This window comes from Allobosea sp. TND4EK4 (genome assembly GCF_900156025.1).
GTDB lineage: Bacteria > Pseudomonadota > Alphaproteobacteria > Rhizobiales > Beijerinckiaceae > Allobosea.
Genome location: NZ_FTMO01000001.1, coordinates 896885 through 1007756, shown reverse-complemented (window position 1 = coordinate 1007756; position 110872 = coordinate 896885). Strand labels below are relative to the sequence as shown.

Below are 110872 nucleotides of genomic sequence, written 5' to 3'. Positions count from 1 at the left end.
CGTGGTGAAGACCAACGATGGCGAGGTGCTGGCCAAGCAGCTCAAGCGCCAGACGGCGAAGACGATCGAGCTCGCCTCGCTCAATCCGGAGCACGCCGACAGGGTGCTCAACCTCGCCGACATCGCCTTCATGGCCCGCGTGATCTGGGCGAGCCAGTAGCCTCTGCGGCGGCCGGCTTCCCGTCATCGCGAGCGCAGCGAAGCAATCCAGGGAAACTGGGTGGAACCGTTTTGCCGGTCCTCCTGGATCGCTTCGTCGCTGGCGTTTCCCGCAATGACGAATGGCCGTGTCAGACCCGCGGCGCCGGCAGCACCACCTTGAACACAGCCCCGACCGGGGAGGCTTCCAGCTCGATGTTTCCGCCATGGAGCCGCACCAGCTCGGCCGCGATGGCGAGGCCAAGGCCCGTGCCGCCGGGCGTGACCGAGCCGCGGAACGCCTGGAACAGGTTGGCCCGCGCCCGCTGCGGCACGCCGGGCCCGTTGTCGATCACCCGTAGCGCGACGCCGTTCACGACGAGCGCCGCGGCGATGGTGAGCGTAGGCTGCGCATCGTCGGCTGCCCCGGCCTGCACCAGCGCCTGCGACGCGTTGCGCATCAGGTTGGTCAGGACGCGGGCGATCTGGTCGGGATCGCAAGGAACGATAAGATCGGCCGGCACCTGGTTGTCGAAGCGCAGCTGGCGGTTCTCCGGCAGGCCCAGCAGTTCGGCCTGTTCGGCCACGAGCTGGCGCAGTCCCACCGGCCGGATCGCGGGCGTCGCCTCGGCCGCACGGCCATAGGCGAGGGTCGCCTGGCAGAATTCGATGGCGCGCCCGAGCGTCGCGATCAATCGCGGGGCGAAGCGGCGGATCTTGGCGTCGCGCGTGTCGACCAGCTGGTCGGACATGAGCTGCGCCGCCGCCAGCATGTTGCGCAGGTCGTGGTTGATCTTGCTGACCGCGAGGCCGAGCTCGGCGAGGTGCTTCTTGGTCCGCAATTCCTCGGCGAGCGTCATCTGCATGCGCGCCAGCGCGCGCTCCGCCTCGCCGATCTCGTCGGCGCGCAGCGAGGGGGCGATGATCCGTTGCGGGTTCTCCGGATCGGCCTCGAATTCCATGACATTGGCGGCCAGATGCCGGATCGGCCCGACGATCATTGCGTTGAGTGCGACATAGACCGCGATGGCGGTCAGCACGGTGAGGAGGAGCGAGATCAGCAGCAGGCTCCAGGAGAACTTCAGCATCGCGCGGCGCAAGGGCGCCTCGTCGATCACGATCTCGACGAAGTCGGCGCCGCCGACCGCTTCGCCGACGACGCGGATCGGCATCGTCGCGGGGACGACCAGAACCGCGACGGCCTGCTCGATCGCGCCCAGCCAGTCGAGCGTGCGCAGGTCGACCGAGCGCGAAACCTCCGGCGGCGGCATCGAATCGAGGCTGAGCAGGCGCCGTGCCCCGCCGATGCGGGCCGCGATGGCGCGGGCGCCGACGCCCATCAGCAGGCGGTTCTCGCTGCCCTCCGGCAGCCCGTCCTCCGGCGCGCCTTCGAGGACCAGCGCCGCGACCTGCGCGGCGGCGATGCGGTCGGTCAGCCAGTTGCGGCGGAAATTCGCGATCGAGGGGAAATAGATCAGCGCCTCCGCCAGCATGACGAAGAGCACGGTCACCAGCAGCAGCTTGGCCGACAGGCCGAGCCGCGTCAGGCTGCGCGGCATGCTGATCGAAAGCGGGCGGGCGTGAGGCTCTGGCTGAGGCATCCGCTCGATCTTAGCCGAAACGCCGCAGGAAGCCGATCAGCCGCCTGATGGCGGCATTCGTGGTCGCCGGCAGGTAGAAAGCCTGGGCCGCCCGGCGCGATCCTTCGGACAGGGAGAGGGCCGGGACCGGCAGCTCAGCCATGTCCTGGACCTTGAGCCCGGCCGCCACGGCCGCGCACCAGGGCGCGATCAGCTCCGGCGCGCCACGCCCGACGATCGTCGCGCCGCGGACGCGGCCTCTGCGGTCGATCGCGAGCTTGACGAACCCCTCGCCATCGCCTGCCGCCAGGGCGCCGGGAACCTCGGCGAAGGGCCAGCGCAGGAAGCGGACGGTGCCGGGACGCTCCTGCTCCGGGCTGTCCAGGCTTCCGACCGTCGCGATGGGGGGGCTGCTCCAGACCACGCGCGGGCAGGCGTTCGGCCGGATGCTGCCGCTCTTCCTGAACAGTGCATTGCGCAGGACGAGACCGGCATGTCCGTCGCCGGCCCGCTCGCCGCTGCCTGCCGCCACGCCGCCGGCGCAACTGCCCACCGCATAGACCCGCCGGTTTGCGGTCCTCAGGCCGGCATCGACGACGATGCCGGCGGCGTCCTGCCGAATGCCGGCGAGGTCGAGGTCGAGCCCATCGATGTCCGGCGCCCGGCTGCCGGTGACGAGCAGGCGGCTGCCCTCCAGGGTAGCCTGTCCTTCGTTGGCCGCGAGGACAACCCGCACCCCTGAGCGCGTGGCCTCGGCACGCAGAAGCTCGCGGTCTTCCTCCAGCTCGATGCCTTCGCGCAGCAGGCGCCGCCTGAGGATCATCACCGCCTCGGCATCCCACCCCGGAAGGAGACCGCCGTGCGCCAGCAGCACGGCGCTGCTGCCCAGCCTGCGGAAGGCCTGTGCGATGGCGATGGCTCGCCCGTCACTTCCCAGAACGATGAGGCGCTCGGGCAGCCGCGTGATCGAAGCCAGATCGTCCTCGGTGAGAAGACCGGCCGGGTCGAGCCCGCCGGGAACCGTCGCTTGCGGCCGGGAGCCGGTCGCCAGCACGAACCGGCGGGCCTTGATCGTCTGCTCGCCGGCGCTCAGCGTGCTGCGGCTGACGAAGCGGGCCTCGCCATGGACGAGGGTTATGCCGAGCGCGCGCAGGCGCTCGGCGCGGTGATTGGCCGCCGCGACCGACAGGGCGCGCTGGATGTGGTCGTGCAGCCGCGCCGGATGGATGACGGGCGCCTCGGCCGTCATGCCGAGCCGGCCCGCCTCCCGGATGTCCTGCGCCCGCGCGCCGGCCTGCACCAGCGCCTCGATCGCCAGATCGCCCTCGCGGCCGCCGGTCTCGCCGCGTTCGACGAGAACGACGCTGACGCCGAAGGCCGCGGCGGCCGTGGCGATCGCAATGCCGCGCGTCCCCGCGCCGACGACGCAGATATCGGGTGTCAAAGCGGCGGGCCTCGCCGTCCTGGCCGTGACGTCGCTCACCGAAAACCGCTCCGCTTGCCTCAAGCTTCGCTGATGCGTGGTCGTCCGGGCGGAATCAAGGCCGCGGCGCAAAAACCCAAGCCGACCTCAGGCGACGCTGCGGCCGCCCCCTTGCGGCCGGATCGTGGAGAGCGCCTCCGGCCGCCCGAAGAGATAGCCCTGCGCGCGATGCGCGCCCAGCAACTGCACGGCGATGCGCTGCTGGTCTGTTTCGATGCCCTCGACGACCACGTTCATCTGCAGGCGGCGTGCCAGCTGGCAGACCGCCTCGATGATGGCCTTGGGAGCCTCGCTGACATGGACGTCGCGCGCGAAGCTCTGGTCGATCTTCACCTGGGCGATCGGATAGGTCGAGAGATAGGCGAGCGAGGAGTAGCCCGTGCCGAAATCGTCGAGCGCGAAGCTCACGCCGATCTCGCGCAGCGCCTGCAGCACGCCGAGCGTCTGCTTGTTGTCGTCGATCAGGACGGATTCGGTGATCTCGAGCGTCAGGCGGGAGGAGGCGAGGTGGGAAGCGAGCAGCGCGTCCTTGACCGTCTCCACGAGATGCCGCGGCTCCCTGAACTGGAGGGCCGAGACGTTGACCGACACGCTGACATCGGGCTCCCAGCCGGCCGCGTCCTTGCAGGCCTGGCGAATCGCCCAGTCGCCCATCGTCCCGATCAGGCCGGATTGTTCGGCGATCGGGATGAAGACCCCCGCCGGCACCATGCCCCGCACCGGATGGCGCCACCGCATCAGCGCCTCGCGCGCCACGATCTTCTGCGTCTTCAGGTCGATGATCGGCTGATAGAACAGTTCGAGCGAGCCGTCGGTGCAGGCCTTGCGCAGATCGAGTTCGATCTCGTGACGCTCCATGATCTCCTCGGCCATCGCCGGGTTGAAGAACATCAGCGCGTTACGGCCGGCCGCCTTGGCCTTGTACAGGGCGGTATCGGCATGGCGCAGCAGATCGGCCGGGTTAGCACCGTCATGCGGCGCCATCGCGATGCCGATGCTGGCGGTGACGTAGACCGTCTTGCCGTCGGCGTCGAAAGGCTTGGCCATCGCGTCGATCATCCGCTGCGCGATGACGGTCACGGCGGCATGGTCCGCCGAAGGCAGGATCAGCAGGAACTCGTCGCCGCCGAAGCGGGCGAGCCTGTCGTCGCCGCGGACGGCGTTGCGCAGCCGGCTCGCGGTCTCCATCAGCACGAGGTCGCCGACATCGTGCCCGAGCGAATCGTTGACCTGCTTGAAGCCGTCGAGATCGACATAGAGCAGCGCGAAGGCCTCTCCCGTCCGCTCGAGGCGAGCGAAGGCGTCCGCGATCTGCGTGTTGTATTCGAAGCGGTTGGCGAGGCCGGTCAGTTCGTCGAACCGGGCCATCTGCTCGATCCGTGCCGCGATCCGCTTACGCTCCGTGGCGTCCTCGGTCAGCATCAGGATGCCGCCCTCGGCTGCGGGCGCGAACGTCACGACCAGGACGAGCCCGCCCCGCGTCACCACCTCCCGGCTCGCCGGCTGCTGCTGGGTCTGCACGCTGACCAGCGCCGAGCGGATGTCGCGGAGCTGATCCTGGCTGATCACCTGCCGCTCGACCAGGAAGCGGGCGATGGCGGTCAGCGGCGTACCCGGCAGCGTCAGCGTGTCGGGCAGCCCGTAGAGCGCGCCATGGGGCTTGTTGCTGACAGCCAGCTTGAGGCCGCGGTCGAACATCGCCAGCCCGTCGATCATGGTGTTGAGCGCGGCGTCCAGCGTCAGGTTCTGCGAATGCAGGGCAGAGGCGAGCGCCTTGGACTGCTTCGTGGCGTCGCTCAACGCCAGCAGATTGCGGTGGAGCGAATTGGTGATGGCGATGTTCGCGGCCACGTATAGAAACGCGAAATAGCCGATATAGCGGTAATAGGGATTGTTGGCGCCGATCAGCCCGATGGCCATCGGGACGCAGAAGATCAGCAACTGGACGGCGACGAATTTCGGCCGGCCGGCATTGCGCGAGACATAGCCCGACGCCAGCGCGATGGTGGAGGCTACCGAGGTGATATGGGCCGCGGCGTCGTCCGTCTGGACGAGCGCGACATAGCAGCTATAGCCCAGCGCCGCGCTGAAGGCGGTGGCGCCGAGGAAGTAATCGCGATCCCAGCGGCGGGTCTGCGCATAGGTGTCGTCGGCATGGTTGCAGCGCCGATAGGCGACCACCGTCATCATCCTCAGCGCGACGATCAGCGCCACGAGAACCGTCAGGCTGACGAAGACGTCGTATCCGGTCGCGAGCCAGCAGAGGAAAGGCGTGAGGACGCCTGCGATGCCGCCGGGCACGATCGAGGCCGGCGAGGAGAACAGCGAATTGACCAGAAGGGTATAGCCGGTCAGGTCGACGTCATCGACCTGACCGCGGACGGTCTTGCTCAAACGCTGGAAAGCGTCTGCCATTCAACCCTGCCTTTGCCACGCCGGGGCGGCCGACGCCGTGCCGTGTTCAGGCACGGCATGCGGCATCAGGAAGGTTTAGGGCAGTAGAGGTAAACGCTTCGTTCGGTGCGGTGATCTGGAGACAGCAGACGATCGCGATCACCCAGATTTCATTCGCCGAAATCTGCAAAATCGCAACTCAGGCGTGTTCAGCCTGCCTTTGATACACCCGGGAGAGCATGCGATCCTGCGTCTGGGCGATCCGCTGGAGCTTCGAGATCGCGCTGGGGCTGAGCCGCAGCATGCATTCGGTCCAGATCTCGCCAAGATGGGCGAGTTCTTCGCGCATATCGCCGGCCCGGCGATTGAAGGCCGAGAACAGGGCCGTCTTCGCTGCATGGATCGGCAGCGAGTCGGCGCAGTACTTCCGGATCCAGTTCTCGCCGCTGCCGGTCGGGACGACCGCTTCGAGGCCTCCTGCGCGGAAAAACTCCTCCGCGCTCATCTCCTCACCGGAGAGCAGCATCTGCTCGGCGGCGCGTTGGCCCATCCGCCGCGACAGGATCGCCACCGCCGTGATCGGGAAGTGATTGAACTTGATCTCGGGGTAGACGAACGAGGCCTGCTCTTCCGCGATCATGACGTTGCAGGAGCGCGGCGCGTCGATGCCGCCGCCGATGGCCTTGGCATGGATCGTCGACAGCGTGACCACGAGGCCCTTGAGGCCGCCCGAATTCCAGATCGCCCCCTCGGCGGAGAGCCGGGCGTATTCCTTCAGCGATGCACGATCGTTCTTGGCCAGGCAGTCGAGATAGAAGTCGAGATCGCCGCCCAACGTGAAGAACGGCCCCGTGCCGCGGAAGGCGAGAAAGCGGACCGGAGCGCGATGATACTGGTCCGGCGCGCCCCACAGCGCGAACACCGTGCTCTGGATCTTCACCAGGCTGTCGAGGAGCTGGAGCGTAAAGACCGGCTTGAGCTCGGGCCTGATCGTCACCCAGAGCGTCTTGATCTCCGGCTCATAGGCGAGCTCCACCTCCGGCAGGAAGCCCGCATTGTAGCGGATCGCGTCGATGACCTCGCAACTGTCCGACATCGCCGGGGCCATCGCCGCCGCATTTGCCTTTAGCGCCTGGAACATGCCGCCACTCCCCGCCGATTGAAGCTGCCCTCAGGTTAAACGAGCTTAACAAACTGTAAACGAGTTCTGCCGGAAATGGTTAATTTCATTAAGGAAATTTGCTTGCCCATGCGTCATCGGCGAGATCTCGCACCGCCATCGGGCAAGAAGCGAGCCGGCCCTGCCGCATCGCCCGGCGAGGCTTCCGCCCCCTTCGCGCCTGCAAAATCAAGGTTTTTCGCATCGGTGCCGGCGGAGGCGGGCCGGGCCGGGCAATCCCGCTGGCGCGAAACGGCACGGGCGGTGTCCAGCATCGGGACTCCGCCGCCAGTGCCCATGCGCTTGTCCCTGAACCGCAGTGGAGCTAACGATGGCCGCGAATTCGCCGCGTTCCCGCGTTCAAACCCGTGACCGAGTTGATGCCGTGACTCGCCCCGCCGATGACGAGAAGCAGGCGCGCCTTGCCGCCGCGCTTCGCGAGAATCTGAAGCGCCGCAAGGCCCAGGCTCGCGCTCGCCGTTCGGAAGAGGCGGGTCCGCAGCAGCCCGAGCCTTCTGCACAGGGCGGCGACGACCGTCGCACCTGAACGCTCCCTCTCTCGACCGGCGCCCGGCAGCACTCCGGCGGCCCGGCAGGAATCCAAGATGGACAAGATTCGCATCACCGGCGGCCAGCGCCTCGAGGGCGCCATTCCGATCTCCGGCGCCAAGAACGCCGCCCTGCCGCTGATGATCGCGAGCCTGCTGACCGACGAGACCCTGACGCTGACCAACGTCCCGCGCCTTTCCGACGTGACGGCGCTCTCGCGCATCCTCTCCAACCATGGCGTCGACCGCACGGTGGCCGGCCGGCGGATCGGCCAATCGGCCGAGACGGGCCAGACCATCTCGCTGACCGCCCGGCAGATCGTCGACACCTGCGCGCCCTACGAGCTGGTCTCGACGATGCGCGCCAGCTTCTGGGTCATCGCGCCGATCCTGGCCCGCATGGGCGAGGCCAAGGTCTCGCTGCCCGGCGGCTGCGCCATCGGCACGCGCCCGGTCGACCTGCTCCTGATGGCGCTGGAGAGGCTCGGCGCCGAGATCGTGATCGAGAACGGCTATGCGCTGGCGCGTGCGCCGAAGGGCTTGCAGGGCGCCGAGATCGTCTTCCCGAAGGTGACGGTCGGCGGCACCCATACCGCCCTGATGGCCGCCGTGCTCGCCCGCGGCACGACCGTGATCGAAAATGCCGCGCGCGAGCCCGAGGTCAGCGATCTGGCCGCCTGCCTCGTCAAGATGGGGGCGAAGATCGAGGGCGCGGGAACCTCGCGCATCGTCGTCGAGGGCGTCGCCCGGCTGGGCGGCGCGCATCACGCGGTGCTGCCGGACAGGATCGAGACCGGCACCTACGCCATGGCCGTGGCGATGACCGGCGGCGACGTGCTGCTGGAGGGCGCGCGGGCCGACCTGCTGCAATCGGCCCTGGATGTGCTGGTCCGGTCGGGCGTCGAGATCAGTTCGACCCCTGAGGGCATCCGCGTGCGCCGCAACGGGCACGGGGTCGACGCCGTCGATGTCGAGACCGAACCCTTCCCCGGCTTCCCGACCGATCTGCAGGCGCAGTTCATGGCGCTGATGACCACGGCGAAGGGCACCTCCCGCATCCGCGAGACGATTTTCGAGAACCGCTTCATGCATGTGCAGGAGCTCGCCCGCCTCGGCGCCCGGATCCGGCTGGATGGCGATGTCGCGGTCGTGGAAGGCGTCGCCAAGCTGACCGGAGCCCCTGTGATGGCGACCGATCTGCGCGCCTCGGTCTCGCTGGTGATCGGGGGGCTCGCGGCCGAGGGCGATACGACGATCAACCGGGTCTATCATCTGGACCGCGGGTTCGAGGCGCTGGAAGCCAAGCTCACGCGCTGCGGCGCCCTCGTGGAACGCATCAGCGGCTGACGAAGGCGGCCGGGCGCATCGGCGATTGATTTTCCGGCCGCGGCTCGGCAGAACGGATCCATGTCCGACGCCGCCGCCGATCCGCTGAAGCTCCTTGCGCTCGATGCCGACGACCTCGGCGTCGTCTCGGCCCATCTTCAGGATGCCGTGCTGAAGATCGCCGACATGGTCTATCTGCCGAAGGAGCATCGCTTCGCGCTGGCGGCCCGCCGCTTCGACTGGGAGGGCGCGGAGCAGGGCCATCGGCGCCGGCGCCTTGCCGCGCTGCATTTCGACCGCGTTCTCGGCGTCCGCAGCAGCAATCTCGACAAGAACGACGCCGAGCGTGTCCTGAACCTGCTCGCGGTCACCTTCGAAGCCACGCAGGAGCCTGCGGGCGAGGTGACGCTGCATTTTTCGGAAGGCGCCGCGATCCGGCTCGTCGTCGAATGCATCGAGTCGCAGATGAAGGACCTGGGGCCCGTCTGGGAAGCGGTGGCGACGCCGGACCACCCGGAAAGCTGAGCGAATCGTTTTTCCGCCGACACCAACTTCAATCGCAGGCACCGTTCGTCTAAGAGGCGCGTCATCCTGGACAAGCGGCGTCAGCCGCGCCGGTCCGGGATCCGTGCCTGAACCGTTCGGGCATCGATCCCGGTCTGCGCTTGACTACGCCCGGGATGACGATTGCGGGAAACGACGACGACCGGACTGCCAGTTTCGAGGATACCATGCCGATCAGGCTCGATGACAAGGATGCCGGGTTCGAGGCCGGTTTCGCCGCTCTGCTCGCCGCCAAGCGCGAGGTCTCGGAGGAGGTCGATCGGGTCGTCGCCGACATCATCGCGCAGGTGCGCGCCAAGGGCGACGCGGCTCTGATCGCCTATACCAGCCGGTTCGACGCCCTCGACCTGACGCCGGACACCCTGCGCGTGAGCGAGGCGGAGATCGATGCCGCGGTCGCCGCCTGCTCGCCTGAGCTGCTGGACGCGCTGGAGACCGCCCGCGCGCGAATCGAGACCTATCACGCCCGCCAGAAGCCGGCCGATTCCTGGGTGCGCGACGAGGCCGGCGTCGAAAGCGGCTGGCGCTGGAGCGCGATCGAGGCCGTCGGCCTCTATGTCCCCGGAGGCACGGCGAGCTATCCGTCCTCGGTCCTGATGAACGCCATTCCCGCCAAGGTCGCCGGCGTGCCGCGCGTGGTCATGGTGGCGCCGACGCCGCGCGGGCAGACCAATCCGCTGGTGCTGGCGGCCGCACGCTTCGCCGGCGTCGACGAGATCTACCGCATCGGTGGGGCGCAGGCGGTCGCGGCGCTGGCCCATGGCACGGCGAGCATCGCGCCGGTCGCCAAGATCGTCGGCCCGGGCAACGCCTATGTCGCCGCCGCCAAGCGCCGCGTCTTCGGCCAGGTCGGCATCGACATGATCGCCGGCCCCTCCGAGGTCCTCGTCATCGCCGACCGCACCGCCAACCCGGACTGGATCGCGGCCGATCTGCTGGCGCAGGCCGAGCACGACGCCTCGGCCCAGTCGATCCTGATGACCGATGATGCCGGCCTTGCGGCCGAAGTCGAGAAGGCGCTCGCCGCCCAGCTCGCGACGCTGCCCCGCGCGGAGATCGCCGGGGCGAGCTGGCAGGAGTTCGGCGCCATCCTGCTGGTCTCGGATCTGGAAGCGGCCGTGCCGCTGGTCGATCGCATTGCGCCCGAGCATCTCGAGATCATGACCGCCGATCCGGACCGCCTTTCGGAGCTGATCCGCAATGCCGGCGCGATCTTCCTCGGCGGCCATACGCCGGAGGCGATCGGCGACTATGTCGGCGGCCCCAACCACGTCCTGCCGACGGCCCGCTCCGCCCGGTTCTCGTCGGGCCTGGGCGTCGGCGACTTCATGAAACGCACCTCGCTGCTGCGATGCGGTCCCGAGGGCTTGCGGGCCCTCGCGCCGTCGGCGGTGAAACTTGCCGAAGCGGAGGGCTTGCAGGCGCACGGCCGTTCCGTGACGATCAGGCTCAATCTCTGAGTCATCGGACCGAAAGGTGGGTTCCACTTTTCGGAAAGATCCGATGCCCTAGCGATGATCCGAGCGTCGCGAACGGGGCGGCGCCACGACAGGAGACGTGATGTCGGGCGAAGCCTCCTCGGACAAGCACTGCCTCGTCGGCGTGACGCTGGACGAATCCTCCCTGGGCCGCGGCAGCCCCGATCAGGAGCATGAGCGCGCCATCGCGATCTACGACCTGATCGAGAAAAACCGCTTTGTCGTGCCGGGCCATGAAGGCGGCCCCTATCTGGCGCATCTCGCTCTGGTCGAGCGCCGGCTCGTCTTCGACATCAAGGCGGCGGATGGTTCGGCGATCATCAGCCACCATCTCTCGCTCACCCCGTTCCGGCGGATCGTCAAGGATTACGAGATGATCTGCGACAGCTACTACGCCGCGATCCGGACCCAGACACCCGAGCAGATCGAGGCGATCGACATGGGCCGGCGCGGCCTCCATGACGAGGCGGCGGGCATCCTCGTCGAGCGGCTGGCAAACAAGGTCGAGATCGATTTCGACACGGCCCGGCGTCTCTTCACCTTGATCTATGCCCTGCACTGGAAGGGCTGACGCGCTTGGCCGCTGCCGATCTGCCTGGCGCAGGACCGCCCGGGACGGGCGGGGACGGTCCGCCGCGCCGTGTCCAGAGCGTGCTGTTCATGTGCGCGATGAACGCGGTGCGCTCGCCGATGGCCGAGGCGCTGGCGAAGCACTTCTTCGGCAAATCTGTCTATGTGCAGTCCGCCGGCGCCCGGAAGGGCGAGTTCGACGGCTTTGCCCAGGCGGTGCTCGACGAGATCGGCATCGATCTCGGCCGCCACAAGCCCAAATCCGTCGAGGAGCTGGAGGAGTGGGAAGGCTTGAACTTCGACCTCATCGTCTCCCTGTCCCCGGAAGCCCATCACAAGGCGCTGGAGCTGACCCGCACGCTCGCCGCCGACGTCGAATACTGGCCGACCATGGACCCGACCATCGTCCAGGGCTCGCGCGAGCAGAAGCTCGAGGCCTATCGCGAGATTCGCGACGGGCTGATCCGCCGCATCAAGGAGCGGCTGCGCGCGTGATCCGCGAACTGGAGACGCGCGGGAGCGGCGCCCGGCACGCTACCAGGCCCGCCCGGGCCCGACTGCGCCGATTCCGAGATGGATGCCGAGGCTCGCCGCGATGTCGGCGAAGCTCTCCCGCCGGCCCAGGGCCTCCGGCCTCACCCCCGGCCCGAAGGCCAGGATCGGCACATGCTCGCGCGTGTGATCGGTGCCGCGCCAGGTCGGATCGTTGCCGTGGTCGGCGGTGATGACGGCGAGGTCGCCCGCACGAAGCGCGGCCTCGATCCGCGGCAGCGCCTTGTCGAAGGCCTCCAGCGCCGCCGCATAGCCCGGCACGTCGCGGCGATGGCCGAATTCGGTGTCGAAATCGACGAGGTTGACGAAGCAGAACCCGCCATCGGGCAGCCTGTCCCAGGCTTCGAGCGCGGCGTCCACCATCGCCGCATTGCCGAAGGGCTTGATCTCCTCGCCGGTGGCGCGATGGGCGAAGATGTCGCCGATCTTGCCGACGGTGATCACCGTGCGCCCCTGTGCCTCCAGCCGGTCGAGAAGGGTCTCGTGCGGCGGCGGAATGGCGAAGTCCTTGCGGTTTCCGGTGCGGCTGAAGCCCTGCTCCGGCGAGCCCGTGAAGGGGCGCGCGATGACGCGGCCGATCCGCAGCGGGTCGACCAGCGCCCGCACCGTCCGGCAGAGCGCATAAAGGCGCTCGAGCCCGAAATGCTCCTCATGCGCGGCGATCTGGAACACGGAATCGACCGAGGTGTAGCAGATCGGCTTGCCCGTCCGGATATGCTCGGCGCCGAGCTCCTCGATGATCGTCACGCCCGGAGCGTGCCGGTTGCCGAGGATGCCGGGCAGGGCGCCTTGCTTGACGATGCCGGCCACGAGCTCGGGCGGGAACGAATTTTCGAGGGCGGTGAAATAGCCCCAGTCGAAATCGACCGGACAGCCGGCGATCTCCCAATGGCCGGACGGGGTATCCTTGCCGCGGCTCACCTCGACGCCAAAGCCCCAGCGGCCTTCCGGCCGGGCGGGCTTCTCGACGCCCGCGAGCGCTCTCCCTGTCGAGGCTTCGCAGGCATGGGCGAGCCCCAGCCGCGCGAGATTCGGCAGCGTCAGCGGCCCGTTGCGCAGCCTCTCGCGGTCGCCGCGGCCCTCGGCGCAGGCCTGTGCGATATGGCCGAGCGTATCGGCGCCCTCGTCGCCATAGGCGCGCGCATCCCCGGCGCCGCCGCAGCCGACCGAATCGAGCACGATGAGCAGGGCGCGCGGCATTCTCACTCCCTCACGGCGGCCGCGACCGGCTCGAGATTGAGCGCGGCTGCGAGCAAGGCCTGCGTATAGGGAATGCGTGGCCGCTCGAAGATCTCCTCGGCCGGGCCTTCCTCGACCACCTTGCCGTTCTGCATCACGACCACCCGGTGCGAGAGGGCACGGACGACCTTGAGGTCGTGGCTGATGAAGAGATAGCCGAGCTTGCGCTTCGCCTGAAGGCCGCGCAGCAGCTCGACGATCTGCGCCTGGACGGACATGTCGAGCGCCGAGGTCGGCTCGTCCAGAACCACGAATTTCGGATCGAGCGCCATGGCGCGCGCGATCGCGATGCGCTGGCGCTGGCCGCCGGAGAATTCATGCGGATAGCGGTCCATCGCGGCCGGGTCGAGGCCGACATCGGCGAGAGCCGAGGCAACGATCTCGCGCTTGGCCTCGTAGGAGAGGTCCTTCTGCTGCACGCCGAGCCCCTCGGCGACGATCTCGGCGACGGACATGCGCGGCGAGAGCGAGCCATAGGGGTCCTGGAAGACCACCTGCAGATCCTTGCGCTTCGGCCGGACCTGGGTGCTGGACAGCCCGTCGATGCGGTCACCCAGGAAGACGATCGGCCCTTCCGACGCGATCAGCCGCAGGATGGCGAGGCCGAGCGTGGTCTTGCCCGAACCCGACTCGCCGACGACGCCCAGCGTCTCGCCCTCGCGCACCTTCACCGAAATGCCGTCCACCGCCTTCACATGGCCGGTGACGCGGCGCAGGAAGCCGGTCTTGATCGGGAACCAGATCTTCATCGGCCCGGCTTCGAGCAGCGTCGCCGCATTGGCCGGCACCGGCTCCGGCCGCCCCTTGGGCTCCGCCGCCAGCAGGCGCGTGGTATAGGCATGCTGCGGATTGGCGAAGATCTCCGCGACCGGCCCTTCCTCGACCACCTTGCCCTTCAGCATCACCACGACCCGGTCGGCGATGCGCCGCACGATCCCGAGGTCGTGGGTGATGAACAGCATCGCCATGCCGAGCCGACCCTGCAACTCCTTGAGCAGCTTCAGGATCTGGGCCTGCACGGTCACGTCCAGCGCCGTCGTCGGCTCGTCGGCGATCAGGAGGTCGGGCTCGTTGGCGAGCGCCATGGCGATCATCACGCGCTGGCGCTGCCCGCCCGAGAGCTGGTGCGGATAGGCGCCGAGCCGGCTTTCCGCGTCGCGGATGCCGACGAGGCCGAGCAGTTCCAGCGTGCGCGCCCGCGCCGCCTCGCCGCGCAGGCCCTTATGCAGTTCGAGGATCTCGCCGATCTGCTTCTCGATGGAATGCAGCGGGTTGAGCGAGGTCATCGGCTCCTGGAACACCATGGTGATGTCGTTGCCGCGCACCTTGCGCATCGCGTCCTCGTCGGCAGCGATCAGGTCCTGCCCCTTGAACAGCACCTTCCCCGAGGGGTGGCTCGCCGCCGGATAATTCAGGAGCTTCAGGATCGACAGCGCGGAGACTGACTTGCCCGAACCGGATTCGCCGACGATGGCGACCGTCTCGCCCCGGTTGACGGAGAAGGAGACGTGGTCGACCGCGAGCGTTTCCCTGCCGCCCTGGCGGAAGGCGACGGAAAGGTCTTCGACGGAGAGAAGGGGCATCGTCACGAAATCAGCTCGGCTCTTAACGCGTCGAGGGCTGCGACGGTGAGTCCGACAAAGTTGAAGCGGCGCCCAGAATTGAGCCAAGCTTCATCGCGTTCGATGCTTTTCACTAATTTCGTGTCTCCCGTTACGAAATGCGTGCAGCCGAAATGATAAGCAGTGGCTGCGTGGATTGCGTCGGGCGTCTTCAGGCCCGGAGTGCGAGCGCGCATCAATGCGGCCTGCAACAAAATGTCCCTCTGCAGAGGTTTTGTTCGCAAGAGCAGGCCATCGGATACCAGGTTGCCAAGGTACCAGTCGTGATCTGCGCGCTTGGTTGCATCCTCTCGATCTGGTGTCCGATCTATCAAGCCCTGGATTGGCTTCGTCAGAACCTCCACGAGCGCGAGATCGCTCGTGATGAAAGGTGTTTCAGCGCCAGCGCCTTCGGCAATGAGATTGACCAAAGCCTGACTTTCTGGAGTGACCTTTTCTCTCGCCGTGATGAGCGCGCAAGCGTCGAGATAAATGAGTGCCATCGCGCCGCTAGCTGTCCCACTCGTCCCGCAGCTTTCGTACCCGCTCAACAGGGTCATCGACCGATGGGACGAGTTGGCGGCGGTGTTCGAGCAATTCGCGAACGGCCGCGGCGCGTGCGGTGCTTCTCGATTGATCTTCTTCAGTCTCAATGACGACTGTCACCGTCCTCGCCAACCCCAGCTCTGCCCTCAGATCCTCGGGCAGCCGCTCGACCGGATAGTGCTCGCGCACAATCTTGTTCATCGCCTCTCTCCTCGTAGGCGATCCTAGCACACTGGTCATGCGAACGTCTTCCGCGGGTCGAAGGCGTCGCGTACCGCCTCGCCGATGAAGATCAGCAGCGAGAGCATCAGCGCGATCACCGCGAAGCCCGAAAGCCCGAGCCAGGGCGCCTGGAGGTTGGCCTTTCCCTGCGCGAGCAATTCCCCCAGCGAGGGCGAGCCGGGCGGCAGGCCGAAGCCGAGGAAGTCGAGCGAGGTCAGCGTCGTGATCGAGCCGTTGAGGATGAAGGGCAGGAAGGTCAGCGTCGCCACCATCGCGTTGGGCAGGAGATGGCGCCACATGATCGTGCGGTTGGAAAGGCCGAGGGCCCGCGCCGCCCGCACATATTCGAAGTTGCGCGCCCGCAGGAACTCGGCGCGCACCACGCCCACCAGCGAGACCCAGGAGAACAGCAGCAGGATGCCGAGCAGCACGAAAAAGCTCGGTGTGATGATCGCCGCGACGATGATCAACAGGTAGAGCGCGGGAATCGAGGTCCAGATCTCGATCAGCCGCTGGAAGATCAGGTCGGTCCAGCCGCCGAAATAGCCCTGCACCGCGCCGGCCGCGATGCCGATCACCGAGGAGAAGCCGCACAGGATCAGGCCGAACAGCACCGAGATGCGGAAGCCGTAGATCAGCCTCGCCACCACGTCGCGGCCCTGGTCGTCGGTGCCGAGCCAGTTCCATTCGAGGTCGCGGCAGGTCGCCCCGCCGGTCCGCTCGGCAATGGGCCTGCACTGCTCGTCCTTCAGCATCCAGGTCGGCGGGGCGGGGGCCGGGACGGGCAGGTCGAGATTGTTGGTGTTGTAGCGGTAGCGGATCGGCGGCCAGATCGCGAAGCCGTTCGCCGCGATCTCCTTGGCGATGACCGGGTCGCGATAATCGGTGGTGGCGAGGAAGCCGCCGAACTTCTCCTCCGGATAGTTCACCGCGACGGGGAACAGCCACTCGCCCTTGTAGCTGACGAGCAGGGGCCGGTCGTTGGCGATGAGCTCCGCGACCAGGGAGAGCAGGAAAAGCGCGAGGAACAGCCAGAGCGACCACCAGCCGCGGCGGTTCGCCTTGAAGTTGTCGAGCCTGCGGCGGTTGATCGGGGTCAGCTTCAGCCAGCCCTGCCGGGCTTGCGCGGGCGCGAGCGGCGCCTCGCTGCTGAGGCCCGGCGGCGGCGGGGGGGCAAGCAGCGTGTCGCTCATCCTCAGGTCTCCCGCGTCTCGAAGTCGATGCGGGGGTCGACCCAGCTATAGGTGAGGTCGGTGACGAGGTGCACGACGAGCCCGATCAGCGAGAAGATGTAGAGATTGGCGAAGACCACGGGATAGTCGCGGTTGACGATCGCCTCGAAGGACAGGAGCCCGAGCCCGTCGAGCGAGAAGATGGTCTCGATCAGCAGCGAGCCAGCGAAGAGCGCGCTGACGAAGGCCCCCGGAAAGCCCGCGATCACGATCAGCATCGCATTGCGGAAGACGTGCCCGTAGAGCACGCCGCGCTCCGACAGGCCCTTCATCCGCGCCGTCAGGACGTACTGCTTCCGGATCTCGTCGAGGAAGGAGTTCTTGGTCAGCAGCGTCGATGTCGCGAAGGCCCCGAGCGCCATCGCCGTCACCGGCAGGGCGATGTGCCAGAGATAGTCGGCGATCTTGCCGAAGAGGGAGAGCTGCGCCCAGTTGTCCGAGGTCAGCCCCCTGAGCGGAAAGATCTGCCAGAACGAGCCGCCGGCGAAGAGCACGATCAGCAGGATCGCGAACAGGAAGCTCGGGATGGCGTAGCCGACGATGACGACGGCGCTCGTCCAGGTGTCGAAGCGCGAGCCCTCCCGCACCGCCTTGCGGATGCCGAGCGGGATCGAGATCATGTAGGAGAGCAGCGTCATCCACAGGCCGAGCGAGACCGAGACCGGCAGCTTCTCCTTGATGAGCTCCAGCACAGGCGCACCGCGGAAGTAACTCCGGCCAAAATCGAAGCGGGCATAGTCGGTCAGCATCTTCCAGAAGCGCTCGGGCGCCGGCTTGTCGAAGCCGAACTGCTTCTCCAACTCCTTGATGAAGGCGGGGTCGAGCCCCTGCGCGCCGCGATAGGCGCCGCCGTCTCCCTGCGCGCCGGCATCGCCCGCCTGTCCGCCGCCGACCCGGTCGGCGGCTCCGCCATTGGGGTTCTGGAGCTGCGAGATCACGCGCTCCACCGGCCCGCCCGGCGCGAACTGCACGATGACGAAGGAGATCAGCAGGATGCCGAACAGGGTCGGCACCATCAGCGCGATGCGGCGGGCGATGTAGCTCAGCATGCGCCGGTCACGCCTTTGCCGCCGGGCCGATCAGGCCGAGATGGGTGTGGCCGAAGCCCGCCGCGTATTTCAGGCCATAGCCGAGCGCGCGGTCGATGCCGATATGCGCCCCCCAGATGCACGCCAGCGCGAAGCAGAGCGCGCTGCCTGCCAGATGCCCCGCAGCGGCCAGAAAGACCGGTCCGAGCCAGCTATGTCCCGCATTGTAGACGAACGCGCCGAGGCGCGGCCCCGCGACATAACCCAGCATGGTGAGGTCCGGGCTCAGCAGCAGGATGGCGAAAAGCCACCAGGAGAAGCCCGCCCCGGCGAAGAGCCAGATGCAGATCGCCCCCAGCACGGCCCCTTCGAGCCGCAGGATCAGCGAGAGTGAACCCGGCAAGCGCGCTGTTGGCTGCATCGTCCTCACGCCTTTCCGATCCGCTTGGCTTTCTCGACGTCGAACCACCAGGTTCCGGGCGCACCCGAGCCGAATTTCGGCTTGGTCCGTGGCCGGTCGAACATGTCCCAATGGGCGATCCAGGTCTGGTCGTTCCACCACATCGGGATCCAGTAGCGCCCGGCGCGCAGCAGGCGGTCCAGGCATTTGGCGGCGACCACGACCTCGGCATAGCTCCTGGCCTGGCCGATCGTCTCGATCACCGCGTCGATGGCGGGGCTGGCGATGCCGGCGAGGTTGCGCGAGCCCGGCGTCTTCGCCGCCTGGGAGCCATAGACGATGCGCAGCGAATCGCTCGGGATGGCGCTGCCGGAGAGGGCCTGGCTGACGATGTCGAAGTCGAATTCCTGCGTGCGCCGCTGGTATTGGGCCGGATCGACGAGGCGCGAGGTGGCCTTGATGCCGAGCTTTTTCAGATTCGCCTGGAAGGGCTGGGTGTGCGGCTGCAGCGCCGGGCTGGAATCGAGGAACTCGATCTCGAAGGGCTGGCCGTTCGGCAGTTTCAGCACGTTGCCGTCGCGCTTGCAGCCCGCGGCGCGCAGCATCTCGTCGGCCTTGCGCAGCAGCGCCCGATCGCTGCCGGAGCCGTCCGAGACCGGGGGCAGGAAGGGCTCGCCGAAGACCTCGTCCGGCACCTGGCCCCGGAAGGGTTCAAGCAGGGCGAGCTCCTCCGGCGAAGGCTTGCCGACCGCCTTGGAATCGGAATTCTCGAAATAGGACGTCATGCGCTCATAGGAGCCGAACATGATGGTCTTGCGCGTCCATTCGAAATCGAAGGCGAGGCCCAGCGCCTCGCGGATGCGAGGATCGGCGAACTTCTCGCGCCGCAGATTGAACAGCCAGCCCTGTGAGGCGACCGGTTCGGTCTTGCGCAGAGCCTCCTTCTTGACCTTGCCCTCCTTCACCGCCGGGAAGTCATAGCCCGTCGCCCAGATGCGCGAGGTGAACTCCTCCTGGAAGGTGATGATGCCGCTCTTGAAGGCCTCGAACGCCACCTGGCGGTCGCGGAAATACTCCCAGCGCACGCGGTCGAAATTGTTCTGGCCGATATTCACGGCCAAGTCCTTGGCCCAGTAGCCGGCGACACGCTCGAATTCGATGAAGCGGCCCTGCTCGAAGCGGCCGACCTTGTAGGCGCCCGAGCCCAGCGGCGGCTCGAGCGTCGAGGCGGTGAAGTCGCGCGTCGACCAGTAGGCTTGCGAGAAGACCGGCAAGCCCGCCACGATCAGGTGCAGGTCGCGGCTGCGCTTGGGCCCGAGCTTGACCACGGCGATGTCGTCGCCCTCGGCCTCGGCCGAAACCACCTCCCCGAGCAGCAGGCGGAAGGAGGGGTGGCCCTTGGCCTTGAGGATGTTGAGCGAGAAGGCCACGTCGCGCGCGGTGACGCGCGAGCCGTCGTGGAACCGCGCCTCGGGGCGCAGGCGGAAGCGATAGGTCAGGCGGTCGGGCGAGACCGCGACGCTCTTGGCGAGCAGGCCGTAGAGGGCGCCCGGCTCGTCGGCGGAGCCGGTCATCAGGCTGTCGAAGCAGGCATCCATGCCCGCTGCGCCATCGCCCTGAAGCACGAAGGTGTTGAGCGTGTTGAAGGTGTCGAAGCTCTGGTTGCCGGATGCCTGCTTGATCTGCAGCGTCAGGGTGCCGCCCTTGGGAGCGCGCGGGTTCACATAGGCAAAGTGCGGGAAGTCGCGCGGCAGCGCCAGCTCACCGAAAACGGAAAGGCCGTGAGCCTCGGCATCTTGCGCCTGCGCCGACCCGGGCAGCCCCGGCAGGACGGTCGTAGCCGCCATGACGCCTCCGGCTTCCATCAGCCTGCGGCGTGTGATGCGCATCGCCATCGTCTCGCGTCTCCTTCGTCCGATTCGCCGCTCCCTTGTCGCCCGCATGGGCCGGAACGGCAATGCCGGCATTCTCGCCATGGTGATGGCGGGAGCAGGGCACGACAAGCAAAAGCCGGGCGCGAGGCCCGGCTTTAAAAGCGTTCAGCGATGCGGGAAGCCTCAGGGCTTCGGCAGCGGCTTCGGCGAATCCGCGAGCGTATTCAGATAGGCGACGACATCGGCGCGTGTCTGCGCGTTGCCGATGCCGGCGAAGGACATCGCGGTGCCCGGCACATAGGCCTTGGGGTTCTTCAGGAAGTGGTCGAGGCCGTCGGCGTCCCACTTCTTGTCCGTGCGGCCCTTGAGCGCGGCGGAATAGGCGAAGCCCTCGACCGTGCCCTCGTTGCGCTCGTAGACGCCGTAGAGATGCGGGCCGACCTTGTTGGCGCCGCCCTTGTCGAATGTGTGGCAGGCCTTGCAGGCGGCGGTGGCCTTCTCGCCCTTGGCGACATCGGCCTTGGCCAGGCGCTCGACGATCGGCGGGTCTTCCACAGCGGCCGCAGGAGCGGCGCCGCCGGCTGCCGGCTCGGCGCTCGGCAGGTCGTAGCCCGGCACGGCCGGCTTGTGCGGGGTGAACACGATGCCGGACACCATCTGGAGCCCCATCACCACCAGCAGGGTGGAGAGCAGCGCGCCGGCGACTTTGTTGGCCTCGATATTCATCGTATCCGAACCCTGAAGCCTGCCGCAGCGAAGATGCGTCAGACGAGATTGCGCAATGCCGGACCTTGGAAGGGCTCCAGCCTCGATGCTGCTTAACCGCTTTGCGCGCCCGATTGCAACTCGTATAAGCGCGCTTCCATCGAGACTTTTCGACGCTTCGCGCCCGCCGGCACGAGCCGCCGACCGGACCCGCCGACGCACATGCAGAACCCGTTGATCCTGATCCCTGCCCGCATGGAGGCGACACGCCTGCCGGGCAAGCCGCTCGCCGACATCCATGGCGAGCCGATGATCGTGCATGTCTGGCGCCGGGCGATCGCCTCCGGCGCGGGAGACGTCGCCGTCGCGACGGATTCGCCCGAGATCGCCGCGGCCGTCGAGGCGGCCGGCGGCAAGGCGGTGATGACCAGCGCCGCCCACCAGACCGGCTCCGACCGCATCAAGGAAGCCGCCGACATTCTGGACCCGGAGCGGCGCTACGACATCATCGTCAATGTCCAGGGCGATTTTCCGACGCTTGCCCCGTCCGCCATCGCGAAATCGGTCAAGCCGCTTGCGGACCCGAAGGTGGATATCGCCACCCTCGCCGGGGAGATTTTCGACGAGGAGGAGAAGACGGCACCGAGCGTGGTCAAGCTCGTCGGCAGCGAGATCGCGCCCGGCCATCTGCGCGCGCTCTACTTCACCCGCGCCACCGCGCCTTACGGAGACGGCCCGCTCTACCACCATATCGGGCTCTACGCCTATCGCCGCGCGGCGCTGGAGCGCTTCGTCAGCCTGCCGCAATCGCCGCTCGAGCTGCGCGAGAAGCTGGAGCAGCTGCGGGCGCTGGAGGACGGCATGCGGATCGACGTGATGATCGTCGATCATGTTCCGCGCGGCGTCGACACCCCTCCCGATCTGGACCGTGCCCGCGCGGCCCTGAAGTCCTGAACCAGAGTTCGGAAAGCCTGCCATGACCTTCGTCGTATCCTATCAGGGTGAGCCCGGAGCCTTCTCCTCGCAGGCCGCCCTCCAGGTGTTTCCGGATTGCGAGCTTCTGCCTTGCGCCACCTTCGAGGACGCGCTCGCCGCCGTCAGCGACGGCACGGCCCGCTACGGCATGATCCCGATCGACAATTCGATCGCCGGCCGCGTCGCCGACATCCATCATCTGCTGCCGCGCTCGGGCCTGCACATCATCGGCGAGCATTTCCTGCCGATCCGCTTCCATCTGATGGGCGTCGAGGGCGCGACGCTGGCGACGGTGAAGACCGTGCAGAGCCATATCCATGCGCTCGGCCAGTGCCGCAAGATCATCCGCAAGCTCGGCCTCAAGGCCGAGGTCGCGGCCGACACGGCCGGCTCCGCCCGCCAGGTCGCGGAGGCCGGCGACGTGACCCGCGCGGCCATCGCCCCGCGCATCGCGGCGGAGGTCTACGGCCTCAACATCCTGATGGAGGACATCGAGGACGAGAAGCACAACACCACCCGCTTCGTCGTGCTCTCGAAATATCCGGAATATGCCCGCCAGGGCGGCGCCCGCACGGTGACGACCCTGATGTTCCGCGTCCGCAACATCCCGGCCGCGCTCTACAAGGCCATGGGCGGCTTCGCCACCAACGGCATCAATATGACCAAGCTCGAAAGCTACATGGTCGACGGCCTGTTCTCGGCGACGATGTTCTACGCCGATGTCGAGGGTCATCCGGACGACCCGGCGCTTCGCCGCGCGCTCGACGAACTCGCCTTCTTCTCCAAGGAGGTGAAGATCATGGGCGTCTATCCTGCGAGCGAGTTCCGCTCCACCATCGAGGAGCCGGCTGAGTAGGGCGGCGCTCAGGCGCGCGTCGCAACCAGAAGCCGGCGGCGCTCGAGATCCTTGGGGCGGCCGAAACGCGTCAGGATCTCCTGCATCTCCTGCCGTTCGGGCGCGTAGAGGACGGTGCTGTCGATCACGATGGCGAGGCGTGTGATCGGCTTCAAGGGCGCCCAGCCGTCACCGTCGTGCAGATGGAAGCCGGCCATGAACTCCACCGGAAGAGGAGTCTCGTTCCAAGTCACTAAGGCCGACGAGCGGAAGCGTGGATGCGGCGACTTGCGAGCCTGGACAAGGCCGAGGCGGGCGCTGATCCGCGCCGCATCGCATTCGCTCAGGACGACATCGACATCCGCCACGGCAATCGATCCTGCTCCATGCAGGGCCACGGCGGCGCTGCCGATGATCCACCACGGCTCGGACGCGGCCTGCATGACCGAACCCACGAGCCGGAGGGTCGCGCGAAGCTCTTCGGGGAGCTTCGGCGATACGGCCTCCGGCGGGTCCGCCGCGGTGGTCATCCCCGCGGCTCCAGCGTCGAGACATGGGCCGAGACGACCTTCCAGCCGAGACCTGGAAAGCGCACCCAGGTCTGGCTCTGGCGGCCGATCGCGTCGCGCCCGCGCAGCTTGAATTCGAGGTTCACGGTCGCGACATCGCGCCCGAGCGTCAGGATTTCCAGCCTGATCCGTTTCTCCTTGCTGCCGGGGCCGGGCGGGCGGGCGACGCGATGGGCGTGAATCTCGTCGAAGCCGTAGCCGTGCTCGCTGAAGGCGTAGCGGATGGTGTGCGGGCTGTTCCAGAAGGTCCGGTCGAGCACCTCGACATTCTTGTCGATCAAGGCCTGCTCGTACTCCTCGAACAGCGCGCTGATCTCGGCCACGACATCAGGCAGGTTCGGCGTCAGCTCGGTCACGCGGCATTCTCCATGGCGAGGGCGACGGCGAGCAGGGCGGCATCCGTCCCGCGCCCGCCGATGATCGAGAGCCCGACAGGCGCGCCGTCCACGCTCGCGCCGGGCAGGCTGACCTGCGGATGGCCGGCGAGCCCCCCTTGTGCACACAGGCAGGTGATGCGGTCGCGCACCGGCCTCAGCGCCGGCATCGACTGCCCGCGCAGCGGGGCGGGAAACGGCGTCGTCGGCAGGCACAGGATCGTACCCGGCGGCAGCAGATGGCGCAGCCGGGCACGGGCCTCCTCGCGCATCAGCGCGGCCCAGCCCTGATCGGCGGCGGAGACCTGCGAGCCGGCGATCAGCCCGGCGGCGACGCCGAAGGCCATGCGGGGATTGTGCTGCTCGATCCAGGGGCGGAAGGTGGCCCAGGCCTCGACCGGCTGCAGGCAGCGCTGCGCCCGCGCCCAGACCGACAGCCCTTGCGGTGCCATGATCTCCTCGCGCGGCGCCGACCCGACGACGCGCGCCAGCCGCTCGACCATCGGCCGCAGCGCCTGCGCCACCTCCGGATCGGCGAAGCCGAAGGCATCGACCGCGACGAGCAGCGTTGTCGGCAGCGGTCCCGGCTCCTCGCCCAGCATCACGCCGCCGACCTTGGCGAAGGTCTGCGCGTCGCGCGCGAACCAGCCGGCGGTGTCGGAACTCGGTGCCTGCGGCATCAGTCCGGTCAGGTCGAGCCGGCCATGGGTCGGGCGGATGCCGTAGAGCCCGCAGAAGCTCGCCGGCACCCGCATCGAGCCACCCGTATCGGTGCCGAGCGCGGTGTCGCACAGCCCCGCCGCGACCGCTGCCGCCGAGCCCGAGGAGGAGCCGCCCGGCACCCGCTCGGGCACGGCGCTGTTGATCGGGGTCCCGTCGAAGGCGCTTTCGCCGAGGATGCCGAGCGAGACCTCGTCGGTGATCGTCTTGCCGATCATGTCGGCCCCGGCGTCGAGCAGCCGCTGCACCGCCCAGGCATGCCGTTCCGGAATTGGTTGGGCGGCCGCCCAGTCGTGGTTGCCCCCGCCGGTCGGCACGCCGGCGACGTCGAACAGGTCCTTCACCGCGAAGGTGAGGCCGGAGAGTGGGCCGCCGGGCCGGCCGGCGACATGGGCGCGCGGCCCGGGGACGAAGGCGTGGACCGGGTCGCTCATGCAAGGCTCCGAGGGGATTCCGGGACAGGGGAGGGCGCTTGCCTCAGGGCTGCTCGCCCTCAAGGGCCCAGGCCCGCACCAGCGTGCTGGCGATGGCGATATGCTGCGGGCAGGCGAGGCCGTCCGGGTGGGTCCCCTCCAGCATCTGCAGCACCTCGCTGCGCGGGAACCAGCGCCCGTCCTCCAGCTCCGTCAGGTCGAGCGTGATCTCGTCGCCCAGCGCCTCGGCGATGCAGCCGACCATGATCGAGGAGGGGAACGGCCAGGGCTGGGAGGCCAGATAGCGCACCGTGCCGATGCGCAGGCCCGCCTCCTCCCAGCTCTCGCGCCGCACTGCGTTCTCGAGCGTCTCGCCCGGTTCGACGAAGCCGGCGATGCAGGAATACATGCCGGGCGCGAAGCGCGACTGGCGCGCGAGCAGGCAGCTCTCGCCGCGCGTCACCAGCATGATCACGACGGGGTCGGTGCGGGGGAAGTGCAGCGCGCCGCAGCTCGTGCATTCGCGCCGCCAGCCCGAGGCGCCGGCGATGGTGGGGCCGCCGCACTGCGCGCAGAAGCGGTGCCGGGCGTGCCAGTCCAGCACGGCCTTGGCCTCGCCGAGCGGGCCGACCTCCTCGGTCGGGACCATTCCCTTGAGAGCAATGGAGCGCAGGTCCGTCAGCATCAGCTCAGGCCGCGCCGTCAGCGGCTCGATCAGGGACCGGTCCAGCAGCCGGCCGAAGCGGGGCGAACCGTCCTCCGCCATGCCGAGGAAGATTTCCTCCAGCGCCGGGCCGAGCATCTCGGTCTCGCCATGCGTGAACCAGATCGAGAGCTGGTCCTCGCCCGTGCGGTTGAGCACCGGCGTCTCGCCCGCGACGGCGGCGATCCGCGTATCGGAGCGGTGCCGCAGCGCCGTGACCGCATCGGGCTTGTTGCGCAGGTCCTCGCGCCGGTCGAGCCGGTTATCCGCGAAACCGGTCAGGGTGGAGCGTTCGCGGCGGAGCGTGGCGTCGGTCATGGCAAGGGTCTAAACCGGCCCGGCGGCGGCACGCAAGCGCGCAGCGCGCGGACGGCCTTGCGTCTGGTTATTGCCCTTCAGGCCTTGTCATGGCCCCGCAGCAGATCGATGATCCCGGAGAAATCCGTGCCGCCCTCGCCCCAGCCATTATGCAGCCCGAAGAGTTGCGCGGCAGCGGCGCCCAGCGGCGTCGAGGCACCCGCGCCCTGTGCCGCCTCCTGCGCCAGCTTCAGGTCCTTCAGCATGAGCGCAGAGGCGAAGCCGGGCTTGTAGCCGTTATTGGCCGGCGAGGTCGGGACCGGCCCCGGAACCGGGCAATAGGTCGTCAGCGACCAGCACTGGCCCGACGAGGTCGAGGCCACGTCGAACAGCGCCTGGTGCGACAGGCCGAGCTTCTCGCCCAGCACGAAGGCCTCGCAGACGCCGATCATCGAGATACCGAGGATCATGTTGTTGCAGATCTTCGCCGCCTGTCCGTTCCCGGCCGGGCCGCAATGCACGATCTTGCGGCCCATCTTGGCCAGGATCGGCTCGCCGCGGTCGAAGGCATCCTCCGCGCCGCCCACCATGAAGGTCAGCGCGGCGCCCTTGGCTCCTCCGGTGCCGCCCGAGACCGGCGCATCGAGCGACGGGCAGCCATGCTCGGCGGCCAGCGCATGTGCCTTGCGGGCGCTCTCGACATCGATCGTCGAGGAATCGATCAGCAGCGTGCCGGGCTTCACAGCCGGCAGGATGTCGCCCCAGACCGAGAGCACATGCTTGCCCGCCGGCAGCATCGTCACCACGATTTCGGCCGCCGAGACGGCCTCCTTCGCCGAACCGGCGATGCCGACGCCGAGCTCCGCCGCCGCTTGCCGCGAGGCCTCGACGAGGTCGAAGGCCGTGACCTCATGCCCGGCCTTGACCAGGTTCCCGGCCATCGGGCCGCCCATATTGCCGAGACCGATGAAGGCGATGCGGGTCATGGTCGCTCCTCTTGCTTATCGTTGTGCTGGCTAGAAAGCGGCATTGCGATCCTGATGCCGTGGTCTATTTCCGTCCGCTGCAATGCCGAGCGCGTGAGGCGCGCATCATTGGCGTCTCGCGATCGGGTCTCTTTTGTGTTGACCCAGCCCGCGTAGAGCCAGCAACAACACCAACCGACCACAGCACCGCCCATCCCGACGATCACGGTGGATTTGTCCAAACCAAACAACCTGGCGAGGATGGCAGCAGCTGCGCCCATGCTGGCCACGCCGATCGCTTGGGTCGCCATGGTACGCAGGAAGCCCATCGTCTTCCCTCAATTCCCCTTCGCCCGGCCGACCAGCCCGCGCGCGACGATCATCCGCATCACCTCGTTGGTGCCTTCGAGTATCTGGTGCACGCGCAGGTCGCGGACGATCTTCTCGATGCCGTAATCGGCGAGATAGCCGTAGCCGCCATGGATCTGAAGGGCGTCGTTGGCGACGGCAAAGCCGGTATCGGTCGCGACGCGCTTGGCCATGGCGCAGAGCTTGGTCGCATCGGGCGCCTTGGCGTCGAGCGCCGCCGCCGCGCGCCAGAGCAGGGTGCGCGCAGCCTCCAGTTCGGTCGCCATGTCGGCAAGCTTGAACTGCAGCGCCTGGAAATCGGCGATGGCCGAGCCGAAGGCCTTGCGCTCCTTGGCATAGGCGATCGACCTGTCCAGCGCGCTCTGCGCCCCGCCGATGGAGCAGGCGCCGATGTTCAGCCGGCCCCCGTCGAGCCCCGCCATCGCGATCTTGAAGCCGATGCCCTCGGGGCCCAGCCTGTTGGCGACGGGCACGCGGCAGTTCTCGAAGATGACGGCCCGCGTCGGCTGGGCGTTCCAGCCCATCTTCTTTTCCTCGGCGCCGAAGGAGAGGCCCGGTGTGCCCTTCTCGACGACGAGGGTCGAGATGCCCTTGGGTCCGGCCTCGCCGGTGCGCGCCATCACGACATAGAGGTCGGAAACGCCGGCGCCGGAGATGAACTGCTTCTGCCCGTCGAGGACATAGGTGTCGCCGTCGAGCACGGCCTTCGTCTTCAGCGCGGCGGCGTCCGAGCCGGCGCCGGGCTCGGTCAGGCAATAGCTCGCCAGATGCTCCATCGTGCAGAGCTTCGGCAGGAAGCGCTGGCGCTGCTCGTCCGCGCCGTAGCGGTCGATCATCCAGGCGCACATGTTGTGGATCGAGATATAGGCCGCGACCGTCGGGCATCCTGTCGACAGCGCCTCGAAGATCAGCGCCGCATCCAGCCGGCTCAATCCCGAGCCGCCGACGTCTTCCTGGATGTAGATGCCGCCCATGCCGAGCGCGGCGGCGGCACGCATCTCCTCGACCGGGAAATGCTTCTCCTCGTCCCAGCGTGCCGCATTGGGCGCGAGGGTTTCCGTGGCGAAGGAGGTGGCCATCTCCTGAATGGCGAGCTGATCCTCGGACAGCGAGAACATGGCCACCTCGTCTTTGCTTGTTCGTCTTGGCTTGCGTCAGTTCATCGTCGGGATGACGAAGCTGGCGCCGTCCTTGATGCCGCTCGGCCAGCGCGCCGTCACCGTCTTGGTCTTGGTGTAGAAGCGGATCGAGTCCGGGCCGTGCTGGTTGAGGTCTCCGAAGGAGGAGCGCTTCCAGCCGCCGAAGGTGTAATAGGCCAGCGGCACCGGAATCGGCACGTTGATGCCGACCATGCCGACCTGCACCTTGGAGGCGAAGTCGCGCGCCGCGTCGCCGTCGCGGGTGAAGATCGCGGTGCCGTTGCCGTATTCGTGGTCGTTGGTGAGCTTCAGCGCTTCCTCGTAGCTCTCGGCCCGAACGACGGAGAGCACGGGCCCGAAGATCTCCTCCTTGTAGATGCGCATGTCCTTGGTGACGTTGTCGAACAGGCAGCCGCCGACATAGAAGCCGTTCTCGTAACCCTGCATCTTGAAGTCGCGCCCGTCGACGGCAAGCGTCGCGCCTTCCTGCACGCCGAGGTCGATATAGGAGCGGATCTTCTCTTCCGCCGCCTTGGTGACGACCGGACCGTAATCGGCGGACGAATCCGTGGAGGGGCCGATCTTCAGGCTTTCGACGCGCGGGATCAGGCGCTTCACCAACTCGTCCGCGGTGGCCTTGCCGACGGGAACAGCCACCGAAATCGCCATGCAGCGCTCGCCGGCCGAGCCGTAGCCGGCGCCGATCAGCGCATCGACGGCCTGGTCCATGTCGGCGTCCGGCATGATGACCATGTGGTTCTTGGCGCCGCCGAAGCACTGCACGCGCTTACCGGCCGCGCAGCCGCGGGCGTAGATGTACTCGGCGATCGGCGTCGAGCCGACGAAGCCCACCGCCTTGATCTCGGGATGGTCGAGGATGGCGTCGACCGCCTCCTTGTCGCCGTTGACGACATTGAGGATGCCGGGAGGTCCGCCCGCCTCGATGAACAGCTCGGCGAGGCGCATCGGCACGCCGGGGTCACGCTCGGACGGCTTCAGGATGAAGGCGTTGCCGCAGGCGATGGCGGGGCCGAGCTTCCACAGCGGGATCATGGCCGGGAAGTTGAACGGCGTGATGCCGGCGCAGACGCCGAGAGCCTGGCGCAGCGAGTAGATGTCGATGCCGGGGCCGGCGCCGTCCGTGAACTCGCCCTTCATCAGGTTCGGCACGCCGAGCGAGAACTCGACCACCTCGACGCCGCGCTGAATGTCGCCCTTGGCATCCGCGATCGTCTTGCCGTGCTCGCGGGCGAGCAGTTCGGCCAGCGCGTCGTTGTTCTGGGCGATCAGGTCGAGGAACTTCATCAGTACGCGGGCGCGCCGCTGCGGATTGACTGCGGCCCATTTCGGCTGGGCCGCGGCGGCGTCGCGCACGGCGGCGTCGAGTTCGGCGGCAGAGGCCAACGCGACCTTGCCGATCACGCTGCCGTCCATCGGCTGGTAGATGTCGGAGGTGCGCCCCGAGGTGCCGGCGACATGCTTGCCGCCGATGAAATGCCCGACCTGACGCATCGCGCCCTCCCTACGAACTGATGGTTCGGTAATCCTGATCATTCCCTACCATTCTCGTTTTCGCACGGCTATAGCGGTCGGCTAGTGCTCGTCGTGCGAAAAAGCGAATATAGGGAGGGCCTGTTGGAGCGGTTCGACTGGGACGACCTGCGCTTCTTCCTCGCCGTGGCTCGCTCGGGCCGGTTGACGGCGGCCGCCCGCCGCCTCGGTGCCGACCACGCCACGGTGTCCCGCCGCATCACTGCGCTGGAGGAGGCGCTGAAGGCGAAGCTCTTCGAGCGCCGGCCGCAGGGTTACACCCTGACGGCCCATGGCGAGCGCCTGCTGGCGAAGGCGGAAAGCATGGAAACCGAGGCGCTGGCGATCCAGAGCGATATCGGCGGGGCCGACATGGCGCTGTCGGGCACGGTCAGGATCGGCGCGCCCGATGGCTTCGGCACAGCCTTCCTGGCGCCGCGCCTGGCCAAGTTCGCCAGCGCCTATCCGGGGCTGGAAATCCAGCTCATCGCCATGCCGCGCCTGCTCTCGCTCTCGAAGCGCGAAGCCGATGTCGCGATCACGCTGGCGCCGCCGAAGGAAGGCAAGGTGGTCGCGCGCAAGCTCGCCGATTATCGCCTGGGCCTGTATGCGGCGCCCGGCTATCTCTCGCAGATGCCGCCGGTGACGGGCCCCGAGGACCTCTTCGGGCACCGCATCATCGGCTATATCGACGACCTGATCTTTTCGCCTGAGCTCGATTATCTCGACGAGGTCGCCAAGGGCCTGCGGGCGCATCTGCAGAGTTCCAGCGTCATCGCCCAGATGAACGCGGTGGTCGCCGGCGCCGGTATCGGCGTGATCCACCATTTCATGGCGGAGGGCGATCCGCGGCTCGTGCCGGTGCTGCCGGAGAGCGTCCAGATCACCCGCTCCTTCTGGCTGCTGGTGCATGCCGATCTGAAGGATGTGGCGCGCGTGCGAGCCAGCGTCGACTTCATCGTCAGGGAGGCGAAGGCGGCCCGGGCCCTGCTGATGGGCGAGGCGCGTCCGGAAGCCCGCTCCGGCGCCCCATAGCCCGAAGGCCGCGTCAGATCCGCCAGGGCAGGACGTTGGCGGTCAGGCGCCGTCCGAGCAGGTCGAGGCCGAGCATCGCCACGAGGATCACGGCGATGGCGCTGATCGCGACGGCCGCGGCCTCGCCCGCGAGGCCCGCTTCCTTGAGGCTGAAGAGCACGACGCCCAGTGTCTCGGTGCCCGACGACCAGAGCAGCGCCGAGACGGTGAGCTCGTTGAAGGCGACGAGGAAGACCATCAGCGCCGAGATCGCCGCCGCCGGCGCCAGGAGCGGCGCCACGATGAAGCGCAGCATCTGCCAGGTGCCCGCGCCATCGAGCCGCGCTGCCTCCTCGTGATGCGCCTCGATCTGCGCCATCGCCGCCACCGGCGCCTTCAGCGCCAGCGGCAGGAAGCGGGCGAGATAGGCGAAGAGGATGATGAAGGGCGTGCCGTAGATGCTGACGCCGATGAGCGGCAGGGGCTTGAGGAACAGCAGGATGCAGGCGATCGCCAGCACGATGCCGGGCAGCGCATAGGGCAGCTCGACCACGAGCTCGACCACCCGCCGCAGCTTGCCGAGCCGGCGCTCCAGCCCAAAGGCGAAGGCGATCGAGCCGAGCGCCAGCACGATCCCGGCGATGGCCGCGAAGGCGAAGGAATTGCGGAACGCCCGCACCGTCGCGCTTTGCCGCAGCAGCACCTCGGCGAACTTGTCGAGCGTCAGGCTCTGCCAGGAGAGCGGCACGCCGAGTGCCGGTGTCAGCGCTTCTGCGAGCAGCGCCAGCAGAGGCAGGCCGAGCTTGAGCAGCAGCACCGCCCACAGCCCCGCCGCGACGAAGGCACGCGCCCGCCCCAGCCGCCAAAAGGGTTCGAGCGGGCGCTCGATCTCGACCCTGCCGCCCTGGCGGCGGGTCAATGCCATGCCGGCCAGGATGCCGAAGGTCGCGACGAGCCCGACCAGCACGGCGAGAGCCGCGACGTCCGGCAGGCTCTCCGGCCCGAAACTCGACAGGCGGCGATAGATCAGCGTCGGCAGCGTCAGATAATTGACAGGCAGTCCGAGCAGCGCGGGAATGCCGAAATTGCCGATGCCGGCGACGAAGGCAACCAGCGCAGCCGCCGCGAGCTGGGGGCGCAGCACCGGCAGGAGAATCCGGGCGGTGATGGTGGCGGGGCCGGCGCCTTCCATCTGCGCCGCCTCCACCAGCGAATGCGGGATGCTGCGCAGGCCGCTCCAGACCGTCATCGCGACGAGCGGGGCGTGGTGCAGCGCCATGACCAGAATGATGCCGCCGCGCCCGAGCAGCGGGTTGGGCGTGCCAGGCGCGGGCGCGAGCCCGAGCAGCGCGAGCAGTTGGGAATTCGGGGCGAGCAAGCTGAGGAAGGCCAGCGCCGCGACCTGCGGCGCGATCATCATCGAGAACACGAAGCCGAAGGCCAGCGGCCGCCGTCCGCGCAGATCGGTGACGCCGAGCGCGAGCGCCACCAGTGTGCCCAAGGCCAGCGCCCCGAGGGTCGAGAAGAAGGCTGTATCGAAGCTGTGCAGCGTCGCGGCCACGGCCGAGCGGCTCGTGATCGTCTCCAGCGCCGCCTCGGGCGCAAAACGGCCGCCCGGCATCAGCGCCGCCAGCAGGAGCCGCAGGACCGGCAGGGCACCGAACAGCAATGCCGCGAGAATGATCAGCGCCGGCAGGAACGGTGCTCGCGGGGCCCGCCAGGCCGCGCCTCGGCGCCGCAGCGCCAGGCCGGACGCGCCATGGAGCTTCCGGGGCAGGCCGACGGCCAGCGTCACCGCGCCGGCATCCTTGCCGAACGCGCGCGGCTCACTCGAAGATGCCGCTGAAGCGCTTGCGGGCCGCGGCCGAGTCCTCCAGCGCCTTGGCGGCGTCGAAGGCCATCAGCTTGATCTCGCTGCGGGCCGGGTAGCCCGCCGGCAGCGCGACGCTGGCGAGCGCCGGTACATAGCCCTGCTTTGCGGCGACCTCCTGCCCGTCCTTCGACAGCAGGAAATCGATGAAGGCCTGCGCGGCGGCCGGGTTCCGGGTCCCCTTCAGGATGGCGACGGGTTCGCTCACGGCCGAGACGCCCTCGCTCGGGAAGACGAACTCGACCGGGGCGCCCTTGGCCTTCTCGCGGATCGGCATGAAGTCCACGATCATGCCGTAGAGCTTCTCGCCTGTGGCGACCTGGCGCAGGATGTCGCCATTGGCGCCGGCGGCGAGCGCGCCGTTCTCCTTCAGCTTCTCGTAATAGCCCCAGCCGTCCTTGATGTTGCCCGTCAGCGTCATGGTATGGATCAGGGCTGCGCCGGAGTTCAGCGGGCTCGGCATGGCGACGAGGTTCTTGGCTTCCGCCTTCGTCAGGTCGAGCCAGCTCGTCGGCTTCAGCGGCGCCTTGGTGTTGTAGACGATGCCGGTCGTGATCAGCTTGGTCGCGAACCAGCTCTTGGCCGGGTCATGGATGCCGGCCGGATAGGCGGAGACGTCGGCCTTCTCGTAGGCCTCGAGCCGGCCTTCCTTCTTGAGCCCTTCCATCGTCACCGAATCGGCGATCAGCAGCAGGTCTGCCTGCGGCGCGCCGGCCTCGAATTCGGCTCTGAGCTTGGCCAGGATGCGCGGCGTGCCGTCGCGCACGAAGGAGATGTCGACCTTCGGATATTTCGCCTTGAAGGCATCGACCGTCTGCTGGGCGTCGGTATTGGGCTGGCTGGTGTAGAGCACGAGCTTGCCTTCGGCGCCCTGCGCCCGGGCCGCCGTTGCCGTCGCAAGGGCGAGCATCAGCGCCGCGCCGAGGACCTTGCTGAGCATCTCGTCTCTCCGTCGAAGGGTCTGTGTCAGGATCGGGTGCCGGTAGTCCTCGTATACGACAGTTCGATGAAAGCGCTGTCGCAAACGTGCCACCCCGGCATGCCATCAATGCGTTCGGCCCGGGGCGCCTGCATGGGCGCCTTGCTCGATCAGGCTCGCAATGACGCGCCGGAGGGGCCACATTGCCGGGGAAGGCCTGGCCGTGCATGACAGCGCGAGTCCGCGCCGCAGAAAGGGACCCTAGCAGACCATGGCCTCAAAACTCGACCAGCTCCGCGAGATGACCACTGTCGTCGCCGACACCGGCGACATCGAGGCCGTGCGCCGTCTCAAGCCGGTGGATTGCACCACCAACCCGACCCTGATCTTCAAGGCGGTCGAGACGCCGGCCTATGCCCATCTCGTCGACGAGGCCATCGGCTGGGGCAAGAAGCAGGGTGGCGGCGAGAAGGCCGTGCAGGCCGTCTGCGATCGGCTCGCGGTCAATTTCGGCGCCGAGCTGACGAAGATCGTGCCCGGCCGGGTCTCGACCGAGGTCGATGCCGACCTCTCCTTCGACGGCAAGGCGACCCTCGACAAAGCCCGCGCCATCATCGCCGCCTACAAGGAGCGCGGCGTCGAGCGCGACCGCATCCTGGTCAAGATCGCCTCGACCTGGGAGGGGCTGCAGGCCGCCAAGATGCTGCAGGCCGAGGGCATCGACTGCAACCTGACGCTGCTTTTCGCCCTGCCGCAGGCTGTCGCGGCCGCAGACGCAAGGGCCTTCCTGATCTCGCCCTTCGTCGGGCGCATCCTCGACTGGCACGTCAAGGCCGGGACCGGCCCCTACACGGCCGAAACCGACCCGGGCGTCATCTCGGTCCGCAGCATCTACGCCTATTACAAGACCTACGGCATCGACACGGTGGTGATGGGCGCGTCCTTCCGCAACACCGGGGAAATCGAGGCTCTGGCCGGTTGCGACCGGCTGACCATCGGCCCCGGCCTGCTCGACGAGCTCGCCGGCGCCACGGGCGACCTGCCGCGCAAGCTCAAGCCCGATGCGCCGGGCGAGGCGCCGGCGAAGCTCGACCTCGACGAGAAGGCCTTCCGCTTCGCCATGAACGAGGATGCGATGGCGACCGAGAAGCTGGCGGAGGGCATTCGCGGCTTCGTCAAGGATCTGCGCAGCCTTCGCAAGCTCGTGGCCGAAAAGCTCGGCTGAGCGGCGCGAGCGGCCGGCGCGACCGACTGACGCGCCGGCTCATCCCCCGGCTTGATTGACGAAAATCCGCTGGGGGGCTCTGATACAGGAGAGGCGGCTGCGGCTGTCGCGGCGGCCTCGCGGAGTTGGTCGCATGAGCACGTCCTCGCAAGCTTCACCGTCCGTCGCCCCCTCGCTCGGCACGCACCTCGTTCCACTCCGGCGCAGCTGGGGCTGGCTGATGGCTGCGGGCATCGCGCTCATCGTTCTCGGCATGGCGGGGCTCGGTGCGGTCGCGCTGCTCAGCCTCGCCAGCGCGATCTGGTTCGGGGCGATGATCTTCGTCGGCGGCATCGTCGTGCTGGCCGACGCCTTCCGCCATCAGGGCTGGAAGAGCCGCACGATGCATCTCGTCATCGGTGTGCTGTATCTCGCCATCGGCGTCGTCACCTTCGTCAATCCGCTGGTGGCGACGGCCTCGCTCACGCTGCTGATCGGCTGCGGGCTCGTGGCGACCGGGCTGCTGCGCCTCTTCGTCGCCTTCCAGAACCGGCAACTGCCGTTCTGGGGCTGGGTCGCGTTCTCGGGGCTTCTGACCCTGGTGCTCGGCGGGCTGATCATCATGCAATGGCCGGCATCGAGCCTGTGGGTGCTCGGCACCTTCCTCGCCATCGAGCTGATCTTCCAGGGCTGGGGCACGATCGCCCTTGCTCTGGCGATTCGCTCGACCTTCGACGGCGTGCGCGCCAAAGCCTGACCTTAGCGGGTTGCGGTCTCGATCGGCTCCGGTGTTGTGCCGCCGAGCGAGGCCGTCGCCGCCCGGGACGGCGCCCCGTCGCGGAAGAAGGACCTGCCGCCGGCTGCAGCGGCCTGCAACTGACCCTTCCAGCCCTTGTCGCCCGCCTTGCCGCCGAGCGCGGCGAAATCGGCCTTCGTTGACATGTCCGCGTCGCGCCCCCGATAGACCATGACGCCGCCGGCCGTGACGACGATATCGCCGCGCCGCAGCGTCGGATCCTTCAGATACCAGTTCGGGTCCTGGGACGGATCGAGCTGGACGACCGGAGGCGAGGGCCGGCTTGAAACCTCGGGATAGGACTGCCGCTTCGGCTTCACCGTCACGCTGAGCGGATCGTAAGTCTCAATCGGCGCGACCGCGACCGCGCGCCGCGGCGCCCCGAAAAAGGCCCGCGCGAAATCGTCGAAGATGTTCGCCGCCTGCACCTGCGATGCGCCCAGCAGGATCATTCCAGCGGCGATCCCCCAGCGTGCCGAACCCTTGCGAACCATGTCACGATCTCCTGCCCGTTCTCGCGAGGACAACGAGCGATGGTCGCGAAAGGTTCGTGACAGGTTCAGCGCTGGGTTAACTTTTTTGCAGCCGCTCAGTCCTTGCCCTGGGCGGCGTAGGCTTCCGCGCGGATCGTCGAGAGCGACTTCGCCGGCGTGATCGCTTCCGGGTCGAGCAGGCAGTGAATGATCGCCGGCTTGCCGGAGGCAACGGCCCGCTCGAAGGCGGGAGCGAACTCCTCGGTGGTCTCCACCCGCTCGCCATGGCCGCCGAAGGCGGTGGCATAGGCGGCGAAGTCCGGGTTCTTCAGCGTCGTCGCCGAAATGCGACCCGGATAATGCCGCTCCTGGTGCATGCGGATGGTGCCGTACATGCCGTTGTCGACCACGATCACGATCACGCCGAGGTCGTATTGCACGGCCGTCGCGAAATCCTGCCCGTTCATCAGGAAGCAGCCGTCGCCGGCGAAGGCGATGACCGTCCGCTCCGGGAAGAGCCGCTTGGCGCCGATGGCCGCCGGCACGCCATAGCCCATCGAGCCGGAGGTCGGGGCGAGCTGCGTCGCGAACTTGTTGAAGCGGTGGAAGCGATGCACCCAGGTCGCGTAATTGCCGGCACCGTTGCAGAGAATCGCGTCCTCCGGAAGCCGGCTGCGCAGCCAGCGCACCATCTCGCCGGGGTGGAAGCTGCCGGCGACGGGGGCGGGCTGGTTGCTCCAGGCGAGATAGGCGTCGTGCGCCTCGGCGCCGGCGCCGGCCCATGGGATCTGCTGCGGCGGATGCACGGTTTCGAGCGCGGCGCAGAAGGCGGTCGGCGAGGCGTTGATGGCCAGCGTCGGGCGGTAGACCCGGCCGAGCTCCTCCGGGTCCGGATGGACATGGACAAGCGGCCGGCCGGGATTGGGAATGCCGAACAGCGTATAGGACTGGCTCGGCATCTCAGAGAGGCGCCCGCCCACGAGCAGGACGAGATCGCTCTCCTGGATGCGCGCCAGCAACTTCGGGTTGGGTCCGATGCCGAGATCGCCGGCGAAGTTCGGATGATCGGCCGGGAACAGCATCTGCCGGCGGAACGAGACCGCGACAGGCAGGTCGAAGCGCTCGGCAAAGCGCTGGAAGCGCTCGATCGCCTGCGGGTTCCAGCGCGAGCCGCCGAGGATCGCGACCGGCTTCTTCGCCGCCCAGAGCCGCTTCTGCAGATCGATGGTCTGGAGCAGGGACGGGTGCGTCTCCGTGACCTGATAGGGCTCGGCATCCGCCACATCGGCGAGGTCGGTCAGCACGTCCTCGGGCAGCGCGATCACGACCGGGCCGGGACGGCCCGAGGTGGCGACATGGAAGGCGCGGCTGATGATCTCGGGGATGCGGGCGGCGTCGTCGATCTCCGTCGCCCATTTCGTCATGCTGCCGAAGACGGCGCGGTAGTCGAGCTCCTGGAAGGCTTCGCGCTCGCGCATGCCGCGCTCGATCTGCCCGACGAACAGGATCAGCGGGGTCGAATCCTGGTCGGCGATGTGGATGCCGGGCGAGGCGTTGGTGGCGCCGGGCCCGCGCGTGACGAAGCAGATGCCAGGCTTGCCGGTGAGCTTGCCGGCCGCTTCCGCCATCATGCAGGCGCCGCCCTCGGCCCGGCAGATCGTCACCTTCATCGAGGCGTCGTGCAGCGCGTCGAGCACGGCAAGATAGCTCTCGCCGGGCACGCAGAAGGCGTCAGTGGCGCCGTGGAGGATGAGCTGATCGACGAGAATCTGCCCGCCGGTGCGATTGGCCATCGTTCTGTTTTCCTCTGCCCTTGCCGTCATTGCGAGGAGCGCAGCGACGAAGCAATCCACGGGACACAGAGCGCTGCCGCCCTGGATTGCTTCGCTGCGCTCGCAATGAGGGCGGATGTCATCGCGCCGGCCCGCCCCAGGCCGGGTCGTTCAGGATTTCGTCTTCATGCTCGCCGAGGCGCGGGCTCGGGCGCCCTGCCACCTGCCGCACGCCGTCCATGACGATCGGCGAGGCGATGGTCGGAACCGTACCCGCCTTCGCCGCCTCGTGGGGCAGGTCGACCTTGACGCCGCGCGCCACCACCTGCGGATCGGCGAAGACCTCCCCGATATCGTTGATCGGCCCGGCGGGAACGCCGACCCTTTCCAGGGCTGCCAGCAGATCGCGCTTGGCATGCCGCCGGCAGAGCCCGTGCAGCTGTTCCGTCAAGGCGATGCGATTTGCCACGCGCGAGCGGTTGTCGAAGTAGTGCGGATGTTCGGCGAGCCCCGGCTCGCCCAGCACCTCGCAGAGCTTGCGCCACTGCCCGTCATTGCCCGTGGCGATGATGATATGCCCGTCGGCGACCGGAAACACATCATAGGGCACGATGTTGGGATGCGCATTGCCGAGCCGCGCCGGAGGCTGGCCGCCGACCAGATAGTTCATCGCCTGGTTGCCGAGCACGGCGATCTGCGTATCGAGCAGCGCCATGTCGAGGCTCGCGCCTTCTCCGGTCTGGTCGCGGCGGCGCAGGGCCGCCAGGATGCCGGTCGAGGCATAGAGGCCGGTGAAGATGTCGGCGACCGCGTAGCCCGCCTTCATCGGCGCGCCCTCCGGCTCCCCGGTGACCGACATCGGCCCGCCCATGCCCTGGACCAGGAAGTCGTAGCCGGCGCGCGGCGCATAGGGGCCGTCCTGCCCGAAGCCGGTGACAGAGCAATAGATCAGGCGAGGAAACGTCTTGCGCAGCGAGACCGCGTCGAGCCCGTATTTGACGAGCCCACCGACCTTGAAATTCTCCACCACGACATCGGCATGGGCGGCGAGACGCCTGACCAGCGCCTGCCCTTCCTGGGTGCGGAAATCGGCCGTGATCGAGCGCTTGCCGCGATTGGCGGAGTGGAAATAGGCGGCCGAGAGGTTGTCCCCGTCCACGCCCTCGATGAAGGGCGGGCCCCATTTGCGCGTGTCGTCGCCCTCCGGCGCCTCGACCTTGACGACATCGGCGCCAAGATCGGCCAGCAGCTGACCGATCCAGGGTCCGGCGAGGATGCGTGCCAGCTCGAGCACGCGCAGGCCTGCGAGGGGAGCGGTGGGGATCATCAGGCTCGATCCGTGCCGTCATCCCGGCCGGAGCGAAGCGGAGAGCCGGGATCCATGCCTGATCGCCAGTTGGCGATGCTCCGGAATGGATCCCGGGTCGACCTGCGGTCGCCCGGAATGACGTGGAGGGGGTGGGTAGGGCTCAGAAGAACGCCTGCAGCCCGGTGATCGCCCGGCCGAGGATCAGCGCATGGACGTCATGCGTGCCCTCATAGGTGTTCACCGTCTCGAGGTTCGCGGCGTGGCGCATCACCTGGTATTCGATCTGGATGCCGTTGCCGCCATGCATGTCGCGGGCCTGGCGAGCGATGTCGAGCGCCTTGCCGCAATTGTTGCGCTTCACGAGGCTGATCATTTCCGGGGCCATCCTGCCCTCGTCCATCAGCCGGCCGACGCGGAGCGAGCCCTGCAGCCCAAGCGTGATCTCGGTCAGCATGTCCGCCAGCTTCTTCTGGTAGAGCTGCGTCTGGGCCAGCGGCTTGTTGAACTGCTTGCGGTCGAGCCCGTACTGGCGCGCCCGGTGGAAGCAGTCTTCGGCGGCGCCCATCACGCCCCAGGAAATGCCGTAGCGGGCACGGTTGAGGCAGCCGAACGGGCCGGAGAGCCCCGAGACGTTCGGCAGCAGGTTGTCCTCCGGCACGATCACGCCATCCATGACGATTTCGCCGGTGATCGAGGCGCGCAACGAGAGCTTGCCCCCGATCTTCGGCGCGGAGAGGCCCTTCATGCCCTTTTCGAGGATGAAGCCGCGGATCTGGTTGTCATGCGCGGCCGACTTCGCCCAGACGACGAAGACGTCGGCGATCGGCGAGTTCGAGATCCACATCTTGGAGCCGGTCAGCCGGTAGCCGTCGGCGACCTTCTCGGCGCGGGTCTTCATGCCGCCGGGGTCCGAGCCGGCATCCGGCTCGGTCAGGCCGAAGCAGCCGACATATTCGCCCGAGGCCAGCTTCGGCAGGTACTTCTGGCGCTGCTCTTCGCTGCCATAGGCGAAGATCGGATACATCACGAGCGAGGACTGGACGCTCATCATCGAACGGTAGCCCGAATCGACGCGCTCCACCTCGCGGGCAACGAGCCCGTAGGAGACGTAGTTGGCGCCAGCGCAGCCATACTCCTCGGGAACGGTCACGCCGAGCAGCCCGAGCGCGCCCATCTCGTTGAAGATCGAGCGATCCGTCTTCTCGTCGAGATAGGCGTCGTGGATTCGGGGTGCGAGCTTCTCCTGCGCGTAGTCGCGCGCCGTGTCGCGGATCAGCCGCTCGTCTTCGGTGAGCTGCTCGTCGAGCAGGAAGGCATCGTCCCAGGTGAATTTCGCGAGCTTGTGGCTGCCGGCCATGTCTGGTCTCTCCCTTGAACCTGTTGGCGGCGTCATCCCGGGCGACCGGAGGGAGAGCCGGGATCCATGCCGGACGGTTCAGGCATGGATCCCGGCTCTGCGCTTCGCTCCGGCCGGGATGACGACGCGGATGTTGTAAAGCCTGCCGATCACGCATCCACGTCGAAGCTGACGCCCTGCGCCAGCGGCAGCGTGGTGCCGTAGTTCAGCGTGTTGGTGGCGCGGCGCATATACGCCTTCCAGGCATCGGAGCCGGCCTCGCGGCCGCCGCCGGTCTCTTTCTCGCCGCCGAAGGCCCCGCCGATCTCGGCGCCGGACGGGCCGATATTGACGTTGGCGATTCCGCAATCGGAGCCCTCGTCGGAAACGAACACCTCGGCCTCGCGCATGTTCAGCGTGAAGATCGAGGAGGAGAGGCCGGCGCCCACCGCGTTCTGCATCGCGATCGCCTCGTCCAGCGTCTTGTACTTCATCACATAGAGGATCGGCGCGAAGGTCTCGCGCTCGACCGGGCCGCACTGACTCGGCATCTCGACCAGCGCCGGGCGGACATAGAAGCCGCCGGAACCGACATCGACCTTGTCGCCGCCATGGACAGTGCCGCCCTCGGCCTTGGCCTCGGAAAGTGCCTTCTGCATGCCCTGATAGGCGGCCTCGTCGACCAGCGGGCCGACCAGCACGCCCGCCGCGCGCGGATCACCGATCTTGACGCTGGCATAGACCTTCGCAAGCTTCGGCACGAGCTGGTCGTAGACGCTTTCATGCACGATCAGCCGGCGCAGCGTGGTGCAGCGCTGGCCGGCGGTGCCCATCGCCGCGAAGGCGATGCCACGCAGCGCGATGTCGAGATCGGCGGAGGGTGCGACGATCGCGGCATTGTTGCCGCCGAGTTCCAGGATGGCGCGGGCGAAGCGGGCGGCGAGCTTCTGGCCGACTTCCTTGCCCATGCGGGTCGAGCCGGTGGCGGAGACGACGGGCACACGGTGGTCCTGCACCAGGATGTCGCCGATCTCGCGGGCGCCGATCAGCACCTCGGAGAGGCCGGCGGGCGCTTCAGGCCCGAAGCGCTTCATCGCCTTCTCGACGATGGCCTGCACGGCGAGCGCGGTCAGCGGGGTCTTCTCGGACGGCTTCCAGACGACGCTGTCGCCGCAGACGAAGGCGAGCGCCGCGTTCCAGCACCAGACCGCGACCGGGAAGTTGAACGCCGAGATGACGCCGACGACGCCGATCGGGTGCCAGGTCTCCATCATCCGATGGTTCGGCCGTTCGGTCGCGATGGTGAGGCCGTAGAGCTGGCGCGACAGGCCGACCGCGAAATCGCAGATGTCGATCATCTCCTGGACCTCGCCGAGGCCCTCGGAAGTGACCTTGCCGGCTTCGAGCGTCACCAGCAGACCGAGATCGGCCTTCGCCGCCCGGAGCTCCTCGCCGAGCAGGCGCACGAACTCGCCGCGGCGCGGCGCCGGTATCTTGCGCCAGGCGAGATAGGCGGCCTGCGCCCGGCCGATGGCGGCATCGGCTTCCGCAGGAGTCGTCTCCCGCAGCGTCCCGACCGTCTCGCCGGTGATCGGCGAGCGCGCCGACAGCCCGGCCTGCGCATAGGCGGCGTCGGACACGCCGAGGCGCTTGAGCAGGGCGAGCGTGTCCTGGGGAAGGGAGGTGGTCATCTGCACTATCCTGATCGCCGGAAAACCACAGCCCTCATCCTGAGGAGCAAGCGCAGCTTGCGTCTTTGAAGGATGCTCCAGAACCGTCTGGACATTCTTCAAGACGCCGCGTGCCGCGGCTCCCCAGGATGAGGGCTCGTATCGGGGCGACAAACGATACCCCGACATCGCCTGACAATGCCCTCTTCCGCCCGCCGGGGGCAACCGATATGTTCTCACCACTTGGTGAATATTGCTCATGGATGACAGCCTTATCCCCGGCCGCCTCTCGGTGCCCTCGCTTTCGGCGCTCGCCGCCTTCGAGGCGGCGGCGCGCCATGGCAGCTTCACCCGCGCCGCGGAGGAGCTGAACCTCACGCAAGGAGCGATCAGCCGGCAGGTCGCCCAGCTCGAAAAGGGGCTCGGCGTCGCGCTGTTCGAGCGCGCGAAGAAGCGCGTCAGCCTGACGGCGGCCGGCGCCGCCTACGCCGCCGACATCCGCGACGGGCTTTCGCGCCTCGCGGCGGCGACGGTCTCGGCGATGGCGTTTCGCGGAGCGGCGGGCGTGCTCAACCTCGCCAGCCTGCCGACCTTCGGCACGCGCTGGCTGATCCCCCGCCTGCCGCGCTTCACCGAGGCGCATCCCGGCATCACCATCAACTTCGCCAGCAAGCTCGTGCCCTTCGATTTCGGCCGCGAACCGCTCGACGCCGCGATCCATTTCGGCGCGCCGATCTGGCCGGGCGCCAGGCTGCACCGGCTGATGGGGGAGGAGATCGTGCCGGTGGCCTCACCGGCGCTGGTCGCGCGCTTCGGCCTCGCCGAACCGGCCGACATGCTGAAGGTGCCGCTGCTGCAGCAATCGACGCGCCCGCGCGCCTGGGCGAACTGGCTCGAACGCCAGGGCCTGCCGCCGCAACGCGCCTTGATGGGCCCGCGCTTCGAGCAGTTCGCCATGGTGGCGCAGGCGGCGGTCGCGGGGCTCGGCCTTGCCATCGTGCCGCGCTTCCTTGTCGAGGAGGAGCTGCGCTCGGGGGCGCTGGTGATCCCGGTCGACCGGCCGGTCACGGGCGAGCAGGGCTACTATCTGGTCTATCCCGTGGAGAAGGCGGGCCTGCCGACCGTCACGGCCTTCCGCGACTGGCTGCTGGCCGAGTGCGGGCTTCGCCCCTGAGGCCACTCGACAAGCGCTCTCTCTCGCGTCATTCATGCGCCAAAGTCACCAACCGCTCCCGAGGCCACCCATGCCGCCCGTCTCCGAGACCGCCGACGTCGTCATCTGCGGCGGGGCCGCGATCGGCTCGTCGGTGGCCTATCACCTTGCCGCCGACCCGGGCTTCTCCGGCAAGGTCGTGGTGATCGAGAAGGACCCGACCTATCGCTACTCGGCTTCGGCGCTCTCGGCCGCCTCGATCCGCCAGCAGTTCTCCAGCGCTGTGAACATCCGCATCTCGCTGCATGGCATCGGGTTCCTGCGCAGCATCGGGGAACATCTCGCCGTCGATGGCGAGGTCCCGGCCATCGACCTGCACGAGGGCGGCTATCTCTATCTCGCCGATGCGGACGGCGCGAAAATACTCGAGGCCAACCAGCGACTTCAGCAGCAGGAGGGTGCGGACATCGCGCTTTATGCTGCAGATATGCTGCGCAGCAAATTCCCCTGGCTGAACACCGACGACCTTGCCTGCGGCACCTATGGCGTCAGCGGTGAAGGCTGGTTCGACGGCTGGGCGCTGCTGCAAGCCTTTCGCAAGAAGGCCCGCAGCCTCGGCGTCGACTATCGGCAGGGAGAGGTCATCAGCTACGTCACCGAAGGCGGCCGCGTCACGGCTGTCGAACTGGCCGACGGCAGCCGCATCGCCTGCGGGGCCGTGGTGAACGCGAGCGGCACCCATGGCGCCCGGCTGGCCGCCACCGCCGGCATCGACATCCCCGTGAAGTCGATGAAGCGCTACATCTTCACCTTCACCTGCAAGGGCGATGTCGGGAACTGCCCGCTGCTGATCGATACGACGGGCGCGTGGTGCCGGCCCGAGGGGCAGCGCACGGCCGAAGGGCAGCTCTTCATCGGATCCTGCTCGCCGCTGACGCCGGAGCAGGATGTCGAATGGGTCGAGACCGATCCGACCGTCGAGGATGTCGACTGGCCCTTCTTCGAGGAGGCGGTGTGGATGCCGCTCGCGCATCGCATCCCCGCCTTCGAGCAGATCAGGCCGGGCCGTGCCTGGGCCGGCCCCTACGATATGTGCGGGCTCGACCACAACGCCATCGTCGGCCCCGCGGTCGGCATGCCGAACCTCTATCTCGCCAACGGCTTCTCCGGCCATGGCCTGCAGCAATCTCCGGCCGTCGGGCGCGGGCTTGCCGAGCACATCGCGCATGGCGGCTATCGCTCGCTCGACCTTGCCGATCTCGGGCACGCGCGCATCCTGGCGGGGCGGCCGCTCGCGGAGGCCAACATCATCTGAGAGGAGCCGGCCATGGTCGATCCCGAATTCGTCCGCACCATGGCCCGCTACAATGCCTGGCAGAATGCGAGCCTGATGGCGGCGGCCGAGGCACTCGGCGACGAGGCCCGCAAGCTCGACCGGGGCGCCTTCTTCAGGTCGATCCACGGCACGTTCAACCATCTCCTCTGGGCGGACGAGGTCTGGCTGAGCCGCCTGACCGGCTCGGAAAAGCCTTCGGTCGGCGGGCGCGATTCAGCCAGCTATTTCGAGGGCTGGACCCATTTCTGTGCCCGCCGGCGCCAGCGCGATCAGGCGATCCTCGATTGGGCCGCGACGGTCGGCGCCGACTGGCTGCGCGGAACCCTGATCTGGTATTCCGGCTCGGCCGGTCGCGAGATCGGCAAGCCGCGGGGCTTCGTCATCGCTCATCTCTTCAACCATCAGGCGCATCACCGCGGGCAGATCCATGCGATGCTGACGGCAGCCGGTGCCAGGCCGGAGGACACCGATCTGTTCCTGGTCGACGAGCCGCGCTGACGCTGCTGCTCGGGGCGCCTCTAGCGCCGTTCCTCGCGCCGCGGCGGCTCCTTCCTCTCTCCCTCCTCGTCCTTTTCATCCAGCTCGGGCGAGACACTGGCCGTGGTGGACTGGCTGAGCCGCTGGAACAGCCCGAGCCCCACCAAAGCCAGGACGGCGATCGACATGAGCAGGCCGGGATAGACGATGTTGCCCATCGTCTCGCGCGAGGTCTTGGCGATCAGCACCAGCGACTCCAGCGAGAGCGCCACGATCATGATCGTCATGAACTTGGTCAGCGAGCCGCGCGCTTCCGAGGGGCGCCGCAACTCGCGATCGGAGACGACCTCCTCCTCGTAAAGGAACTTCCCCACATCGGCGACCGCGACCGCGATGATGATGAGCCCGATGCCGTCGAGCATCGTCTCCAGCGCCGCTTCGCCGGCGAGGAAGCTTGCGGCCGCGCGCCAGACGGCGACCCCGATCAGGGTGACGGAGGCGCAAAGCAGCGTGAGCGAAATCACGATGTAGAGGACGCGGCTGAACAGCGACATGATGTCTCTCAGGATGGGCTGACGGTAACGGTGCGGCAGCCTCCAGGGTTCCGTCCCGGTGGCCGTGCCTACCCGCGAGCAGCCATGCGGGGTACACCGTTGCGGAGGATGGCGGGCCATGGTCCAAGCGGCCGAGCCCATCGGACCTCCCGCCCATGCCCCAGATGCCGCAAGCCGCCCAGGCCGGGCCGCCTTCGTTGCCCGCTCTCTTCACCGGCTTTCTGAAGATCGGCCTGATGGGCTTCGGTGGCGTCGGGCCCATCGCGCGCCATATCATCGTCGCCGAGCGCGGCTGGCTGGATGATCGCGCCTATGCCGAGCTGATGGGCATCTGCCAGGCCTTGCCCGGTGCCAACACCGTCAATGCCGCCGTGGTGCTGGGCGACCGCTTCCGGGGAGTGCCCGGCGCGCTCGCCTGTGTCTTCGCGTTGATGGCGATGCCGCTGCTGTCGCTGGTGGCGCTTGCCAATATCTATGACGCCTTCTCCTCCCATCCGCTGACGCAGGTCGCACTGACGGGCGCCGCCGCCAGCGCCGCCGGCCTGATCCTCGGCACCGCCCTGCGGCTGATGAGCCGTGCCGGGCTCGCCCCCTGGGGCTGGGGGATGGCGGCCGCGGCCTTCCTCGCGGTCGGCGTGCTGCGGCTGCCGATGCTGCCCTCCTTGCTCGTGCTCGTGCCGCTCGGCCTGGCGGCGGCGACCTTTGCGGCGAGGCGCCGCTGATGCAGCGGGGCGTCTTCACCCAACTCGCCGTCACCTTCGGCACGATCTCCCTCATGGCGATCGGCGGCGCCAATGCGGTGGTGCCGGAGATACACCGGCAGGTCGTCGATCTTCTGGCCTGGATGGACGCGCCGACGTTCGCGCGGCTCTTCGCCATCGCCCAGACGGCGCCGGGCCCGAACGTCATGCTGGCCAGCATCATCGGCTGGCAGGTTGCCGGAACGCCGGGCCTGCTCGTGGCGACGCTGGCGATGCTGGTGCCGTCCTCGCTGCTGGCGCTCGCCTGCGGCCGGGGCTTGCGGCGCTGGAGCGACAATGGCGCAGTGAGGATCGTCACGCTGGCGCTGGTCCCCATCGCCCTCGGTCTGATGCTGGCGAGCGGCGCGGTCGCGACCCTGGCCGCCGATGCGGGCCTGTTCGGTTACGCGATCACGGCTGCGACCGCGCTCGTGACCTATCGCTCGAAGGTCAATCCGCTGGTGCCGATGGCCGTTGGGACGGCGGGCTATGTGCTGGTCTGGCTGGCAGGGCTGGCCTGAGCGCCCGCTAGACGGGGAGCGCCACCACATCGTCTTCCGCCGCGGCCGGAGAGCGTGCGGTCAGGGCTTGTCCGACCTCCGACAGCACCGCGCCCAGCGCCTCGAAATCCGCCCGGCGCGCCGAATTGCGCCGCCAGGCAAGGCCGATGGAGCGGCTGGGGCCGGGAGAGGCGAAACGGAAGAGCTTCACTGGCATGTCGGGCCGGAACTCCACCGGCAGAGCCATGGCCGGCATCAGGGTCGTGCCGAAGCCGTTGGCCACCATCTGCATGATCGTCGAGAGACTGGAGGCGCCATATTGGCGCCGCGAGCCGCCGGGCACGGCGCCGCAGACGCTCAGCGCCTGGTCGCGCAGGCAATGCCCCTCTTCCAGCAGCAGCAGGGTTTCGCCCGTGATGCCGGCGCGCGGATCGAGCGGTGGGAGATGCGCCTGCGGCGTCTGCGGGACCGCGAGCAGGAACGGGTCGTCGAAGAGCGGGAGCGTGGCGATGCCGGCGCGCTCGATCGGCAGGGAGAGCAGCGCGACGTCGAGCCGTCCCTCGGCGAGCTCGTCCAGCAGCGTCGCCGTTTGCGTCTCTCGCAATCTCAATTGCAGCGCGGGATGCCGCTTCTGCAGCAGGGGCAGGGTGGCCGGCAACAGATAGGGCGCGATCGAGGGAATGACGCCGAGATCGAGCGGTCCATCGAGCGTGCCGCGCCGCTGGCGCGCGTGATCGACGAGGTCGCTCGCCTCCAGCAGGATGCGCTGGGCGCGTTCGGCGATCTCGGCGCCCATCTCGGTCAGCGCGACGGCTCCTCGCCGCCGCTCCACGAGTTGGCAGCCAAGCTCCGCCTCCAGCTCCTGGATCTGGAGCGACAGGGCCGGCTGACTGACATGGCACTCCTGAGCGGCGCGGCCGAAATGCCGCTGGCGACCCAGCGCCGCGAAATAGCGCAACTGCTTCAAGGTGATCATCGGTGATTTGATAAACTTATCGTGGATGGCCGTAAACGGTATTGGACATTGTCGTCACAAAGGATTGTTAGTTCCTCCAATTCCAAGCCGAGGCGCCTTACGGCGCTGCACATCGCTTTTCTGGAAGGGAGAGTCCTCATGTCCGCCTATGATCCGAAGAACCCGCAAGCTGGCGCCACCATGACGACCTCGGCCGGCGCGCCGATCCCGGACAACCAGAACTCGATCACGGCCGGCTCGCGCGGCCCAGTGCTGCTGCAGGACTACCAGCTGATCGAGAAGCTCGCCCACCAGAACCGCGAGCGCATTCCCGAGCGCGCCGTCCATGCCAAGGGCTGGGGTGCCTATGGCACGCTGAAGATCACCGGCGACATCTCGAAATACACCAAGGCCAAGGCGCTCCAGCCGGGCGCCGAGACTCCGCTGCTGCTGCGCTTCTCGACCGTGGCCGGCGAAATGGGCGCTGCCGACGCCGAGCGCGACGTGCGCGGCTTCGCCATCAAGTTCTACACGCCGGAAGGCAATTGGGACCTCGTCGGCAACAACACCCCGGTCTTCTTCGTCCGCGACCCGGTGAAGTTCCCCGACTTCATCCACACCCAGAAGCGCCACCCCAAGACCAACATGCGCTCGCCGACCGCGATGTGGGATTTCTGGTCGCTGAGCCCCGAGAGCCTGCATCAGGTGACGATCCTGATGTCGGATCGCGGCCTGCCGACCGATGTGCGCCACATCAACGGCTACGGCTCGCACACCTATTCGTTCTGGAACGACAATGGCGAGCGCTATTGGGTGAAGTTCCACTTCAAGACGATGCAGGGCCACAAGCACTGGACCAACGAGGAAGCCGAGAAGGTCATCGGCAGGACCCGCGAGTCCACGCAGGAGGACCTCTACAACGCGCTTGAGCGCGGTGAATTCCCGAAGTGGAAGGTCCAGGTCCAGATCATGCCCGAACTGGACGCCGAGAAGACCTCCTACAACCCCTTCGACCTGACCAAGGTCTGGCCGCATGGCGAGTACCCGCCGATCGACATCGGCGTGATGGAGCTGAACCGCAACCCGGAGAACTATTTCACCGAGGTCGAGAACGCCGCCTTCTCGCCGTCGAACATCGTCCCCGGTATCGGCTTCTCGCCGGACAAGATGCTGCAGGCGCGCATCTTCTCCTATGCCGACGCCCATCGCCACCGGCTCGGCACGCATTACGAGACGATCCCTGTCAACCAGCCGAAATGCCCGGTGCATCACTACCACCGCGACGGGCAGATGAACGTCTATGGCGGCATCAAGACGGGCAACCCGAATGCTTATTACGAGCCGAACTCCTTCGGCGGCCCCGTCGAGGCGCCCTCCGCCAAGGAGCCGCCGCTGCGGATCTCGGGCGATGCGGACCGCTACAACCACCGCATCGGCAATGACGACTACAGCCAGCCGCGCGCGCTGTTCGAGCTGTTCGACGCCGGCCAGAAGGAGCGCCTCTTCGCCAACATCGCCGCGGCGATGGGCGGCATCCCGCAGGAGATCGAGGAGCGCCAGCTCGCGCATTTCGACAGGGTGCATCCGGATTACGGCAACGGCGTGCGCCGCGCGCTCGCCAAGGCCGACGGCAAGGCCCGCCCGGCGATCTCGGTGACCCCGGCGACCCCGCAGGAAGCGGCGGAGTAAGCTCGGCCTCAGCGGGCAGTTGATCGGGCCGCGGCGAAAGCCGCGGCCCTTTTCGTCCCAGGGCAGCGCGCCGTGCCATGGCGAGGCGGCGCAGCCGACGAAGGACTGCAGAAGAACGGGGCTCGGCGTTCGCCCGGTTCTTCTGGATTGCCTCGCTTCGCTCGCAATGACGGCAGGCACGGAGAGGTGTTCAGTTCCTCATGGAACCGGTCTACGCTTCCGCATCATCCATCAGGAGCCTGCCCCCGTGTCGCTTACCCCTGCCGAAAAGAAGGTCGTCGACTGGCTCGCCAGCCGCAAGGAAGGCATGATCGCGCTGCTGCGCGAGTTGGTCGATACCGACTCCGGCTCCTACGACAAGGCGGGCGTCGACCGGGCCGGCGCCGTGATCGCCAGGTTCCACGAGGCGAACGGGCTCGCCGTCGAGATCCTGCCCGACAGCCGCTATGGCGATGCGGTCAAGGCGCGTCTCGCCAATCCTGCCGCCAACGACCAGCGCCCTGTGCTGCTCCTCGGCCATCGCGACACGGTCTTCCCTCAGGGCGAGCCAGCGCGCAGGCCCTTCACCATCAAGGGCGCGCGCGCCTATGGCCCGGGTGTCGCCGACATGAAGGGCGGCCTGGTGATCGAGGCCTTCGTCGCCGCCGCCTTCGCCGAATGCGGCGGGCTGGCCGCCCCGCTCACCATGTTGACGACCAGCGACGAGGAAATCGGCTCGCCCTCGTCCCGGCCGGTCATCGAGGCCGCGGCGCGCGAATCCCGCTGCGTCTTCAATGCCGAGCCCAGCCGCCTGCCGGCCGGCGCCTCATCGGCCGCCGACAAGCGCCAGTCGGTTACCAGCGGGCGCAAGGGCGGGGTCTTCATGCGCGCCGACTTCACCGGAAAGCCGGCCCATTCGGGCGCCAACTACGAGAAGGGCGCCTCGGCCATCGTCGATCTCGGCCACAAGATCCCCAAGCTCCAGGGCCTGACCGATCTGGAGAAGGGCATCACCGTCAATGTCGGGCTGATCGGCGGCGGCCAGACCGTCAACACCATCGCCCCCAGCGCCTGGTGCGAGATCGATCTGCGCTATGTCACCGCTGCCCAGCGCGACGAGATGGTCGGCAAGATCAGGGCGATCGTGGAGACCCCGGAGGTCGCCGGCACGCGTGCGGCTCTGACGATCAAGGGGGAGTTCCTGCCGCTGGAGCGCTCCCCGGAATCGGCCGCGCTCTACGACACCTATCGCGAGGCCGCTTCCAGCTTCGGCATCGACGTCGTCGCCGAATTCACCGGCGGCTGCGCCGATTCCGGCTTCACCGCCGCGCAGGGCACGCCGACGCTGTGCAGCGTCGGCCCGACCGGCGGCATGGCGCATACGCCGGACGAGTTCCTGGAGGTGGAGAGCCTCGTGCCCGCGGCGCAGACACTGGCCCTGGCCGTGATGCGGGCGGCCGCGAAGGTTGAGTGAGCCGGGCCGTCATTGCGAGCGCAGCGAAGCAATCCAGAATGTCTCGCTCGACACCCCTGGATTGCTTCCTCGCTTCGCGCCTCGCAATGACGGAGGTTAACGTTCAGAACGCCTCTTCCCAGTTCCGGCTCAGCCGCATCGCGCAGTTGATCAGGCCGACATGGGAATAGGTCTGCGGGAAATTGCCCCAGAGCTCGCCGGTCTTGAGGTCTGCGTCTTCCGAGAGCAGGCCGAAGCTGTTGCGGCGCTGAAGGATGCGGCCGAAGAGTTCCTTGGCCTCCTCGCTTCGCCCGATGGCGTTCAGCGCATCGACATACCAGAAGGCGCAGATCAGGAATCCGGTGTGCATGTAGCCGAAATCGTCCTGCGTCGCGTAGCGCAGCAAGAGGTCGCCACGCTTCAGGTCGCGTCCGATGGCGTCGACGGTGGCGATGAAACGGGAATCGTCCGCTTTGACGAAGCCGAGTTCGGCCAGCAGCAGCAGCGTGGCGTCGAGGTCCTCTCCGTCGAAGGTCGAGACGAAATGGCCCTTGGCGTCGTTCCAGATCCGCGCCGCGATGGTCGCCTTCAGCCGCTTGGCCTCGGTCTTCCAGTAATCCTTGCGGTCGGCCCGGCCGAGCGTTCCGGCGATCCTCGCCAGCCGGTCGCAGGCCGCCCAGCACATCACGCTGGAGAAGGCATGCACGGCCTCCTTCTCGCGCAGCTCCCATGGCCCGGCATCGGGCTTGTCGAAGACGGCGAGAGCCCTGTCGCCCATATGCTCCAGCTGCGCGAACAGCGCCTCCTTGCCGGGCTGGATCAGACGCCTGTCGAAGAAGGAATGCGTCGCCGCCAGAACGACGGCGCCATAGCCGTCGTTCTGGATCTGGGTCGCGGCCCCGTTTCCGAAGCGCACCGGCCGGTGCCCGCGATAGCCTGACAGGTTCGCCGCCTCGAATTCGGTCAGGGTACCGCCACGCGTGATCGGATAGAGCGGCGGCAGGTGCTCGGCGCCGCTCTCCGTAAAGCTGTCGACGATGTTCTTGATGAAGCCGAGATAGTCTTCCATCGTTCGCGTCGTGCCCAGGCGGTTGAGCGCGTGGACGACGAAATAGGCGTCGCGCAGCCAGCAAAAGCGGTAGTCCCAGTTGCGCTGCGTGCCGGGCGCCTCGGGGATCGAGGTGGTGAGCGCGGCCACGATCGCGCCCGTTTCCTCGAAGGAGCAGAGCTTCAGCGTGATCGCGGCGCGGATCACCTCGCTCTGGTACTCGAAGGGCAGGGAGAGCGAGCGCACCCAGTCGCGCCAGTAATCCGTCGTCTTGTCGAGGAACTCGCGCGAGGTGGTCTCGATCTCGGCCCGGAGCGCCTCGTCCGAGCCGATGAAGAAGGAATAGGTGTGGTCCACCGCGAAGGGCGTGCCCTCCACGACATAGGAGAGCGGCGCGTTGGTCGTCAGGCGGATCGTCTGGTCGGCGCCGACGAAGCGGACATGGTTGGAGCCGCGGGTGATCTCGTCGGGGGCCTCGCCGATCCCGAGGGCGGGCTTCACGACGACCCGGATGCGCGGCCGGCCGGAAACCAGCCGCACGCGCCGCACCAGCTGCGGCGGGCGGAAGAAGCGCTCGTAGCGCAGGAAGCGCGGCGCGAAATCGAGGATTTCGATCGCGTTGCCCAGATCGTCCGAGAGCACGGAGGACAGGATCGCGGTGTTGTCCAGATAGCTCTGCTCGCAGCGCGTCATGCCGATGAGCTCGATCCCGAAGACCCCCTTCTCGGCCTCCGCATCCCCGTCATCGGCCTCGTTGTCGATCAGCGCGCTGAAGACCGGGTCGCGGTCGAAGCGCGGAAAACAGCCCCAGACGATCCGGGCGCGCCGGTCGATGAGCGCGGCGATCGAGCAATTGCCGATCACGCCGAGGTCGAGCGAGGCAGAGTGCTGCCCCGCGGCCGTGGTCGTTACAGTCATCGAGTCAGTCCCGGGAAAAGCTCTCGGCGGTCAGCCGGCCGTTATCGGCGGCGTCGAGCAGGATGTGCCTGAGGGCGGTCGGCGACGCCAGCCTCAGTTGCGCGCGGCTGTCATGGTCGCTGCCGATCCGGATCGAGAGGCCGCCCATCGCGTTGACGGCCTCGAAACCGGCCTCGTCGGTGATGTCGTCGCCGATGAAGACGGCGCGGCGCCCGGCATAGAGCGGCGTCGTCATCAGCCAGGAAATGGCGTTGCCCTTGCTGGCGCCGGCCGGCACGATCTCGGCGACCGCCTTGCCCTCCTGCAGCCTGACCGCCGGGCCGAGCTTCGCCGCGGTCTGTCGCATCAGGTCCAGCGCTTCGTCGTGCAGGTGCGGCGCCAGCCGCCAGTGCAGCGCGATGGAGATGCGCTTGTCTTCGACGATGATGCCGACATGGCTGTTGGCGAAGCGGACGAGATCGCGCAGCGCCTCGTTGATCTGAGGCGGCTCGTCGGCTTGCGAGCGAAGCGTGTCGCCGAGCCTGATCTGGGCGCCGTGCAAGCCGGCGATGTCGAAGCGGTACGGCTCGAGCGTCTTGTCCAGAAAGGAGATCGGCCGGCCCGACACGAGCGCCAGCGCGCCGCCGAGACTCTGGCGCAGCGCGTCGAGCGCCGGAGCCACCCGGCGGTCGAGCTTCACATCGTCCGGCGAGGGCGCGATCTCGACGAGCGTCCCGTCGAAATCGAGGAAGAGAGCAATCTCCGGCCCTGCCGCGGCCATGTCCGGGTGGGCAGTCGAAATATCTGGTTCTCGAAATATCGTCATCGTTCTTCATCTTGAGGCTAAACGCGGCAGAAGAACGGCTTTTCGATCTCTCGGCGGCCGAGCTGCCTGTTCATGCGGTCCGCAGGCAACAGCATAGCTCATATCGTCCCGCTTGGCTCCCGGACTACCATGCAGGACCTGTCTGGGTCGCAAAGCCGACATCGCGCTGCCACGTATGCGGCCAAGCCTTGGAAACATTACGTCCCCGGCGGCGTTCTGTTCCTGCCAGGGCACGAAATTCCGCCCTCATCCTCGTACCGGAGCAGTTGCCCAGATGCGTCTTGTCGTTGTCTCGAACCGCGTCACCGTACCCGATCGCAACGAGAAGGCGACGGCGGGGGGGCTCGCGGTCGCACTGCGCGAGGCCTTGGAGCAGCGTGGCGGCCTCTGGTTCGGGTGGAGCGGCAAGATCGGCGATGGCTCGGCACAGGATGTGAAGCAGGTCCAGCGCGGCAATGTCACCTACGCCCTGACCGATCTCAGCGAGGCGGAGCGCCAGAGCTATTATCTCGGCTTCTCCAACCGGGCGCTGTGGCCGATCATGCATTACAGGCTCGGCCTGACCGAATTCAGCCGCGCCGACTATATGGGCTATCTTGGCGTCAACCGCCGCTTTGCCCGCGCTCTCGCCGGGCTGATCCAGCCCGACGACGTGATCTGGATCCACGATTATCACCTGATCCCGCTGGCCTCCGAGCTGCGCCGCCGCGGCATCTCCAACCGGATCGGCTATTTCCATCACATCCCGTGGCCATCCGCCGATGTCCTCGGCGCCCTGCCGTTCAGCACGACGCTGATCCGGACGCTGACCTCCTACGACCTGATCGGCATGCAGACCGAGGTCGATGCCCGCAACCTGATGGGCGGCCTTGTGTCGCTCTGCGGGGCCCGTGCCGAGGCGGGAACGGCAAGGCTCGGGACGCGCAAGACGGTCGTGCGCGCCTTCCCGATCGGCATCGACGTCGACGCCTTCAGGCGGCTTGCCGCTGCCTCCGTGCGGCAGGCGGCAACACCCTTGCGGGCGACGAAGGAATCGCTCGGCGAGCGCAAGCTGGTGATCGGCGTGGACCGGCTCGATTATTCCAAGGGCATCGTTCAGCGGCTCGAGGCGTTCGGGCAGTTCCTGCGCAGCCATCCCGACCAGCGCGGCCGCGTTGGCATGCTGCAGATCGCGCCGCCCTCGCGCAGCGATGTGCCCGAATATGCCGAGCTCGACCGCCAGTCGGACGAGGTCGCCGGCCGCCTCAACGCCCAGCTCGGCGAGTTCGACTGGACGCCGATCCGCGTGGTGAAGAAGGCTTATTCGCGCAGCGCGCTCGCCGGTTTCTACCGCCGCGCCCAGGTCGGGCTCGTCACCCCCATGCGCGACGGCATGAACCTCGTCGCCAAGGAATATGTCGCGGCGCAGGACCCGGCCGATCCGGGCGTGCTCGTGCTGTCGCGTTTCGCTGGCGCCGCGCAGCAGATGGGTGAGGCGCTGATCGTCAATCCCTACGACATCCACGAAGTCGGGGACGCGATCCGCACGGCCCTGGCGATGCCGAAATCCGAGCGCATCCGCCGGTTCGAGGCGCTGTACCGGACCATCGCGGCCACCGACATCGACTGGTGGACGCAGCGCTATCTCGACGCGCTCGCGCTCGCCCGCGACGCGCCTGAAGAACCGCGATCCTGGCCGATCGAGATTCGCGGCAAGGCGGTCGCGGCCGGGCGCGCCAAAGCCGGAGCGGGCACGGCGAAGGGAAAGACCCGGTCTGGAGCATCGCCGGCCGGCAAGCCGCCGTCCCGCCGAACGGACGGGAAAAGCAAGGCACGCCTCACCATCGTCCGCAACTGAAGCCCGATCGGCCGGGCATTTACGGCGGCTCGCGGCCTGCCGGCTCGTGCTGCCGTCCGAGCAGGCTTGCCCTACGCTGCCTTTGGTCGCTAGAAGGCGGAATGATCCGGGTGGGCGACTCAGGATCCGGGCAGGCATCGCGTCGTCGATGGCTGAGGAGGCTGGCGGAGGGCTGAGATCGATGCGAGGCGCTCTCGGGGGACCGGGCGTTCTGCTGCGCCGCCTCCGCGAGGTGATGGCGGCGTCGATCAGTCCGCAGGAGCGGCTCGACCGTCTCGTCGTGTTGATCGCCGGCAACCTCGTTGCCGAAGTCTGCTCCGTCTATGTCCTGCGCGACGATGGCTCGCTCGAACTCTACGCCACCGAGGGCCTCAACCGCGAAGCGGTCCATCTGACCACGATGCGCGCCGGCGAGGGCCTCGTCGGCCTGATCGCCAGCGAGGCCGAGCCGCTCGCCCTGTCGGACGCGCAGGCCCATCCCTCCTTCTCCTACAGGCCAGAGACGGGCGAGGAGATCTACCGCTCTTTCCTCGGCGTGCCGATCCTGCGCGGCGGCGCCGTGATGGGCGTGCTCGTCATTCAGAACCGCGCCTCCCGCGTCTACAGCGAGGAGGAGATCGAGTCGCTCCAGACCACGGCCATGATCATGGCCGAGATGATCGCGGCCGGCGGGCTGAAGTCGCTCGCCTTGCCCGGCTCCTCGATCGGCCTCGACCGGCCGATCCATGGCGTCGGCGTCGTGCTGGCCGACGGCGTCGGCCTCGGCCATGCCGTGCTGCACGAACCGCGCGTGGCGATCACCAACCTCATTGCCGAGAATCCGGCCGCCGAGGTGAAGCGTCTGGAGGATGCGATCGGCCAGATGCGCGCCTCGATCGACGAGCTGATCGAGCGCGGCGACGTCGCCCATACCGGCGAGCACCGCGAGGTTCTGGAAACCTTCCGCATGTTCGCCCACGATCAGGGCTGGCTGCGCCGCATGCGCGAGGTCGTCATGACCGGCCTGACGGCCGAGGCGGCGGTCGAGCGCGTCCAGTCCGATACTCGCGCCAAGATGCTGCGCCAGACCGACCCCTATCTGCGGGAGCGCCTGCACGATCTCGACGACCTCGCCAACCGGCTGCTGCGCACGCTGACCGGCCGCGCCAACGGCGTCGCCCGGGAGGAGATGCCCGAGAACGCCATTCTGGTCGCGCGCTCGATGGGACCCGCCGCGCTGCTCGACTACGATCGCGGGCGGCTGCGCGGCCTCGTGCTGGAGGAGGGCGGGCCGACCAGCCACATCGCCATCGTCGCGCGCGCGCTAGGCATTCCGGCGGTGGGCGAGGTCGTCAACGCGACCGCGCTGGTCCAGCCGGGCGATGCGGTGATCGTCGACGGCCAGGCCGGCGAGGTGCAGATCCGCCCCCAGCCCGACGTCGAGAACGCCTACAAGGACAAGGCGCGGCTCAGGGCCCGCAAGCAGAAGCAGTACGAGAAGCTCAAGGCCCAGCCCTCCGTCACCAGGGACGGCGTCGCGATCACGCTGCAGATCAATGCCGGGCTGATCGTCGACATGCCGAACCTCGACGCCACCGCCGCGGCCGGCGTGGGGCTGTTCCGCACCGAGCTGCAATTCATGGTCGCCCAGCACATGCCGACCACGAGCGAGCAGCAGGCGCTCTATGCCGCGGTGCTCGACGCGGCGCAGGACCGCCCCGTCACCTTCCGCACGCTCGATATCGGCGGCGACAAGGTGCTGCCCTATATGGAGCGCATCGAGGAGGAGAACCCTGCGCTGGGCTGGCGGGCGATCCGCATCGGCCTCGACAAGCCGCGCCTGCTGCGGGCGCAGATGCGGGCGATGCTGCGGGCCGGGGCGGGCCGCGACCTCAAGATCATGCTGCCCATGGTGGCGACCACGGACGAATTCCGCCGCGCCCGCATGATCCTGCATCGCGAGCAGGCGATGCTGGAGAAGCAGGGCGTCGCTCCGCCGCGCGATCTGCGGGTAGGGGTGATGGTCGAGGTGCCGTCGCTGCTGTTCGAGTTGCCGGAGATCGCTCGGGAGGCCGACTTCCTGTCGATCGGCACCAACGACCTGATGCAGTTTCTCTTCGCCGCCGACCGCGAGAACAAGCGCGTGGCCGACCGGTTCGATCCGCTCGGCGTCGGAGCCTTGCGGGCGCTTCGCCGGATCGTCGAGGCAGCGACGGAATCCGACTGCCCCGTGACGGTCTGCGGCGAGATGGGGGGCAAGCCGCTGGAGGCGATGGCGCTGATCGGCCTGGGCTATCGCGGCTTCTCGATGTCGGCGGCTTCGATCGGCCCGATCCGGGCCATGCTCCGGGCGCTCGACACCGGCAAGCTCCGCGAGCGGCTCGACTGGATGCTGGCCTCGCCCGAGGGAGCGACCAGTCTGCGGCCGCAACTGGCCGCCTTCGCCTCCGAGTTCAAGGTTCCGGTCTAGCGACGCTCGAGCCGCGCCCCCGCCGCCTGTCGAGCCTGTTTCTCCGTTTCCAGAGTCCCACCCATGTCCCTGCAGCTTCCCGAAGACCGCCTCGACGGCATCGTCGCCCGCCATGCGGCCGCGACCGACGAGATCAACCATGCCAGCGATCCGGTCCGCACCGTCGAGCTCGCCCGCGAACTGTCCGAGCTCGATCCCGTCGTCGCCGCCATCGGCGCCTGGCGTCAGGCTCGGGCGACGCTGGACGGCGCGCAGGCGCTGATCGACGACCCCGCGACGGATCCGGAACTGCGCGAGCTTGCCCATGAGGAGCGCGACGAGGCGCGCGCCGAATTCGAGGCGAAATCCCGCGAGATCCTGATCGCGCTGCTGCCCAGGGACGCGGCCGACGAGCGCGGCGTCATTCTCGAAATCCGCGCCGGCACAGGCGGTGACGAGGCTTCGCTCTTCGCCGGCGATCTGCTGCGCATGTATCAGCGCTACGCTGCCCAGAAGGGTTGGAGCGTCGATGTGCTCTCCGAGAGCGAAGGCACGGTCGGCGGCTACAAGGAGGTCATCGCCGAGATCAATGGCCGCGGCGTCTATGCCCGGCTGAAGTTCGAATCGGGCGTCCATCGCGTCCAGCGCGTGCCGGATACCGAGGCGAGCGGGCGCATCCATACCTCCGCTGCGACCGTCGCGACCCTGCCGCTGGCGAGCGAGGTCGACGTCGCGCTGAACGATGGCGATATCCGCATCGACACGCTGCGCTCCGGCGGCGCCGGCGGCCAGCACGTCAACAAGACCGAATCGGCCGTGCGCCTGACCCATATCCCGACCAACACCGTGGTGCTGGTTCAGGACGAGCGCTCCCAGCACAAGAACAAGGCGCGCGCCTATGAACTGCTCCGGGCCAAGCTCTTCGACATGGAGCGCCAGCGCATCGACGCCGAGCGGTCGGCCGACCGTCGCTCGCAGATCGGCTCCGGCGACCGTTCCGAGCGCATCCGCACCTACAACTTCCCGCAGGGCCGCGTCACCGACCACCGCATCAACCTGACGCTCTACAAGCTCGACGAGATGATGCAGGGCCTGGTGCTCGACGACATCGTCGATGCGCTGACGGCCGAGCATCAGGCCGCCCTGCTGGCGGAGAGCGCGGCATGACGCAACGGGACGTGAAACAAAACCGCTGTCCCGGTGTTGAAGAAGCATCGACACCAGACATGGGGGGACCCTCCAATGCTCAAGACCTTTTCGATGTTCGCGATGGCCGGCCTGATGACGCTGGCGGTAACCGGCGGCGCGCAGGCGCAGGAGCGCGTGTTCCGCAAGATGACTTCCGGGGAGCCGGCCGCGCTGCAGAATTCGATGACCGAGGCTCAGGCCAGAAAGGCCTGCCGCATGGAAATGAGCGGCTCGCGCGAAAGCAAGAAGTCGATCAACACCAAGATGCGCGGCTGTATGGACCGCAAGATGCAGGGTGCGGGCAGGAACTGATTGCCGGCTCGCCGAGGCTCGACGCCTCGGCACCCGCGATGTTCGAATCCGGCGCCGCGCTCACCGTGAGGCAAGCGCGGCGCCTTCTCGTTTCGGCCTTCGCTGCCGCGGGCCTTGAAAACGCCGGGCTCGATGCGCGGATCATGCTGGAGACCGTTCTCGCCACGCGCGGTCTCGATCCTGACGCCCGCCTCGCGCCGGAGCAGGGCATGCTTCTCTCTCGCTACGCCCAAAGGCGCCTCGCCGGCGAGCCGACATGGCGTATCATCGGCGAGCGTGAATTCTGGGGCCTGACCTTCCAACTGTCGCCGGCGACGCTGGAGCCGCGCCCTGACAGCGAGACGATCGTCGAGGCCGCGCTTCGGCAGATCGGCGCGCGCCGCAGCGAGGCGCTCTCGATCCTGGATCTCGGCACCGGAACGGGCTGCCTGCTGATCGCGCTGCTCAGCGAGCTGCCGCGCGCCAGGGGCCTGGGCATCGACGTGTCGGATGAGGCCTGCTTGACCGCCGCGGGAAATGCCGCCCGCAACGGCGCGGCTGATCGTGCCCGTTTCCAGCAGGGAGACTGGAGCAAGGGGCTGGCGGGTGCTTTTGACGTGATCGTGTCCAATCCGCCCTATATCCCCTCCGCCGAGATCGACACGCTGGCGCCCGAGGTCAAGAATCACGATCCGCGTCTCGCGCTCGATGGTGGCGAGGATGGGCTCGCCCCCTATCGCCATTTCGCTCGAACGCTCCCGGCGCTGCTGAAGCCGGAAGGCTTCGTCGTCTTCGAGATCGGCGCGGGCCAAAAGGACGATGTCGTCGCGCTGATGTGTGCCGGAGGGCTTGAATTCAAGGGCAGCCGGAACGATCTCGGAGGGCACGAGCGCGCGCTGATCTTCGCCCCTGCCTGAAGATACGCACAGGTTTTCGGTCGATTTCGCTTGGAGAAGCGCCCGAAAGCGGCTATGCACCAAGTCAGCCGAAGCTGGCGGCATCGGAGCCGGAGCCTTGGGCAGCCCCATTGATCGGTAGGTTAGCTCAAGCCAGGTCGTTTTCGGGCAATTGTCCGTGACGACATATCCGATGCGCCGGATCGAGAAAGGGCGCAGGCGGCGCCCCGCGGCTGTTGGGGTTTGGAAACCCCTTTGGAATAAGAGCGCGTGAAGACCACGAACGGCGCAAGGTCCCTTCAGGTTCACTCAGCCCGACACGGCGTCGCAACCCGCCGCATGTCGAAACGCGCATGACGACGCCCCGGTTGCTTTGATTTAAGAAGCGCGAGACAGACGCGAATGAGACCAGGTCAGAACCGGCGTATGCGCGGCCGTAACAACAACGGCAACAACAACAACGGCAATCGCAAATCTCCAAACCCGTTGCAGCGCAGCTACGAGTCCAACGGACCGGATGTGAAGGTTCGGGGTACGGCGCAGAATGTCGCCGAGAAATACTTGCAGCTGGCCCGTGACGCGCAGTCTTCGGGCGACACGGTCGCTTCGGAGAGCTACTTCCAGCATGCCGAGCACTATTACCGTATCCTGCTGGCGGCTCAGGAACAGATGACCCAGCAGTTCGGCCACACCTTCCCGCCGAATCGCGCCTTCGTCGATGTCGAGGACGAGGTCGATGAGGACGGCGAGGACGACGGCCAGGGCGGTTTCGCCTCGGGAGCCGGACCGCAGCCTGATTTCCGCGGTCAGAACGGCCATGTGAACGGCAATGGCTACAACGGCCATGGCGGGCAGCGGGTCGAGGGCGGCCAGCGCAGTGAGAACGGCCAGCGCGGCGAAGGCGGCGAGGGTTTCGACGGCCAGCAGCAGGGCGGGCAGCGTTTCGACCGCCCGAACCGCCGCGAGCGCTTCAACAACGATCGTCGCTTCGACCGCAACCCCCAGCAGGACCGCAACCCGCAGCAGGACCGGGGCGAGCGCCGCTTCGACCGCAATGGGGAGCAGGGGCAGGGCGGCTATGCACCCCGCCCGGACGCGCCGCGTTCGGATATCCCGGTCGGCGGTAGTGACGAGGCCGGCTTCAACGCCGAGACCGCGCCGCAGAACCAGCCCCAGGCGATTGGCGAGCGCAGCTTCGAGCGTCCCGAGCGCGGCCCGCGCCCGGAGCGTCGCCCGCGCCGCGAGCGCCAGCCGGAGCCCGAGTCCGACGACGTCGCGTCCGCGCTGCCGTCCTTCCTGACCAACCCGGTGCGCACCGTGCCGGCCGAGCCCGTCGCGGCGGAGCCCCCGGTTTCCGCCCCGGCCCAGGCCGCCGATGAGGCTTCGGCCGAGGCGCCCAAGCGCACCCGCCGCCGCCGCTCGCCGCGCGAGGTCATGGATGCGCTGGGGTCGGACACGGACGGGCCGACCGAGTGAGCTGATGCTCCCGGCATGAGCGACTTTGAAAAGGGCCCGAAAGGGCCCTTTTTGCTGGGCTAGGTGCTCGCCGCTTCGGCTGGGACCGGAGTCAGCAGGCTCCCGGGAACGAGTCTGCCGCCGGTGATGACGCTGCAATAGATGCCGCAATCGACATGGCCGTAAGTCTTCATCAGCGCTTTGGGGATTTGCCGGTCGCGTGCGCCGGTCTCGGGGTCGACATTCGTCGCCGCGCAGCGCTCGATCCGCTTGATCACGTGCAGCCGCAAGCCTTCCGGCCCGGCGAGGTCCTGCCCGACCAGATCGTTCTCGGCCCAGGCATCGAGGCCGCCGACGAGCAGGTTGCCGCGGAAACGCCGCGGATCGACCGCCATCCCGATGCGCTGCTCCAGATCGGCGACGCTCGCGAGGTTGATGATCGAGACGAAGCCGGAGCGGGAATCGGTGAAGCGATAGGCCGGCGGCGCGGCCAGCAGCTTCGGCACGCCGCGCAGCGAATCGGGGATGAAGCCCTGGAAGAAGCGCGTGATCGCTGCGCGCCCCTCTTCAGTTGCCGTTGCGGCCCGCAGCACCTCCCGGTCGTCCTGCCGGATGACAAGTTCGTCGCGCGCATCCTCGTAGCGGCTGCGCAGCCGGGCGAGGGCCTCGTCCCGCATCAGCATGAGATATTTGATCTTGGGCTGGTGGACCGGCTCCGCCGGGTCGAAGCCCGAGGCCCCGTTCTCGATGGCGAAGAGCCTGTCACCCGGAAAATAGCCGCCTGCCGTCAGCTCGGCGGTGTCCAGCCGCTCGGGCGAGAGGCCCTTCACGGGATAGCGGTAGAGCATCTCGATGCGCATCGGCGGTCCGCCTTTCGTGGCAAGACGCGTTTGATAGCGCGGGAAAGCCGCTGCCGCAGTTCAATTTCCGTGTCGGTTTCGATCAATCCTCGGCATCGTCGCCGTCGCTGACCGAGCGCTGGCAGCCCCAGCCGGCGAGCACAGCATCGGTCTCGGCGGCAACGAAGAAACGCGCGGCGTCCCGGTCGTAGCCTTCGCCGAGCAGCCGCTCGTAGTCGGTGTGGACGTGGCGGACATGGCTGCCGAGCGCGAGCCAGAGCGTGGTCGAGGGCGGCAGGTCCTTCATGTGGCGCCGCTCCGCCAGTGTCAGCACGGCCTCGGCGTCGGACAGCGGAATGCCTGGCGCGAGCGCCCTCAACGCCTTGCGAATCGCCTGCTGTCGCTTGGTCCCGGCCATGCGCGATCTGGGCCTGCGCGGCAGCTTCGGTCAATTGCGTCGCACCCCCTTTCGTTGCGCGAATGCCACACTATCTTCAGAGCGAAGGGTGGCCTCGAGGGCGCCCTACCTGACTGAAAGGGCAGCGGGCTGAACGTCGCTTCGGGGCGTGCCTGCGGGCGGAGTGACACGCATGAATATCGAGAAATACACCGATCGGGCGAAGGGCTTCCTCCAGGCGGCACAGACCATCGCCTTGCGCGAAAGCCACCAGCAATTCACCGCCGAGCACCTGCTGAAGGCTCTGCTCGATGATTCCGAAGGCATGGCGGCGGGACTGATCGACCGGGCCGGCGGCCAGTCGCGCGTTGCGCTGCAGCTCACCGAGCAGGCGCTGGCCAAGCTGCCCAAGGTCTCCGGCGGCTCGGGGGGCTTGAACCTCACCCCCGGCCTCGCTCGTGTCTTCGACACGGCCGAAAAGGCCGCGGAGAAGGCCGGCGACTCCTTCGTCACCGTGGAGCGGCTGCTGCTCGCGCTCGCGATCGAGAAGGACACCGAGGCCGGCAAGGCGCTCGCTAAGGCGGGCGTGACGCCGCAGGCGCTCAACACCGCGATTGAGGCGATCCGCAAGGGCCGCACCGCCGATTCCGCCGGTGCCGAGCAGGCCTATGACGCGCTCAAGAAATACACCCGCGACCTCACGGCGGCTGCCCGCGACGGCAAGCTCGACCCGGTCATCGGCCGCGACGAGGAGATCCGCCGCACCATCCAGGTGCTCTCGCGCCGCACCAAGAACAACCCCGTGCTGATCGGCGAGCCCGGCGTCGGCAAGACCGCGATCGCCGAGGGCCTGGCGCTGCGTATCGTCAATGGCGACGTGCCCGAAAGCCTGAAGGACAAGCAGCTGCTCGCGCTCGACATGGGCTCGCTCATCGCCGGCGCGAAATATCGCGGCGAGTTCGAGGAGCGTCTGAAGGCGATCCTGACCGAGGTCACTTCCTCTGATGGCGGCGTCATCCTGTTCATCGACGAGATGCACACCCTCGTCGGCGCCGGCAAGACCGATGGCGCCATGGACGCGTCGAACCTGCTGAAGCCGGCCCTGGCGCGCGGCGAGCTGCACTGCGTCGGCGCGACCACGCTCGACGAGTACCGCAAATATGTCGAGAAGGACGCCGCGCTGGCGCGGCGCTTCCAGCCGGTCTTCGTCGATGAGCCCACGGTCGAGGATACCATCTCGATCCTGCGCGGCCTCAAGGAGAAGTACGAGCAGCACCACCGCGTCCGCATCACGGATTCGGCGCTGGTGTCCGCTGCCACGCTCTCGAACCGCTACATCACCGACCGCTTCCTGCCCGACAAGGCGATCGACCTCGTCGACGAGGCGAGCGCGCGGTTGCGCATGCAGGTCGATTCCAAGCCCGAGGAGCTGGATTCGATCGACCGCGAGATCGTGCGCCTCAAGATCGAGCAGGAGGCGTTGAAGAAGGAGAGCGATGCCGGCTCGAAGGAGCGGCTGAAGCGGCTCGAATCCGAGCTTGCCGATCTCCAGACCCGCTCCGACACCATCACCGCCAAGTGGAAGGCGGAGAAGGACAAGCTCGGTGCGGCGGCTGAGCTCAAGACCAAGCTCGACAACGCCCGCAACGAACTCGCCCAGGCACAGCGCAAGGGCGAGTACCAGCGCGCCGGCGAGCTCGCCTATGGCGAGATCCCGCAGCTCGAGCGGGCCCTGGCCGAGATCGAGGCGAAGGGTGACGGCACCGGCATGGTCGAGGAGGCGGTGACGCCGGACCATGTCGCGCAGGTCGTCAGCCGCTGGACCGGGGTGCCGGTCGACAGGATGCTGGAAGGCGAGAAGGAGAAGCTGCTCAAGATGGAGGAGGCTCTGGCCTCCCGCGTCGTCGGCCAGAAGGAGGCCGTCGAGGCTGTCTCCACCGCGGTTCGCCGCGCGCGGGCCGGCCTGCAGGACCCCAACCGGCCGATCGGCTCGTTCATGTTCCTCGGCCCCACCGGCGTCGGCAAGACGGAGCTGACCAAGGCCCTGGCCTCGTTCCTGTTCGACGATGACTCGGCGCTCATCCGCATCGACATGTCGGAGTACATGGAGAAGCACTCCGTCGCCCGGTTGATCGGCGCGCCTCCCGGCTATGTCGGCTACGAGGAGGGTGGGGCGCTGACCGAAGCCGTGCGGCGCCGGCCCTATCAGGTCGTGCTCTTCGACGAGATCGAGAAGGCGCATCCGGACGTGTTCAACGTCCTGCTGCAGGTTCTCGATGACGGGCGCCTCACCGACGGGCAGGGCCGTACGGTCGACTTCCGCAACGTGCTGATCATCATGACCTCGAACCTTGGGTCCGAGTATCTGGTGAACCAGCCCGAGGGGCAGGACAGCGAGGCGGTGCGCGACGAGGTGATGGGCGTGGTGCGCCAGGCCTTCCGGCCGGAATTCCTCAACCGCATCGACGACATCATCCTGTTCCACCGCCTGCGGCGGCAGGACATGGGCGCGATCGTCGATATCCAGATGGCCCGCCTCGCCAAGCTGCTGACCGATCGCAAGATCACGCTCGAGCTGTCTAAGGAGGCGCGCGAGTGGCTGGCGGAGAAGGGCTACGACCCGGCCTATGGCGCCCGCCCGCTGAAGCGCGTTATCCAGAAGGCGGTCCAGGACCCGCTCGCCGAGGCCATCCTTGCCGGGCAGATCAAGGACGGCGAGGACGTGCCGGTCACGGTCGGCCCGGGCTCGCTGATGCTGGGCGATGTCGTGGCGGCGAAGGAGAAGCGGCCGGCGGGCGTGCCGCTGAATTGATAAGGTGTCTGCAGAGCAGACGGATGAGGGAAGGGCCGCGCGAGCGGCCCTTTTCCTGTTTCGGACAGGGCTCTCCCTCATCCGTCACGGGCTCGCCGTGCCACCTTCACTCCCGAGGGAGAAGGATCACCCCCGCTTCAGCAGGAACACCGCCTGCGCGCCGAACAGGTTCCAGAACCACCAGGGCGCCTTGACCCCGACGCGTCCGCCGGCGGCATCGAGCGCGACGGCGCGCTCCTTCTGCGCACCCACGATCTCGCACAGCGTCACGAAATCGCGGATCGTGCAGAAATGGATGTTGGGCGTGTCCCACCAGGCATAGGGCAGGGCGTCCGTCACCGGCATGTGCCCGCGGAAGAATATCTGCGAGCGCATCCGCCAATGCCCGAAATTCGGGAAGGAGACGATGGCGCGCCGGCCGATCCGCAGCATCTGCTCCAGCACGAACCGCGGATTGCGCGTCGCCTGGATGGTCTGGGACAGGATGACGTAGTCGAAGCTGTCGTCCGGATAGTCGACCAGATCGGTATCGGCGTCGCCCTGGATCACCGAGAGTCCCCGCGCCACGCAATCGGCCACGCCCTCGCGCGACAGCTCGATGCCGCGCGCATCGACGCCGCGGGTCTCGGACAGCAGTGCCAGCAGGGCCCCGTCGCCGCAGCCGACATCGAGCACCCGCGTGCCGGGCTGCACCATCTCGGCGACGAGCCTGAGGTCGATGCGGTTGGTATGGTCGGGGAGGGTCATGATGCACAAACCTTGTCATTCCGGGGCTTCGCGCAGCGAAGAACCCGAAACCCACGACTGGGCTTCGCACTGACAAACACCTGCACAACAGGGGGCGCCCGGTCGTGGGTTCCGGGTTCGGCCCTGCGGGCCGCCCCGGAATGACTGGGGCAAGTGCTCATCCTCAAATCCCCCGTGCCCGCGCCGCCGCGCCGATGAAGCCGCGCGTCGTGGCAAACAGGTTCGGCTCTTCCAGCAGGAAGGCGTCGTGGCCCTTGTCGCTTTCCAGTTCTACGAAGGAGACCGACCCGCCGGCGGCGTTCAGCGCGTGCACGATCGCCCGCGAGTCGGCGGTGGGGAACAGCCAGTCCGAGGTGAAGGAGGCGACGCAGAAGCGCGTCTTCGTCCCGGCGAAGGCCTTCGCGAGCACGCCATCATGGTCGGCCGCGAGGTCGAAATAATCCATAGCGCGCGTGACGTAGAGATAGGAATTGGCGTCGAAGCGCTCGACGAAGGAGAGCCCCTGATGCCGCAGATAGCTCTCGACCTGGAAGTCCGCATCGAAGGAGAAGGTCGGTGCCTCCCTGTCCTGCAGCTTGCGGCCGAACTTCCGGTGCAGCGCCTGCTCCGAGAGATAGGTGATATGCGCCCCCATCCGCGCCACCGAAAGCCCCTTGGACGGCCGCGTGCCCTCTTCGAGGTAGCGCCCGCCGCGCCATTCCGGATCGGCCATCACGGCTTGACGCCCGACCTCGTGGAAGGCGATGTTCTGCGCCGAATGCTTGGCGCCGGTCGCCAGCGGCAGCGCCGAGAAGACGCGGCCCGGATAGCTTGCCGCCCATTGCAGCACCTGCATCCCGCCCATCGAGCCGCCGGCGACGCAGAACAGCGTCTCGATGCCGAGATGATCGATGAGGGCTCCCTGCGCCCGCACCATGTCCCGGATCGTCACGACCGGAAAGGAGAGGCCCCAGGGCTTGCCGGTCTCGGGGTTGGTCGAGGCCGGGCCGGTGGTGCCGGTGCAGCCGCCGATGACATTGGCGCAGATGACGAAGTAGCGGTCGGTGTCGATCGGCTTGCCCGGCCCGATCATCGCCGTCCACCAGCCGCCCTTGCCGGTGATCGGGTTGCGGCTGGCGACATACTGGTCCCCGGTCAGGGCGTGGCAGACCAGGATTGCATTGGACCTGGCCGCATTCAGCTCGCCATAGGTCTGGTAGGCGATCTGCCAGCGGTCGAGCACGGCGCCGCAATCCATCAGCAGCGGCGCCTCCGGCCCGAAGCGGGCGACGAGGCTCGACGGTTCGTTGGCCTCTTTCAGCGGGTCGGCCAGGCTGGGAGAAAGATCGCTCATCTCGTCCGTCTCGGCGGGGTGGTATTTGTCTTGCCGGTCCAAGCGTTCGGAAAATCGAACTAGCGATGCCGCGCCGGCGCGCCGCTGTCAACGCGGCACTGCGTGAGCCGGCTTTGCCAAGGCGCGGCCGGGGCGCTAAGGAGCGTGGCCCCTCCGGAACGCGCGCCTGCCATGACCGAAGCCGCCCCAACGACCCTTGCCGATCTGCGCGCCGACATCGACCGCATCGACAGCGAGATGCATGCGCTGCTGATGGAGCGCTCGCAGATCATCGAGACGCTGATCTCCGTGAAGAAGACGCAGGCGTCGGGCTCCGCCTTCCGTCCCGGCCGTGAGGCCGACATGATGAAGCGGCTGGCGCTGCGCCATAAGGGCCTGCTGCCGCTCGATACGGTCGAGGGCATCTGGCGCATCATCATCGCCACCTTCACCTATGTGCAGGCGCATTATTCGGTTCATGCCGATGTCTCCGGCGGCGATCCTGCGATGCGCGATTCCGCCCGGTTCCATTTCGGCTTCACCGTGCCCTTCGTGCCGCATGAGGATGCGCGCGCCGTTATCCGCGCCGTCGCGGAATCGGCCGGCGATCTCGGCATCTTCCGCATGGACCAGGGTGCCAGCGCCGGCATCTGGTGGCGCGACCTGATCGGCCCGGACGCGCCCAAGATCATCGCGCGCCTGCCCTTCATCGAGCGGCCGGACCATCCGGCCGGCACGCCGGTCTATTGCGTCGCCAAGCCGCTTGCCGACGCGGCGGTGCGCGAGATCGTGCTTTATGCGGCCCGTGTCGAGCGCTGGTCGGATGCGCTGAGGCACGGGCTCGCCGAGCATCTCGCCGAGGTCTCGGCCTCCGCGGCGGACGGGTCCCATCTTTCGCTGCTGGTGGCCGCGTCCGGCGAGGTCGATCAAGCCGTCATCCGGTCCGCTCTCGCCCCTGCCGGCCTCAGCGATTTTGCCGAGGTCGGCAGCCATGCCGCCCGCTTCGCCGTCAAATCCGTCCGTTCGTCAGTCCTCATGCCCTTGCTCTGAATCACCTCGACGCCGCCATCCCGGGCGACCGAAGGGAGACCCGGGATCCATGCCTGACCGTTCCGGCATGGATCCCGGATCTCCGCTTCGCTCCGTCCGGGATGACGGCGCGGGGATGGAACCCGAAAGCCAAGACGATGTCCGCAGCCTCCCGCCCCACCCCCCGTCCCGGTGTCCTCGAGATTCAGGCCTATGTTCCCGGCAAGTCGAATGCGCCGGCCGGGGTGAAGCTGCACAAGCTCTCCTCCAACGAGACCCCGCTTGGCCCCAGCCCGAAGGCGGTCGAGGCCTTCGCTGGCCTGGCAGGCAAGCTCGAGTTCTATCCCGACGGCTCCTCGACCAAGCTGAAGCAGGCGATCGCAGGCCGCTACGGCCTCGATCCGGCCCGCATCATCTGCGGCAACGGCTCGGATGAATTGCTGGAGCTGGTCACCAAGGCCTATCTCGGCGAGGGCGACGAGGGCGTCTACAGCCAGTACGGCTTCCTGGTCTACCGCATCGCGATCCTGGCGGCCGGCGGCAAGCCGGTCGTGGTGCCGGAGAAGGACTACACTGCCGATGTCGACGGCATCCTCGCGGCGGTGACGCCGAAGACGAAGATCGTCTTCCTGGCCAATCCCAACAACCCGACCGGGACCTACCTGCCCTTCGACGAGGTCAAGCGCCTGCAGGCCGGCCTCCCGCCGCACGTGCTGCTCGTGCTCGATGCCGCCTATGCCGAGTACGTCCGTCGCAACGACTACGCGTCGGGCCTCGAACTCGTCGCCGAGAGCGAGAACGTCGTGATGACGCGCACCTTCTCGAAGATCTATGGCCTCGCCAATCTCCGGATCGGCTGGCTCTGCGGCCCCGCCCATGTCGTCGACGCGCTGGAGCGCATCCGCGGCCCCTTCAACGTCAACGGCGCGGCGATCGAGGCCGGTGCGGCCGCCATCGCCGACGAGGCGCATGTCGCGGCCGCGATCGAGCACAACGACGCATGGCTGGCCTGGACCACGGCCGAGATCGAGAAGCTCGGCCTCGAGGTCACGCCCTCGGTCGGCAACTTCATCCTGATCCACTTCCCGCACGATCCGGGCCGGACGGCCAAGGAGGCCGATGCCTTTCTGACCCAGCGCGGGCTGATCCTGCGCGCCGTCGGCGGCTATGGCCTGCCGGACGCACTGCGGATGACCATCGGCTCGGAGGAGGCGAACCGGCTGGTCGTCGCCGCGCTCTCGGATTTCATGGCTGGAACCAGGTGAGCAGGCGCTGATGTCCGCTCCGGAGAGTTTCGCGCCGCGTCGGGCCGAGCCCGTCTTCGCCCGCCTCGCCATCATCGGGGTTGGTTTGATCGGCTCCTCGATCGCGCGCGCCGCGAAGGAGCTGAACCTCGCCGGCGCCATCGTGCTGGCCGATCGGGACGAGGCCGCGCGGCAGCGCGCCCGCGAGCTCGGCCTTGGCCATATCGTCGCCGAGACGGCCGCCGAGGCGGCACGCGACGCCGACCACGTCATCCTCTGCGTGCCGGTCGGCGCCTGCGGCGAGGTCGCGGCCGAGATCGCGGCCGATCTGAAGCCCGGCGCCATCCTCTCGGATGTCGGCTCCGTCAAGGCGTCGGTCGTCGATGCCGTGACGCCGCATCTGCCCGAAGGCGTCTTCTTCGTGCCGGCTCATCCGGTGGCCGGCACCGAGAATTCGGGGCCGGATGCCGGCTTCCCCAGCCTCTTTCTCAACCGCTGGTGCATCCTGACCCCGCCGGACGGCACCGACCCGGCGGCCGTCGCGAAGACGCGCCAGCTCTGGGAGGGCATGGGCGCCATCGTCGAGGTGATGGGCGCCCAGCATCATGACCTCGTGCTCGCGGTGACCAGCCACCTGCCGCATCTCATCGCCTACAATATCGTCGGCACGGCCGAGGATCTCGAGGCGGTGACGCAGTCCGAGGTGATCAAGTTCTCCGCCGGCGGCTTCCGCGACTTCACCCGCATCGCCGCATCCGATCCGACGATGTGGCGCGACGTCTTCCTCCACAACAAGGAGGCGGTGCTGGAGATGCTCGGGCGCTTCAACGAGGATCTCGCCATCCTCACCCGCGCCATCCGCTATGGCGACGGCGAGACGCTGCACAAGCACTTCACCCGCACGCGGGCTATCCGCCGCGGCATCGTCGCCCTCGGCCAGGAGAAGCCCGAGACGGAGAAGCTGCGCAAACCCTGACGGGCAGCCGGCGAAAGCGCGACATCGCCTCGCCGGGAATTGTTCGCCTTGCCAAGAATCGGCAGTGCTGGTAGAGGCTGCCGGCGTCGCCGCTTTAGCTCAGCTGGTAGAGCACCTCATTCGTAATGAGGGGGTCGGGGGTTCGAATCCCTCAAGCGGCACCATTCCTCTTTTCGTAGACGTTCGCAGCCGCTCGGAAACGGGCGGTTTTTTATTGCTTTTTGGGTGTTTTCGGCGAGAATCCTTTCGTTGGCGTCCGGCCGCGTTCGCCAACAACCAGCGAGTGCGTTGGTATCAATGTTGGTATGCATCGCGGCCTTGGAAGCGGGATACCAACATGCCCCTGACCAACGCGACGATCATGAACGCGAAGCCGGGCGCTGGAATCGTCAAACGTTCGGACGGCGAAGGGCTTCAGCTCTGGATCATGCCGACTGGTTCCAAGCTGTGGCGCTTCGCCTATCGCTTTGGTGGCAAGCAGAAGCTCATGGCGCTGGGCTCTTATCCAGAATTGAGCCTCGCTGACGCTCGCGACCGCCGGAAGGCCGCTCGCGCCTTGCTCGCGGCCGATCGTGATCCATCTGAACAGAAGCGCTTGGACAAGCGGGCGGCGACAACAAGCAGCGCGACAACCTTCGCCCTGGTCGCCAACGAAGTGCTGGAGAAAAAGCGGCGCGAGCAAAAAGCCGTCAACACTCTCGCCAAGCTCGAATGGCTGCATGGCCTCGCCAACGAGAGCATTGGCCATCGACCGATCACCGAAATCAGCGCGCCGGAGATTCTCGACGTTTTGAAGAAGGTCGAGCGCAAGGGCAGGCTGGAAACCGCCAAACGCCTGCGCGCTGTTATCGGCGAAGTGTTTCGCTATGGCGTCGCCACCGCGCGTGCCAGTGGCGATCCAACTTCCGCGTTGCGAGGCGCCATATCTGCCCCGGTGGTGAAGCATCGCGCCGCAATCACCGATCCGGTTCAGCTTGGTGGCTTGATGCGAGCCATTGCCAGCTTTCAGGGGCAACCTTCAACCGTCGCCGCTCTGAAATTGATGGCCTATCTGTTCCCGCGCCCTGGCGAACTTCGATTTGCCGAATGGCGGGAAATCGATCTGGAGAATGCCCTTTGGACGATCCCTTCCGCGCGAATGAAAATGCGGAAAGAGCATCGCGTGCCATTGCCACCGCAGGCGTTGGCGATCCTGTCCGAATTGCGAGAGATCACCGGAGGCGGCAAGCTGGTGTTTCCGGGATATGGCACCAGCGGTGGTGAAGGACGAACGGTGGAGCAACGTCCAATATCGGAAAACACCCTGAATGGTGCGCTGCGCCGCATGGGTTACGGGCAGGATGATATGTCTTCGCACGGCTTCCGCGCTGCTGCCTCGACGTTGCTGAACGAAAGCGGCCGTTTCAGCTCGGACGCGATAGAGCGGGCGCTGGCGCACCAAGACCCCGATGCGGTTCGTCGGGCGTATGCGCGCGGCGAGCATTGGCGAGAGCGCGTGACTATGGCCGCTTGGTGGGCGGATCAATTGGACGCCTGGCGGGATGGAGCCAAAATCGTCGCCATGAAAGCCAGCTAGAAAGATGAAGCAGCGGAGGGTCTTTCGGGACCAAGGCTGGCTGAGAGACAATATCAAAAAAAACATGGCCGACGTTGAGCTTATAAAGTCTCAATTTGAATACGGAAACCGCTGGGTAAAGCCGGGTCGGGCCACGAAAGACTTGGAAGAAGCGTATACAGCACTGAGCTGCGATCCCAGTTTCCTTTTGAGCGACAGAAGGGCCGCGATCTATCATATGTCGGTGTGGCTGAGGGAGAATCGCAGGCTGGTTCCTTCGCCGACAAGTTTTAGGCGGTTTCTGTCAACAAAAACAAACATTTGAGGCACCAGTTGCGGACAAGTCGGTGGCGGCGGTTACGCGCCGCCCTATGAGATGCGAGATTCCGGTCGCTGACGAAATCAGGCGAATTCATAAGGGTCCGAAATCTCATGAACACCATTGACCGCCTCTATCCCATTCGTGACGCATTCACGCTCGCCGGCTTACGGTTGACGCGCGGCTATCAGGAAGTCTCCGCAGGCCGCTTGGCGATTGTCCGCAATGGCCGGCGCAGTTTTGTCCGCGCAAGTGAAATCCAGCGCTATATCGATGCGCTTTCGCAGACCGCCGATGACAAGCGGGCGGCGTGACGTGAGCGCGCGGCAGTATCATGCCCCGGCCGACGGACAGACCGCATGCGCGCATCTATTTCGCCTGGATGAGCATTCCCGCCTGGACGACGCTGACGCCCGTGGCGCAGGCACTGCTGGTCAACTTATTGACGCGGTATCGACCGTTGGAGCCGAACGCTTTCGAGATCAGCGACCGCTCGGCAACGATGCTGGTGGCCTGCGCCCGGAACACCGCGAGCAAGGCGCTAGCCGACTTAGTCGATCGCGGATGGCTGCGCGTCGTCCGGGTCGGGCGCATCCGAGGCCCAAAAGCGAGGCGGGCTTCGGTCTATGCGCTGACGGCATTTCCAGAGGAACCGGGCATGCCAGCAGGAAAGGACTTTCTGCGTTGGCAGCCGCATCCGATCCAAGGGCTGAAGTCGAAGCCGTCAACGGCTCAATTCAGAGCCGTCAACGGCTCGCTTCAACCGCCGCAGCACGATACGCCGCGTTACGCCGTGAAGCCGGCAAGCCACTGACGACACGTGAAATTGTCGGCCGCGCCGCCCGGCAGCTCGGCAAGCTCGACACACCTATAGCTACGTCCTGCCTAAGGAAGCCCGCGAACCTGCGCGTGACGGTCGATTGATTGAAATGTGGGTTAGCCAAGAAATTTCGGTAAGCTGAGATGGCATGGCCAGTTGTCGACGATGGACTGAGACTGGACGTGCATCGCGTTGTGCTCGCGGGGAAGGGCTATCGCGGCCCCTTCCGCTGGAGCTGGAGCCGCGATGGCGAGCCCGTGGGATGGATTCGCGCCACCGTCACACTGGAAGGAGAGTCATCTGGGAGTCTCGCACTTACATATCGATGCAACGGCGTGCCCTTCGATCAGAGCTTCCGGCTGGAGGCCGAACCCTGCCGCTTCGGCGGCGAGCGCTGGTTTGCAATCTGCCCTGCAACCGGCTCGCGCGCGGCAAAGCTCTATTCCCTTGGCGGCGCAGGATTTCATGCTCGCGACCGTTATCGCCGTGTGGCCTATCGCTCGCAGCGCGCTTCCAGCGCAATGAATCGCACTTTGGATCGCCGAAACCGCATCCTGTTCAAGAAGCTGAAAGGCGACGATCCATGTTGGGTTCCGAAGCCGAAATGGATGCGCTGGAAGACCTACGATCATTGGAAAGCCCAATTGAACCAAGCCGAGGACCGGATGAACGCGCATCTTGCGGTGCTGATCGGCCGGCTTGGAAGGCTGTCCCGATGATGGCACACCACTTGATGGCAGGGGTACCGGGGAACGGATTTCTTAACAACGTCGCTGCCTAAAGCTTGCGAACGAAGGCCATTACGGGGCCCTGACTTTCGCCCGCTTCAGCCGGTCGCAGCGGAATGTTTTTTGTTGTGATGGGAAAGCCAGGGACAGCCCCCACCTCCGATGCTAGACACGAATCACTTGATGTGGAGCGGAATTGTGCTGGACAAAATTCACCAGAGCGACCCATCGGCGGACCTTCTCGCAATGACAAACGGCGAGTTTTTCAGCACGATCATGGCAGACCCGCCATGGCGGTTCCAGAATTCCACCGGCAAGGTCGCCCCCGAGCATAAGCGTCTCAACCGCTACGGGACGATGACGCTCGACGACATCAAGAAGCTCCCTGTCGCCGACGTCGCCGAGGTCACGGCCCATCTCTATCTTTGGGTTCCAAACGCGCTTCTCCCCGACGGTCTTGACGTCATGAAGGCGTGGGGATTCCAATACAAAGCGAACGTCGTCTGGCACAAGATCCGTAAGGATGGCGGTTCCGATGGCCGCGGCGTCGGCTTCTATTTCCGCAACGTGACCGAGCTTCTGCTGTTCGGGGTGAGGGGAAAAAACGCCCGTACGCTCCGGCCTGGCCGCACGCAGGTCAATATGATTCAGACTATGAAGCGGGAGCACTCACGCAAGCCCGACGAGCAATACAAGCTCATTGAGTCATGCTCGCCCGGTCCCTACCTTGAGATGTTCGGCCGCGGCGTCCGCAAGGGCTGGACGGTCTGGGGCAATCAGGCCGACGAGACCTATGAGCCGACGTGGAAGACGTACGCCAACCACTCTCAGGTTCGCGTCGCCGATTAGGCTTCTTCGTCCTCGTCATCTTCTTCGACAGGCAGGCCTGCCTTTTTACGGGCTTTCTCCGAAGCGGCCTTTGCTGCCTTGGCATCATCCTGCTGCTTCTTGAGATCGAGGTATGCCTGTTCGCCGTCATCGACGAACAGCGATGGTTTGATGGCAAACGTCAGCACCGGACAACCGCCACCGCCACCGCCCTCTACCTTCGGCCAAAGTTTGCCATGGTGTGTTGTGGGCTTTCCATAGGAGGAGCCCTTTCCAATCCTTTTGAAGACAGCCTGCAGGTCCCAGGAACGCGTTATCAGGATGCCGACCTGGATCGCTCTGAGATCGAACAGAAGGCGGAAATTGTTGAGGTCCCTATCGAAGAATGGGTCCTTATTGTTCCACTCCATCTCGACAGCCACTCCGCCTTTGAAGCAGTCGACCGCGTGCGTCGGGCTTTCGATCCTCGCCTTGTCCACCTCGATCGCGGTCTCGAATTTCTTCTCGACCCAGCCCTTGGCATACAGAGGTTTGTCGATGCGCTGACTGATCAGGGAGCGGTTGCCACCGCCGACCCGGATCTCCGACGCGAGGAGCTTGAAGCCTCGCAACACGTCAACAACATCCTCCCATTCCCTGGGGCAAGCGGTCGTCAGGACGCCGGTCGCATTCCGCCATTCCTTGATTTCGTACTTGTCCCAGAGGTCGGCGGGGATCAGGTGCTCGGTGGCCATCGCGTCGCGGTCCTTGAACTAGTGCCGAGGCATCAAACCGGACAACTAGTGAAGCCTCGTTTAAGGTCGGGGAACCGGCTCCAAGCCAGCGGCAGAGCTGACGGAGTTGAAAGGCATAGGCCCGAGCGCATCGTCATTCGGCTCGTTCACGGCAGAGCAACTGCTCCAACGCTGGGAAGGGCCGCTTCGACCGCCGATATGCGCATATTACCCGGAGCAGTCATCGGTTTTGTTGGTAGTATCGTTGGTGCCGGGCCGATGAATGAACAATGAAAGCATTTACAAGCATACAGTTATGAAGAAATCGGGGCTCCCTCAAGCGCACCATTTTCTCTGCGCCAGGGTTCAACGCCGCTCCGATTGGGGCGGCTTTTTCGTTGGCCCGCCGCTGCTCCCGCCTGCCGCGGTGCTGCACGGCGAGCGAACGTCTTCGGGGCCGACAGGCTTGGCTGCCGGCCTTCGCCGAGGGTTGCCAACCGCGCCGATCGGACGAGAATGTCGGCCGAACCGGGAGACGACCGATGTGTGGCGGCAATGACGGGCACTCGCATGATGGCGAAGGCCATCTCCATCACCATCACGATGGCGAGCCGCGCTGGAAACATGACGGCGTGCGCGTCATCAAGGGCGACCAGCTCGACCCCAATACGGCGCAGACGCCGGGCATGTTCCGGCAGGCGGCGATCAATCATGCCCGCGTCGGCGCGCAGAAGATCTGGGCCGGCACGGTCTCGATCGAGCCGGACGCCAAGACCGGCGTGCACCATCACGGCGCGCTGGAGAGCGTGATCTATGTCGTGCGCGGCCGGGCGCGGCTGCGCTGGGGCGAGCGGCTCGAATTCGTCGCCGAGGCCGGGCCGGGCGACTTCATCTATGTCCCGCCCTATGTCCCGCATCAGGAGATCAACGCCAAGCCCGACGAGGTGCTGGAATGCGTCCTCGTGCGCTCGGACAACGAGGCGGTGGTGGTCAACATCACCGATGTCGATCCGGTCGAGAAACCGGAATCGGTTTATTGGGTCGATCCGATCCACAAGCATCCGGGCTGAGGACGGGCAGGCTCAGGCGAAGCGCTTCGCCCCGGCCACGCTCAGCACCACGACGCCGGTCGCCGCGATCATCGTCCAGGCAACCGGCTCGTGCAGGATGAGCGCGGCAAGCAGCAGCCCGAGGAAGGGCTGCAGCAACTGGAGCTGCCCGACTCCGGCGATGCCGCCGAGCGCGAGGCCCCGATACCAGAACACGAAGCCGACCAGCATGCTGAACACCGAGACATAGGCGAGCCCGAGCCAGGCCGGCGTGCCGACCCCGCTCCACGAGTTCGGCCATTGCAGCAGGGCCAGCGCCGCCATCGCCGGCAGCGACAGCAGCAGGGCCCATGAGATCACCTGCCAGCCGCCCAGCCGCCGGGAGAGTGCCGCCCCCTCCGCATAGCCCAGCCCGCAGAGCAGGACCGCGCCGATCATCAGCAGGTCGCCGCCGAGCGAGCCCGCCTCGCTATGGGCGAGCGCGAAGCCGGCCACCGTGGCGCTGCCCAGGACCGAGAACAGCCAGAAGGCGGGCTTGGGCCGCTCGCCGCCGCGCAGCACGCCGAACAGGGCAGTCGAGAGCGGCAGCAGGCCGATGAAGACGATCGAGCGCGCCGCCGTGATGTGCTGCAGCGCCAGCGCGGTCAGCAGCGGGAAGCCGATCACGACACCCAGCGAGACGATCGCAAGCGGGATCAGGTCGGTGCGCCTCGGCATCGTCTGGCGCAGCAGAAGAAGGCAGGCGCCGCCCAGGAGCGCCGCGATCACGGCCCGCGCCGAGGTCAGGAACAGGGGCGAGAATCCGGCGACCGCCAGCCGCGTGGCCGGCAGCGACCCGCTGAAGATGACGACGCCGAGGAGCCCGCTGCCCCATCCCTTGCCCGACCAAGCCATTTTGCCTCGCTTCCTGCCCCTTTTTGCGTTGGACGGCGAGAATGCGCTAGGTACACTTCAGTACGGTGATGCCAAACTGTATGGTAACACAGCGCCATACGGTGGAGAGTGGCATGGCGAGGGCGCAGGGTGGGCGGACCGAGACGGCGATGGCTGCGATACGGGCTCGCGCCGCCGGGCGCGGGCTGCCGGGTGGAGAGCGCCTGCCCTCGATCCGCCGCCTGGCCGCGACGCTCGAGCTCTCGCCTTCGACGGTGGCCGAAGCCTATGAGCGGCTCGTCGCGGAAGGGTTCGTGCGGGCGAGGCCCGGGGCCGGCTACTATCTCGCCGCGCGCAGTCCCCAACCCCTGATTCTCGCTCAGGCGGGCAGCCCGCGCGAGCAGGCCGTCGATCCGTTCTGGGTGTCGCGCCAGTCCCTCGATGCGGCGGAAGAGACGCTGAAGCCGGGCTGCGGCTGGCTGCCGGCGGAATGGATGCCGGGCGAAAAGCTGCGCCGCGGCCTGCGCAGGCTGGCCAAGGCCGACGATGCGGTGCTGGTCGATTACGGCAATACGCGCGGCTCGCTTGCACTGCGGGCGCTGCTCCTGGCCCGCTTCGCGGAGGAGGGGCTCGCGGTCGCGCCGGAGCAGTTGACCCTCACCGGCTCGGGAACGCAGGCGGTCGATCTAGTCTGCCGGCTGCTGCTGCGTCCAGGCGAGACCGTCCTCATCGACGATCCCTGCTACTTCAATTTCCAGGCCCTGTTGCGGGCGCACCGTCTGCGGGTCGTCAGCGCCCCCTACACGCCGACAGGTCCCGATCTTGCCGCCTTCGCGGCCGTGGTCGAGGCCGAGCGGCCGCGGCTCTATCTGACCAATTCGGCGCTGCATAACCCCACCGGCGCGACGCTGTCGCCGCAGGCCGCACACCGCGTGCTCGGCATCGCGGCGGCCCATGAGATGATGATCGTCGAGGATGAGATCTTTGCCGATTTCGAGCCGGAGCCCTCCGCGCGGATGGCAACACTGGACGGTCTGGATCGCGTCATCCGCATCGGCAGTTTCTCCAAGACGCTCTCCGCCTCGGTGCGCTGCGGCTATGTCGCGGCCCGAGCCGACCTCGTCGAGCAACTCGTCGATCTCCAGATTGCGACCAGCTTCGGCGGCCCCGGTCCGCTCGCGGCCCGTCTCGTCGAGGACCTGCTGGCGGGCGGCGGCTACCGCAGGCATCTCCATGAGGTGAGGAGGCGGCTGGTCCAGGCCCGGCATGACGTCGCCGGCCGGCTCGAGGCGCTCGGCATCCGGCCCTGGCTGATGCCGCGGGGCGGCTTCTATCTGTGGTGCCGCCTCCCGGACGGCGTCGATTCGGCCGAATTGTCGCGCCTCGCTTTGGCGGAGGGCGTCGTGCTCGCGCCGGGGAACGTCTTCAGCGCGGCGCAGAATGCGGCGGGCTTCATGCGCTTCAACGTCGCGCAGATGCGGGAGCGCCGGATCGACGACGTGCTGGACCGCATGATGCGGCGGTCCCTGGCAGCCTGATGAAGAAAGGCCCGGCCTCCATGGGGAGTGCCGGGCCTTTGCATGGCCACCGCCGCATGCTGCGGGTGACCGCTTCCTGCTGCTGCTCACAGCGACTGCACGACCTCGCGGTTCAGCGCGGCGAAGCGCGCCGCCTCCTGCCGGAACAGCATCCAGGCCGGCTGCGGGCCTTCGAAGTCCGGGGCCTGCATCGAGATTCTGAACGCGCCGACCTTCTCGGCCGGCTTGTCCGGATCGAGCCGGGCCGCCCGGCACATCGCCCTGGCGATCCGCTTGATTCTGTCTTCGTCCATATCCCACTCCATCACGATGGTTTGGCGCCGGGGGAACGCCGAAGCAGCGGAGCGGGTTCCGGACAACTCGATAAATAATTTACAAAACGATTTCAGTATGTTGGGAGATCGATGCCGATCTTGCCGGCTCTTTTGGAAGTCAAGTGGAATCGAGGCCGGATGTGCGAATGCGGACCGCCGGGTCCGCATTCGCATCGTCAGGGCGCCGGCCGCGGCATGCCGGTTCAGGGCCACCGCGCAACCAAATCTGTCAGACTCTCGGTGGCAGCGAGGCCCGGTCGAAGACGGGAATGCTGTCGCGGGGAGCCGCAGGATCCGCGCCGGTCGGAACGTCCTCGGCTGCCTGCCGGATGGCTTCCTCGCTTTCGGTCAGCCCGTCTTCGGTGTCGTTGGCGTCGCTGCCGGCGTCGTGGACATTCGTCCGGTCGCTGACGCGCTGGACATCCGATGGGCCGGCCCCGATGCCGGCTTCAAACGGAGTCAGCGCCTCGGCTTCGTCGGCCGGCGGGAGGGCGGCATCGCGCTTCTGCTCAGGGCGGTCCATGGGGTTGGTCTCCTCTGTCGGATCTGCTGAAGGACCAAGTGCCCGCGACGGCCATTGTTCCGCGATCATGCCGAGAGCAGCGCCAGCGCCCGCTCGATGCGGGAGCAGCGCCCGCTCGCCCGCACCCGCGCATAGCTGCGCTGCAGCCGGCCGGTGGCATAGGCGTCGACGACGATTGCATGGACATAGCTCTTGCGGACCACGGCCGGCGTATTCGCCAGCCGCTCCGAAATCTGCCGCATGATGTCGGCGAGCTGGCGCTTGCGCCCCGTCTCGCTGACGGCCTCCTCGGCGGCGAGCAGCAGCTCGGCCGCGGCGGCGTTGGCGGCGAGCATGCGCAGATCCTTGCTGCTGATCGGCAGCCCGCTGACCCGCTTCAGATAGTCGTTGATCTCGCCGGCATGGATCGGCGCGATGCTGCCATCCTCGCGGCGATATTGCAGCAGCCGGCGGCCGGGCAGGGTGGCGATACGCTTGACCGCGCGCGCCAGCGCGGCGTCGCTGAGCGAGCAGGCGATCTCCTTGCTGCTCTTGCCGCGGAAGTGGAGCGACACTTGCGCACCCGAAAGGGTGACATGCCGCTTCAGCAGGGTCGAGGCGCCGTGGCTGCCATTTGCCTTGGCGTAGGTCTCGTTGCCGACGCGGATATGGCAGCGGTCGATGATGGCGGCGGCGCAGGCGAGGGCCTTGTTCTTGTCCAAGGTTCGGCTGCGCAGATCGATGGCGATCTGGGCCCTCAGCTTCGGCAGGGCGGCGATGAGCTGCGCCAGTCGCTTGAGCTTGCGCCGTTCGCGCACCTTCTCCCAATCGGGGTGGTAGCGATGCTGGATGCGCCCGGCGTCGTCGCGGCCGATGGCCTGGAGATGCGACAGGGGATCGGCGGAAATCCGCACGTCCCGATAGGCCGGCGGAATGGCGAGGGAGCGAATCCGCGCGAGGGTCTCCTCGTCGGCCACCTTTTCCCCTTCGGCGTCGCGATAGCTGAAGGACTGCCCATGGCGCAGGCGGGTGATGGTCAGGTCCTCCGGGCGCGCCCTTCGCAGTCGTTTGGTGGCTGTGCGTTTTTCCGTTGCCGGTGCTGCCGCCCGCCTTCGCCGCGTGGTGCCGGGGCCGAGGGCGCGGACCAGCTTTTCGGCGGCGCGGTCGATGGACGGGGATGGGCTGGGAGGGGAAGCGCTCATGGCGGCGGCTCGCAGGATTGGCTGGCGGACCAATGCGCCGCCGACGGCGTTGGTTCCACCAAGAACCGTCTGGTCATTGCCGCACTGCGCCAGGCCGCCTTGCCGGACCGGGGATGCCGGGACATCCTCGCCTTATTGCCGACTCGCACTGACCGAAGAAGACCGATGCAGATTTCAGACCCGATCGATCCCCCGCTCGAAACCATCCGCTTCCACGGCCTGAAGGCGGGGCCGAAGCTCCTCGTGCTGGGCGCGGTCCACGGCAACGAGACCTGCGGGCCGAACGCGATCGCCAGGGTGATCGAGGATTGCCGCGCGGGGCGCGTTTCGATCCAGCGCGGGGAGGTCACTTTCCTGCCCGTCGCCAATCCGAAGGCCTATCGGCAGGATACGCGCGAGGGCGACCGCAACCTCAACCGCGACCTGCGGGAAAGGCCGCAGCCGGCCGACAATGAGGACCGCATCGGCAACCGGCTCTCCGCCATCCTGCGCGAGCACGACATGCTGCTCGACGTCCATTCCTTCAGCGGGGAGGGCGTGCCCTTCGTCTTCTTCGGCCCGGAGGACAACCGCGGTACGCTGGAGCCCTTCCGCCACGCGCAGGCCGAGATGGCCTTCGCCGGCTGCCTCGGCGTCGATCTGATGATCCATGGCTGGCTCGACATCTATGTCCGGCTGATCGCGGCGCGCGAGCGGCTGAACCTGCCGCGGCTTGCCGTGACCGAGGGCTTCGGCACGACGGAGTTCATGCGCTTCGCCGGTGGCTATGGCGTGACGCTGGAATGCGGGCGGCACGACGATCCGGCCTCGGTCGATATCGGCTATGCCGCGATCCGCAATGTGCTGGCCCATCTCGGCCTGACCGACGAGCCGGCGCCTGCGCCCGCGCCTCGAACGGTCGTGCATATGGACGATCTGGTGATCTGCGAGGCGGAGGGCGATCGTCTGGAAGGCACCACCTGGCGGACCGGCGACCGAGTTGCCAAGGGCACGCCGGTTGCGCGCCGTGCCGATGGCTCGATGGTGGCGATGCCGCGTGACGGCTTCATCATCTTCCCGAATCCGAAGGCAAAGCCCGGCGAGGGCATCTGCTACCTCGGGAGCGAAAGCGCCCGCCGCCTTTGAGGCGGCAGGCGCCCTGTCGCATTACTGGACGATGCCGCGCTTCTCGCCGAAGCCGGGGATGTCGCAACGGCAAGGGGCGCCGCGCGGGATCGGCGGAGTCGGGCAGGAGCCGCGGCTGGTGACGCACATCCCTCCGCCCCGGGGCCCACGGGGCGGGCCATAGCGATAATCGTCCGGCGGAGGCGGACGCCGGTAACCGTCGTCGTAACGCGGCGGCCGGCGATAGCCGTCATCATAGCGCGGCGGCGGCGGCCGGTCGTATTCGTAGCGCGGCCGATACGGATCGTAATACTGCGCGCCGGCCGGAATCGCCGAAAGGAGCGTCGCTCCCGCCAGCACCGCCAGGGTGATCGTCTTCAATGACATGATGTCCTTCCTGTCGTCCGCCCGGCTGCCCGAGCCAAACCCGTCGTCATGGTGGCAGGTCCATGGTGAACAAAAGCTGAGGAACGCTCCGGTCAAAAAGGAGCCCTGATCCTTGCGCGCGACCCGCGCGCTGTGCCGCTTCCCGATGCGGGTCTTGATCTCGCCCACCCACTTACCTACCGTCCGGTAGGTGGCTCGCCATGCGGGCCTTGGTCGCGCAGGAGGAAGCCATCATGTCGGCCGTCGAAAAGCTTGCGGGCGAAGGCGCCCGGCGCTCGCCCTATTTCACCGAGGAGCACGAGGCGCTGCGCGACCAGGTCCGCCGCTTCGTCGAGACCGAGATCAAGCCGCATGCGCTGCAGTGGGAGGAGGATGGCTTCGTTCCCCGCGCCGTGCTGCGCCGCATGGGCGAGCTCGGCTTCTTCGGCATCCGCTACCCGGCGGAGTATGGCGGCTCGGAGATGGACACGCTGGCGACCGTGATCCTGGCGGAGGAGCTCGGCCGCTCGACCTTCTCCGGCGTCGCGATCACCGCGCTGGTCCACACCGACATGGCCTCGGTCCATATCGCCCATGCCGGCTCGAAGGCGCAGAAGGATGCCTACATGCCGGCGATCATCGCCGGCGAGAAGATCGTCGCGGTTGCCGTCACCGAGCCCGACGCCGGCTCGGACGTGAAGGGCATCCGCACCACCGCGCGGCGCGAGGGCGACCACTATGTGCTGAACGGCGCCAAGATGTTCATCACCAACGGCGTCCATGCCGATCTCTACTGCGTCGCGGCGAAGACCGATCCCGGAGCCAGGCCCTCGCAGTCCGTCTCGATCTTCCTGGTGGAAAAAGGCACGCCCGGCTTCACCGTCTCCCGCGCGCTCGACAAGCATGGCTGGCGCTCGTCGGACACCGCCGAACTCTCCTTCGCCGATTGCCGCGTGCCGGCCGAAAACCTGCTCGGGCAGGAGGGGCGCGGCTTCTACGCGATCATGAGCAACTTCCAGAACGAGCGCACGGTGATCGGCGCCATGGCCATGGGCGAGGCGCAGGCCGCGATCGACCTGACGCTGGACTATGTGAAGACGCGGAAGGCCTTCGGCGCCCCGCTCTGGGAGAAACAGGCCATCCGCCAGCGCCTCGCCGAGCTCGCCGGAAAGGTCGAGGCCGGCCGCCAGCTCGTTTATCACGCCGCCTGGCTTGACGCGCAGGGCTTCGATGCCACCCGCGAGGTCTCGATGGTGAAGGCCTATTGCGGCGAGCTGGTCAACGAGGTGATGTATGACTGCCTGCAGTTCCATGGCGGCATGGGCTACATGCGCGAGAGCGCAATCGAGCGCATGACACGCGACGCCCGCGTGCAGTCCATCGGCGGCGGCGCCACCGAGGTCATGCTGGAAGAGGTGGCGAAGCGGCTGTGACCGGCCCTCTCGTCCTCCTCCAGAAACGCGCCGTCATCCCGGCCGCAGCGAAGCGGAGACACGCAATCCAGGCCGGAGCGTTTCCGACAAGGGTTCAGGCACGGATCCCGGATCGGCGCGGCCCTTGGCCGCTTGTCCGGGATGACGCGCGATGAATGTTTCCGAACGGGGATCGCGTGACACCGAGACCGGCTCCCGCCGGCTGATCCTCGACCATGCCGCGCGCCTTCTCCGCAATGGCGGCTATCACCGGACGACCTTGCGCGAGATCGCGGAGGCGGTCGGAATCCGCAAGGCCAGCCTCTATTATCACTTCGCCTCGAAGGAGGAGATCGTCGAGGCGGTGGTCAACGATGGCGTGCGTTTCGTGCACGAAGGCGTCCTCGCCGCGCTTGCCGAAACGGCAGGCGCTTCCCCGCCTGCGCGGCTGGAGGCGGCGGTCCGCGGGCATCTCTCCGCGCTCCACGGCCATGGCGACTACACTTCGGCGAGCATCAAGGTCTTTGATTTCGGCGCTGCGCCCGCGCCGGAAAGCGTGCGCGCCATGCGCCGCTCCTATGAGGATGTGTGGCGCAGGCTGGTGGCCGAACTGCAGCAGCAGGGAGGCCTGCCCCCTCAGCGCGCGCCGGACGTGCTGCTGAATTTCCTGCTCGGCGCCCTGAACGGCTCCGTCGACTGGTATCGGCCGGAACGCCACGACATCGATGCCCTGGCGAGGGAATTCGTCGCTCTGCTCTCGCCCGCGCCTCGCTGACCGAAGGCAAACGCAAGGGCGGGCCGCGTCCGGCTACTGGCGATCATGGGACGTATCGCTACGATGGCGCGATGCCGCCGCTGCGGCTCAGCCCGAAAGGACGTTCCGCCGATGCGCGCCTTCTACCACCCCGACCAGGCCCTCCACGATCCCAAGCAATATCTGCGCTTCGGCGCCGTGGTTGCGCCGAAGGACCTGCCGGAACGGACCGCGCGCCTGCTCTCGGCTCTCGCAAAGCACGGCGTGACCCCCGAGCGCCCGGCCGCACACGGCACCGGCCCCGTGCTCGCGATCCACGATGCCGGCTTCGTGCGCTTCCTCGAGACGGCCTGGGCGAAATGGCAGGAGCTTCCTGCAGAGCGCGGCCCTGAGGTCTGGCCCAGCACCTTTCCCTATTGGAGCGGCCGTCCGGACGAGGATGTGCGCCCGCCTTGCCGCCCGACGGGCTTCATCGGCCAGCTCGGCTGGCATCTTGGCGACATGTCGGTGCCGATCGGCGAGCATTGCTGGCATTCGACGCTGCTCTCGGCCGAGACGGCGGTGACGGCGGCGGATGCGATCCTGGCTGGCGAGCGCGCCGTCTATTCGCTGTGCCGGCCCTCCGGCCATCACGCCCGCGCCGACCGCGCCAGCGGCTTCTGTTATCTGAATAACACCGCCATCGCGGCCCAGCGCCTGCGCTCTACGTTCAACAAGGTCGCGATCCTTGATGTGGACGCCCATCACGGCGACGGCACGCAGCAGATCTTCTACCGCCGCGACGACGTGCTGACGGTCTCGGTCCACGCCGACCCGACGAACTACTATCCCTTCTATACCGGCTATGAGGACGAGCGCGGCAACGGCCCGGGCGAGGGCTTCAACCTCAACCTGCCGCTCGCCCACGGAGCCGGCGGCGCCGAGATGCAGGCCGCGATCGACCGCGCCGGCAAGGCGATCCGCGATTTCGGAGCGGAGGTCCTGGTCGTCGCGCTCGGCTATGACGCCCACAAGGACGACCCGATCGGTGTGCTCAAGCTCGATGCGGCCGATTTCGGCGCGATAGGGCGGCAGGTGAAGGGTCTCGGCCTGCCGACGCTGGTGGTACAGGAAGGCGGCTACGCCATCGAGGCGATCGGCGACTGCCTGGATGCGTTCCTCGGTGGGTTCGCGGAGTAGGGGGCGGCGTCACTCCGCCAGGTAGTCGTGCAGCACCCGGCCGAAGGGCAGGGTGAAGTCGACGACCTGGTGGCGGGCGCTCACGATCCGGCGCACCGGGAAATCGGCGACGCGGCAGTTGACGTGCGGGATCAGGTGCAGCCTGGCCTCGCCTTCCCATGCGCCATGAACGGTAATGTCGGTCAGGTTATAGCCGACCAGCTCCGCCACCTTTGGCGAGCCGTCGACATCCGGCAGAAGCTTGAGATTGACGTTCAGCCCGCCGATTCCATCACGCACCTTGTCGAGCTGGTCCTCCAGGCTGCGGTGCTTGTATGTCATCGTGCCCATCGCCACGCGCTCGCCGTCATAGTGCAGCGTTCCGGTCAGCGTGTCCTTCATGACCTTGAGCCGTGGCACGCCGTATTTTTTCGGGAAGCCCCAGATCTCGCGCCCGCCGGTGATGGGCGGCTCGTCGTCGAGATACATCTGGACGGAGAAGTTGCAGGGCTCGCCCTGGTAGGTTGCGCGGATGCCGGTGCCGCTTTCCTCGTAATCGCCGAAACCGGAGGAATCCGGCATTTTCATCCACTCGTAGAAGACGAGGTTGCCGGGCGCCGGTTCCAGCGGCTCGGGCAGGGCCGCCCGGATCACCTCGGGGTCGGTCTCATAGGTGATGATCAGATATTCCCGCTTGATGAAGCGGTTCGGCGGATGCGGATAGCTCGGGCTGAAGACGGGCATGGACGGCGCCTTCAGGATCTCGTCCCGGTTCATGCTTTCCGCTCCTTCTCGAAATCAGCCGCGACTCTGGCAGGGTCCTTGCGACAGATTGATGGTGACGAGGTGCAACGGGAAGAGTTTCCTCGACGTTCGCGCCGATGTCGCCCTCCACCTGAGGCCGGGTCCCCGGGTGAAGGGCCTTTTGTCGAACGGGCTTTCAGATCACCGCCTCGATCAGGAACGGCCCCTTCCGGGCGAGGGCCGCCCTGAACAGGTCGGCGAACTCCTCCGCCGTCGTGGCCCGCGCTGCCTCGACGCCCATGCCGCGCGCCATCTGCACCCAGTCCAGCGCCGGCTCGTCGAGGTTGAGCATCAGTGTGGCGTTGCGGCCGAAATCGTTGACGCCGACCGCGCGCATCTCGCCATGCAGGATCTGGTAGGTCCGGTTGGCGAAGATGACGGTGACGATGTCGAGCTTCTCGCGCGCCTGCGTCCAGAGCCCCTGCACCGTGTACATGCCGGAGCCGTCGGCCTGCATTGCGACGACCTTGCGGTCGGGGCAGGCGACCGCCGCGCCGATGGCGAGCGGAATGCCCTCGCCGATCGCCCCGCCGGTGAGCTGGATATAGTCGTGCTGCGGCGCGCTGTGGCAGTCGAAATAGAACATGCGCCCCGACGACACGGACTCGTCGGCGACGATGCAATTCTCGGGCAGCAGGGTCGAGACGATGGCGCAGGCCTTGTCGGCGTCGAGCGGACCGGTGGGGAGCCCGGGCATCTCGCCGCGGGGCGGAGCGATATAAACCGGCGCCGTCTTCTTTGCGCCGATCTCGTCGGCCAGCGCGTCGATCGCGGCCGGCAGGTCGTCGCCGGGCCTGGCCAGCGCCGTGACCTCGCAGCCCTCATGCACGAGCCGCCCCGGCTTGCCGGGATAGGCAAAGAACCCGACCGGAACCTGCGCCCCGACGAGCACGAGATAATCGACGTCCTTGAGCTGCTCGAGCGCCTTGTCGATCGGATAATACACCTTCGGGATCGCGACGCGCCCGACGCCGCGCTGGATGCGCCCGTTCGACATCTGGGCGAAGATCTGCGCCCCGGTCGCAGCGCAGACACGCGCCGCCATCTCCATCGGCTTCTCGCGCAGCGCCAACCCGGTCAGCATGATCGCCGCGCGCTTGCCATGCTTGCGCAGGCCGGCCGCGACCTCGCGCAGCGTCGCTCCATCGACGCTCTTCAGCGCCGGCAGCGTCGCGGGCTTGAGCGTGGCCGGCTCGATGCTGTTCCAGGCGCAGTCGGCCGGCAGGATCACGGTGGTGACGCCGGGCAAGGTCAGCGAGGCGACATAGGCCTCCTCGATCGCCGGGCCGACATCCTCCGCCGAATCGATCCGGCGCACGAAATGCGACATCGGCCGTGCCAGGCTTTCGATGTCGCTGGTCAGCGGCGCGTCGTGCTGCAGGTGATAGGTCGCATGGTCGCCGACGACGTTGATCATCGGCGTCCAGGCACGGCGGGCGTTGTGCATGTTGGCCAGCGCGTTCGCCATGCCCGGCCCGCAATGCAGCAGCGTCGCAGCCGGCTTGTCGGCCATGCGGGCATAACCGTCGGCCGCGCCGGTCACCACGCCCTCGAACAGGCCGAGCACGCAGCGCATCTGTGGCTTGCGGTCGAGCGCGGCGACGAAGTGCATCTCGGACGTGCCGGGATTGGCGAAGCAGACATCGACACCGTTGATCAGCAGGGTGTCGCAAAGGCGGTCGGCGCCGTTCATTCCGGGAACCTCGATGACGCTGGAGAAGAGACGCGCTGCGCCTCGGGTTCCTGAAGGGAGGAAATTGCGGGCAATCTGTCAAACGAGAGAATGTCATGGCTGCCCCTCGTTCCCGTGATCGGCCCGCTTGACCGTTTTGCATATGCATTTAACCTGCCTTGGAACGAAGGTTGCATCGTCCGGGCAACGAGGCTGAAGTGCCTCTCGGTCAGGCGGATGACGCCAAGCAGGGGAAAGGTTCGACCATGATGGAGTTCAAGCGCGCCGGCGCGGCGGCGGCTTTCGGTCTGGCGGCGCTCTTCGCCGCGGGCGCTGCACAGGCGCAGACGAAGGTCGCGATCGGCATTTCGGGCTGGACCGGCTTCGCGCCGCTGACGCTCGCCAAGGAAGCGGGCATCTTCGCCAAGAACGGCCTCGACGTGACGATCAAGAAGATCCCGCAGAAGGACCGGCACCTCGCCATCGCCTCGGGCGACATCCAGTGCGCGGCCACCACCGTCGAGACCTGGCTGGTCTGGGACGCGGCAGGGATCAAGACCAGGCAGATCTTCCAGCTCGACAAGAGCTACGGCGCCGACGGCATGGCCGTGCGCAAGGACATCGCCTCGATCAAGGACCTGAAGGGCAAGACGGTCGCGGCCTCCGCGCCGGGCACCTCGCCCTATTTCGCGCTGGCCTGGTTCCTCAAGGAGAACGGCCTGTCCGTGAAGGACGTCAAGGTCGTCAACATGGAGCCCGGCCCCGCGGCGCAGGCCTTCATCGCCGGCCAGAACGACGCGGCCATGACCTATGAGCCCTATCTTTCCGCGGTGCGCGACAAGCCGGACGCCGGCAAGATCATTGCCACCACGCTCGACTATCCGATGGTCATGGACACCTTCGGCTGCACCCCGGCCTTCCTCGCCGACGACAAGGCGGCCGCAGCCCTGACCAAGAGCTATTTCGAGGCGATCGCCATGATCAAGGCCGACCAGGCCAAGGCCTATGGCATCATGGGCGCCGATGTGAAGCAGAGCGGCGAGGAGTTCGGCAAGTCGGCCGCCTTCCTGCGCTGGTCGGATGCGGAGGGGAACAAGGCCTTCTTCGCCGGCGACTGGCAGGCCTTCAACGCCAAGGCCGCGGATCTCCTTCTGGAGATGGGGCTGATCAAGGCGAAGCCCGATTTCGCGACGCTGGTCGACACGAAGTTCGTCGCGGGCAAGTGAGGCCGGCGCCGCTGCCGGACGCAGCCGTCCTTCCCGACGTGCTCGCGCCCGGCCTGTCGGTCGTCTTCTGCGGCACGCAGGCCGGGGCCGCCTCCGCCCGTCGCAGCGCGTACTATGCCGGGCCGGGCAACAAGTTCTGGTCCGTGCTGCACGCGATCGGGCTGACTCCGAGGCGGCTCGCGCCGGCGGAGTTTCGCGAGGTGCTGCGCTACGGCATCGGCCTCACCGATGTCGCCAAGCACAGCTCCGGCCCCGACTCGGCGCTCCGCCTCGCAAATGTCGATGCGGCCGGGCTGCACGCGCGCATCGCCGCGCACCGGCCCCGTGTCCTCGCCTTCAACGGCAAGCGTGCGGCGCAGGCGATCCTGGGCTTCGGGCCGCTTGACTATGGCCCGCAATCCCGTCCGGTGGCCGAGGCCGCGGTCTTCGTCCTGCCCTCGACCTCGGGCGCTGCCGCCGGCTTCTGGTCGCCCGAACCATGGAAAGAGATGGCTGCGGCCGTCGGTGGATGCCCTTGATGAGACCTCTGCAACCCGTCTCTGCCCCGGCCCGCATCGGCTACGGCCTCGCCTTCTTCGCATTGTTCGTCGCGCTCTGGGCCGTCGCGACCTTCGGCGGCTATGTCCAGCGCCTCTTCCTGGCCGACCCGCTGACCATGGTCGGCGAAGGCTGGAAGCTGATGACGCAATACGGCTTCGGCTTCGATATCCTGATGACGATCTGGCGCGTGTTCGGCGGCTTCGTCCTCGCGGCGCTGGTGGCGCTGCCGCTCGGCATAGCGATGGGCGCCTACAAGCCGGTCGAGGCGTTTCTTGAGCCCTTCGTCTCCTTCGCGCGCTATCTGCCCGCCTCGGCCTTCATTCCGCTGCTGATCCTCTGGGCCGGCATCGGCGAGACGCAGAAGCTGCTCGTCATCTTCATCGGTTCGGTCTTCCAGCTCATCCTGATGATCGCGGTGGCGGTCGGCGGAGTCCGGCGCGACCTCGTCGACGCAGCCTACACGCTCGGCGCCAGCGACCGAGCGGTGGTGCGCCGCGTGCTGCTGCCGAACGCCGCCCCGCAGATCGCCGAGATCTTCCGCCTCGTGCTCGGCTGGGCCTGGACCTATGTCATCGTCGCGGAGCTGATCGGCTCCTCCTCCGGCATCGGCCACATGATCACCGACAGCCAGGCGCTGCTGAACACCGGCCAGATCATCTTCGGCATCATCGTCATCGGGCTGATCGGCCTGATCTCCGACTTCCTCTTCAAGGCGGTCAACCAGCGCCTGTTCCCGTGGGCAAGGCTATGAACGGGTCAAGGGCTATGAACGGGGCGCGCCTGTGAGCAAGCTGTTGATCGAGAGCGTCGGAAAGCTTTTCCCGGCCCAGCGCGGCGGCGAGCCGACGCGCGCCCTGATGCCGACCTCGCTGACGGTCGGCGACAACGACTTCATCTCCATCCTTGGCCCGTCCGGCTGCGGCAAGTCGACCTTGCTGCGGATCGTCGGCGGGCTGGAGACGGCGAGCGAGGGGCGCATCCTGCTCGACGGCGCGCCGGTTGTCGGACCCGGCGCCGATCGCGGCTTCGTCTTCCAGAGCTACACGCTCTTCCCCTGGCTGACGGTGCAGCAGAACATCGCCTTCGGCCTGCGCGAGAAGGGGGTGCCGGAGGCGCAGCGGATGCCGATCGCGCGTGACTGGGCTGCCCGCGTCGGGCTTTCCGGCTTCGTCGACCATTTCCCCAAGCAGCTTTCCGGCGGCATGCAGCAGCGCACCGCGATCGCCCGCGCGCTCGCCAACGACCCCAAGATCCTGCTGCTCGACGAGCCCTTCGGTGCGCTCGACAACCAGACCCGCGCCCTGATGCAGGAGATGCTCCTCGGGATCTGGGAGCGCGAGCGCAAGACCGTGCTCTTCGTGACCCACGACATCGAGGAGGCGATCTTCGTCGGCTCTCGCGTGGTGGTGATGAGCGCGCGCCCCGGCCGCATCAAGGCCGACATCCCCGTCGACCTCCCCCATCCGCGGCCCTACACCATCAAGACGACGCCGGAATTCGTCGCGCTGAAGGAGCGTCTGGTCGAGGAGATTCGCGCCGAGGTCCTCGCCGCCGATCACTGAGGTCGTATCGACCGCAGGTTGAGCGGGTCATGCGGAATTGGTCGGCATTGCCCACGTGGTCTGCGCCGTCATGCCGCAGGCGAAGGGCGGGATTGCGCGAAACCGCCGTTACGGCCGGGCTTTTGCTCGCCATCTTTGGCAGGCCAAGGGGGCACTGCCGAAGGGTGGGGCCAATGCGTTCACTGGTTGCAAGAATGCTGTCGCGGCTCGCGATCGAGCCGCGCATCGACGTGGTGTTTCCGGACGGCACGTCGCAGTCGATCGGGCAGGGAAGTGTGCCGCGCCTGCGGATGCGCATCGTCGACACGCCGACCGAGCTCAAGCTCGCTCTCAATCCGGAACTGGCGCTCGGCGAGGCGGTGATGGACGGGCGCGTCGTGGTCGAGCAGGGCTCGCTCTACGACCTGCTCGATGCGCTGGTGACGGCCGTCCACAAGGCCCGGCCGCAAGGCTGGGGCAAGGCGCTCGAAGGCCTGCGCACCGCGATCCGGCGCTTTCATCAGCACAACACGCCTGCATTGGCGAGGCGCAACGTCGCGCATCACTACGACCTGAAGAGCGACTTCTTCCGGCTCTTTCTCGATCCCGACATGCAGTATTCCTGCGCCTATTTCGCCAGCCCGGAGATGACGCTGGCGCAGGCGCAGGCCGCCAAGAAGCGCCACATCATGGGCAAGCTCGATCTTCAACCCGGCCAGCGCGTGCTCGATATAGGCTGCGGCTGGGGCGGCATGGCGCTCTCCATCGCCGGCGAGGCGGGCGCCTCCGTCACGGGCATCACGCTCTCGCAGGAGCAGCTTGCCATCGCGCAGCAGCGCGGCCGGGAGTCCGGCCTGCCGGTGGAGTTTCGCCTGCAGGACTACCGGCACCTGACGGAGCGCTTCGACCGCATCGTCTCGGTCGGCATGTTCGAGCATGTCGGCGTCGGCTACTATCGCGAGTATTTCCGCAAGATCCGCGAGCTGCTGACGGAGGACGGCGTGGCACTGGTCCACACGATCGGCCGCGCGACCCCGCCTGGCGCCACCAACCCCTTCATCGCGAAGTACATCTTCCCGGGCGGCTACATCCCGGCCATGTCCGAGATGGCGGCGGCGATCGAGAAGGAGGGCCTGATCGTCACCGATGTCGAGGTGCTGCGCCTGCATTATGCCGAAACGCTGAAAATCTGGCGCGAGAACTTCCTCGACCGCCGCGACGATGCGGTGGCGATGTATGACGAGCGCTTCGCCCGGATGTGGGAATTCTACCTTGCTGCCTGTGAGGCGAGCTTCCGCCATGACGATCTGGTCGTCTTCCAGTTCCAGCTCGCCAGGAAACTCGACGGACTGCCGATCACGCGCGGCTATATCGAGCAGCGCGAGACGGCTTTCGGGCGGGAGAGCGCGTCTCAGCCGGGCTCCGGTCCCGTATAGCGCGCCCGAGGGCGGATCAGCCGCCCTGTCTCGTTCTGCTCCAGCGCATGGGCGATCCAGCCTGTGCAGCGCGCCGCGGCGAAGAGCAGGTAGGGGACGTCGTCGGGAAGCGCGAGATGCCTGGCCATCGCCGTCAGCGCGAAGTCGATATTGGGTTCCTCCCCCGTGAGTGCGGCCACCGTGTCGCGCATGCCTGCATAGGCGGCCGGCGGCACGAAGGCCGAGAGCAGGGCGGCCGCGCGCGGGTCGCCATCCGGATAGAGCGGATGGCCAAAGCCAGGCAGGGGTGTGCCGGCCGCGAGGCGCTCGGCCAGCGCGGCCTCCAGCCCCTCGCGCTCGGCTTCCCGCATCAGGGCCAGCACGCGCCGCGCCATGCCGCCATGGAGCGGACCCGACAGCGCGGCCAGTCCGGCCGTGACGCAGGCTGCGAGCGAGGCACGCGTCGAGGCCGTGACCCGCACCGCGAAGGTGGAGGCGTTGAGCTCGTGATCCGCGAGCAGGACCAGCGCCCGGCGGACCAGCGCGCTTCCTGCATCGTCGCAGCCCCAGGCGGCCGCCAGACGGGTGTGGATGGGCCCTTGGCCGGGCCGCCCGGCAATGGCATCGACCAGGCAATCCAGCACGGAGGCCGCTTCGAGATAGAGCGCCTTCTTCGTCCGCCCCGCCATGGCCGGGTCGCTCGCAGCCCGCTCCCCCAGAACCGCGAAGATGCGCCTGAGCGGCGGCCCGTCCGGCACCAGCGTGAACAGTGGTGGGAAGCGCTGCGTTCCGCAATCCCAGAGCAGGCGGGCGACGTCCTCCAGCTTGGATGTCTGCGCGAGCCGCGAGGCATCCTCTCCGCGATACCAGAGCCGCCCGCGCGCGATCGTGGTGATGGCCGAGGCCAGGACCGGCTCGCCCCAGGAGATCGCATCCTCGGCGATCGCCGCGGGCCTTCTGCCGCGCGCCTTGCGATGCAACAGCCGCTCGACATCGGCCGCGCGGTAGAGCCGGCGCCGCGAGTCTGCGCCATCCGCCCGCGCCTCGATCAGCCCGCGGCTGACATAGGCGTAGAGCGTCTGCGGCTTCAATCCGAGCCGCTCCATCACCTGCGATGCCGTCAGCCAGTCGCTCATCGGAATATATTGATTATATTGTTCAAGATTGATTTTAGCGGATGCGATGACGATCCTCAAGCCGGTTCAGTTGAGGAGACCAAGCCATGTCCGATGGCCTCGAAAACGTCGTCGCAGCCCACACCGTCCTGTCCGAGGTCGACGGCCAAGCCGGGCGCCTGATCGTCTGCGGCCGCAGTCTGGACGAGTTGGCCGGCCACACCGGTTTCGAGGAGATGGCCGCGTTGATGCTGGCCGGTTTCGTGCCGGAGCTGCCGGGCCCGAAGGAGCTGCCGACCGCGCTGGGCGCCGCGCGTGTCTCGCTGTACGAGGCGGTGGTGTCGGGCGCCCGGCTGCCTGCCGAACTCGGGCCAGTCGAGGCGGTGCGCGCGCTGACCGCGCTGATCCCGGACGGCGAGGATGCGGGCACTCTGCTGAAGCTGCTGGCGGCTCCGGCCGTCTTCACGCCGGCCGTGCTGCGCGTCGCGAAGGGGCTGTCCCCGATAGCTCCCGATCCGTCCCTGACGCAGGCGGCGGATACGCTGCGCATGCTGGGCGGGAACGCGCCGACGCAGGAGCAGGCCAGGGCGCTCGATACCTATCTCGTCACGGTGGCCGATCACGGCCTCAACGCCTCGACCTTCGCCGCCCGCGTCGTCGCCTCGACCCGCGCCGGCCTCGCCTCGGCGGTACTGGCCGGGATCAGCGCGCTGAAGGGGCCGCTGCATGGCGGCGCGCCGGGTCCGGTCATCGAGATGCTCGACGCGATCGGGGCACCGGAGAATGCGCGGCCCTGGCTCGAAGAGGCGCTCGACCGGGGCGACCGGCTGATGGGCTTCGGCCACCGCATCTATCGCGTGCGCGATCCGCGAGCCGACGCGCTGAAAGCAGCGATCCGCAAGCTCGGCGCCGATACGGGCCGCCTCGCCCTCGCCGAGGCGGTCGAGCAGGCGGCGCTCGCCATCCTGCGCGAGCGCAAGCCGGGCCGCACGCTCGAAACCAATGTCGAGTTCTACACGGCGCTTCTGCTCGAAGCGTTGGGTTTCCCGCCCGAAGCCTTCACCTGCGTCTTCGCGCTCGGCCGCACCACGGGGTGGCTCGCCCATGCCCATGAGCAGATCGCCGGCGGCAAGCTGATCCGCCCGCAATCGGTCTATGTGGGCCCGAGGCCGCAACAGGCAGCTTGAAGCCCGCCCGCCTCGTCATGCTCGGGCTTGACCCCGCGCATCCTGCAAACCAGCGGCTTCCGGCGGTGCGATTCCCGGGTCGGAGTTTCGCTCCGCCCGAGAATGACGTCCTCAGTCAGGGCTCGCTCGTCAGCCACACCGCATAGAGCTCTGCTGCGCTGCCGCTGACGCTCAGCTCGACGCGCCCCGGCGCATCGAGCACCGCGCTGTCACCAGCGGGAAGCGCTGCCCCGTCGACCTGCCAATCGCCCTCGCGGGCGACCAGCACCAGCACGCCCTCCTCCGCGCTGAACGAGCCGCCGCCCCTCAGCCGCTCGATGCGGTGCGTCCATGCGCCGCGACGGCTCATCACATTGAGGTCGTCGATCGGCCCGTCGACCAGAACCCCGTCGACGGCGCGGTCGGCCGCGAAGAAGAAGGGGCGGGAGGCTCGATCGAGCTTCACCGTCTCGCCGTCGCCGAAGGCGAGCCGGATGCCGTTGCCGCTCAGCACGGACAGCGTTCGGTCGATTCCGGGAAAAGAGGAGAACGGTCCGTCAGCCCCGACATGCGCCATCGAGATGCGCCAGTCGAAAGCGTTCAGGGAAGCTCCCTTTGGAGAAACAACGATCTCGGTCGTGGTCCCCCCGCCGTTCTTCCACGGCATGGTTTTGCAATCGGCGGCGCGGATGATGTGCATGGGCTTCCTTCGCATCGAGACCAATTGTCATTCCGGGGCTCCGCGCCAGCGGAGAACCCGGAACCCACGGCTGGGCCGGGGCATCAAGACTGGAGGCCTGATGAACCGAGCCGGGCTCTCCCGGTCGTGGGTTCCGGGTTCGCCCTTCGGCCGCCCCGGAATGACAGCGGGCTTACCCCAAAATCCCCGGCAGCTTCAGCCCCTTCTCGCGCGCGCAGTCCTGCGCGATCTCGTAGCCGGCGTCGGCATGGCGCATCACGCCGGTGGCCGGGTCGTTCCAGAGCACGCGCTCCAGCCGTTTGGCCGCTGCCGGCGTGCCGTCGGCGACGATGACCACGCCCGAATGCTGCGAATAGCCCATGCCGACGCCGCCGCCATGATGCAGCGAGACCCAGGTCGCGCCGCCCGCGGTGTTGAGCAGCGCGTTCAGCAGCGGCCAGTCGGAGACCGCGTCCGAGCCGTCCTTCATCGCTTCCGTCTCGCGGTTGGGCGAGGCGACGGAGCCGGAATCGAGATGGTCGCGGCCGATCACGACCGGCGCCTTCAGCTCGCCCTTGGCCACCATCTCGTTGAAGGCGAGGCCCAGGCGGTGCCGGTCGCCCAGCCCCACCCAGCAGATGCGGGCGGGGAGGCCCTGGAACTGGATGCGCTCGCGCGCCATGTCGAGCCAGTTGTGCAGATGCGCGTCGTTCGGCATCAGCTCCTTCACCTTGGCGTCGGTCCGGTAGATGTCCTCCGGATCGCCCGAGAGGGCCGCCCAGCGGAAGGGGCCGATGCCGCGGCAGAACAGCGGGCGGATATAGGCGGGCACGAAGCCGGGGAAGTCGAAGGCGTTCGCGACGCCCATGTCCTTGGCCATCTGGCGGATGTTGTTGCCGTAGTCGAGCGTCGGCACGCCCATGCGCTGGAAGTCGAGCATCGCCTTGACATGCTCGGCCATGGAGCGCTTGGCGGCTTCGATCGTCCCGGCGGGATCGCGCTCCTTGCGCTCCTCCCACTCCTCCAGCGTCCAGCCGGCCGGCAGATAGCCGTTGAGCGGATCATGCGCCGAGGTCTGGTCGGTGACGACATCGGGGCGGATGCCGCGGCGGACCATGTCGGGGAAGATCTCGGCGGCATTGCCGAGCACGCCGACCGAGACCGCCTTGCCCTTCGCATGCGCCGCCTCGACGATCTTCAGGGCCTCGTCGATGCTGTCGGCCTTCTCGTCGAGATAGCGCGTGCGCAGGCGGAACTCGATCGAGGAGGGCTTGCACTCGACGGCGATCATCGAGGCGCCGGCCATGGTCGCGGCCAGCGGCTGGGCCCCGCCCATGCCGCCGAGCCCCCCGGTCAGGATCCACTTGCCCTTGAGCGAGCCGCCATAATGCTGCCGGCCGACCTCGACGAAGGTCTCGTAGGTGCCCTGAACGATGCCCTGCGTGCCGATATAGATCCAGGAACCGGCCGTCATCTGGCCGTACATCATCAGCCCGAGCTTATCGAGATGGTGGAAATGCTCCCAGTTCGCATAGGCCGGGACGAGGTTGGAGTTCGCGATCAGCACCCGCGGCGCATCCGGGTGCGTCCGGAAGATGCCGACCGGCTTGCCGGACTGGACCAGCAGCGTCTCGTCGGCCTCCAGCGAACGCAGCGACGCGCAGATCCGGTCGAAATCCTCCCAGCTGCGGGCGGCCCGGCCGATGCCGCCATAGACGACGAGCTCGCCGGGCTTTTCGGCGACGTCGGGGTCGAGATTGTTCATCAGCATGCGCAGCGGCGCTTCGGTGAGCCAGCTCTTGGCGGAGAGCTCCGTGCCACGCGGTGAGCGGATGACGCGGCTGTTGTCGATGCGGGTCATGAACGGCTCCGTTCGAGCGTGGCGGCCGCATTCAGAGCGGCTTCGATGATGGCTGAGAGGGCGGATTGCAGGCTGGCGGCCCGGGACGCATCGAAGGTCCAGGGTGCGGTCTCGGCGGAAAGATAGGCGCTGAGCGCCTTCTCCATCTGGATCGCATGCACATGCTCGGCCGGGCGGCCGTAATGGCGGGTGATCCAGCCACCCTTGAACCGCCCGTTCGCGACATGGCTGAGCGGCTGCCCGCCCATCGCCGCCACGGCAGCGGCCTCGACGGCTGGCGCGCAGCTCGCGCTCGAATTGGTGCCGAGATTGAGCGTCGGCAGCGTGCCGGGAAAGAGCCGGGGGATGACCGACTTGATCGAGTGGCAGTCCCACAGCACAGCATAGCCATGGGCGGCCTTGACCCGCTCGATCTCGGCCGCGAGCGCGTCGTGATAGGGTTGGAAATAGGCGATGCGGCGCCGCTCGATCTCGGCCGCGTCGGGCGGGACATCCCAGATCGGCGCGCCGTCGAAGGTCGTCGTCGGCACCAGCTCGGTCGTCGCCTGTCCGGGATAGAGCGAGACGCCGGACGGATCGCGGTTCAGGTCGATGACATAGCGCGACAGCTTCGCCTCGACGATCGTCGGCTGGAAGCGCTCCGCGAAGGCGTAAACCTCGCGTATATGCCAGTCGGTGTCCTCGACGAGACGCCCACGCTCGTTGAGTTGGGCGGCGACCTCGGCCGGCAGGCCGGTGCCGGGATGGGGCATGGAGAGGATCAGCGGGGAGGGGCCCCGGGTGACCGTGACGATCGAGGTCATGCGTTCATGCTCCGTCATGCTCGGGCTTGCCCCGAGCATCTCCTGCCCGAGAGTCTCGGGTCTGCGCTGCGCTCCGCCCGAGAATGACGCGCGAGCCTCACGCCCCGAACTCCGCGAACGAATCCAGCCCCGCCGCCTCGCCGACCGCGCCCGACAGCACGAACTCCGTCGCCGCCGCGAGGTCGGGCGCCAGATACCGGTCCTCGGTCAGCGGTGCGATCGTCTGGCGCAGCAGCGCCAGCACCGGCTCCAGCCGGGCGCTCGTCTTCAGCGGGCGGTGGTGCTCGATCGCTTCCGCCGCCGCCATCAACTCGACGCCGATGATGCTGGCGGCGTTGCGCGCCATGTCGAGCAGGCGGAAGGCGCCATGCGTCGCCATCGAGACATGGTCCTCCTGGTTGGCTGAGGTCGGGATGGTGTCGACGCTGGCCGGATAGGCCTTCTGCTTGTTCTCGGAGGCGAGCGCGGCGGCCGTCACCTGCGCGATCATGAAGCCGGAGTTCAGCCCGGCATCGCGGGCGAGGAAGGGCGGCAGGCCGCTCATCACGGGGTCGACCAGCAGTGCCATGCGCCGTTCCGAGAGGTTGCCGATCTCGCAGACGCCCATCGCCAGCATGTCGGCGGCGAAGGCGACCGGCTCGGCGTGGAAGTTCCCGCCCGAGACGATCTCGCCCGGCCCCAGCACCAGCGGATTGTCGGTGACCGCGTTGGCCTCGATCGACAGCGTTGCGGCGACATTGGCGAGGAGATCCAGCACCGCGCCCATCACCTGCGGCTGGCAGCGCAGCGAATAGGGGTCCTGAACCTTGGTGTCGCCATGGCGGTGGCTTTCGCGGATGGCGCTGCCGGCGATCAGCTCCAGCAGGGTGCGCGCCACCCTGATCTGGCCGGGCTGGCCGCGCAGCGCCTGGATGCGTGGATCGAACGGCGTGTCCGAGCCTTTCAGCGCATCGACCGAGAGCGCACCCGCCACCAGGGCTGCATCGAAGACGCGCGTGATCGCGATCAGCCCCGCCAGTGCCAGCGTCGTCGAAACCTGAGTGCCGTTGATGAGCGCAAGCCCCTCCTTGGCGCCGAGCGCAAGCGGGGCGAGCCCCGCGCGCTTCAGCCCTTCGACGGCCGGAAGCGTCTCGCCCTTCATCCGGATCTCGCCGAAGCCCATCAGCGAAGCCGTCAGATGGGCCAAAGGCGCGAGGTCTCCGGAAGCGCCGACCGAGCCCTTGGCGGGGATCAGCGGCAGCGCATCGGCTGCGAGCGCCGCGGTCAGCGCCGCGACCACGTCCGGCCGCACGCCGGAGGCGCCGCGGGCCAGGCTCGCCGCCTTCATCGCCAGCAGGAGCCGCACGATCCCGTCCGGCAGGGCAGGGCCCGTGCCGACGGCGTGGGAGAGGATGAGGTTGCGCTGGAGCAGCGCCAGATCGGCATCGGCGATGCGCACGCTGGCGAGCTTGCCGAAGCCGGTGTTGACGCCATAGGTCACCGTGCCGGCGGCGACGATCTCGGCGACGATTGACTGGCCGGCGGCGATCGAATGGCCGCTATCGCCGCCGAGCGTCGCTGAGGCGCCGTCCAGGATGGCGCGCCAGTCGGTGAGGGCGGTGGCGCCGGGCTTGAGCGAGATCGCGGTCATTGGCCGTTCCGGATGCGGGCGTGAAGCGGGTTGAAGCCGATGCGATAGGCAAGTTCGGCCGGACGCTCGATCTCCCAGATGGCGAGGTCGCAGGCCTTGCCGGTCTCGAGCGTGCCGATCTCGTCCTGAAGACCGAGGGCACGGGCGGCATGGCGGGTCATGCCGGCCAGCGCCTCCTCCGGCGTCAGCCGGAACAAGGTGCAGCCCATGTTCATCGTCAGCAGCGGCGACGTGAGAGGCGAGGTGCCGGGATTGGCGTCGGTCGCGAGCGCGATCGGCACGCCGTGCTTGCGCAGCAGCTCGATCGGCGGCTTCACCGTTTCCCGCAGGAAGTAGAAGGCGCCGGGCAGCACGACCGCCACGGTGCCGGCCTGCGCCATCGCGATCACGCCGTCCTCGTCGAGATGCTCGAGATGGTCGGCCGAGAGCGCCCCCATCTGCGCCGCGAGCTTCGCACCACCAAGATTGGAGAGCTGCTCGGCGTGGATCTTGATGGCGAGCCCTTTCGCCTTCGCCGCGGCGAAGACGAGCCTTGTCTCCTCCGGCGAGAAGGCGATGCCCTCGCAGAACACGTCGACCGCGTCGGCGAGCCCTTCCGCAACGACCGCGTCCAGCATCGGCCCGGCGACCAGCGCGGCGTAATCGCCGGAGCGGCCCTTGTATTCGGGGGGGACGGCATGGGCACCCAGCAGGGTGGTCCGAACCGTGACCGGCCGCTCGCGGCCGATCCGGCGCGCGACCCGCAGCACCTTCGCCTCGCTCTCGATGTCGAGCCCGTAGCCCGACTTGATCTCGACGGTGGTGACGCCCTCGCGCATCAGCTCGGAAAGGCGCCGGTCGGCGGTCGCGAACAGCTCGTCCTCGCTTGCGGCCCGCGTCGCCTTGACCGAAGAGAGGATGCCGCCGCCCGCGCGCGCGATGTCCTCGTAGCTCGCGCCCTGAAGCCGCATTTCGAACTCATGCGCCCGGTCGCCGCCATAGACGAGATGGGTGTGGCAATCGATCAGGCCGGGGGTGATCCAGCGGCCGCCGCAATCGACGGTGTCGTCAGCCGCGAAGGCCGGGGCCTCGCTGCGCGGGCCGGCATAGACGATCCGCCCGCCGCTGGCCGCGATCACACCGTCCTCGATGGCGCCATAGGGCTCCGGTCCCGCCATCGTCGCCAGCCGGGCATGGGTCCACAGCCTGTCGCAGTGCGTCGTCCCCATCGGCGCTTTCGCCACGTCGCATTCTCCCCGCTATGCTGGCGTTTCGGATATGCTATCTAATTGCATATGCAAATGACAAGAGGCTATTTGCCTATGCAATTGATCGACGGAGTCCCGCGGTGATCGAAACCCTGCATCTGGCCGAGGCACTGCTGCCGCAAGGCTTCGCCCGCGACGTCAAGCTGACGGTCGAGAATGGCACGATCACGACCGTCGAGCCGGGAGCCTCCACGGCAGGCGAGGGGCGCCGCTTCGCCGGCCTTGCCCTGCCGGGCATGCCGAACCTGCACAGCCACGCCTTCCAGCGCGGCATGGCCGGGCTGTCGGAACGGCGCGGCGCACCCGAGGATTCCTTCTGGACCTGGCGCGAGGTGATGTACCGCTTCCTCGACCGGCTCGACCCCGACGATGTCCGGGCCATCGCCTCCCAGGCCTTCGTGGAGATGCTGGAGGGCGGCTTCACAGCGCTCGCCGAATTCCACTACCTGCATCATGACAAGGACGGGCGCGCCTATGCGAACATCGCCGCCATGGGGCAGGCGATCGCCGCCGCCGCCGCCGAGACCGGGCTCGGCCTGACGCTGCTGCCGGTGCTCTATCGTTTCGGCAATTTCGGCCAGGCGCCCTCGGTCCATGGCCAGCGCCGCTTCGTCAACGAGCGCGACGCCTATCTGCACCTTCTCGAAGGAAGCGCCGCGGCGATTCGCGACCTGCCGGATTCCCGCCTCGGCGTCGCGCCGCATTCGCTGCGCGCCGTCGCGCTGGACGATCTCGGCTGGCTCGCCTCTTTGCGGCCCGACGATCCGATCCATATCCATGTCGCCGAGCAGGTGCCGGAGGTCGAGGCCGCCCTGAAGATCACCGGCCGCCGCCCGGTCGAGCTGCTGATGGACGCGATCCCGCTCGACCGGCGCTGGTGCCTGATCCACGCCACTCACCTCACCGGGGAAGAACGCGACGGGATCGCCCGCTCCGGCGCGGTGGCGGGCCTGTGCCCGATCACCGAATCGAGCCTTGGCGACGGCATCTTCGACGGCGTGCGCTATCGCGATGCCGGGGGTGCGCTGGGTATCGGCAGCGATTCCAACATCCAGATCGATGCCGGCTCCGAACTGCGCCAGCTCGAATATTCGCAGCGCCTGCGCGACCGGCGTCGTGCGCTTTTCGCGCAGGAGGAGGCTTCGACCGGCCATGCGCTCTGGCAGGCGGCTTGTGCTGGCGGCGCGCAGGCCTGCGGGCGCGCGATCGGCCGGATCGCGCCGGGCTGCCGCGCCGATTTCGTCACGCTCGATCTCGACCACCCGGCGCTGGTCGGCAAGGACGGCGCCGATGCGCTGGACAGCGCGATCTTCGCGGCCAACGCCCTGCCGTTGCGCGAGGTCGTCGTCGGCGGCAGGACCGTGGTTTCCGAAGGGCGCCATCACGCCCGCGAGCCGGTGCGGCGGCGCTTCGCCGACGTGATGCGCCGGCTCCTGGCTTAGGACAAGCCATGGCAGAGACGCAGTCCGATACGCTGAAACTCGACGGGGCCGGGCCGGTCTACGACCAGATCCGGCGGGCGATCCGCGATCTCGTCGTCGGTGGGGCCTGGCCGCCGGGGACGCCGGTGCCGCCCGAACATGCGCTGATGGAGCAGCTTGGCACCTCGCGGATGACGGTGCACCGGGCGCTGGTCCAGCTCGCGCGCGAGGGGCTGATCACCCGCCGTCGCCGCTCCGGGACGGTGGTGGCCAGCCCGCCGGCCAGCCACGCGATGTTCGACATCCTCTCGATCCCGGAGGAGATCGAGCGGCTCGGCCAGGACTACGCCTATGAGATCCTGGCGCGCGAGGTGGGGAAGGTCTCGCCGGAGGTGGCCGAGCGCTTCGGCCTGAAGCGGTCCGACAGGATCGTCCACCTCCTGGTGCTGCATCGCGGGGACGGGCGCCCGCATGTGCTGGAGGAGCGCATCATCCACCTCGCAGCTGTTGCCGCGGCTGCCGGCGAGTTTTTCGCCGAGGTGCCGCCGGGCGATTGGCTGCTGCAAAACAGCCTGTGGTCGCAGGCGGAGCATGCGATCAGCGCGGTTGGCGCCTCGGTCCAGGAGGCCGGGCTGCTGGAGATCGCCGAGACCGAGCCCTGCCTTCTCGTCGAGCGCCGCACCTGGAACCAGGACCGGCCCGTCACGGCGGTGCGATTGCTGTATCCCGGGCCGCGTCACCGTTTCGTCGGCCGCTTCGGCCCGTATGGCCCGGCCTGAGCGCAAAAAAAGGCCCGCCATCGCTGGCGGGCCGATGGCTTCGAACCGGATTCGGTCAGCAGGAATAGGTGATCCGGCGGCCGTATTCGTCGCGGCCATAGCAGTACTGCGGCGTCGCCGCGCCGCCGATGAGCGCGCCGCTGGCGCCGCCGATCGCCGCGCCGGCCAACGCCCCGCCCGCACGACCCGTCGCCGCGCCACCGATGATCGCGCCCGCACCTGCTCCGACCAGAGCGCCCGTGCCGGCATTCTGTTCGCGCGGGGTGCAGGCACCGATGGCCGCGCCACAGGCGACGATGAGCATGAGCTTCTTCATGGGTGAGGTTCCTCCTCGGATCGTTGGGACGTGTATCGCTCGACGCCACAACGATCCGCGGCGCCCAAGGTTCCCTGTCTGACTCACCTTGGGTGAACCTCTGCTGAGGCTGTCGTTCACGCCAGGGTCAACAAGGACATCGAGGGCGGCCGTGGGCGGAGGCGCGCGGGCTCCGCTCGCGGCGTTCAGGAGCCATCCGGTTCGGCGCCAGAAACGCTGTGAAGCCGGGAACCTTCGCTGGAAGAGCACGTTGGGTAGGGAGATTTCCACGGCGAGTGCCGCTTCGACCCTCGGTCGCCGGCACCTCGCTCCAAGCGGAGACATAGCGACATGACGATGGCCAATGTGACGACCAGCGGCAATCCGCTTATCGCGGGAGCCCGCGTTGCCGGGACCGACGTCTACAACAGCGCCGGGGATCACCTGGGCGAGATTTACGACGTGATGCTCGACAAGCAGACCGGCAAGGTGGCCTACGCCATCATGTCCTTCGGCGGTTTCCTCGGGCTCGGCGAGAAATACCACCCCATCCCGTGGAGCGTGCTCGACTACGACCCCCAGCGCGGCGGTTACGTGGTGCCGCTGACCAAGGAAAAGCTCGAGGCCGCTCCGATGTATGACAGCGAGGGTGAGCCCGATTGGGAGGACAAGGCTTACGGGAAGCGTGTCCACGACTACTACGGCACGATGCCCTACTGGATGATGTAGCGGCTGCCAGTGGCAGGTCGCGGCGGTTGCTATCCCCCCAGCCGAACCGTCGTGGCGGCGGGATGCGGGCCGAAAGGCCCGCATCTTCCGTTTCAGAGGCCGCTCAGGCGGTCTTTTTTGTTGACCGAAGGGAACCCGAAGCGGGCCTGCCGCGTCTGAGGACAAAGAAAACGGAGCCGGGCCGCATGTTGCAGGCCTTGGCGGCGCCTTTTCCACCTCGCAGGAGTCAAACATGCGGATCCGCTACGGGTATCGGATTGAACTGGTGTGCGCACAGGATCTTCCCCTGGTGACCCTGCTCGACGTTCATCCTTCCCGGCGCCATGATCTGACGACGCCGGACGAGATGCGGGCGACGTCCTTGACCGACCCGCTCAACGAGCTTCCGATGAGCCAGCATCTCGATGCCTACGGCAATATCTGTCGCCGCATCGTGGCTCCGGCCGGCGGCATGCGTCTCGAATCCGAAGGGGTCATCTTCGATTCCGGCGAGCCGGACCGGATCAGCCCCGATGCGCGCGAGGTCCCGCCCTCGCGCTTGCCGGACGACGTGCTGCCCTTCCTGCTCGGCAGCCGCTATTGCGAGACCGACAAGCTCGGCGCCCAGGCCTGGAGCCTGTTCGGCAACACCGTGCCCGGCTGGGCGCGCGTGCAGGCGATCGTCGACTTCGTCCACAACCACCTCACCTTCGGCTACCACTTCGCCCGCTCGACCCGCACCGCGGCGGAGGCGTTCGAGGAGCGCGTCGGTGTCTGCCGCGACTTCGCTCATCTGGCCGTTGCGCTGTGCCGGGCGATGAATATCCCGGCGCGCTACTGCAACGGCTATCTCGGCGACATCGGCGTGGCTCCCAATCCCGCTCCGATGGATTTCAACGCCTGGTTCGAGGTTTATCTCGGCGGCCGCTGGCACACCTTCGACGCCCGCCACAACGAGCCCCGGATCGGCCGCATCGTCATCTGCCGCGGGCGCGATGCCGCCGACACGGCGATGATCAGCTCCTTCGGGCCGCATACGCTGCAGCATTTCGAAGTGATCACCGAGGAGCTGGAGGAAGAGCCGATGCGCCTCATGCCGCGGCATTTCAGGCAGCTCGACGCCCGCCCGGCGATGTGACATCAGGACGCTCCGGTCCGGATCCAGGCCCTTCATGCGTCACACCATCGTTGCGAATGCCCGTGCCGGCACGGTCCTGGAGGCCGGCCCGGTCGCTTTTCGCGAGAGGCTGCGGGCTGCCTTTGCCGCCTGCGGCTCCGATGCGGAGATCAGGCTCGTCCCGCCCCGCGATATCGACGACGCGCTCTCGCTCGCCATCGAAGCCGAGGGAGCCATCCCCGTGATCGCCGGCGGCGACGGCAGCATCAACCGGGTTCTTCCCGTCCTGATCCAGGCGCCGGGGCCGGTCGGCATCCTGCCGATGGGAACGGTGAACGTGCTTGGCCGCGACCTCGGCCTCTACGGCACGCTCGAGGAGCAGGTCGCCGCGCTCTGCTCCGGCGAGCCCATCCGGATGGATGTCGGGCGCGCCAATGACCGGCTGTTCCATTCCCTCTCGGGCATGGGCTTCTTCAGTCTGATGGCGCGGGAGCGCGAGCAGGCGCGGCGCCGCTTCCCCTTCAGCCGCGCGGCGGCCTTCGCTTTCGCCGCGACGCGCTCCGTGCTGTTCACCCGGCCCGTTTCCGTCGACATCGCGATCGGCGGCGAGAATGTCAGCGTCGAGGCCGATGCCGTGCTGGTCACCGTCAACCGCTTCGACGGTGCCGAATGGCGGCGCGAGGCGCTCGATGGCGGCATCTTCGAGGTCCATGTCCTCAATGCCGGCGGGCTCTATTCGCGCAGCAAGGCGGCGCTGTCGATCGTTTCCGGCAGTTGGCGCAATTCGGAGCATCTCGTCTCCTTCACCGGCGACGCCGTGACATTGAGGCGGCGCGACAAGCGGCGCGGGCATGTTACATTCGACGGCGAAGTCGAGCGTCGCGGCGGCTTGCAGAGCTACAGCCTGCTGCCGCGCGCGCTCCATGTGATCGCCGCCCGCGCCAAGAAACCTTGAGCGTCAGTCGAGAGCGCCAAGAGCTGCCGATGAAACCTGCCTCCACCTCCCATGACATGCCCGGCCCGAGGCCGTCGCTGGCGAGCCGCGCGCCGTCGCTGCTGCAGCCCCATCTGGCTTTGCCGATCCTGGCTGCGCTCGCCTTTCTCGCTCTGGCGGCGGTGATCTCGACTGGGCACCATTTCGGCTTCGATCGCACGCTGATCCTGCTGTTGCGCGAGCCGGGCGATCCGACGACGCCGTTGGGACCTGCGTGGCTGCAGGAGGCCGTGCGGGACATGACTGCGCTCGGCAGCTTCGTCGGCTTGTTCTTCATGACCACGGCCGCCGCGCTGGCCCTGTGGCTGTGCGGGCACCGGCCGCTCGCGATCGGCCTCGTCATCAGTGTGCTGTCCGCGCTCGTCGTCAGCAACGGTCTCAAAATCGCGATCGGCCGCGACCGGCCCGACATCGTCACCCACGAGGCCCTGACCTTCACGGCGAGCTTCCCGAGCGGCCATGCCTTTCTTTCGACCGTGACGATGCTCAGCATCGCCGGCTTCATCGGCCTGTCCTCGAAGCGCGCCGACATCGCCCGGCTCTGCCTGGTCCTGGCCTGGGTGATGATCGTGCTGATCGGGCTGAGCCGGCTCTATCTCGGCGTGCACTGGCCGACCGACGTTCTCGGCGGCTGGCTGCTCGGCGTCGCCTGGGCGAGCCTGGTGACCGCCTGGATCGGGCGCTGGGCGGCCTCCTCGGAGCCGGCCTGAAGCCGGCGCCTCAGCGCATATCGATGGTGGCGTTGACGCCGAGCGTCGGTGATCGTCCGAGAATGCGGGCGGTCGCCAGCTTGAACGCAACGAGGACGCTGCTCGACGGGCCGTCCCAGATCTCGGCCGTGACCGGCGTCAATGCCAGGATCGTGGCGTCCGGATCGTCGGCGCCGTTCGGGAACCAGGCATCGGCCAGCGGCGTCCAGATCTCCCGCAGCAGGTCCCGGTCGACGACCTCCGACGCCGCGCAGGTGACCGCCGCGTAGAAGTTGCGGTCCTCCTGGCTGATGGCCACCGAGACCGAGGGCGAGCGCAAGGCCTCCCCGATGATGCCGGTATGCCGGTGGGAGATGAACAGCAGGCGGTGCCGGTCGCGGTCGATCTGGCCGGACATCGGCCGTGTCCTCACGCCCTCGGAAGTCGCCAGCGAGACCATCGAGACCGGATGCGCCGCGAGCGCCGTCCAGATGCGTTCCTGCAGTTCGGTGTCCGGCATGGGCGAGCTCCTGCTCATGGCATGATGGCACAGCCCGGACCCTGGCGAAATGTCGGCAGCGGCATGGGGACGCGCTCCGCACGCGGAACTTTCCCGTTCGATCGGGGTTAGCGACCCGCCCCGGCATCATGCCGCCCTGGTCAAGGATCACCCATGCCCGCATCCCGCAATCTGCTCGTTCTTCTCGTCGTGGTTCTCGTCGCGGCCCTCGCGGTCACCGGGTACTCGCTCTATCAGGAGCGCAAGAAGCCCGAAGGTGTCGAAATCTCCGTGGGCAACAAGGGCCTTTCGATCGAGAAGAAGTGACGGCGGGACAAGCCGCGATGAGAAGCCGGCGTCCTGCGACGAGCGGGACGCCGCGTCCCTTCCCGACAATGGCCAGGGCGGCGTAAAACCGCTAACAACGGCGCCATCAGTTGCCTGGGAGAGAAACCGATGAACGCGCCCTTCAAGAACCTCATCGCCGGCGAATGGGCAGGCGGCGCAAATGCGTCCCGCAACATCAACCCGTCCGACACCAATGACGTCGTCGGCGAGTATGCGCAGGGCACGGTCGAGGATCTGAATGCCGCGGTGGCCGCTGCCAAGGCCGCCTTTCCCGGCTGGAGCCGGTCCACGCCGCAGGAGCGCTACGATATCCTGAAGAAGGCCTCCGACGAGATCCTGGCCCGCAAGGAAGAACTCGGCAAGCTGCTCTCCCGTGAGGAGGGCAAGACGCTGGCCGAGGGTATCGGCGAGGCGGGGCGCGCCGGCCAGGTCTTCGCCTTCTTCGCCGGCGAATGCCTGCGTCTCGGCGGCGAGATGGTCCCCTCGGTACGCCCCGGCGTCGGCGTCGAGATCACCCGCGAGCCGATCGGCATCGTCGGCATGATCACCCCGTGGAACTTCCCGATCGCGATCCCGGCCTGGAAGATCGCCCCGGCGCTTGCCTGGGGCAACTGCGTCGTGATCAAGCCGGCCGATCTCGTGCCCGGCTCGGCCTGGGCGCTGGTCGACATCATCCAGCGCGCCGGCCTGCCCAAGGGCGTGCTGAACCTCGTCATGGGCCGTGGCTCGGTCGTCGGCCAGGCGCTGCTGGAGCACAAGGACGTCACTGCGATCTCCTTCACCGGCTCTGTCGCGACCGGCCGGAAGGTCGCCGCCGCCTGCATCGCCTCGAACCCGATGAAGAAGGTGCAGCTCGAGATGGGCGGCAAGAACCCGCTCGTCGTGCTCGACGACGCCGATCTGAAGACCGCCGTCGAGGTTGCCGTGAACGGCGCCTTCTTCTCCACCGGGCAGCGCTGCACGGCGTCCTCGCGCCTGATCGTCCAGGCTGGCATCCATGACAAATTCGTCGAGGCCTGCATCGAGCGCCTGAAGGGCGTCGTCGTCGATGACGCGCTCAAGGCCGGCACCCATATCGGCCCGGTCGTCGACCAGAACCAGCTCGACCAGGATCTGAAATACATCCAGATCGCCAAGGACGAGGGCGGAAAGCTGGCCTTCGGCGGCGAGCTCCTGAAGCGCGACACCCCCGGCTTCTACCTCCAGCCGGCGCTCTTCACCGAGACCACCAACGCCATGCGCATCTCGCGCGAGGAGGTCTTCGGCCCGGTCGCCAACATCGTCCGCGTCAAGGATTACGACGAGGCGCTCGCTGTCGCCAACGACACCGAGTTCGGCCTCTCCTCCGGCATCTGCACGACCTCGCTGAAATACGCCACGCACTTCAAGCGCAACAGCGAAGCCGGCATGGTGATGGTCAACCTGCCGACGGCGGGCGTCGACTATCATGTGCCCTTCGGTGGCCGGAAGGGGTCGAGCTACGGCCCGCGCGAGCAGGGCGCCTATGCCAAGGAGTTCTACACCACGGTGAAGACGGCCTACACGCTGGCCTGAACCAGGCAGCGGCTTTTCAGCCTCTCCCCGCGGCCCTGGTGCAGACCGGGGCCGTTGTCATTTCGGCGCGGGCCCGGTCTGCAGCCGGCGTCGCAGCGCAAGACCGATCAGCCCGGTTGAAAAGGTCAGGGCACCGAGGGTCGCGATCATGGGCGCGAGGCCGAAGGCGGCGAAGAGCGTGGGGGCGACGAGATAGCCGATCAGCGAGCCGCCGAAGGTCGCGCACATCTGCAGGCGGTAGACCTGCGCGATGCGTTGCGGCGGAAAATCGTGCTGCATGATGTGCAGCATCGCGAGGTTCTCGAACGGCCCGTTGATGGCGGCGAAGGCCGCGTAGGCCATCAGCAGCGTCGCGTTGGGCGCGAACGGCATCAGCAGGATGCCGAGGCCGAAGGTCAGCTTGGACGTCACGATCCAGAGCAGCGGCCGCTTCGGCGTGATGCCGGCCAGCACGATGCTGCAGCCGAGATTGCCGACGCCATAGGCGCTCATCATCAGGCCGTAGGCGGTGAGAGGCTCCGCGCTCGTCGCGCGCAGGTGAAGGGCCATGCCGAGCAGCAGGCCCATCCCCCAGGTCAGGTTCCC

Annotated in this window: 107 protein-coding genes and 1 tRNA gene (2 of these 108 cut by a window edge); 55 read left to right on the top strand and 53 right to left on the bottom strand. The window is 67.6% G+C overall.

What is annotated here, in order from left to right; all coding sequences use genetic code 11:
* Nucleotides 1-160, top strand: partial view of a S24 family peptidase gene (locus BW981_RS04820; protein ID WP_076436600.1) — the end only. 470 nt of this gene lie to the left of the window's left edge; the window shows 160 of its 630 coding nt (coding positions 471-630); its start codon lies beyond the left edge, outside the window; it ends in the stop codon at nt 158-160.
* Between the two features lie 130 nt (nt 161-290).
* On the opposite strand, the gene BW981_RS04815 is transcribed toward BW981_RS04820, so the two are convergent.
* The 4 genes from BW981_RS04815 to BW981_RS04800 all read right to left on the bottom strand — a co-directional run bounded on the left by BW981_RS04815 (nt 291) and on the right by BW981_RS04800 (nt 6736).
* Complete coding sequence (locus BW981_RS04815) at nt 291-1739, bottom strand: sensor histidine kinase (RefSeq protein ID WP_139333610.1); 1449 nt, start codon at nt 1737-1739, stop codon at nt 291-293.
* A 10-nt stretch (nt 1740-1749) separates the two neighbouring features.
* Nucleotides 1750-3201, bottom strand: a complete 1452-nt coding sequence (locus BW981_RS04810) for an FAD-dependent oxidoreductase (protein ID WP_175624037.1) — start codon at nt 3199-3201, stop codon at nt 1750-1752.
* A gap of 87 nt (nt 3202-3288) precedes the next feature.
* Nucleotides 3289-5616 (bottom strand): putative bifunctional diguanylate cyclase/phosphodiesterase, encoded by a 2328-nt coding sequence (locus BW981_RS04805; RefSeq protein ID WP_076436595.1) that lies wholly within the window; start codon nt 5614-5616, stop codon nt 3289-3291.
* A 178-nt stretch (nt 5617-5794) separates the two neighbouring features.
* Nucleotides 5795-6736, bottom strand: a complete 942-nt coding sequence (locus BW981_RS04800; RefSeq protein WP_076436594.1) for an enoyl-CoA hydratase-related protein — start codon at nt 6734-6736, stop codon at nt 5795-5797.
* A gap of 349 nt (nt 6737-7085) precedes the next feature.
* Here BW981_RS04800 and BW981_RS22460 point away from each other — a divergent pair, with 349 nt between their 5' ends.
* The 6 genes from BW981_RS22460 to BW981_RS04770 all read left to right on the top strand — a co-directional run bounded on the left by BW981_RS22460 (nt 7086) and on the right by BW981_RS04770 (nt 11735).
* Nucleotides 7086-7301, top strand: a complete 216-nt coding sequence (locus BW981_RS22460; protein ID WP_139333609.1) for a hypothetical protein — start codon at nt 7086-7088, stop codon at nt 7299-7301.
* A gap of 58 nt (nt 7302-7359) precedes the next feature.
* Complete coding sequence (murA, locus tag BW981_RS04790; RefSeq protein ID WP_076436591.1) at nt 7360-8649, top strand: UDP-N-acetylglucosamine 1-carboxyvinyltransferase; 1290 nt, start codon at nt 7360-7362, stop codon at nt 8647-8649.
* A gap of 60 nt (nt 8650-8709) precedes the next feature.
* Nucleotides 8710-9153, top strand: coding sequence for a DUF2948 family protein (locus BW981_RS04785; protein ID WP_076436589.1), 444 nt, complete (start codon nt 8710-8712; stop codon nt 9151-9153).
* Between the two features lie 206 nt (nt 9154-9359).
* Entirely contained in the window at nt 9360-10652 is a 1293-nt protein-coding gene (gene hisD, locus BW981_RS04780) for a histidinol dehydrogenase (RefSeq protein WP_076436875.1), read from the top strand.
* A 100-nt stretch (nt 10653-10752) separates the two neighbouring features.
* Nucleotides 10753-11241 (top strand): UPF0262 family protein, encoded by a 489-nt coding sequence (locus tag BW981_RS04775; RefSeq protein ID WP_076436588.1) that lies wholly within the window; start codon nt 10753-10755, stop codon nt 11239-11241.
* A gap of 89 nt (nt 11242-11330) precedes the next feature.
* Nucleotides 11331-11735, top strand: coding sequence for an arsenate-mycothiol transferase ArsC (locus BW981_RS04770; RefSeq protein WP_083712143.1), 405 nt, complete (start codon nt 11331-11333; stop codon nt 11733-11735).
* 39 nt (nt 11736-11774) lie between these two features.
* Here BW981_RS04770 and BW981_RS04765 read toward each other — a convergent pair whose 3' ends face one another.
* From BW981_RS04765 to BW981_RS04725, 9 genes are all read right to left on the bottom strand, one after another.
* Nucleotides 11775-12992, bottom strand: a complete 1218-nt coding sequence (locus tag BW981_RS04765; protein ID WP_076436586.1) for a phosphopentomutase — start codon at nt 12990-12992, stop codon at nt 11775-11777.
* Nucleotides 12993-12994: 2 nt separating this feature from the next.
* Entirely contained in the window at nt 12995-14620 is a 1626-nt protein-coding gene (locus BW981_RS04760) for an ABC transporter ATP-binding protein (RefSeq protein ID WP_076436584.1), read from the bottom strand.
* On the bottom strand, nt 14617-15135 hold the full coding sequence (locus BW981_RS04755; protein WP_076436583.1) for a type II toxin-antitoxin system VapC family toxin: 519 nt from the start codon (nt 15133-15135) through the stop codon (nt 14617-14619). The genes BW981_RS04760 and BW981_RS04755 overlap by 4 nt, the downstream gene beginning before the upstream one ends.
* A gap of 7 nt (nt 15136-15142) precedes the next feature.
* Nucleotides 15143-15379, bottom strand: coding sequence for a hypothetical protein (locus BW981_RS22455; RefSeq protein ID WP_076436581.1), 237 nt, complete (start codon nt 15377-15379; stop codon nt 15143-15145).
* Nucleotides 15380-15414: 35 nt separating this feature from the next.
* Nucleotides 15415-16593, bottom strand: coding sequence for an ABC transporter permease (locus BW981_RS04745; RefSeq protein ID WP_076436580.1), 1179 nt, complete (start codon nt 16591-16593; stop codon nt 15415-15417).
* A gap of 2 nt (nt 16594-16595) precedes the next feature.
* The gene (locus BW981_RS04740; protein WP_076436578.1) at nt 16596-17681 is read right to left on the bottom strand and encodes a microcin C ABC transporter permease YejB; all 1086 of its coding nucleotides are present in this window, start codon (nt 17679-17681) and stop codon (nt 16596-16598) included.
* Between the two features lie 7 nt (nt 17682-17688).
* Nucleotides 17689-18081: a DUF4260 domain-containing protein gene (locus tag BW981_RS04735; RefSeq protein ID WP_083712141.1), complete on the bottom strand. Its 393-nt coding sequence runs from the start codon at nt 18079-18081 to the stop codon at nt 17689-17691.
* A 5-nt stretch (nt 18082-18086) separates the two neighbouring features.
* Nucleotides 18087-19955 carry an extracellular solute-binding protein gene (locus BW981_RS04730; protein WP_076436576.1) on the bottom strand — a complete coding sequence of 623 codons (1869 nt, stop codon included), beginning with the start codon at nt 19953-19955 and terminating at the stop codon, nt 18087-18089.
* A 162-nt stretch (nt 19956-20117) separates the two neighbouring features.
* The gene (locus BW981_RS04725; RefSeq protein ID WP_076436575.1) at nt 20118-20660 is read right to left on the bottom strand and encodes a c-type cytochrome; all 543 of its coding nucleotides are present in this window, start codon (nt 20658-20660) and stop codon (nt 20118-20120) included.
* Between the two features lie 201 nt (nt 20661-20861).
* Here BW981_RS04725 and BW981_RS04720 point away from each other — a divergent pair, with 201 nt between their 5' ends.
* Both BW981_RS04720 and BW981_RS04715 read left to right on the top strand, forming a co-directional pair.
* Nucleotides 20862-21593 (top strand): 3-deoxy-manno-octulosonate cytidylyltransferase, encoded by a 732-nt coding sequence (locus BW981_RS04720; protein ID WP_076436573.1) that lies wholly within the window; start codon nt 20862-20864, stop codon nt 21591-21593.
* Nucleotides 21594-21615: 22 nt separating this feature from the next.
* Complete coding sequence (locus BW981_RS04715) at nt 21616-22470, top strand: prephenate dehydratase (RefSeq protein WP_076436572.1); 855 nt, start codon at nt 21616-21618, stop codon at nt 22468-22470.
* 8 nt (nt 22471-22478) lie between these two features.
* On the opposite strand, the gene BW981_RS04710 is transcribed toward BW981_RS04715, so the two are convergent.
* From BW981_RS04710 to BW981_RS04675, 8 genes are all read right to left on the bottom strand, one after another.
* Nucleotides 22479-22979 carry a hypothetical protein gene (locus BW981_RS04710; RefSeq protein ID WP_083712140.1) on the bottom strand — a complete coding sequence of 167 codons (501 nt, stop codon included), beginning with the start codon at nt 22977-22979 and terminating at the stop codon, nt 22479-22481.
* Nucleotides 22976-23374, bottom strand: coding sequence for an oxalurate catabolism protein HpxZ (gene hpxZ / locus BW981_RS04705; RefSeq protein ID WP_076436570.1), 399 nt, complete (start codon nt 23372-23374; stop codon nt 22976-22978). The genes BW981_RS04710 and hpxZ overlap by 4 nt, the downstream gene beginning before the upstream one ends.
* A complete protein-coding gene (locus BW981_RS04700) occupies nt 23371-24546 on the bottom strand; it encodes an amidase (RefSeq protein WP_076436569.1) in 1176 nt (391 codons plus the stop codon). Before BW981_RS04700 ends, hpxZ begins: the two co-directional genes overlap by 4 nt.
* A gap of 43 nt (nt 24547-24589) precedes the next feature.
* Complete coding sequence (nudC, locus tag BW981_RS04695; protein WP_076436567.1) at nt 24590-25546, bottom strand: NAD(+) diphosphatase; 957 nt, start codon at nt 25544-25546, stop codon at nt 24590-24592.
* A gap of 77 nt (nt 25547-25623) precedes the next feature.
* A complete protein-coding gene (gene mmsB / locus BW981_RS04690) occupies nt 25624-26511 on the bottom strand; it encodes a 3-hydroxyisobutyrate dehydrogenase (protein ID WP_076436565.1) in 888 nt (295 codons plus the stop codon).
* Nucleotides 26508-26819: a hypothetical protein gene (locus BW981_RS04685; RefSeq protein ID WP_076436564.1), complete on the bottom strand. Its 312-nt coding sequence runs from the start codon at nt 26817-26819 to the stop codon at nt 26508-26510. The genes mmsB and BW981_RS04685 overlap by 4 nt, the downstream gene beginning before the upstream one ends.
* A 9-nt stretch (nt 26820-26828) precedes the next feature.
* Nucleotides 26829-27977 (bottom strand): isobutyryl-CoA dehydrogenase, encoded by a 1149-nt coding sequence (locus BW981_RS04680; RefSeq protein WP_076436562.1) that lies wholly within the window; start codon nt 27975-27977, stop codon nt 26829-26831.
* 36 nt (nt 27978-28013) lie between these two features.
* Nucleotides 28014-29510 (bottom strand): CoA-acylating methylmalonate-semialdehyde dehydrogenase, encoded by a 1497-nt coding sequence (locus tag BW981_RS04675; protein ID WP_076436561.1) that lies wholly within the window; start codon nt 29508-29510, stop codon nt 28014-28016.
* A gap of 120 nt (nt 29511-29630) precedes the next feature.
* Between BW981_RS04675 and BW981_RS04670 the strand changes: the two genes are divergently transcribed.
* Nucleotides 29631-30563 (top strand): LysR family transcriptional regulator, encoded by a 933-nt coding sequence (locus BW981_RS04670; RefSeq protein ID WP_076436867.1) that lies wholly within the window; start codon nt 29631-29633, stop codon nt 30561-30563.
* A gap of 13 nt (nt 30564-30576) precedes the next feature.
* On the opposite strand, the gene BW981_RS04665 is transcribed toward BW981_RS04670, so the two are convergent.
* Nucleotides 30577-32337 carry an ABC transporter permease gene (locus tag BW981_RS04665; protein ID WP_244560210.1) on the bottom strand — a complete coding sequence of 587 codons (1761 nt, stop codon included), beginning with the start codon at nt 32335-32337 and terminating at the stop codon, nt 30577-30579.
* 31 nt (nt 32338-32368) lie between these two features.
* Nucleotides 32369-33322, bottom strand: coding sequence for an ABC transporter substrate-binding protein (locus tag BW981_RS04660; RefSeq protein ID WP_244560226.1), 954 nt, complete (start codon nt 33320-33322; stop codon nt 32369-32371).
* Between the two features lie 280 nt (nt 33323-33602).
* Between BW981_RS04660 and tal the strand changes: the two genes are divergently transcribed.
* Entirely contained in the window at nt 33603-34556 is a 954-nt protein-coding gene (gene tal, locus BW981_RS04655) for a transaldolase (protein WP_076436557.1), read from the top strand.
* Nucleotides 34557-34689: 133 nt separating this feature from the next.
* Entirely contained in the window at nt 34690-35292 is a 603-nt protein-coding gene (locus BW981_RS04650; protein WP_076436555.1) for an HdeD family acid-resistance protein, read from the top strand.
* A 2-nt stretch (nt 35293-35294) separates the two neighbouring features.
* Here BW981_RS04650 and BW981_RS04645 read toward each other — a convergent pair whose 3' ends face one another.
* The 5 genes from BW981_RS04645 to BW981_RS04625 form a co-directional block, all read right to left on the bottom strand.
* The gene (locus tag BW981_RS04645; protein WP_139333607.1) at nt 35295-35825 is read right to left on the bottom strand and encodes a hypothetical protein; all 531 of its coding nucleotides are present in this window, start codon (nt 35823-35825) and stop codon (nt 35295-35297) included.
* Between the two features lie 95 nt (nt 35826-35920).
* On the bottom strand, nt 35921-37597 hold the full coding sequence (locus BW981_RS04640) for a thiamine pyrophosphate-binding protein (protein ID WP_076436551.1): 1677 nt from the start codon (nt 37595-37597) through the stop codon (nt 35921-35923).
* 118 nt (nt 37598-37715) lie between these two features.
* Entirely contained in the window at nt 37716-38903 is a 1188-nt protein-coding gene (locus BW981_RS04635; RefSeq protein WP_076436549.1) for a CaiB/BaiF CoA transferase family protein, read from the bottom strand.
* Between the two features lie 142 nt (nt 38904-39045).
* The gene (locus BW981_RS04630; RefSeq protein WP_139333606.1) at nt 39046-40242 is read right to left on the bottom strand and encodes an acyl-CoA dehydrogenase; all 1197 of its coding nucleotides are present in this window, start codon (nt 40240-40242) and stop codon (nt 39046-39048) included.
* A 149-nt stretch (nt 40243-40391) separates the two neighbouring features.
* Nucleotides 40392-41912 (bottom strand): L-piperidine-6-carboxylate dehydrogenase, encoded by a 1521-nt coding sequence (locus BW981_RS04625; protein ID WP_076436546.1) that lies wholly within the window; start codon nt 41910-41912, stop codon nt 40392-40394.
* Between the two features lie 238 nt (nt 41913-42150).
* On the opposite strand from BW981_RS04625, the gene BW981_RS04620 reads away from it, so the two are divergent.
* The 3 genes from BW981_RS04620 (at nt 42151) to BW981_RS04610 (ending at nt 44878) form a co-directional block, all read left to right on the top strand.
* The gene (locus BW981_RS04620; RefSeq protein WP_076436544.1) at nt 42151-43065 is read left to right on the top strand and encodes a LysR family transcriptional regulator; all 915 of its coding nucleotides are present in this window, start codon (nt 42151-42153) and stop codon (nt 43063-43065) included.
* A gap of 70 nt (nt 43066-43135) precedes the next feature.
* Complete coding sequence (locus BW981_RS04615; RefSeq protein ID WP_076436543.1) at nt 43136-44359, top strand: NAD(P)/FAD-dependent oxidoreductase; 1224 nt, start codon at nt 43136-43138, stop codon at nt 44357-44359.
* 12 nt (nt 44360-44371) lie between these two features.
* Nucleotides 44372-44878 carry a DinB family protein gene (locus BW981_RS04610; RefSeq protein ID WP_076436541.1) on the top strand — a complete coding sequence of 169 codons (507 nt, stop codon included), beginning with the start codon at nt 44372-44374 and terminating at the stop codon, nt 44876-44878.
* A gap of 20 nt (nt 44879-44898) precedes the next feature.
* Here the strand turns inward: BW981_RS04610 and BW981_RS04605 are convergent, their stop codons facing one another.
* A complete protein-coding gene (locus BW981_RS04605; RefSeq protein WP_076436539.1) occupies nt 44899-45411 on the bottom strand; it encodes a hypothetical protein in 513 nt (170 codons plus the stop codon).
* Nucleotides 45412-45566: 155 nt separating this feature from the next.
* Between BW981_RS04605 and BW981_RS04600 the strand changes: the two genes are divergently transcribed.
* Together BW981_RS04600 and BW981_RS04595 are read left to right on the top strand one after the other, a co-directional pair.
* Complete coding sequence (locus BW981_RS04600) at nt 45567-46133, top strand: chromate transporter (RefSeq protein ID WP_076436537.1); 567 nt, start codon at nt 45567-45569, stop codon at nt 46131-46133.
* Complete coding sequence (locus tag BW981_RS04595; protein ID WP_076436536.1) at nt 46133-46672, top strand: chromate transporter; 540 nt, start codon at nt 46133-46135, stop codon at nt 46670-46672. Before BW981_RS04600 ends, BW981_RS04595 begins: the two co-directional genes overlap by 1 nt.
* 7 nt (nt 46673-46679) lie before the next feature.
* On the opposite strand, the gene BW981_RS04590 is transcribed toward BW981_RS04595, so the two are convergent.
* Nucleotides 46680-47627 (bottom strand): hydrogen peroxide-inducible genes activator, encoded by a 948-nt coding sequence (locus tag BW981_RS04590; protein ID WP_076436534.1) that lies wholly within the window; start codon nt 47625-47627, stop codon nt 46680-46682.
* A gap of 138 nt (nt 47628-47765) precedes the next feature.
* On the opposite strand from BW981_RS04590, the gene katA reads away from it, so the two are divergent.
* Both katA and BW981_RS04580 read left to right on the top strand, forming a co-directional pair.
* On the top strand, nt 47766-49295 hold the full coding sequence (katA, locus tag BW981_RS04585; RefSeq protein ID WP_076436533.1) for a catalase KatA: 1530 nt from the start codon (nt 47766-47768) through the stop codon (nt 49293-49295).
* 307 nt (nt 49296-49602) lie between these two features.
* Entirely contained in the window at nt 49603-50748 is a 1146-nt protein-coding gene (locus BW981_RS04580) for a M20 family metallopeptidase (protein WP_076436863.1), read from the top strand.
* 103 nt (nt 50749-50851) lie between these two features.
* On the opposite strand, the gene BW981_RS04575 is transcribed toward BW981_RS04580, so the two are convergent.
* Entirely contained in the window at nt 50852-52693 is a 1842-nt protein-coding gene (locus tag BW981_RS04575; protein WP_076436531.1) for a glycoside hydrolase family 15 protein, read from the bottom strand.
* 4 nt (nt 52694-52697) lie between these two features.
* Entirely contained in the window at nt 52698-53498 is an 801-nt protein-coding gene (otsB, locus tag BW981_RS04570) for a trehalose-phosphatase (RefSeq protein ID WP_244560209.1), read from the bottom strand.
* Nucleotides 53499-53772: 274 nt separating this feature from the next.
* On the opposite strand from otsB, the gene otsA reads away from it, so the two are divergent.
* The 6 genes from otsA to BW981_RS04540 all read left to right on the top strand — a co-directional run bounded on the left by otsA (nt 53773) and on the right by BW981_RS04540 (nt 61614).
* Complete coding sequence (gene otsA / locus BW981_RS04565) at nt 53773-55335, top strand: alpha,alpha-trehalose-phosphate synthase (UDP-forming) (protein WP_076436528.1); 1563 nt, start codon at nt 53773-53775, stop codon at nt 55333-55335.
* A 181-nt stretch (nt 55336-55516) separates the two neighbouring features.
* Nucleotides 55517-57784, top strand: a complete 2268-nt coding sequence (ptsP, locus tag BW981_RS04560; protein WP_076436526.1) for a phosphoenolpyruvate--protein phosphotransferase — start codon at nt 55517-55519, stop codon at nt 57782-57784.
* A 63-nt stretch (nt 57785-57847) separates the two neighbouring features.
* Complete coding sequence (gene prfA / locus BW981_RS04555; RefSeq protein ID WP_076436524.1) at nt 57848-58930, top strand: peptide chain release factor 1; 1083 nt, start codon at nt 57848-57850, stop codon at nt 58928-58930.
* A gap of 75 nt (nt 58931-59005) precedes the next feature.
* Nucleotides 59006-59263, top strand: coding sequence for a hypothetical protein (locus BW981_RS04550; RefSeq protein WP_076436523.1), 258 nt, complete (start codon nt 59006-59008; stop codon nt 59261-59263).
* A gap of 38 nt (nt 59264-59301) precedes the next feature.
* Entirely contained in the window at nt 59302-60159 is an 858-nt protein-coding gene (prmC, locus tag BW981_RS04545; protein WP_076436522.1) for a peptide chain release factor N(5)-glutamine methyltransferase, read from the top strand.
* A 405-nt stretch (nt 60160-60564) separates the two neighbouring features.
* Entirely contained in the window at nt 60565-61614 is a 1050-nt protein-coding gene (locus tag BW981_RS04540) for a DUF4167 domain-containing protein (RefSeq protein WP_175624036.1), read from the top strand.
* A gap of 59 nt (nt 61615-61673) precedes the next feature.
* Here BW981_RS04540 and BW981_RS04535 read toward each other — a convergent pair whose 3' ends face one another.
* Complete coding sequence (locus tag BW981_RS04535; RefSeq protein ID WP_076436519.1) at nt 61674-62453, bottom strand: MOSC domain-containing protein; 780 nt, start codon at nt 62451-62453, stop codon at nt 61674-61676.
* An 82-nt stretch (nt 62454-62535) separates the two neighbouring features.
* On the bottom strand, nt 62536-62850 hold the full coding sequence (locus tag BW981_RS04530) for a DUF2293 domain-containing protein (RefSeq protein WP_076436517.1): 315 nt from the start codon (nt 62848-62850) through the stop codon (nt 62536-62538).
* A 172-nt stretch (nt 62851-63022) separates the two neighbouring features.
* Between BW981_RS04530 and clpB the strand changes: the two genes are divergently transcribed.
* Entirely contained in the window at nt 63023-65641 is a 2619-nt protein-coding gene (gene clpB, locus BW981_RS04525) for an ATP-dependent chaperone ClpB (RefSeq protein WP_076436516.1), read from the top strand.
* 126 nt (nt 65642-65767) lie between these two features.
* Here clpB and metW read toward each other — a convergent pair whose 3' ends face one another.
* Both metW and BW981_RS04515 read right to left on the bottom strand, forming a co-directional pair.
* A complete protein-coding gene (gene metW / locus BW981_RS04520) occupies nt 65768-66388 on the bottom strand; it encodes a methionine biosynthesis protein MetW (RefSeq protein ID WP_076436514.1) in 621 nt (206 codons plus the stop codon).
* Between the two features lie 163 nt (nt 66389-66551).
* Nucleotides 66552-67721 (bottom strand): homoserine O-acetyltransferase MetX, encoded by a 1170-nt coding sequence (locus BW981_RS04515; protein ID WP_076436861.1) that lies wholly within the window; start codon nt 67719-67721, stop codon nt 66552-66554.
* A 171-nt stretch (nt 67722-67892) separates the two neighbouring features.
* On the opposite strand from BW981_RS04515, the gene BW981_RS04510 reads away from it, so the two are divergent.
* The 9 genes from BW981_RS04510 to BW981_RS04475 all read left to right on the top strand — a co-directional run bounded on the left by BW981_RS04510 (nt 67893) and on the right by BW981_RS04475 (nt 75220).
* Nucleotides 67893-68750, top strand: coding sequence for a chorismate mutase (locus tag BW981_RS04510; protein WP_076436513.1), 858 nt, complete (start codon nt 67893-67895; stop codon nt 68748-68750).
* Nucleotides 68751-68887: 137 nt separating this feature from the next.
* A complete protein-coding gene (gene hisC, locus BW981_RS04505) occupies nt 68888-69994 on the top strand; it encodes a histidinol-phosphate transaminase (protein ID WP_076436859.1) in 1107 nt (368 codons plus the stop codon).
* A gap of 10 nt (nt 69995-70004) precedes the next feature.
* Nucleotides 70005-70949 carry a prephenate/arogenate dehydrogenase family protein gene (locus tag BW981_RS04500; RefSeq protein WP_076436511.1) on the top strand — a complete coding sequence of 315 codons (945 nt, stop codon included), beginning with the start codon at nt 70005-70007 and terminating at the stop codon, nt 70947-70949.
* Nucleotides 70950-71037: 88 nt separating this feature from the next.
* Nucleotides 71038-71113, top strand: a tRNA-Thr gene (locus tag BW981_RS04495).
* Nucleotides 71114-71286: 173 nt separating this feature from the next.
* Nucleotides 71287-72525, top strand: a complete 1239-nt coding sequence (locus BW981_RS04490; protein ID WP_076436509.1) for a tyrosine-type recombinase/integrase — start codon at nt 71287-71289, stop codon at nt 72523-72525.
* A gap of 411 nt (nt 72526-72936) precedes the next feature.
* The gene (locus BW981_RS04485) at nt 72937-73137 is read left to right on the top strand and encodes a hypothetical protein (protein ID WP_076436507.1); all 201 of its coding nucleotides are present in this window, start codon (nt 72937-72939) and stop codon (nt 73135-73137) included.
* Nucleotides 73138-73157: 20 nt separating this feature from the next.
* On the top strand, nt 73158-73637 hold the full coding sequence (locus BW981_RS22450; RefSeq protein ID WP_139333605.1) for a hypothetical protein: 480 nt from the start codon (nt 73158-73160) through the stop codon (nt 73635-73637).
* A 188-nt stretch (nt 73638-73825) separates the two neighbouring features.
* Nucleotides 73826-74362: a hypothetical protein gene (locus BW981_RS04480; protein ID WP_139333604.1), complete on the top strand. Its 537-nt coding sequence runs from the start codon at nt 73826-73828 to the stop codon at nt 74360-74362.
* Nucleotides 74363-74569: 207 nt separating this feature from the next.
* On the top strand, nt 74570-75220 hold the full coding sequence (locus tag BW981_RS04475) for an MT-A70 family methyltransferase (protein WP_244560208.1): 651 nt from the start codon (nt 74570-74572) through the stop codon (nt 75218-75220).
* On the opposite strand, the gene BW981_RS04470 is transcribed toward BW981_RS04475, so the two are convergent.
* The gene (locus BW981_RS04470) at nt 75217-75933 is read right to left on the bottom strand and encodes a BglII/BstYI family type II restriction endonuclease (protein ID WP_076436502.1); all 717 of its coding nucleotides are present in this window, start codon (nt 75931-75933) and stop codon (nt 75217-75219) included. The genes BW981_RS04475 and BW981_RS04470 overlap by 4 nt on opposite strands.
* A 521-nt stretch (nt 75934-76454) precedes the next feature.
* Between BW981_RS04470 and BW981_RS04465 the strand changes: the two genes are divergently transcribed.
* Nucleotides 76455-76982: a cupin domain-containing protein gene (locus BW981_RS04465; protein WP_076436500.1), complete on the top strand. Its 528-nt coding sequence runs from the start codon at nt 76455-76457 to the stop codon at nt 76980-76982.
* A 12-nt stretch (nt 76983-76994) separates the two neighbouring features.
* On the opposite strand, the gene BW981_RS04460 is transcribed toward BW981_RS04465, so the two are convergent.
* Nucleotides 76995-77855, bottom strand: a complete 861-nt coding sequence (locus BW981_RS04460) for a DMT family transporter (RefSeq protein ID WP_076436499.1) — start codon at nt 77853-77855, stop codon at nt 76995-76997.
* 113 nt (nt 77856-77968) lie between these two features.
* Here BW981_RS04460 and BW981_RS04455 point away from each other — a divergent pair, with 113 nt between their 5' ends.
* On the top strand, nt 77969-79372 hold the full coding sequence (locus BW981_RS04455; RefSeq protein ID WP_076436497.1) for an aminotransferase-like domain-containing protein: 1404 nt from the start codon (nt 77969-77971) through the stop codon (nt 79370-79372).
* A gap of 86 nt (nt 79373-79458) precedes the next feature.
* Here the strand turns inward: BW981_RS04455 and BW981_RS04450 are convergent, their stop codons facing one another.
* From BW981_RS04450 to BW981_RS04440, 3 genes are all read right to left on the bottom strand, one after another.
* On the bottom strand, nt 79459-79665 hold the full coding sequence (locus tag BW981_RS04450; protein ID WP_076436495.1) for a hypothetical protein: 207 nt from the start codon (nt 79663-79665) through the stop codon (nt 79459-79461).
* Nucleotides 79666-79915: 250 nt separating this feature from the next.
* On the bottom strand, nt 79916-80209 hold the full coding sequence (locus BW981_RS04445) for a hypothetical protein (protein WP_076436493.1): 294 nt from the start codon (nt 80207-80209) through the stop codon (nt 79916-79918).
* A gap of 65 nt (nt 80210-80274) precedes the next feature.
* Nucleotides 80275-81390: a DNA topoisomerase IB gene (locus BW981_RS04440; RefSeq protein WP_076436491.1), complete on the bottom strand. Its 1116-nt coding sequence runs from the start codon at nt 81388-81390 to the stop codon at nt 80275-80277.
* A gap of 165 nt (nt 81391-81555) precedes the next feature.
* On the opposite strand from BW981_RS04440, the gene BW981_RS04435 reads away from it, so the two are divergent.
* On the top strand, nt 81556-82515 hold the full coding sequence (locus tag BW981_RS04435; RefSeq protein WP_083712138.1) for a succinylglutamate desuccinylase/aspartoacylase family protein: 960 nt from the start codon (nt 81556-81558) through the stop codon (nt 82513-82515).
* 21 nt (nt 82516-82536) lie between these two features.
* Here the strand turns inward: BW981_RS04435 and BW981_RS04430 are convergent, their stop codons facing one another.
* On the bottom strand, nt 82537-82875 hold the full coding sequence (locus tag BW981_RS04430; RefSeq protein WP_175624045.1) for a hypothetical protein: 339 nt from the start codon (nt 82873-82875) through the stop codon (nt 82537-82539).
* A gap of 239 nt (nt 82876-83114) precedes the next feature.
* Between BW981_RS04430 and BW981_RS04425 the strand changes: the two genes are divergently transcribed.
* The 3 genes from BW981_RS04425 to BW981_RS04415 all read left to right on the top strand — a co-directional run bounded on the left by BW981_RS04425 (nt 83115) and on the right by BW981_RS04415 (nt 86205).
* Entirely contained in the window at nt 83115-84293 is a 1179-nt protein-coding gene (locus tag BW981_RS04425) for an acyl-CoA dehydrogenase family protein (RefSeq protein ID WP_076436853.1), read from the top strand.
* Between the two features lie 151 nt (nt 84294-84444).
* Entirely contained in the window at nt 84445-85047 is a 603-nt protein-coding gene (locus BW981_RS04420; protein ID WP_076436490.1) for a TetR/AcrR family transcriptional regulator, read from the top strand.
* 111 nt (nt 85048-85158) lie between these two features.
* The gene (locus BW981_RS04415) at nt 85159-86205 is read left to right on the top strand and encodes a histone deacetylase family protein (RefSeq protein ID WP_076436488.1); all 1047 of its coding nucleotides are present in this window, start codon (nt 85159-85161) and stop codon (nt 86203-86205) included.
* Between the two features lie 9 nt (nt 86206-86214).
* Here BW981_RS04415 and BW981_RS04410 read toward each other — a convergent pair whose 3' ends face one another.
* Nucleotides 86215-86961: an acetoacetate decarboxylase gene (locus BW981_RS04410; protein WP_076436487.1), complete on the bottom strand. Its 747-nt coding sequence runs from the start codon at nt 86959-86961 to the stop codon at nt 86215-86217.
* A 163-nt stretch (nt 86962-87124) separates the two neighbouring features.
* Nucleotides 87125-88681: an acetolactate synthase large subunit gene (locus BW981_RS04405; RefSeq protein WP_076436485.1), complete on the bottom strand. Its 1557-nt coding sequence runs from the start codon at nt 88679-88681 to the stop codon at nt 87125-87127.
* 248 nt (nt 88682-88929) lie between these two features.
* Here BW981_RS04405 and BW981_RS04400 point away from each other — a divergent pair, with 248 nt between their 5' ends.
* The 5 genes from BW981_RS04400 to BW981_RS04380 all read left to right on the top strand — a co-directional run bounded on the left by BW981_RS04400 (nt 88930) and on the right by BW981_RS04380 (nt 93403).
* Nucleotides 88930-89886: an ABC transporter substrate-binding protein gene (locus BW981_RS04400; RefSeq protein ID WP_083712183.1), complete on the top strand. Its 957-nt coding sequence runs from the start codon at nt 88930-88932 to the stop codon at nt 89884-89886.
* On the top strand, nt 89883-90404 hold the full coding sequence (locus BW981_RS04395) for a mismatch-specific DNA-glycosylase (protein ID WP_076436483.1): 522 nt from the start codon (nt 89883-89885) through the stop codon (nt 90402-90404). Before BW981_RS04400 ends, BW981_RS04395 begins: the two co-directional genes overlap by 4 nt.
* Complete coding sequence (locus tag BW981_RS04390; protein ID WP_076436481.1) at nt 90404-91177, top strand: ABC transporter permease; 774 nt, start codon at nt 90404-90406, stop codon at nt 91175-91177. Before BW981_RS04395 ends, BW981_RS04390 begins: the two co-directional genes overlap by 1 nt.
* Before the next feature lie 31 nt (nt 91178-91208).
* The gene (locus BW981_RS04385) at nt 91209-91988 is read left to right on the top strand and encodes an ABC transporter ATP-binding protein (protein WP_076436479.1); all 780 of its coding nucleotides are present in this window, start codon (nt 91209-91211) and stop codon (nt 91986-91988) included.
* A 194-nt stretch (nt 91989-92182) separates the two neighbouring features.
* On the top strand, nt 92183-93403 hold the full coding sequence (locus BW981_RS04380) for a cyclopropane-fatty-acyl-phospholipid synthase family protein (RefSeq protein WP_280174174.1): 1221 nt from the start codon (nt 92183-92185) through the stop codon (nt 93401-93403).
* Here the strand turns inward: BW981_RS04380 and BW981_RS04375 are convergent.
* Nucleotides 93379-94518 carry a citrate synthase family protein gene (locus BW981_RS04375; protein ID WP_076436475.1) on the bottom strand — a complete coding sequence of 380 codons (1140 nt, stop codon included), beginning with the start codon at nt 94516-94518 and terminating at the stop codon, nt 93379-93381. The genes BW981_RS04380 and BW981_RS04375 overlap by 25 nt on opposite strands.
* Before the next feature lie 86 nt (nt 94519-94604).
* On the opposite strand from BW981_RS04375, the gene BW981_RS04370 reads away from it, so the two are divergent.
* Nucleotides 94605-95684, top strand: coding sequence for a citrate synthase/methylcitrate synthase (locus BW981_RS04370; protein ID WP_076436473.1), 1080 nt, complete (start codon nt 94605-94607; stop codon nt 95682-95684).
* A gap of 115 nt (nt 95685-95799) precedes the next feature.
* On the opposite strand, the gene BW981_RS04365 is transcribed toward BW981_RS04370, so the two are convergent.
* The 5 genes from BW981_RS04365 to hutI form a co-directional block, all read right to left on the bottom strand.
* On the bottom strand, nt 95800-96363 hold the full coding sequence (locus BW981_RS04365; protein ID WP_076436471.1) for a HutD/Ves family protein: 564 nt from the start codon (nt 96361-96363) through the stop codon (nt 95800-95802).
* A gap of 172 nt (nt 96364-96535) precedes the next feature.
* On the bottom strand, nt 96536-98203 hold the full coding sequence (hutU, locus tag BW981_RS04360; protein WP_076436469.1) for a urocanate hydratase: 1668 nt from the start codon (nt 98201-98203) through the stop codon (nt 96536-96538).
* Entirely contained in the window at nt 98200-99006 is an 807-nt protein-coding gene (gene hutG, locus BW981_RS04355; protein WP_076436849.1) for an N-formylglutamate deformylase, read from the bottom strand. Before hutG ends, hutU begins: the two co-directional genes overlap by 4 nt.
* A 97-nt stretch (nt 99007-99103) precedes the next feature.
* Nucleotides 99104-100636 carry a histidine ammonia-lyase gene (hutH, locus tag BW981_RS04350; protein ID WP_076436467.1) on the bottom strand — a complete coding sequence of 511 codons (1533 nt, stop codon included), beginning with the start codon at nt 100634-100636 and terminating at the stop codon, nt 99104-99106.
* Nucleotides 100633-101844, bottom strand: coding sequence for an imidazolonepropionase (gene hutI / locus BW981_RS04345; RefSeq protein ID WP_076436465.1), 1212 nt, complete (start codon nt 101842-101844; stop codon nt 100633-100635). Before hutI ends, hutH begins: the two co-directional genes overlap by 4 nt.
* A 119-nt stretch (nt 101845-101963) precedes the next feature.
* Here hutI and BW981_RS04340 point away from each other — a divergent pair, with 119 nt between their 5' ends.
* On the top strand, nt 101964-103325 hold the full coding sequence (locus BW981_RS04340) for a formimidoylglutamate deiminase (RefSeq protein WP_348521396.1): 1362 nt from the start codon (nt 101964-101966) through the stop codon (nt 103323-103325).
* An 8-nt stretch (nt 103326-103333) separates the two neighbouring features.
* Nucleotides 103334-104083 carry a UTRA domain-containing protein gene (locus BW981_RS04335; RefSeq protein WP_076436463.1) on the top strand — a complete coding sequence of 250 codons (750 nt, stop codon included), beginning with the start codon at nt 103334-103336 and terminating at the stop codon, nt 104081-104083.
* Between the two features lie 55 nt (nt 104084-104138).
* On the opposite strand, the gene BW981_RS04330 is transcribed toward BW981_RS04335, so the two are convergent.
* Nucleotides 104139-104399: a glycine zipper domain-containing protein gene (locus BW981_RS04330; protein WP_076436461.1), complete on the bottom strand. Its 261-nt coding sequence runs from the start codon at nt 104397-104399 to the stop codon at nt 104139-104141.
* A gap of 330 nt (nt 104400-104729) precedes the next feature.
* Here BW981_RS04330 and BW981_RS04325 point away from each other — a divergent pair, with 330 nt between their 5' ends.
* The 4 genes from BW981_RS04325 (at nt 104730) to BW981_RS04310 (ending at nt 107907) form a co-directional block, all read left to right on the top strand.
* On the top strand, nt 104730-105107 hold the full coding sequence (locus tag BW981_RS04325) for a PRC-barrel domain-containing protein (RefSeq protein WP_210188642.1): 378 nt from the start codon (nt 104730-104732) through the stop codon (nt 105105-105107).
* A gap of 232 nt (nt 105108-105339) precedes the next feature.
* Nucleotides 105340-106224, top strand: a complete 885-nt coding sequence (locus BW981_RS04320) for a transglutaminase-like domain-containing protein (protein WP_076436459.1) — start codon at nt 105340-105342, stop codon at nt 106222-106224.
* Between the two features lie 34 nt (nt 106225-106258).
* Nucleotides 106259-107158, top strand: a complete 900-nt coding sequence (locus tag BW981_RS04315; RefSeq protein WP_076436457.1) for a diacylglycerol/lipid kinase family protein — start codon at nt 106259-106261, stop codon at nt 107156-107158.
* Nucleotides 107159-107187: 29 nt separating this feature from the next.
* Nucleotides 107188-107907 carry a phosphatase PAP2 family protein gene (locus BW981_RS04310; protein ID WP_076436455.1) on the top strand — a complete coding sequence of 240 codons (720 nt, stop codon included), beginning with the start codon at nt 107188-107190 and terminating at the stop codon, nt 107905-107907.
* Between the two features lie 10 nt (nt 107908-107917).
* On the opposite strand, the gene BW981_RS04305 is transcribed toward BW981_RS04310, so the two are convergent.
* Nucleotides 107918-108406, bottom strand: coding sequence for a pyridoxamine 5'-phosphate oxidase family protein (locus BW981_RS04305; RefSeq protein WP_076436453.1), 489 nt, complete (start codon nt 108404-108406; stop codon nt 107918-107920).
* Nucleotides 108407-108559: 153 nt separating this feature from the next.
* Here BW981_RS04305 and BW981_RS22950 point away from each other — a divergent pair, with 153 nt between their 5' ends.
* The gene (locus BW981_RS22950; protein WP_175624035.1) at nt 108560-108712 is read left to right on the top strand and encodes a hypothetical protein; all 153 of its coding nucleotides are present in this window, start codon (nt 108560-108562) and stop codon (nt 108710-108712) included.
* A gap of 129 nt (nt 108713-108841) precedes the next feature.
* Entirely contained in the window at nt 108842-110287 is a 1446-nt protein-coding gene (locus BW981_RS04300) for an aldehyde dehydrogenase family protein (protein ID WP_076436452.1), read from the top strand.
* Nucleotides 110288-110344: 57 nt separating this feature from the next.
* On the opposite strand, the gene BW981_RS04295 is transcribed toward BW981_RS04300, so the two are convergent.
* A protein-coding gene (locus BW981_RS04295; RefSeq protein ID WP_076436450.1) for an MFS transporter crosses the window boundary here: on the bottom strand, nt 110345-110872 show its 3' end. 696 nt of this gene lie beyond the right edge of the window; the window shows 528 of its 1224 coding nt (coding positions 697-1224); its start codon lies beyond the right edge, outside the window — the gene reads right to left on this strand; the stop codon is at nt 110345-110347.

What these genes read in the sequence shown, in the direction of transcription:
- nudC (WP_076436567.1), bottom strand. Translation starts at nt 25,546, where the DNA reads ATGACCGACGCCACGCTCCGCCGCGAACGCTCCACCCTGACCGGTTTC.
- BW981_RS04540 (WP_175624036.1), top strand. Translation starts at nt 60,565, where the DNA reads ATGCGCGGCCGTAACAACAACGGCAACAACAACAACGGCAATCGCAAA.
- BW981_RS04600 (WP_076436537.1), top strand. Translation starts at nt 45,567, where the DNA reads ATGCCCCAGATGCCGCAAGCCGCCCAGGCCGGGCCGCCTTCGTTGCCC.
- BW981_RS04590 (WP_076436534.1), bottom strand. Translation starts at nt 47,627, where the DNA reads ATGATCACCTTGAAGCAGTTGCGCTATTTCGCGGCGCTGGGTCGCCAG.
- BW981_RS04625 (WP_076436546.1), bottom strand. Translation starts at nt 41,912, where the DNA reads ATGACCACCTCCCTTCCCCAGGACACGCTCGCCCTGCTCAAGCGCCTC.
- BW981_RS04730 (WP_076436576.1), bottom strand. Translation starts at nt 19,955, where the DNA reads ATGGCGATGCGCATCACACGCCGCAGGCTGATGGAAGCCGGAGGCGTC.
- BW981_RS04770 (WP_083712143.1), top strand. Translation starts at nt 11,331, where the DNA reads ATGTGCGCGATGAACGCGGTGCGCTCGCCGATGGCCGAGGCGCTGGCG.
- metW (WP_076436514.1), bottom strand. Translation starts at nt 66,388, where the DNA reads ATGACCCTCCCCGACCATACCAACCGCATCGACCTCAGGCTCGTCGCC.
- BW981_RS04615 (WP_076436543.1), top strand. Translation starts at nt 43,136, where the DNA reads ATGCCGCCCGTCTCCGAGACCGCCGACGTCGTCATCTGCGGCGGGGCC.
- prmC (WP_076436522.1), top strand. Translation starts at nt 59,302, where the DNA reads ATGTTCGAATCCGGCGCCGCGCTCACCGTGAGGCAAGCGCGGCGCCTT.
- BW981_RS04305 (WP_076436453.1), bottom strand. Translation starts at nt 108,406, where the DNA reads ATGCCGGACACCGAACTGCAGGAACGCATCTGGACGGCGCTCGCGGCG.
- BW981_RS04765 (WP_076436586.1), bottom strand. Translation starts at nt 12,992, where the DNA reads ATGCCGCGCGCCCTGCTCATCGTGCTCGATTCGGTCGGCTGCGGCGGC.
- BW981_RS04365 (WP_076436471.1), bottom strand. Translation starts at nt 96,363, where the DNA reads ATGCACATCATCCGCGCCGCCGATTGCAAAACCATGCCGTGGAAGAAC.
- otsB (WP_244560209.1), bottom strand. Translation starts at nt 53,498, where the DNA reads ATGACGATATTTCGAGAACCAGATATTTCGACTGCCCACCCGGACATG.
- BW981_RS04635 (WP_076436549.1), bottom strand. Translation starts at nt 38,903, where the DNA reads ATGATCCCCACCGCTCCCCTCGCAGGCCTGCGCGTGCTCGAGCTGGCA.
- murA (WP_076436591.1), top strand. Translation starts at nt 7,360, where the DNA reads ATGGACAAGATTCGCATCACCGGCGGCCAGCGCCTCGAGGGCGCCATT.
- BW981_RS22460 (WP_139333609.1), top strand. Translation starts at nt 7,086, where the DNA reads ATGGCCGCGAATTCGCCGCGTTCCCGCGTTCAAACCCGTGACCGAGTT.
- BW981_RS04630 (WP_139333606.1), bottom strand. Translation starts at nt 40,242, where the DNA reads ATGGCCGGCAGCCACAAGCTCGCGAAATTCACCTGGGACGATGCCTTC.
- BW981_RS04745 (WP_076436580.1), bottom strand. Translation starts at nt 16,593, where the DNA reads ATGAGCGACACGCTGCTTGCCCCCCCGCCGCCGCCGGGCCTCAGCAGC.
- BW981_RS04640 (WP_076436551.1), bottom strand. Translation starts at nt 37,597, where the DNA reads ATGGCCAATCGCACCGGCGGGCAGATTCTCGTCGATCAGCTCATCCTC.
- hutH (WP_076436467.1), bottom strand. Translation starts at nt 100,636, where the DNA reads ATGACCGCGATCTCGCTCAAGCCCGGCGCCACCGCCCTCACCGACTGG.
- BW981_RS04425 (WP_076436853.1), top strand. Translation starts at nt 83,115, where the DNA reads ATGTCGGCCGTCGAAAAGCTTGCGGGCGAAGGCGCCCGGCGCTCGCCC.
- BW981_RS04740 (WP_076436578.1), bottom strand. Translation starts at nt 17,681, where the DNA reads ATGCTGAGCTACATCGCCCGCCGCATCGCGCTGATGGTGCCGACCCTG.
- BW981_RS22950 (WP_175624035.1), top strand. Translation starts at nt 108,560, where the DNA reads ATGCCCGCATCCCGCAATCTGCTCGTTCTTCTCGTCGTGGTTCTCGTC.
- ptsP (WP_076436526.1), top strand. Translation starts at nt 55,517, where the DNA reads ATGCGAGGCGCTCTCGGGGGACCGGGCGTTCTGCTGCGCCGCCTCCGC.
- hutI (WP_076436465.1), bottom strand. Translation starts at nt 101,844, where the DNA reads ATGGGGACGACGCACTGCGACAGGCTGTGGACCCATGCCCGGCTGGCG.
- BW981_RS04710 (WP_083712140.1), bottom strand. Translation starts at nt 22,979, where the DNA reads ATGACCACCGCGGCGGACCCGCCGGAGGCCGTATCGCCGAAGCTCCCC.
- BW981_RS04310 (WP_076436455.1), top strand. Translation starts at nt 107,188, where the DNA reads ATGAAACCTGCCTCCACCTCCCATGACATGCCCGGCCCGAGGCCGTCG.
- BW981_RS04490 (WP_076436509.1), top strand. Translation starts at nt 71,287, where the DNA reads ATGCCCCTGACCAACGCGACGATCATGAACGCGAAGCCGGGCGCTGGA.
- BW981_RS04485 (WP_076436507.1), top strand. Translation starts at nt 72,937, where the DNA reads ATGAACACCATTGACCGCCTCTATCCCATTCGTGACGCATTCACGCTC.
- BW981_RS04370 (WP_076436473.1), top strand. Translation starts at nt 94,605, where the DNA reads ATGTCCGATGGCCTCGAAAACGTCGTCGCAGCCCACACCGTCCTGTCC.
- BW981_RS04465 (WP_076436500.1), top strand. Translation starts at nt 76,455, where the DNA reads ATGTGTGGCGGCAATGACGGGCACTCGCATGATGGCGAAGGCCATCTC.
- BW981_RS04800 (WP_076436594.1), bottom strand. Translation starts at nt 6,736, where the DNA reads ATGTTCCAGGCGCTAAAGGCAAATGCGGCGGCGATGGCCCCGGCGATG.
- BW981_RS04620 (WP_076436544.1), top strand. Translation starts at nt 42,151, where the DNA reads ATGGATGACAGCCTTATCCCCGGCCGCCTCTCGGTGCCCTCGCTTTCG.
- BW981_RS04510 (WP_076436513.1), top strand. Translation starts at nt 67,893, where the DNA reads ATGACCGAAGCCGCCCCAACGACCCTTGCCGATCTGCGCGCCGACATC.
- BW981_RS04680 (WP_076436562.1), bottom strand. Translation starts at nt 27,977, where the DNA reads ATGTTCTCGCTGTCCGAGGATCAGCTCGCCATTCAGGAGATGGCCACC.
- otsA (WP_076436528.1), top strand. Translation starts at nt 53,773, where the DNA reads ATGCGTCTTGTCGTTGTCTCGAACCGCGTCACCGTACCCGATCGCAAC.
- BW981_RS04455 (WP_076436497.1), top strand. Translation starts at nt 77,969, where the DNA reads ATGGCGAGGGCGCAGGGTGGGCGGACCGAGACGGCGATGGCTGCGATA.
- BW981_RS04420 (WP_076436490.1), top strand. Translation starts at nt 84,445, where the DNA reads ATGAATGTTTCCGAACGGGGATCGCGTGACACCGAGACCGGCTCCCGC.
- BW981_RS04775 (WP_076436588.1), top strand. Translation starts at nt 10,753, where the DNA reads ATGTCGGGCGAAGCCTCCTCGGACAAGCACTGCCTCGTCGGCGTGACG.
- BW981_RS04445 (WP_076436493.1), bottom strand. Translation starts at nt 80,209, where the DNA reads ATGGACCGCCCTGAGCAGAAGCGCGATGCCGCCCTCCCGCCGGCCGAC.
- BW981_RS04660 (WP_244560226.1), bottom strand. Translation starts at nt 33,322, where the DNA reads ATGCTCGCCCTTGCGACGGCAACGGCGGCCCGGGCGCAGGGCGCCGAA.
- BW981_RS04400 (WP_083712183.1), top strand. Translation starts at nt 88,930, where the DNA reads ATGGAGTTCAAGCGCGCCGGCGCGGCGGCGGCTTTCGGTCTGGCGGCG.
- BW981_RS04735 (WP_083712141.1), bottom strand. Translation starts at nt 18,081, where the DNA reads ATGCAGCCAACAGCGCGCTTGCCGGGTTCACTCTCGCTGATCCTGCGG.
- clpB (WP_076436516.1), top strand. Translation starts at nt 63,023, where the DNA reads ATGAATATCGAGAAATACACCGATCGGGCGAAGGGCTTCCTCCAGGCG.
- BW981_RS04405 (WP_076436485.1), bottom strand. Translation starts at nt 88,681, where the DNA reads ATGAACGGCGCCGACCGCCTTTGCGACACCCTGCTGATCAACGGTGTC.
- mmsB (WP_076436565.1), bottom strand. Translation starts at nt 26,511, where the DNA reads ATGACCCGCATCGCCTTCATCGGTCTCGGCAATATGGGCGGCCCGATG.
- BW981_RS04755 (WP_076436583.1), bottom strand. Translation starts at nt 15,135, where the DNA reads ATGGCACTCATTTATCTCGACGCTTGCGCGCTCATCACGGCGAGAGAA.
- BW981_RS04700 (WP_076436569.1), bottom strand. Translation starts at nt 24,546, where the DNA reads ATGAGCGACCCGGTCCACGCCTTCGTCCCCGGGCCGCGCGCCCATGTC.
- BW981_RS04470 (WP_076436502.1), bottom strand. Translation starts at nt 75,933, where the DNA reads ATGGCCACCGAGCACCTGATCCCCGCCGACCTCTGGGACAAGTACGAA.
- BW981_RS04460 (WP_076436499.1), bottom strand. Translation starts at nt 77,855, where the DNA reads ATGGCTTGGTCGGGCAAGGGATGGGGCAGCGGGCTCCTCGGCGTCGTC.
- BW981_RS04595 (WP_076436536.1), top strand. Translation starts at nt 46,133, where the DNA reads ATGCAGCGGGGCGTCTTCACCCAACTCGCCGTCACCTTCGGCACGATC.
- BW981_RS04325 (WP_210188642.1), top strand. Translation starts at nt 104,730, where the DNA reads ATGACGATGGCCAATGTGACGACCAGCGGCAATCCGCTTATCGCGGGA.
- BW981_RS04320 (WP_076436459.1), top strand. Translation starts at nt 105,340, where the DNA reads ATGCGGATCCGCTACGGGTATCGGATTGAACTGGTGTGCGCACAGGAT.
- BW981_RS04535 (WP_076436519.1), bottom strand. Translation starts at nt 62,453, where the DNA reads ATGCGCATCGAGATGCTCTACCGCTATCCCGTGAAGGGCCTCTCGCCC.
- BW981_RS04550 (WP_076436523.1), top strand. Translation starts at nt 59,006, where the DNA reads ATGCTCAAGACCTTTTCGATGTTCGCGATGGCCGGCCTGATGACGCTG.
- BW981_RS04315 (WP_076436457.1), top strand. Translation starts at nt 106,259, where the DNA reads ATGCGTCACACCATCGTTGCGAATGCCCGTGCCGGCACGGTCCTGGAG.
- BW981_RS04380 (WP_280174174.1), top strand. Translation starts at nt 92,183, where the DNA reads ATGCTGTCGCGGCTCGCGATCGAGCCGCGCATCGACGTGGTGTTTCCG.
- BW981_RS04605 (WP_076436539.1), bottom strand. Translation starts at nt 45,411, where the DNA reads ATGTCGCTGTTCAGCCGCGTCCTCTACATCGTGATTTCGCTCACGCTG.
- BW981_RS04330 (WP_076436461.1), bottom strand. Translation starts at nt 104,399, where the DNA reads ATGAAGAAGCTCATGCTCATCGTCGCCTGTGGCGCGGCCATCGGTGCC.
- tal (WP_076436557.1), top strand. Translation starts at nt 33,603, where the DNA reads ATGGCCTCAAAACTCGACCAGCTCCGCGAGATGACCACTGTCGTCGCC.
- BW981_RS04410 (WP_076436487.1), bottom strand. Translation starts at nt 86,961, where the DNA reads ATGAACCGGGACGAGATCCTGAAGGCGCCGTCCATGCCCGTCTTCAGC.
- BW981_RS22455 (WP_076436581.1), bottom strand. Translation starts at nt 15,379, where the DNA reads ATGAACAAGATTGTGCGCGAGCACTATCCGGTCGAGCGGCTGCCCGAG.
- BW981_RS04575 (WP_076436531.1), bottom strand. Translation starts at nt 52,693, where the DNA reads ATGACTGTAACGACCACGGCCGCGGGGCAGCACTCTGCCTCGCTCGAC.
- BW981_RS04720 (WP_076436573.1), top strand. Translation starts at nt 20,862, where the DNA reads ATGCAGAACCCGTTGATCCTGATCCCTGCCCGCATGGAGGCGACACGC.
- BW981_RS04515 (WP_076436861.1), bottom strand. Translation starts at nt 67,721, where the DNA reads ATGAGCGATCTTTCTCCCAGCCTGGCCGACCCGCTGAAAGAGGCCAAC.
- BW981_RS04805 (WP_076436595.1), bottom strand. Translation starts at nt 5,616, where the DNA reads ATGGCAGACGCTTTCCAGCGTTTGAGCAAGACCGTCCGCGGTCAGGTC.
- BW981_RS04785 (WP_076436589.1), top strand. Translation starts at nt 8,710, where the DNA reads ATGTCCGACGCCGCCGCCGATCCGCTGAAGCTCCTTGCGCTCGATGCC.
- BW981_RS04610 (WP_076436541.1), top strand. Translation starts at nt 44,372, where the DNA reads ATGGTCGATCCCGAATTCGTCCGCACCATGGCCCGCTACAATGCCTGG.
- prfA (WP_076436524.1), top strand. Translation starts at nt 57,848, where the DNA reads ATGTCCCTGCAGCTTCCCGAAGACCGCCTCGACGGCATCGTCGCCCGC.
- hisD (WP_076436875.1), top strand. Translation starts at nt 9,360, where the DNA reads ATGCCGATCAGGCTCGATGACAAGGATGCCGGGTTCGAGGCCGGTTTC.
- BW981_RS04530 (WP_076436517.1), bottom strand. Translation starts at nt 62,850, where the DNA reads ATGGCCGGGACCAAGCGACAGCAGGCGATTCGCAAGGCGTTGAGGGCG.
- BW981_RS22450 (WP_139333605.1), top strand. Translation starts at nt 73,158, where the DNA reads ATGCCCCGGCCGACGGACAGACCGCATGCGCGCATCTATTTCGCCTGG.
- BW981_RS04500 (WP_076436511.1), top strand. Translation starts at nt 70,005, where the DNA reads ATGTCCGCTCCGGAGAGTTTCGCGCCGCGTCGGGCCGAGCCCGTCTTC.
- BW981_RS04415 (WP_076436488.1), top strand. Translation starts at nt 85,159, where the DNA reads ATGCGCGCCTTCTACCACCCCGACCAGGCCCTCCACGATCCCAAGCAA.
- BW981_RS04725 (WP_076436575.1), bottom strand. Translation starts at nt 20,660, where the DNA reads ATGAATATCGAGGCCAACAAAGTCGCCGGCGCGCTGCTCTCCACCCTG.
- BW981_RS04675 (WP_076436561.1), bottom strand. Translation starts at nt 29,510, where the DNA reads ATGCGTCAGGTCGGGCATTTCATCGGCGGCAAGCATGTCGCCGGCACC.
- hisC (WP_076436859.1), top strand. Translation starts at nt 68,888, where the DNA reads ATGTCCGCAGCCTCCCGCCCCACCCCCCGTCCCGGTGTCCTCGAGATT.
- katA (WP_076436533.1), top strand. Translation starts at nt 47,766, where the DNA reads ATGTCCGCCTATGATCCGAAGAACCCGCAAGCTGGCGCCACCATGACG.
- BW981_RS04375 (WP_076436475.1), bottom strand. Translation starts at nt 94,518, where the DNA reads ATGAGCGACTGGCTGACGGCATCGCAGGTGATGGAGCGGCTCGGATTG.
- BW981_RS04645 (WP_139333607.1), bottom strand. Translation starts at nt 35,825, where the DNA reads ATGGTTCGCAAGGGTTCGGCACGCTGGGGGATCGCCGCTGGAATGATC.
- BW981_RS04440 (WP_076436491.1), bottom strand. Translation starts at nt 81,390, where the DNA reads ATGAGCGCTTCCCCTCCCAGCCCATCCCCGTCCATCGACCGCGCCGCC.
- BW981_RS04435 (WP_083712138.1), top strand. Translation starts at nt 81,556, where the DNA reads ATGCAGATTTCAGACCCGATCGATCCCCCGCTCGAAACCATCCGCTTC.
- hutU (WP_076436469.1), bottom strand. Translation starts at nt 98,203, where the DNA reads ATGACCCGCATCGACAACAGCCGCGTCATCCGCTCACCGCGTGGCACG.
- BW981_RS04580 (WP_076436863.1), top strand. Translation starts at nt 49,603, where the DNA reads ATGATCGCGCTGCTGCGCGAGTTGGTCGATACCGACTCCGGCTCCTAC.
- BW981_RS04300 (WP_076436452.1), top strand. Translation starts at nt 108,842, where the DNA reads ATGAACGCGCCCTTCAAGAACCTCATCGCCGGCGAATGGGCAGGCGGC.
- BW981_RS04715 (WP_076436572.1), top strand. Translation starts at nt 21,616, where the DNA reads ATGACCTTCGTCGTATCCTATCAGGGTGAGCCCGGAGCCTTCTCCTCG.
- BW981_RS04815 (WP_139333610.1), bottom strand. Translation starts at nt 1,739, where the DNA reads ATGCCTCAGCCAGAGCCTCACGCCCGCCCGCTTTCGATCAGCATGCCG.
- BW981_RS04650 (WP_076436555.1), top strand. Translation starts at nt 34,690, where the DNA reads ATGAGCACGTCCTCGCAAGCTTCACCGTCCGTCGCCCCCTCGCTCGGC.
- hutG (WP_076436849.1), bottom strand. Translation starts at nt 99,006, where the DNA reads ATGACCTCGATCGTCACGGTCACCCGGGGCCCCTCCCCGCTGATCCTC.
- BW981_RS04335 (WP_076436463.1), top strand. Translation starts at nt 103,334, where the DNA reads ATGGCAGAGACGCAGTCCGATACGCTGAAACTCGACGGGGCCGGGCCG.
- BW981_RS04685 (WP_076436564.1), bottom strand. Translation starts at nt 26,819, where the DNA reads ATGGGCTTCCTGCGTACCATGGCGACCCAAGCGATCGGCGTGGCCAGC.
- BW981_RS04390 (WP_076436481.1), top strand. Translation starts at nt 90,404, where the DNA reads ATGAGACCTCTGCAACCCGTCTCTGCCCCGGCCCGCATCGGCTACGGC.
- BW981_RS04450 (WP_076436495.1), bottom strand. Translation starts at nt 79,665, where the DNA reads ATGGACGAAGACAGAATCAAGCGGATCGCCAGGGCGATGTGCCGGGCG.